The sequence below is a fragment of the Mycolicibacterium neworleansense genome, assembly GCF_001245615.1.
In the GTDB taxonomy this organism is placed as follows: Bacteria; Actinomycetota; Actinomycetes; order Mycobacteriales; family Mycobacteriaceae; genus Mycobacterium; species Mycobacterium neworleansense.
Genome location: NZ_CWKH01000003.1, coordinates 1,013,504 through 1,128,846, shown reverse-complemented (window position 1 = coordinate 1,128,846; position 115,343 = coordinate 1,013,504). Strand labels below are relative to the sequence as shown.

At 65.3% G+C, this 115,343-nt stretch carries 64 protein-coding genes and 1 pseudogene (2 of these 65 running past the window's edge); 32 read left to right on the top strand and 33 right to left on the bottom strand.

Annotated elements, in window-relative coordinates:
• Together BN2156_RS29880 and BN2156_RS29875 are read left to right on the top strand one after the other, a co-directional pair.
• Positions 1-354 carry the 3' portion of a 3-hydroxybutyrate dehydrogenase gene (locus BN2156_RS29880; RefSeq protein WP_090518444.1) on the top strand. The gene continues 393 nt to the left of window position 1, outside the view, so the window shows 354 of its 747 coding nt (coding positions 394-747); its start codon lies beyond the left edge, outside the window; it ends in the stop codon at positions 352-354.
• The gene (locus BN2156_RS29875) at positions 351-2,285 is read left to right on the top strand and encodes an acetoacetate--CoA ligase (protein WP_090518656.1); all 1,935 of its coding nucleotides are present in this window, start codon (positions 351-353) and stop codon (positions 2,283-2,285) included. Before BN2156_RS29880 ends, BN2156_RS29875 begins: the two co-directional genes overlap by 4 nt.
• A gap of 13 nt (positions 2,286-2,298) precedes the next feature.
• On the opposite strand, the gene BN2156_RS29870 is transcribed toward BN2156_RS29875, so the two are convergent.
• The 5 genes from BN2156_RS29870 to fadD3 all read right to left on the bottom strand — a co-directional run bounded on the left by BN2156_RS29870 (position 2,299) and on the right by fadD3 (position 8,143).
• Entirely contained in the window at positions 2,299-3,456 is a 1,158-nt protein-coding gene (locus tag BN2156_RS29870; protein ID WP_090518443.1) for a pyridoxal phosphate-dependent aminotransferase, read from the bottom strand.
• A 106-nt stretch (positions 3,457-3,562) separates the two neighbouring features.
• A complete protein-coding gene (gene ipdE2, locus BN2156_RS29865; RefSeq protein WP_090518442.1) occupies positions 3,563-4,501 on the bottom strand; it encodes an acyl-CoA dehydrogenase IpdE2 in 939 nt (312 codons plus the stop codon).
• A complete protein-coding gene (locus BN2156_RS29860) occupies positions 4,501-5,454 on the bottom strand; it encodes an acyl-CoA dehydrogenase family protein (RefSeq protein WP_090518441.1) in 954 nt (317 codons plus the stop codon). The genes ipdE2 and BN2156_RS29860 overlap by 1 nt, the downstream gene beginning before the upstream one ends.
• Positions 5,451-6,608 carry an acyl-CoA dehydrogenase family protein gene (locus tag BN2156_RS29855; protein ID WP_090518440.1) on the bottom strand — a complete coding sequence of 386 codons (1,158 nt, stop codon included), beginning with the start codon at positions 6,606-6,608 and terminating at the stop codon, positions 5,451-5,453. Before BN2156_RS29855 ends, BN2156_RS29860 begins: the two co-directional genes overlap by 4 nt.
• Positions 6,599-8,143 carry a 3-((3aS,4S,7aS)-7a-methyl-1,5-dioxo-octahydro-1H-inden-4-yl)propanoate--CoA ligase FadD3 gene (fadD3, locus tag BN2156_RS29850; RefSeq protein ID WP_090518439.1) on the bottom strand — a complete coding sequence of 515 codons (1,545 nt, stop codon included), beginning with the start codon at positions 8,141-8,143 and terminating at the stop codon, positions 6,599-6,601. Before fadD3 ends, BN2156_RS29855 begins: the two co-directional genes overlap by 10 nt.
• A gap of 47 nt (positions 8,144-8,190) precedes the next feature.
• Here fadD3 and ipdE1 point away from each other — a divergent pair, with 47 nt between their 5' ends.
• Both ipdE1 and ipdF read left to right on the top strand, forming a co-directional pair.
• A complete protein-coding gene (ipdE1, locus tag BN2156_RS29845; RefSeq protein WP_090518438.1) occupies positions 8,191-9,339 on the top strand; it encodes an acyl-CoA dehydrogenase IpdE1 in 1,149 nt (382 codons plus the stop codon).
• Entirely contained in the window at positions 9,336-10,127 is a 792-nt protein-coding gene (gene ipdF / locus BN2156_RS29840) for a (5R,7aS)-5-hydroxy-7a-methyl-1-oxo-2,3,5,6,7,7a-hexahydro-1H-indene-carboxyl-CoA reductase (protein WP_090518437.1), read from the top strand. Before ipdE1 ends, ipdF begins: the two co-directional genes overlap by 4 nt.
• On the opposite strand, the gene BN2156_RS29835 is transcribed toward ipdF, so the two are convergent.
• From BN2156_RS29835 to BN2156_RS29815, 5 genes are read right to left on the bottom strand one after another with little or no spacing between them, the layout of a single operon-like run.
• A complete protein-coding gene (locus BN2156_RS29835) occupies positions 10,124-11,278 on the bottom strand; it encodes a VWA domain-containing protein (protein ID WP_090518436.1) in 1,155 nt (384 codons plus the stop codon). The genes ipdF and BN2156_RS29835 overlap by 4 nt on opposite strands.
• Complete coding sequence (locus tag BN2156_RS29830) at positions 11,271-13,394, bottom strand: DUF5682 family protein (RefSeq protein WP_220096223.1); 2,124 nt, start codon at positions 13,392-13,394, stop codon at positions 11,271-11,273. Before BN2156_RS29830 ends, BN2156_RS29835 begins: the two co-directional genes overlap by 8 nt.
• A 53-nt stretch (positions 13,395-13,447) precedes the next feature.
• Positions 13,448-14,542 (bottom strand): ATP-binding protein, encoded by a 1,095-nt coding sequence (locus BN2156_RS29825; RefSeq protein ID WP_090518434.1) that lies wholly within the window; start codon positions 14,540-14,542, stop codon positions 13,448-13,450.
• Entirely contained in the window at positions 14,539-15,996 is a 1,458-nt protein-coding gene (locus BN2156_RS29820) for a DUF5691 domain-containing protein (RefSeq protein WP_090518433.1), read from the bottom strand. The genes BN2156_RS29825 and BN2156_RS29820 overlap by 4 nt, the downstream gene beginning before the upstream one ends.
• Positions 15,993-17,309 (bottom strand): SWIM zinc finger family protein, encoded by a 1,317-nt coding sequence (locus BN2156_RS29815; protein ID WP_090518432.1) that lies wholly within the window; start codon positions 17,307-17,309, stop codon positions 15,993-15,995. The genes BN2156_RS29820 and BN2156_RS29815 overlap by 4 nt, the downstream gene beginning before the upstream one ends.
• 143 nt (positions 17,310-17,452) lie before the next feature.
• Here BN2156_RS29815 and BN2156_RS29810 point away from each other — a divergent pair, with 143 nt between their 5' ends.
• The 5 genes from BN2156_RS29810 to BN2156_RS29790 all read left to right on the top strand — a co-directional run bounded on the left by BN2156_RS29810 (position 17,453) and on the right by BN2156_RS29790 (position 22,188).
• Positions 17,453-18,118, top strand: coding sequence for a response regulator (locus BN2156_RS29810; protein WP_065460828.1), 666 nt, complete (start codon positions 17,453-17,455; stop codon positions 18,116-18,118).
• A 14-nt stretch (positions 18,119-18,132) separates the two neighbouring features.
• On the top strand, positions 18,133-19,152 hold the full coding sequence (locus BN2156_RS29805) for a HAMP domain-containing sensor histidine kinase (RefSeq protein ID WP_065460879.1): 1,020 nt from the start codon (positions 18,133-18,135) through the stop codon (positions 19,150-19,152).
• Entirely contained in the window at positions 19,149-20,687 is a 1,539-nt protein-coding gene (locus BN2156_RS29800) for a DUF4153 domain-containing protein (RefSeq protein WP_090518431.1), read from the top strand. The genes BN2156_RS29805 and BN2156_RS29800 overlap by 4 nt, the downstream gene beginning before the upstream one ends.
• Before the next feature lie 65 nt (positions 20,688-20,752).
• On the top strand, positions 20,753-21,511 hold the full coding sequence (locus BN2156_RS29795; RefSeq protein ID WP_090518430.1) for a cysteine hydrolase family protein: 759 nt from the start codon (positions 20,753-20,755) through the stop codon (positions 21,509-21,511).
• Positions 21,511-22,188, top strand: a complete 678-nt coding sequence (locus BN2156_RS29790) for an AmiS/UreI family transporter (RefSeq protein WP_235625540.1) — start codon at positions 21,511-21,513, stop codon at positions 22,186-22,188. Before BN2156_RS29795 ends, BN2156_RS29790 begins: the two co-directional genes overlap by 1 nt.
• A gap of 49 nt (positions 22,189-22,237) precedes the next feature.
• On the opposite strand, the gene BN2156_RS29785 is transcribed toward BN2156_RS29790, so the two are convergent.
• Both BN2156_RS29785 and BN2156_RS29780 read right to left on the bottom strand, forming a co-directional pair.
• Positions 22,238-23,497, bottom strand: a complete 1,260-nt coding sequence (locus BN2156_RS29785; protein WP_131725218.1) for a hypothetical protein — start codon at positions 23,495-23,497, stop codon at positions 22,238-22,240.
• Positions 23,498-23,731: 234 nt separating this feature from the next.
• Positions 23,732-24,592 carry a helix-turn-helix domain-containing protein gene (locus BN2156_RS29780; RefSeq protein WP_090518427.1) on the bottom strand — a complete coding sequence of 287 codons (861 nt, stop codon included), beginning with the start codon at positions 24,590-24,592 and terminating at the stop codon, positions 23,732-23,734.
• Positions 24,593-24,695: 103 nt separating this feature from the next.
• Between BN2156_RS29780 and BN2156_RS29775 the strand changes: the two genes are divergently transcribed.
• Together BN2156_RS29775 and fadA6 are read left to right on the top strand one after the other, a co-directional pair.
• Positions 24,696-25,319, top strand: coding sequence for a TetR/AcrR family transcriptional regulator (locus BN2156_RS29775; protein WP_064914035.1), 624 nt, complete (start codon positions 24,696-24,698; stop codon positions 25,317-25,319).
• Positions 25,319-26,467, top strand: a complete 1,149-nt coding sequence (fadA6, locus tag BN2156_RS29770) for a steroid 3-ketoacyl-CoA thiolase FadA6 (protein WP_090518426.1) — start codon at positions 25,319-25,321, stop codon at positions 26,465-26,467. Before BN2156_RS29775 ends, fadA6 begins: the two co-directional genes overlap by 1 nt.
• A gap of 92 nt (positions 26,468-26,559) precedes the next feature.
• Here the strand turns inward: fadA6 and BN2156_RS29765 are convergent, their stop codons facing one another.
• The 10 genes from BN2156_RS29765 to echA20 form a co-directional block, all read right to left on the bottom strand.
• Positions 26,560-27,954, bottom strand: a complete 1,395-nt coding sequence (locus tag BN2156_RS29765; RefSeq protein ID WP_090518425.1) for a nitrate/nitrite transporter — start codon at positions 27,952-27,954, stop codon at positions 26,560-26,562.
• A 110-nt stretch (positions 27,955-28,064) separates the two neighbouring features.
• Positions 28,065-28,808 carry a respiratory nitrate reductase subunit gamma gene (narI, locus tag BN2156_RS29760; RefSeq protein ID WP_090518424.1) on the bottom strand — a complete coding sequence of 248 codons (744 nt, stop codon included), beginning with the start codon at positions 28,806-28,808 and terminating at the stop codon, positions 28,065-28,067.
• A complete protein-coding gene (narJ, locus tag BN2156_RS29755; RefSeq protein ID WP_090518423.1) occupies positions 28,805-29,485 on the bottom strand; it encodes a nitrate reductase molybdenum cofactor assembly chaperone in 681 nt (226 codons plus the stop codon). Before narJ ends, narI begins: the two co-directional genes overlap by 4 nt.
• Complete coding sequence (gene narH / locus BN2156_RS29750) at positions 29,482-31,077, bottom strand: nitrate reductase subunit beta (RefSeq protein WP_090518422.1); 1,596 nt, start codon at positions 31,075-31,077, stop codon at positions 29,482-29,484. Before narH ends, narJ begins: the two co-directional genes overlap by 4 nt.
• Positions 31,078-31,088: 11 nt before the next feature.
• Positions 31,089-34,763 (bottom strand): nitrate reductase subunit alpha, encoded by a 3,675-nt coding sequence (locus BN2156_RS29745; protein ID WP_235625539.1) that lies wholly within the window; start codon positions 34,761-34,763, stop codon positions 31,089-31,091.
• A 295-nt stretch (positions 34,764-35,058) separates the two neighbouring features.
• Positions 35,059-35,730 carry a class I SAM-dependent methyltransferase gene (locus BN2156_RS29740; protein WP_090518420.1) on the bottom strand — a complete coding sequence of 224 codons (672 nt, stop codon included), beginning with the start codon at positions 35,728-35,730 and terminating at the stop codon, positions 35,059-35,061.
• A gap of 178 nt (positions 35,731-35,908) precedes the next feature.
• Complete coding sequence (ipdC, locus tag BN2156_RS29735) at positions 35,909-36,979, bottom strand: (3aS,4S,5R,7aS)-5-hydroxy-7a-methyl-1-oxo-octahydro-1H-indene-4-carboxyl-CoA dehydrogenase (RefSeq protein WP_090518419.1); 1,071 nt, start codon at positions 36,977-36,979, stop codon at positions 35,909-35,911.
• A 3-nt stretch (positions 36,980-36,982) separates the two neighbouring features.
• Positions 36,983-37,732, bottom strand: a complete 750-nt coding sequence (gene ipdB / locus BN2156_RS29730) for a cholesterol ring-cleaving hydrolase subunit IpdB (RefSeq protein WP_090518418.1) — start codon at positions 37,730-37,732, stop codon at positions 36,983-36,985.
• Positions 37,729-38,616, bottom strand: a complete 888-nt coding sequence (ipdA, locus tag BN2156_RS29725) for a cholesterol ring-cleaving hydrolase subunit IpdA (protein WP_055117846.1) — start codon at positions 38,614-38,616, stop codon at positions 37,729-37,731. Before ipdA ends, ipdB begins: the two co-directional genes overlap by 4 nt.
• Positions 38,613-39,368 carry a (7aS)-7a-methyl-1,5-dioxo-2,3,5,6,7,7a-hexahydro-1H-indene-carboxyl-CoA hydrolase gene (gene echA20, locus BN2156_RS29720; protein ID WP_090518417.1) on the bottom strand — a complete coding sequence of 252 codons (756 nt, stop codon included), beginning with the start codon at positions 39,366-39,368 and terminating at the stop codon, positions 38,613-38,615. The genes ipdA and echA20 overlap by 4 nt, the downstream gene beginning before the upstream one ends.
• Positions 39,369-39,427: 59 nt before the next feature.
• Between echA20 and BN2156_RS29715 the strand changes: the two genes are divergently transcribed.
• Together BN2156_RS29715 and BN2156_RS29710 are read left to right on the top strand one after the other, a co-directional pair.
• A complete protein-coding gene (locus tag BN2156_RS29715) occupies positions 39,428-40,210 on the top strand; it encodes an SDR family oxidoreductase (protein ID WP_090518416.1) in 783 nt (260 codons plus the stop codon).
• A 21-nt stretch (positions 40,211-40,231) separates the two neighbouring features.
• On the top strand, positions 40,232-41,149 hold the full coding sequence (locus tag BN2156_RS29710) for an SDR family oxidoreductase (RefSeq protein ID WP_090518415.1): 918 nt from the start codon (positions 40,232-40,234) through the stop codon (positions 41,147-41,149).
• A gap of 64 nt (positions 41,150-41,213) precedes the next feature.
• On the opposite strand, the gene BN2156_RS29705 is transcribed toward BN2156_RS29710, so the two are convergent.
• The 6 genes from BN2156_RS29705 to BN2156_RS29680 form a co-directional block, all read right to left on the bottom strand.
• Entirely contained in the window at positions 41,214-42,395 is a 1,182-nt protein-coding gene (locus tag BN2156_RS29705; protein WP_235625538.1) for a histidine phosphatase family protein, read from the bottom strand.
• Positions 42,396-42,685: 290 nt separating this feature from the next.
• Positions 42,686-44,086, bottom strand: coding sequence for a histidine phosphatase family protein (locus BN2156_RS29700; RefSeq protein WP_090518414.1), 1,401 nt, complete (start codon positions 44,084-44,086; stop codon positions 42,686-42,688).
• Positions 44,087-44,323: 237 nt separating this feature from the next.
• Positions 44,324-45,694, bottom strand: coding sequence for a histidine phosphatase family protein (locus BN2156_RS29695; RefSeq protein ID WP_090518413.1), 1,371 nt, complete (start codon positions 45,692-45,694; stop codon positions 44,324-44,326).
• A gap of 202 nt (positions 45,695-45,896) precedes the next feature.
• Positions 45,897-46,376, bottom strand: a complete 480-nt coding sequence (locus BN2156_RS29690; protein ID WP_090518412.1) for a nitroreductase family deazaflavin-dependent oxidoreductase — start codon at positions 46,374-46,376, stop codon at positions 45,897-45,899.
• A gap of 9 nt (positions 46,377-46,385) precedes the next feature.
• Entirely contained in the window at positions 46,386-46,760 is a 375-nt protein-coding gene (locus BN2156_RS29685; protein WP_090518411.1) for a DUF8021 domain-containing protein, read from the bottom strand.
• 9 nt (positions 46,761-46,769) lie between these two features.
• A complete protein-coding gene (locus BN2156_RS29680) occupies positions 46,770-47,921 on the bottom strand; it encodes a steroid 3-ketoacyl-CoA thiolase (RefSeq protein ID WP_090518410.1) in 1,152 nt (383 codons plus the stop codon).
• A gap of 167 nt (positions 47,922-48,088) precedes the next feature.
• Here BN2156_RS29680 and BN2156_RS29675 point away from each other — a divergent pair, with 167 nt between their 5' ends.
• The 8 genes from BN2156_RS29675 to BN2156_RS29640 all read left to right on the top strand — a co-directional run bounded on the left by BN2156_RS29675 (position 48,089) and on the right by BN2156_RS29640 (position 56,096).
• Complete coding sequence (locus BN2156_RS29675; protein ID WP_090518409.1) at positions 48,089-49,339, top strand: cytochrome P450; 1,251 nt, start codon at positions 48,089-48,091, stop codon at positions 49,337-49,339.
• Positions 49,340-49,374: 35 nt separating this feature from the next.
• A complete protein-coding gene (locus BN2156_RS29670; RefSeq protein ID WP_090518408.1) occupies positions 49,375-50,379 on the top strand; it encodes an acyl-CoA dehydrogenase family protein in 1,005 nt (334 codons plus the stop codon).
• Complete coding sequence (gene fadE29 / locus BN2156_RS29665; RefSeq protein ID WP_090518407.1) at positions 50,379-51,542, top strand: acyl-CoA dehydrogenase FadE29; 1,164 nt, start codon at positions 50,379-50,381, stop codon at positions 51,540-51,542. Before BN2156_RS29670 ends, fadE29 begins: the two co-directional genes overlap by 1 nt.
• 14 nt (positions 51,543-51,556) lie before the next feature.
• Entirely contained in the window at positions 51,557-52,528 is a 972-nt protein-coding gene (locus tag BN2156_RS29660; protein WP_090518406.1) for a bifunctional MaoC family dehydratase N-terminal/OB-fold nucleic acid binding domain-containing protein, read from the top strand.
• Positions 52,525-52,932, top strand: coding sequence for a MaoC family dehydratase (locus BN2156_RS29655; RefSeq protein ID WP_210436726.1), 408 nt, complete (start codon positions 52,525-52,527; stop codon positions 52,930-52,932). The genes BN2156_RS29660 and BN2156_RS29655 overlap by 4 nt, the downstream gene beginning before the upstream one ends.
• Positions 52,932-54,089, top strand: a complete 1,158-nt coding sequence (locus BN2156_RS29650) for a 17-hydroxy-3-oxo-4-pregnene-20-carboxyl-CoA lyase (protein ID WP_090518404.1) — start codon at positions 52,932-52,934, stop codon at positions 54,087-54,089. The genes BN2156_RS29655 and BN2156_RS29650 overlap by 1 nt, the downstream gene beginning before the upstream one ends.
• Before the next feature lie 76 nt (positions 54,090-54,165).
• Complete coding sequence (locus BN2156_RS29645; RefSeq protein WP_090518403.1) at positions 54,166-55,263, top strand: hypothetical protein; 1,098 nt, start codon at positions 54,166-54,168, stop codon at positions 55,261-55,263.
• A 29-nt stretch (positions 55,264-55,292) separates the two neighbouring features.
• A complete protein-coding gene (locus BN2156_RS29640; RefSeq protein ID WP_090518654.1) occupies positions 55,293-56,096 on the top strand; it encodes a hypothetical protein in 804 nt (267 codons plus the stop codon).
• A 167-nt stretch (positions 56,097-56,263) separates the two neighbouring features.
• Here the strand turns inward: BN2156_RS29640 and BN2156_RS29635 are convergent, their stop codons facing one another.
• The 3 genes from BN2156_RS29635 to kstD form a co-directional block, all read right to left on the bottom strand.
• On the bottom strand, positions 56,264-57,109 hold the full coding sequence (locus BN2156_RS29635) for a type IV toxin-antitoxin system AbiEi family antitoxin (RefSeq protein ID WP_090518402.1): 846 nt from the start codon (positions 57,107-57,109) through the stop codon (positions 56,264-56,266).
• Positions 57,110-57,408: 299 nt separating this feature from the next.
• Positions 57,409-58,269 carry an enoyl-CoA hydratase ChsH3 gene (locus BN2156_RS29630; protein WP_090518401.1) on the bottom strand — a complete coding sequence of 287 codons (861 nt, stop codon included), beginning with the start codon at positions 58,267-58,269 and terminating at the stop codon, positions 57,409-57,411.
• Positions 58,270-59,949: a 3-oxosteroid 1-dehydrogenase gene (kstD, locus tag BN2156_RS29625; protein WP_090518653.1), complete on the bottom strand. Its 1,680-nt coding sequence runs from the start codon at positions 59,947-59,949 to the stop codon at positions 58,270-58,272.
• 73 nt (positions 59,950-60,022) lie between these two features.
• Between kstD and BN2156_RS29620 the strand changes: the two genes are divergently transcribed.
• The 10 genes and pseudogenes from BN2156_RS29620 to BN2156_RS29580 all read left to right on the top strand — a co-directional run bounded on the left by BN2156_RS29620 (position 60,023) and on the right by BN2156_RS29580 (position 100,378).
• The gene (locus BN2156_RS29620) at positions 60,023-60,808 is read left to right on the top strand and encodes a 2-keto-4-pentenoate hydratase (RefSeq protein WP_090518400.1); all 786 of its coding nucleotides are present in this window, start codon (positions 60,023-60,025) and stop codon (positions 60,806-60,808) included.
• A 9-nt stretch (positions 60,809-60,817) separates the two neighbouring features.
• Positions 60,818-61,750, top strand: coding sequence for an acetaldehyde dehydrogenase (acetylating) (locus tag BN2156_RS29615; protein WP_090518399.1), 933 nt, complete (start codon positions 60,818-60,820; stop codon positions 61,748-61,750).
• Positions 61,747-62,799 (top strand): 4-hydroxy-2-oxovalerate aldolase, encoded by a 1,053-nt coding sequence (gene dmpG, locus BN2156_RS29610; protein ID WP_090518398.1) that lies wholly within the window; start codon positions 61,747-61,749, stop codon positions 62,797-62,799. Before BN2156_RS29615 ends, dmpG begins: the two co-directional genes overlap by 4 nt.
• Positions 62,800-62,891: 92 nt before the next feature.
• A complete protein-coding gene (locus BN2156_RS29605) occupies positions 62,892-64,967 on the top strand; it encodes a RecQ family ATP-dependent DNA helicase (RefSeq protein ID WP_090518397.1) in 2,076 nt (691 codons plus the stop codon).
• Between the two features lie 1,147 nt (positions 64,968-66,114).
• Entirely contained in the window at positions 66,115-66,330 is a 216-nt protein-coding gene (locus BN2156_RS29600) for an MbtH family protein (RefSeq protein ID WP_090518396.1), read from the top strand.
• 45 nt (positions 66,331-66,375) lie between these two features.
• Positions 66,376-85,953 carry a non-ribosomal peptide synthetase gene (locus BN2156_RS29595; RefSeq protein ID WP_110811045.1) on the top strand — a complete coding sequence of 6,526 codons (19,578 nt, stop codon included), beginning with the start codon at positions 66,376-66,378 and terminating at the stop codon, positions 85,951-85,953.
• Positions 85,954-86,087: 134 nt separating this feature from the next.
• Positions 86,088-97,332: pseudogene (locus BN2156_RS30640) on the top strand (amino acid adenylation domain-containing protein); the annotation flags it as partial.
• Entirely contained in the window at positions 97,318-98,217 is a 900-nt protein-coding gene (locus BN2156_RS31580) for a thioesterase domain-containing protein (protein WP_456152361.1), read from the top strand. The pseudogene BN2156_RS30640 and the gene BN2156_RS31580, both read left to right, overlap by 15 nt.
• 62 nt (positions 98,218-98,279) lie before the next feature.
• Positions 98,280-99,671 carry a WS/DGAT/MGAT family O-acyltransferase gene (locus BN2156_RS29585; RefSeq protein ID WP_090518395.1) on the top strand — a complete coding sequence of 464 codons (1,392 nt, stop codon included), beginning with the start codon at positions 98,280-98,282 and terminating at the stop codon, positions 99,669-99,671.
• Positions 99,672-99,703: 32 nt separating this feature from the next.
• Positions 99,704-100,378: a methyltransferase family protein gene (locus BN2156_RS29580; RefSeq protein WP_090518394.1), complete on the top strand. Its 675-nt coding sequence runs from the start codon at positions 99,704-99,706 to the stop codon at positions 100,376-100,378.
• A 48-nt stretch (positions 100,379-100,426) separates the two neighbouring features.
• On the opposite strand, the gene BN2156_RS29575 is transcribed toward BN2156_RS29580, so the two are convergent.
• Together BN2156_RS29575 and htpG are read right to left on the bottom strand one after the other, a co-directional pair.
• Entirely contained in the window at positions 100,427-101,761 is a 1,335-nt protein-coding gene (locus BN2156_RS29575) for a WS/DGAT/MGAT family O-acyltransferase (RefSeq protein WP_090518393.1), read from the bottom strand.
• An 82-nt stretch (positions 101,762-101,843) separates the two neighbouring features.
• Complete coding sequence (htpG, locus tag BN2156_RS29570; protein ID WP_090518392.1) at positions 101,844-103,796, bottom strand: molecular chaperone HtpG; 1,953 nt, start codon at positions 103,794-103,796, stop codon at positions 101,844-101,846.
• Positions 103,797-105,153: 1,357 nt separating this feature from the next.
• On the opposite strand from htpG, the gene BN2156_RS29565 reads away from it, so the two are divergent.
• A protein-coding gene (locus BN2156_RS29565; protein ID WP_456152360.1) for a non-ribosomal peptide synthetase crosses the window boundary here: on the top strand, positions 105,154-115,343 show its 5' portion. 3,235 nt of this gene lie beyond the right edge of the window; the window shows 10,190 of its 13,425 coding nt (coding positions 1-10,190); it begins with the start codon at positions 105,154-105,156; the stop codon falls past the right edge of the window.

Below are 115,343 nucleotides of genomic sequence, written 5' to 3'. Positions count from 1 at the left end.
CATGGGCTTCGCGCCTCGGAGTTCAAGTCCGGTTACGTCACGGCCAAACATGCGCTGGAGGGCCTGTCGAAGGTGACCGCGCTGGAGGGCGGCCCGCACGGGGTGACGAGCAATTGCGTCAATCCCGGCTACGTGCGCACTCCGCTGGTGACCAAGCAGATCGCCGATCAGGCACGCATCCACGGCATTCCCGAGCAGGATGTGCTGGCCGACGTACTGCTCAAGGAAAGCGCGGTCAAGCAATTGGTCGAGCCGGAAGAGGTCGGCGCGTTGGTAGGTTGGCTGGCGTCGCCGAATGCCCGGATGGTGACCGGGGCGTCGTACACGATGGATGGTGGGTGGAGCGCACGATGAATGAACCGCAGTGGGAACCGACTCCGGAAGGTATCGAGGCCGCCCGGGTCACCGACTTCGCCCGGTTCGTCGAATCCCGCACCGGAATCAGCGCCCCCGACTATCAGAGTCTGTGGCAGTGGTCCGTCGATGATCCGGCGGCGTTCTGGGGTGCACTCTGGGACTACTTCGACCTGGGTGACCGGCCGGAGCAGGTGCTCTCCGGCGACCAGATGCCCGGCGTCCGGTGGTTTCCCGGTGCCCGGCTCAACTACGTCGACCAGATCGCCCGTCAGGCTCGCACCGACCGGCCCGCCATCCTCACGGTCGCCGAAGGCGGCGAGGTCACTGAGCTGGCCTGGGCCGAATTGCTGCGCCGCACGGCGGCTTTCGCGCATACCCTGCGGTCGCTCGGAGTGCAGCCGGGGGACCGGGTGGTCGGCTACCTGCCCAACATCGCCGAGGCCATCATCGCCTTCCTGGCCACCGCCAGCATCGGCGCGATCTGGAGTGCCTGCGGCCAGGACTACACCGCCAAGGCGGCGCTGGACCGGCTCGGCCAGTTGGAGCCGACCGTGTTGGTCACCGCCGACGGCTACCGCTTCGGGGGCAAGTCCCACGACAAGAGCGCAGACATCGCCGCGGTGCGCGACGGCCTGCCCACGCTGAAGGCCTCGGTGCTGGTGTCCCGGCTCGGTGCGGCCCGCGAGGATTGGCTGGACTGGGAGTCGGCGACGGCCGGCAAGGCCGAATTGGCCACGACACCGGTCGATTTCGATCACCCACTGTGGGTCCTGTACTCGTCGGGCACCACCGGCCTGCCGAAGGGCATCATGCACGGCCACGGCGGTGTGCTGCTCGAACACCTCAAGGCGGTGTCGCTGCAGTCCGACATCGGCCCTGACGACACGTTCTTCTGGTACACCAGCCCGAGCTGGATGATGTGGAACTTCCAGGTGGCAGGGCTGCTGGTCGGGGCCACCATCGTCTGTTACGAGGGCAGCCCGACGTATCCGACGGCCGATGCCCTGTGGAACATCGCCGCGACCGTGCATGCGACGGTTCTGGGAACCAGCCCCGGTTATGTGCTGGCCTGTGCGAAGGCCGGCGCGGTGCCCCGCGACGAGCACGACTTGTCGGCACTGAAAACCGTGGGCATCACCGGATCGTCGCTGCCGCCGTCGTCGGCGCTGTGGTTGCGCGACAACGTCGGTGAGCGGGTTCAGGTCGCCTCGATCAGCGGCGGCACCGACGTGGTGTCGGCGTTCATCGGTGGTGCGCCGACCGTTCCTGTGTGGCCGGGCGAGCTGTCGGCGCGTTATCTCGGCGCGGCCGTGGATGCCTGGGACGAGTCGGGCAATCCGGTCCGCGGGGAGGTCGGCGAGCTGGTGATCACCAAGCCGCTGCCCTCGATGCCGATCGGCTTCTGGAACGACGCTGACGGATCCCGTTACCGCGACGCCTATTTCGAGATGTTCCCGGGCGTGTGGCGGCACGGCGACTGGATCACCATCACCGACCACGACAGCGTCGTCGTGCACGGGCGGTCGGACTCCACGTTGAACCGCAACGGCATCCGCATGGGCAGCGCCGACATCTACCAGTCGGTGGAACGGCTGCCCGAGATCGCCGAGGCCCTGGTGATCGGGGCCGAACAGCCTGACGGCGGCTACTGGATGCCGCTGTTCGTGGTGCTGGCCGAAGGCGTCGAACTCACGGAGGCGGTGCGGGACAAGATCATTCAGACCATCCGCACCGAGGTCTCCCCGCGCCACGTACCCGACGACATCCTCGTCGCCCCGGGCATCCCGCACACCCGCACCGGCAAGAAACTCGAAGTCCCGATCAAGAAGCTGTTCCAGGGCGCCGATGCGGCCAAGGTCGTCGAGCGCAGTGCGGTCGACAACCCGGACCTGCTGGACTGGTACGCGGCGCAGCGCCCGAAGCGCTGACCGCAGAGTAGATCTACCGCAACCAGGCAGCGATGCGGCGCAACGCCTCTTCGATATCGCTCGTCGGCCCGGCGAACGACAGCCGAACATAGGAGCCGCCCCGCACGGTGTCGAAGTCGATGCCGGGCGCGATCGCGACGCCGGTGTCGGCCAACAGCTGTGAGCACCAGGCCAAGGAGTCTTCGGTGTGATCGCTGACGTCGGCGTACACGTAGAAGGCGCCGTCGGTCGGGGCCAGGCGATCGATGCCGATGCCGCGCAGCCCGTCGAGCAGCAGCGTGCGGTTGTCGGCATAGTGCGACAGCAGGCCATCTGCCTCGGCCAGGGATTCCGGGGTGAACGCGGCCACCGCGGCATGCTGGGCCAGGGCCGGTGGGCAGATGGTGAAGTTTCCGGTGAGCCGGTCCACCGCGCGCTGCAGTCCGGTGGGCACCAGCAGCCAGCCCAGCCGCCACCCGGTCATCGCGAAGTACTTCGAGAAGCTGTTGACCACCACGGCATTTCGTGAGGTTTCCCAGGCACAGCTGGTCTCGGGGGCGCCGGGGTAGACCAGGCCGTGGTAGACCTCGTCGCTGATCAACCGCACGTCTGTCGCGTCGCACCAGCGAGCGATGGCCGCCAACTCGGCCGGCGGGATGACGGTGCCGGTGGGGTTGGCCGGGCTGGCGACGATCACGCCGGCCACCGGGGGATCGAGCGCGTCGAGCATCGCGACCGTCGGCTGGAACCGGGTTTCGGGACCGCACGGGATCTCCACGACCTCGCAACCGAGCGCGGTGAGGATGTTGCGGTAACACGGGTAGCCGGGACTGGCGATCGCCACCCGGTCACCGGCGTCGAAACAGGCCAGGAACGTCAGCAGGAACCCGCCCGAGGATCCGGTGGTGAGCACCACCTCGTCGATGCCGACCTCGACGCCGTATTTGCGGTACGACGCGGCGATCTCGGCGCGCAGCTCGGGGAGACCGAGTGCGACGGTGTAGCCGAGCGAGCCCTGGTGCAGGGCGGCGACGGCGGCGTCGCGCACCGCCGTCGGTGCCCCGGCACTGGGCTGCCCCGCCGACAGGTTGACCAGGTCACCGTGCGTGCGCTGGCGCTCGTCGGCGGCCAGCCACACGTCCATGACGTGGAACGGTGGGATTCCGGCGCGCAGGGAGACGTGGTCGGTCATCGGAGTGAGGTTAACAATGCCGATCTGACCGCCGAAATGGCATTCCGGCAGAGAAAGTGCGAGTAGTCCCCTGCTGGAATGCGGTTTCGGCGAACATTGGACAGGTCTAGAAGACTTCAGCTTCGAGCCGGCGAAGATGCTCACGCGGCGGTCCGAGCAGCTGGGCACTGCCGTGGGCGCGCTTGAAGTAGAGCTGGATGTCGCTTTCCCAGGTGATGGCGATGCCGCCGTGCAGCTGAATGGCCTCGGCAGCCACTGCCGACAGTGCCTCGCTGGCGAAGTAGCGGGCCAGGGAAGCTGTGGTGGGCGACGGGGCGGCGATGGCGTCGTTGACGACGGCACGGGCCGAGGACACCTTGACGTACAGGTCGGCCATCCGGTGCTTGAGCGCCTGGAAGCTGCCGATGGCGCGGCCGAACTGCACCCGGTCCTTGGTGTAGGCGACGGTCAGGTCGAGGCAGCGTGACGCGGCACCGATCTGCTCGGCCGCCAGCAGCAGCGCCGCGGTGTCGGCCAGGCCGGGATCGGCGCCGAGGACGGCGGTGTCCCCGGGGATCACCGCGGACAGCCGCCGGGTCAGATCCATGGTGGACTTGGGTGTGGCGGTGAACGTGGTCCAGCGGGTCAGGTTTTCGCCGTCGGCTCCGATGACGACATCGGCCACGTCACCGTTGATGACGTAGTCGGCGTCGAAGGCCACGGTGCCGATGGACGTGCCCTCAACAAGCCCAGCGAGGCCTTCCTCGTCCTCGCCGACGGCCAGCAGCGCCAGCTCGGCCAGTGTGGTGCCCAGCAGCGGGGTCGGCACCAGAGCCTTGCCGAGCTCTTCGAGAACCACTGCGGCATCGGCGAGTTCGCCTCCGGCGCCGCCCAGTTCCTCCGGGACCACCAGAGCGGCCGCGCCGACCTGCTCACACAGCAGGCCCCACAGCTTCTCGTCGTAGCCGCGTTCGGATTCCATCGCCGTGCGCACGGCCTCGGGCGAGGCGTGCTTGTCCACCAGGGCGGCGACGGTTTCCCTTAGTAGTTGCCGTTCTTCACTCATCAGAGGGCCTCCAGCAGTCGACGGCGGTGCAGGGTGGGGTCGCCCCAGGCACTGCGCAACGCCTGCACGCGCAGCAGTGACAGGGACAGGTCGTGTTCCTGGGTGAACCCGATGGCGCCGTGGGTCTGCAGCGCCGAGCGGGCGGCCAGCAGCGCGGCGTCGGCGGCGGCCACCTTGGCAGCGCTGACATCGCGGGCGGTGTCGGGCGAACCTTCGGCCAGGGACAGGGCCGCGCCGTAGATCAGGGGACGGGCCAGCTCGACGGCGATGAGCACGTCGGCAAGCTTGTGCTTGATGGCCTGATAAGAGCCGATGATCCGGCCGAACTGCGTGCGCTGCTTGGCGTATTCGACGGACTGATCCAGCATGGCCTGGCCCGCGCCTACCAACTGGGCGGCAGTCGCCAGGACACCGAGCTCATAAGCGCGTGCGGTGTCGGCGGCCTGGGTGTCACCGGAGGCGGTGACGTCGAACAGCTTCCGGGCCGGATCGACGGAATCGTGGCCTGCCCCGACTGTGGCGTCGCCGACCTGTCCGTCGGCGGCCAGCAAGGTCAGCCCCGCGACGTCGGCATTGACGGCGTACGGCACCTGCGGAGGCATGGCGACGGTGGCGATGAGCTCGCCGGAGGCCAGTGCTCCCGAGCGCTCGTCGTTCGCGAGCAGGATTGGTGCGACGGCGATCGACTCGGTCACCGGACCCGGGACGGCCCAGTAGCCCAAGCGCTCCAAGGCGACGACGAGGTCGACAGGGCTGGCGTCGATGCCGTCGTACTTCTCGGGCACCAGTAGCGCGGTGACGCCCAGATCGGTCAGCTGTGCCCACACCTTGCGGCCGGGTCCGGTGTCACCCTCGCCCCACGCTCGTACCGCGGCCGGAACGTCGGCGGCGCTCAGTGCCGCATCGATGCTGGCCGCGAAGTCCCGCTGCTGTTCGTCAATCTCGAAGTTCACTTTGCCTCCCGGGGCAAACCGAGGAGCCGCTCGGCAATGATGTTGCGCTGAATTTCGTTGGTGCCCGCGTAGATCGGGCCGCCAAGGGCAAACAGCAGACCTTCGGTCCAGGAGTAATTTTCCTCCTCGCGTCCGGGGTGATCGACCAGTTCGGCGTCAGCTCCGCGCATATCGAGTGCGGTCTGGTGCAGCGCGACGTCCAGGTCGGACCAGAACACCTTGGTCACCGAGGACTCGGCGCCCAGCTCACCGCCGTTGGCCAGGCGGGTGACGGTGCCGAAGGTGTGCAGCCGGTAGGCCTGGGCCTTGATCCAGGCGTCAGCGACCCGGTCGGTGAAGACCGGGTCAGGGTTGGACTTCCACTGAGCGACAAGACGTTCCGCAGGCGCCAGGAAGCGGGCCGGGCTGCGCAACGACATGCCGCGCTCGTTGCTCGACGTGCTCATCGCCGCACGCCATCCCTCGTGGACGCCGCCGATCACGTCGTTGTCGGGCACGAACACGTCATCGAGGAAGATCTCGCCGAAGCCGGTGTCACCCCCGAGCTGGGCGATCGGGCGCACGGTGATCCCGGGGGCCTTGAGATCGAACATGAAGTAGGTCAGGCCCTTGTGGCGCTGTGCCTCCGGGTCGGAGCGGAACAGCCCGAAGCCGCGCTCACCGAACGGTGCACGCGAGCTCCAGATCTTCTGCCCGTTGAGTTTCCAACCGCCGTCGACCTTGGTGGCCGTCGAGCGCAGCGAGGCCAGGTCGCTGCCGGATTCAGGCTCGGACCAGGCCTGGGCCCAGATCTCCTCGCCGCTGGCCATTTTGGGAAGCACGCGCTGGAGTTGCTCTTCGGTGCCGTGTGCGAACAGAGTCGGTGCCAGCATCGCGGTGCCGTTGGCACTGGCCCGGCCGGGAGCGCCGGCGTGGAAGTACTCCTCCTCGAACACCACCCACTGCAGCAGGGTGGCGTCGCGGCCGCCGTACTCCTTGGGCCAGGCGATCACCGACAGCCCGGCGTCGAAAAGCACCTTGTCCCACCGGCGATGCTGCTCGAAGCCTTCGAGGGTGTCGTACGACTTGGTCGGGAAATGTTCCCGGTTCGCCGTCAGGAAGTCGCGGACCTCGGCCCGAAAGGCCTCGGTCTCGTCGTCGAATGTCAGGTCCATTGCACCCCTTCTCGGGTCCCTCTGCTGCGCAGCACCGGTTTGATCACCTTGCCGCCCGGATTCCGCGGCAGCACATCCAAAAACTCAACTGATCGCGGCACCTTGAAGTTCGCCAGATGCTCGCGGGTATGGGCGATCACGGCGGCCTCGTCGAGCGTCACGCCAGGCTTGAGCACCACGAAGGCCTTACCGACCTCGCCGAGCCGTTCGTCGGGCACGCCGATCACCGCCGTCTCGGCCACCCCGTCCAACCGGGCCAGCACCTGCTCGATCTCGGCCGGGTACACATTGAACCCGCCGCAGATGAACATGTCCTTGAGGCGATCGGTGATCGTCAGGTTGCCGCGTGCGTCGAGCGTGCCGATGTCGCCGGTATGCAGCCAGCCGTCGGCGTCGATCGCGTCGGCCGTCGCGGCCGGATCATCGAGGTAACCGAGCATCACGTTCGGCCCGCGCAGCAGCACCTCACCCGAATCATCCAGACGCAGTTCGAAATCAGCGATGGGGCGGCCGCACGTGGTGGCCACCGTCATGGCGTCGTCGTCGGGGCGGCACATGGTGCCGAATCCAGCGGCCTCGGTCAGCCCGTAGGCGGTCAGCACGATGTCGATGTCGAGTTCGGACTGCATGCGCTCGATCAGGACGACCGGGACGACGGCCGCGCCGGTGACCGAGAAGCGCAGTGAGGACAGGTCGTAGTCTGCGCGCTTCGGGTGGTCCAGCAGGGTCTGGAAGATGGTCGGCGGGCCGGGCAGAACGGTAATACGCTGTTCGGCAATCGTTCTCAGCGCCTGCTCGGGGTTGAACGTCAGCACCGGGTACAGCGTCGCCCCGGTCTGCAGGCAGGCCAGGATGCCGGCCTTGTAGCCGAAGTTGTGGAAGAACGGGTTGATGCAGAGGTATCGGTCGGTGCTGGTGACTTCACCGCACGCGGCCCAGGCCGCCGAACCGTCGAGCGACTGGCGGTGCGCGCACCGCACGCCCTTGCTCCGTCCGGTGGTGCCGGAGGTGAACAGGATGTCGGAGACGTCGTCGGGCTCTACCGCTGCGGCGCGCGCATCGACCGCCTCCAGGTCCGTCCCGCCCGCGACGAACTCGTCCCACGTTCCGTCATTCTTTTCGATGGGCACCCGCACGATGTGCCGGAGTGCGGGCAGGGCGTCGCGATTCAGTTCGGACGCGCGATCCGAGCCCAGGAACTCGCCGGCGGCGATCAACAGCGGGGCCTCGGTGCGGGCCAGGATGTCGGTGGCCTCGCTGGCGGTGTAACGGGTGTTGAGCGGCACCATCTCGGCACCGGCGTAGTGGGTGGCCAGGCAGGCCACCACCCAGTGCCAGGTGTTGGGGGACCAGATCGCGACGCGGTCGCCGGGCTGGACGCCGAGCGCGATCATCGCCGCCGCGGCTTGGCGTACGTGCGCGCGCAGCTCCGCGTACGTGAGGCTCTTATGGTCGCTGACCAGGGCCTCATGGTCGGAATACTGCGCGGCAACCCGGTCCAGCACCGCTGGAACGGTGCGGCGATCGCTCGTCATCGATGCTCCCTTAACAAAGCAAGTGCTTGGTAGGTTAGCCTACAGGGGTGATAGAGGTCCAGGAGTTCCGGGCCGAGGTCCGGCAGTGGCTCGCAGACAATCTCGTTGGCGAATTCGCGGCGCTGAAGGGCCTGGGTGGACCGGGGCGTGAACACGAAGCCTTCGAAGAGCGGCGGGCGTGGAATCAGCATCTCGCCGCAGCGGGATTGACCTGCCTCGGCTGGCCGGTGGAGCACGGCGGCCGCGGGCTGTCGGTCGCGCATCGCGTCGCCTTCTACGAGGAGTACGCGCGCGCGAACGCACCCGACAAGGTCAACCACCTGGGCGAGGAACTGCTCGGGCCGACGCTCATCGAGTACGGCACCCCCGAGCAGCAGCAGCGGTTCCTGCCCAAGATTCTCGACGTGACCGAGCTGTGGAGCCAGGGTTACTCCGAGCCCAACGCCGGCAGTGACCTGGCCAATGTGGCGACGACGGCCGAGCTGGTCGGCGACGAGTGGGTGATAAACGGCCAGAAGGTGTGGACGTCGCTCGCCCACTGGGCGCAGTGGTGCTTCGTCGTGGCGCGCACCGAGAAGGGCTCCAAGCGCCACGCCGGACTGTCCTATCTGCTGGTGCCGCTGGATCAGCCGGGCGTCGAGATCCGCCCGATCATCCAGCTGACCGGGGACTCCGAGTTCAACGAGGTGTTCTTCGACGACGCCCGTACCGAGGCCTCGCTCGTGGTCGGTCAGCCCGGTGACGGCTGGCGGGTGGCCATGGGCACGTTGACCTTCGAGCGTGGGGTGTCCACGCTGGGGCAGCAGATCCGCTACGCCCGTGAGCACTCCAATCTGGTCGAGCTGGCCAAGCGCACCGGCGCGGCCGACGATCCGCTGATCCGCCAAAGGCTGACCGAGTCGTGGACCGGCCTGCAGGCCATGCGGTCCTACGCCCTGGCCACCATGGACGTCGAGCAGCCCGGCCAGGACAACGTGAGCAAGCTGCTGTGGGCCAACTGGCATCGCGAGCTCGGTGAGATCGCCATGGATGTGCAGGGTATGGCCGGGCTGACACTGCCCGAGGGCGAGTTCGACGAGTGGCAGCGGCTGTACCTGTTCTCGCGGTCGGACACCATCTACGGCGGGTCCAACGAAATTCAGCGCAACATCATCGCCGAGCGGGTGCTCGGTCTACCCCGAGAGGCAAAGGGATGACAGATCTTTCGGTAGCTCCCAACGAGGTCGAGGGTCACGGCCTGCTCAAGGGCAAGGTCGTCCTGGTGACAGCCGCCGCCGGTACCGGTATCGGTTCGTCGACCGCACGCCGGGCCCTGTTGGAGGGTGCCGACGTCGTGGTGTCCGACTACCACGAGCGGCGCCTGAACGAGACCCGCGATCAGCTGGCGGAGCTCGGTCTCGGCCGGGTCGAGGCCGTCGTCTGCGACGTGACCTCCACCGAGGCGGTCGACGCGCTGATCACCTCGACGGTCGAAAAGATGGGCCGCCTGGACGTTCTGGTGAACAACGCCGGCCTCGGTGGTGAGACCCCGCTGGTCGACATGACCGATGACGATTGGGACCGGGTTCTCAACGTCACGCTGAACTCGGTCATGCGCGCCACCCGTGCCGCACTGCGGTACTTCCGCGGGGTCGAGCACGGCGGCGTCATCGTCAACAACGCCAGCGTTCTGGGGTGGCGCGCGCAGCACTCACAGTCCCACTACGCCGCCGCCAAGGCCGGCGTGATGGCGCTGACCCGGTGCAGCGCAATCGAAGCCGTCGAATTCGGGGTGCGGATCAACGCGGTGTCGCCGAGCATCGCGCGACACAAGTTCCTGGAGCGCTCGGCCGATGCCGCCCTGCTCGACCGGCTGTCGTCCGACGAGGCGTTCGGCCGCGCGGCCGAACCGTGGGAGATCGCCACCACCATCGCCTACCTGGCCAGTGATTACTCGAGCTATCTGACCGGCGAGGTCATCTCGGTTTCGAGTCAGCGCGCCTAGGGCTCGCTCATCCCGCGCTGAGCCAGGCCGGTGCGGTCGGCCCAGCCGCGGATGTCGCCCTTGGTGATGGCCAGCGCCAATAACTCGGGAAAGGCGTCGGGGGTGCAGGCGAATGCCGGGACTTCCATGGCGGCCAGGTCGGCGGCGATCTCCCGATCGAATGACGGTGCGCCCGAATCGGACAGTGCCAGCAGCACCACCACCTGGACGCCGGCATCGACGAGTTGCTTGACCCTCGCCAGCATCTCGTCACGCACGCCACCTTCGTAGAGATCCGAGATCAGCACGAAGATGCTGTCGGCCGGTCGGGTGATCAGGGTCTGGCAGTAGGCGATGGCCCGATTGATGTCGGTGCCGCCGCCGAGCTGGGTGCCGAACAGCACGTCGACAGGATCGTCGAGCAGATCGGTCAGGTCGACGACCTCGGTGTCGAACACCACGAGCGACGTGCGCAGGGACCGCATCGACGCGATGACGGCGCCGAAAACCGCTGAATACACGATCGATTCGGCCATCGAGCCGGACTGGTCGATGGCCAGCACGATGTCCTTGGTCACCGACCGCCCCGCACGCCGGAACCCGACCAGCCGTTCGGGGATGATCGTCTTCAGATCGGGCTGGAACGTCTTCAGGTTGCGGGCAATGGTGCGGTTCCAGTCGATGTCGGAGGCAAGCGGACGGTTGGTCCGCGCGCTGCGCGACAGTGCGCCGCGCAGCGTGGCACGGGTTCCGTCGGCTATGCGTCGTTCGATGTCCTCGACCACCTTGCGCACCAGGGCCCGGGCTGAGGCTTTCGATTCGTCGGGGATGGCCTCACCGAGCGTGATCAGCGTGGTGGCCAACGACAGGTCCGGGACGATGCTGTCCATCATCTCCGGTTCGAGCAGAAGCATGCGCAGGTTGAGTCGTTCGATGGCATCCTGCTGCATCACCTGAACGACCGTGCTGGGGAAGTACTTTCGGATATCGCCCAACCAGCGCGCCACCTTGGGTGCCGATCCGCCGAGGCCGCCCTTGCGGTCGTACAACGCCGACAGTGCCTTGTCCATCTCGACGTCACCGGCCTGCAGGGCCGGCAGCGATTCGGCATCCGACCCCAGCACCAGCCGCCACCGGCGGTCGCGTTCGTCGGGCATGGTGTCGTCAGCCATGGGTGATCCCCCGTGCGAAGATGGCCGCCGCCGCGATCACCGCGGGGCGGGCGCGATCGGCGTCGATGTCGAATTCGGTGTGTGCAGCCGAACCAGCGGTGGCCACCGCGTGCCCGATGTTGCGTTTGATGCCGGCGTCGAAAGTGCTGAAGGTACGACGCACCAGCGGCAGGACATCGGTGAATTCGGTTGCCGTCAAACCGGTCAGCCATTCGTCGATCACGGAGAGCAGTTCGGTGTCGTGCACCAACAGCAGACCGCTGCCCGACAGGAAACCCTCGATCCAGGCGGACTTCTCGTCGGCCGGCGCACCGATGCTCAAGGCGCGGCGCATGCGGCGGGCCGCCTCGGTGGTGGTGAAGATAGCTCCGTCGACACCGATCCGGACGAACCGGCCGATCAGACTGCCGTGCAGGTCGTCGCGATCGGCCAACCGCGTGATGGTGGCCAGCCATTCGCCGCGGACGTCGGCGTCGAGCAGATCGACGGTGTCTGTGACGGCGTTGATGTGCGCGAGCATCTCGGCCGCCGCGTCCGGACCCAGCCCGGTCAGTGTCGCGGGCAGGCCGACATTGACCCGGCGCAGCAGCGATGTGGTGACCTCGCTCAGCGCCCCCGCATCGGTGCGACGCACATCGCCGTAGCGCAGTGAGCGGGCCAGCGCGGGCAGGGCTGCCATCAGCTCGGTGAGATCCCGGTCGACCGCGGCTTTGTTCTCCAGGATGGTCAGCAGTGGTGCCACGGCCTCGTCGACACCGCCGAGCAGGGCGGCCTCGATGGCCGCGGTGACTTCACCCAGATGCGTGGCATTCGCAGCGGTATCGGCGAGTTTGGCCTTGCAGGCGCGGTACACGGTGTTGCCCCACACCGACGAAATCACGACCTTCACGGCGAACTCCGGCAGCCACTGCAGGGTCCACGGTTCCTTGAACGTGCCTTGTCCGGTGGCGATCTCGGGCTCACCCCACGGGATATCGAGGACGGCGAGCCGGTGCAGTAAATGGGATTTGGCGAGATCGTTCGGCTTGCGCAGGTCGAGCGTGACCTGCTTGGCCGTGGCGTCAGGCTTCAGCCGCAGCGACTTCTGCTGCTTGGTGATGTCGGCGAGCAGCGGCACCATCGGCAGGTGTTCGGGGACGCTGCCGAGCCGTTCACCGACGACCAGCTCCCGCACGATCAGGCCGAACCGGGTATCGGAGCCCTCGCACAGCACGGCCTCGGTGGCCTCGTTGACCTCGCTCAAACCCGGATGGGCCCGGCCCCGCATCGCGGCCAGCGCGTTGGCCAGCCGGACCCCTTCGATGACGTGCGCCGAGGACACGAAGATGTCGTGGCCGCGTAAGGCTCTGGCCGCCAAGGTGAGCCAGGTTTCCACCGGGCGTTCCTGTTCGAGGAACGCGTGCTGATACCAGCCCGGGGAGCGTACGCCCGCGCCGTAACCCGAGGCTGCGGCCAGCCGCGAATGCGTCCACGGCACCCACACCGTCGCCGACTTGACCTTCGGCAGGCCGCGGAGCAGAGCCGAATCCGCGCTCGCGGGAGGGAATTTCCCGGCCAAGGCCGGTGCATGCCAGGCCCCGCACACCACGACCACTGTCGCGAATTCCTTGGCCGCTTTACGGATCACCTGGCGCATGTGTGCTTCGCGCTGATGCTCGATCGGATCGTCTTCGTCGGGCTCGAGCTCCCGCACCGTCCGCATGGCCTCGGTGATCGCCTCGAAACCGGTTCCGTCCGTGCGTGATTCCACCACATCGTCCCACCAGCGTTCGGGATCGTCGTAGCCCGCCGCCTCGGCGAGCGCCGCGATCGGGTCGACGCGAACCCGCGAGACATCCTCACGCCGCTGGCCGTGCTGGGCCAGCACAGTTGCCGCCGGTAAGTCGCAGAACCGCACCGGCACCTGGTGCCGGGCCGCCCACAACAGCGCCTGCCATTCGGGGGAGAACGCGCCGAACGGCCAGAACGCCGACACCGCGGGATCGTCGACGGCGTAGGCCATGACCGCGACGGGCGGCACCATGTCGGTGTGGTCGACGTCGGTGGTGAGCCGGTCCGCGTCGGCCGGGCCTTCGATCACCACGATGTCCGGCTGGATCCGCTCCAGCTCGGACATAACGGCACGGGCGGACCCCGGGCCGTGGTGTCGAACACCCAGGACGTGGGTGGTCACGAGTTCAGCACGTCCCGCGATGCCCGGTAGAAGTCGGCCCAGCCGTCACGCTCGCGCACCACGGCCTCCAGATACTCCAGCCACACCACCGCGTCGTTGACCGGATCCTTGACGACCGCACCGACGATGCCTGCCGCGGTGTCGGCCGGCCGCAGCAGCCCGTCGCCGAAGTGCGCCGACATCGCGATGCCCTGGGTGACGACGGAGATCGCCTCGGCGGTGGACAGCGTGCCCGACGGCTGCTTGAGCTTGTTGCGGCCGTCGGCGGTCAATCCGGAGCGAAGCTCGCGGAAAACCGTGACGACGCGGCGGATTTCGTCGGCCGAAGTCGGAACCTCGGGCAGCTGCAGTGATCCGCTGATGTCGGCTACGCGGCGCGTGACGATCTCGACTTCGTCCTCGAGGCTCGCCGGCAGCGGGAGCACCACGGTGTTGAACCGGCGTCGCAACGCCGAGGACAGGTCGTTGACCCCGCGGTCGCGGTCGTTGGCCGTCGCGATCACGTTGAAGCCCTGGGTGGCCTGCACCTCGGTGCCGAGTTCGGGTACGGGCAGCGTCTTTTCGGAGAGCACCGTGATGAGGGCATCCTGCACCTCTGACGGGATCCGGGTGAGCTCTTCGAGGCGGGCGATCTTGCCTTCGCGCATCGCGGTCATGATCGGTGACGGGACCAGTGCCTGCTCGGATGGGCCTTCGGCGATCAGCCGGGCATAGTTCCAGCCGTACCGCACGGCTTCCTCGACGGTGCCCGCGGTGCCCTGGACCAACAGTGTCGAATCCCCGGTCACGGCTGCGGCCAGATGCTCCGACACCCAGGTCTTGGCGGTGCCGGGCACCCCGAGCAGCAGCAGCGCCCGGTCGGTGGCCAGCGTCGCCACGGCCACCTCGATGATCCGTCGGGGCCCGATGTACTTGGGCGTGATCTCGACGCCCTCAACGGTTTCCCCGCCCAGCAGGTAGCGCACCACGGCGTGCGGAGACATCAACCAGTTCGGTGGCACGGGCTTCTCGTCGGCCGACCGCAAGGCGGCGAGTTCGGCGGAGAACAGCTGCTCGGCATGCGGGCGCAGGAGGGCGGACGCGTCAGTCATCGGAGTTCCTTTGCAAGGTCGAATCGCAGGGTGAGCAGTTCGAATATGGTGGCGTAGAACTTGTGCAGTTCTTCGTCGGCGGTGAGGTCGGCGAGCTTCGCCAAACGTGGCAGCCAGTCCAGCGGATACCCGGCGGCGAGGTGTGCCGCGGCCTCCCGGCGTTGACGCGCCGTGCCCCAGCCCGCCCCGGCCAGCGATCCGAACAGGGCCGCGGCAACGTCGGGGGCGAACGGTCGCGGCAGGCTCGCCACGATGCGCACCAGGGGCGCGGTCTGCGCGGTGTGGGTGAGCGCGCGAATCATCTCCGCCGAGATCGCCGGATGCGCCGTGGCCGGGTCATAGCTGGCGCCGTAATCGTCTGGTAAACAACGCTGTAACAGCGGGACCGCCCACTTTGGGTCATTGCCGCGCAGTGCACTGAGTGTCAATGCGGCCAGCACGGACTGATCGGTGTCGTATAGCGCGCGGGCCACCTTCTCCGGTGTCACCGCGCCGAACACCTCCGCCCAGAAGGTGATCGGGGTTCGGGCGACGACGGCTTCGGGTTTGGTGGTGCTCAGCCCGTCACGAATCGCGGCGGCGTCGGGCCCGGGCAGGGGATGTACGGCGATCTTCACCCCGAGCATCGACTTCTTGACCGTGAAGATATGTGCGGCAAGCGCTTTCATGCGGTCCAGGTAGCGGCTGCGGTCCCGGCGACCGAGCACGGCGACGGCGGCGGCCCGGACTGTGACCGCTCGATCGTCGAGCGCCGCTTCCAGGAACGGCTCGTCGGCGTCATATTCGGGAGAGGTGAACGCCGCCAACAGGGCTGCCCGGGACTCGGCGTCTTCTGTCGACCAGTGCGTCGCCACCAGTTCGCGAGCCCGCTCCGGGTCGAGCGCGCGAGCAGTGGCGAGCCAGTCGAGGCGCTTGGCGGTGTCACCGTGGGTGAAGTCGGATTCCTTGGGCCAGTCCGTGGGCCGACCCTGAACAACATGGCGGAGCGCGCGGTGGTTGCGGCCGTAGTGTTCGAGGGCATACCACTGGCCGGAGTTGCCGATCGCATCCCAGAGTGCTCGCGTCACAACACCACTCTGCTGCAGCCGCAACAGCTCAGGTATCAGCCGTGGCGGCAGGCGCAGGCCGGCCGCGGCGATATCGGCGAGTGCGCCGTCGAGTATGGGGCGTGCGGTGAGAGCGCGTTCGATCAGAAAGCCGTGCGCGTCGGTGATCAGCGGCCGAGTCTCCGGAGGCGCGGGGTCAGTGGCCGGTTCGACGCGTTCGGGCAGCCGGCCCGCGCGCCGTGCGGTGGCATAGAGGCCCGCGACGCGCAACACCGATCCCACGGGATCTCCTGCGTCATATACCGCTGCCACGCTGCCGTCGACGGGAGGATCAAAGGTGCCCTCGGGGAAGGGCCTGGCGCCGAATCCCACGGTCGCCGCGGAGATCATCCGCTGGTAGTCGCTCACAGGGCGGTCACCGCCGGCCCGGTCAGACGCGACGGTGCCGCGTCGTTCAACATCGCCAGCGGATCGACACCGTCCGGGGTGATCTCGACCAGCAGCGGCTGTAATCGTCCACCGGTTCCCGCCTGCAGCCGTGCCCAGCGGTCGTCGTCGCAGATCGCCGGTAGGGCGTTGCCGTCCGCATCGGCCAGGTGCCGGCGCTTGGGCCTGCTGTGCTGTACGGCTCGGGCGGTGACGATCGCGGGATAGCGCAGCAACCACGGGTCGACCGCCAGTGCCAGGGCGCGGGCGGCGAGTGCGTCGTCGATACCGGTACCGGCCACGTTGAGGCGTTGGATGGGGACGGTCGGCACGTCGCCATCGGGGATCGCGACGCGGAAGCTCGACGGCCCGCCGGGATACAGGTGGACGCCGCCGGTGAACTCGCGCCCCGGGGTGAGCCGATTGTCGAAGCTGGCACCGCTGGGTGCGGTGGACTGCACATTGACCAGCAGCCCGGTAGCACTGCCGCTCAACCACATCCGCCGGGTGGTGTACCGGTCTTCCAACGTCTCCGCATACCCGAGGACCTGCCAGGTGTCGGTTACCGGATCGGTGGCCAGCACTTCCGCGCGTGACACCGTGAATCCGATGTGCCGGCGCACCGCGGCGGCAGTCTCCTCGGGCAGCGTGTCGATGGTGCGGTAGGCCTTGGTCAGCAGCCGCATCAACCCGAGATCCTCGATGATCATCCGCGGCCACTCGTCGTGGGTGAGGTAACCGGGCAGGCTGCGCACCCAGCCCGCCAGGCCGGGCGCCTTGGCGTCGACCATGCGTTTGGCGATCGGCTCACACCACCCGCCGTACGGATCGGTGCTGATCCCGGAAATGCCGTTTCGGATCTGATCTTCGATCCATCGGTCGAGCTGCTCCAAGCCCTCGGCAACGCTGCGCTGCCGCGCCGCGATGGCTTTCTCGCTGACCTCACGCGGGGGCTTCGGGGAGGTCGGCGCGGACGCCTCGACACCGCCTGCCGGGGCCTCCGAAGCTTCCACACTGCCGCCGGACCAGCGCAGCACCAGGCCGACCACGTGCTTGCAGGGAAACTGCCGCGACGGGCACGAGCACTTGTACGTCGGGCCCACCAGGTTGACCTGCACGCGATACGGTGTCCGCCCGCTTCCCTGGAAGTCGCCCCACAGCAAGGTCTGGGTGGCGCCGGTATTGGACCACCCCGCAGCGCCCGCGAGTTTCTGGCCGGCTGCGTACGCCGTTCCGGCAAACTGGCGCACGTCGTCGGCGGACCATCCCGCGCTCTGGTCCACCCCGCTGTTCACCCCCGCCTCATCAGATGCGTAACGACCGCGGCCAGCCTAACCAGATCGGCCGACACCCGACCACAGCAAATTTGTGTCGGTCTCCACAAGATCTTCACAAACGCTGCCCGTAGCCACCACAACCTGGACTTACGCTCAGACCTGTGAAGCGAATCCTGGTGGTCGACGACGAGCCGACGATCCTGTCCGCAGTGGCCACCAGGTTGCGTGCCGAGGCGTTCGAGGTCGAGACCGCCGTCGACGGGCCCTCGGCGGTGGCCGCCGCCGCAGCGACCCAGCCGGATCTGGTGGTGCTCGACGTGATGCTGCCCGGCTTCGACGGGCTGGAGGTATGCCGGCGCATACAGGCCGAGCGCGTGGTGCCGGTGCTGATGCTGACCGCCCGCAGCGACGAGACGGACATGCTGATCGGATTGGGTGTCGGTGCCGACGATTACCTCACCAAGCCGTTCAGCATGCGCGAACTGGTGGCCCGGGTGCGGGTCCTGTTGCGCCGAGTCGATCGGGCAGTCGGTGACCAGCCGCTGTCGGTCGGCGACTACCGCATCGACCTGACCGAGCGCAGGGTCCATCAAGGTGATCAGGAGATCCACCTGACCCGAACTGAATTCGACCTGCTGGCCTTCCTTGCCGGCCGGCCCAGGGCGGCGGTGGCTCGCGAGACGCTGCTGGAACACGTCTGGGGCTGGGCGTCGGAGGTGGAGACCCGCACGGTGGACAGCCACGTCAAGGCATTGCGGCGCAAGCTGGGGTCAGAGTTGATCCGCACGGTCCACGGCGTCGGTTATGCCCTGGAGATACCGAGATGAGCTTCGCCGGCTGGCTGACCGAGCTGTGGGACCGGCTGCCCCGGCCGCTTGACCCATTCGCGTCGTTCAAGGTCAAGACCGGTCTGTTGGTGGGCGGAGCGATCCTGCTGGCCTCGTTCACGTTCTGGATCGGTGCGAGCTGGCAGTTCCGGTATGCGCTACTGGCGGCGCTCGCCACGTCGCTGATCCTGACGCAGTTCCTCGCCCACGGGATGACCTCACCGCTACGGCAGATGACCGCGGCCGCACGAGCCATGGCCCGCGGCGACTACAGCCTCCGGGTACGCGCCACCTCGCGCGACGAAATCGGCCAATTGGCAACGGCATTCAACCAGATGGCGACTGATCTCGAAGCTGCCGACGAGTACCGGCGCGGACTGATCGGCAACGTATCCCACGAGCTGCGAACTCCCATCACCGCACTGCAAGCGGTATTGGAGAACGTCGTCGACGGTGTGGTCGAGCCTGACGCCGCGACCATGAGGATGGCGCTGTCGCAGACCGAGCGCCTGGGGGAGCTGGTGACGAATCTGCTCGATCTGTCGCGAATCGAGGGCGGGGCGATTCCGTTGCAGATCAGCCGGTTCGACGTTGGTGAGTTTCTGCACGACGCCGTCGAGCATGTCTCCGTATCTGCCAGTGACATACCGGTCGTCATCAGGGTGTCACCGCCCGACTTGAAGGCCGTCGCCGACCCGGCGCGGTTGCGGCAGGTGGTGGTCAACCTGGTGGACAACGCCATTCGGCACAGTTCGCCCGGTGATCGCGTCACGGTGCTGGCGACGAGTCAGGTGTCGGGCCTGCGGTTGGAGGTGGCCGACCAGGGGCCGGGCATCGCGCCGGCCGAGAGGGAACGAGTCTTCCAGCGGTTCACCCGGGGAGCCACCTCCGATGGCGGCACCGGCCTGGGGCTGGCGATTGCGCGATGGGCAGTCGAGTTACACGGCGGTGTCATCGAAGTGATGGACACCGGGATGGGATGCCGGATCAGGGTCGGCATCCCCGAAATGACGACGGGGGAGGCATCGGCATGACGACTGTGGTTCCAGGGGTTCCGGCCTATCCGGGACAGCCCGTGATACCGCCACTGATCGGTCCGGCGTTGCCCAGTTCGGGCGAGCCCGGATGGACGGTGTGGCCGCGGCGGGTATGGCCGCTGGACCCGCTGGCGTCGGCGTCACGACGGCTGCTGATCCTCGCCGTGGTCGTCGGCCTGGTCGGGACGGCGGCGTGGCGACCAACCGTGCTGAGCATCGGCTACCTGGCCGTCGGGACCATGGTGTTCGGCGCGGTGTTCGGCAGCGCCGAGCGCCGGCCCACCCGCACCGAGTGGGCCGGGATGGCATTGACCCTGGCGTTGTTGGCGGTGCCCGCGCTGCTGGCGGCCGAATGGCTGGGCGTGCTGTGCGTCATGGCGGCCTGGATCGTCGGTTGGTGCACGCTTTTCGGCGGGCGCACGTGGACCGCGGTGTTCAGTGCACCGCTTCTGGCGTGGGCCCTGCCCGCCCGGGTGAGCGGGTGGGTACGAAGAGGACTGCCGAGCCGGGTGGGTGTGGCCAACCCTGGCCGCATCGCCGTCGTCATCGGCCTCACCGTGGTGTTGGCGGTCGTATTCGGCGCGTTGTTCGCCTCGGCGGACGCGGCTTTCGCGCATTTCGTCGGCAACCTGGTACCGGCTTTCGACGGCGGCGAGGCCATCGCACGTGTCGTGGTGTTCGGGATCGTGGTTTCCTTCGTCCTGGGCGGTGCCTATCTGACCAGATTCCCGCCGCGCCTGGATGCCCTGGCGCCCGCGCCGATGAAGCCGGTGCCGCGCTGGGAGTGGGCGCTCCCGCTGGGTGTGCTCGACGCGCTGTTTCTGACATTCGTGGTGGTGCAGGCCGCCGTGCTGTTCGGCGGGCATACGCACGTGCTGGAAACCGAAGGGCTGACCTACGCCGAATACGCGCGGCAGGGCTTCTGGCAGCTGCTGTGGGTGTCGGCGCTGACCCTGCTGGTGCTCGCCGTGGCGATCCGGGTGGCAGGCCGTGTCGGTGTGGCCGACCGGCGTCTGCTGCGGGGGCTGGTCGGAGTCCTGTGCGCCACTTCGGTTGTCGTGGTGATCTCGGCCATTCACCGGATGTGGCTGTACCAGCAGGCATATGGCTTCAGCACCGATCGGGTGATGGTGGTGACCATCGAACTGTGGCTCGGGGTGGTGTTTCTGCTCGTGGCCGCGACCGGGATACAAATGTCGGGGCGGTGGTTGCCGCACGCGGTGCTGGTGGCCGGGGTGGTGGCGCTGCTCGGTCTGGCGGCACTCAATCCCGAGCGGCTCGTTGCCGATCGCAACATCGATCGCTTCGAGCAGACCGGCGCGCTCGATGCCGAATACCTGTCCCGCTTGTCGTCGGACATCGATCCCGCACTGCACCGCCTGCCGGCGCACATCCGCGCCTGCGTGCGATCCGACGGCCCGCAATCGGACCCGTGGTACCTGTTCAATGTGTCACGGTCACGTGCTGACCGTCCGGTGGTGAGTGATCTGCCGGAGTATTGCTCGGAGTACTGGTCCTACGACTACCGGTAGCCCGCCCAGAATCGCGCCGATTCAAAGGCTGTCGTGCCGGCTGCCATCGGCCGAAGGTATGCCGTGTGACCGCACTCTCCGTCGAGAGCTCTTCTCGAACCACTCCGCTGGATCCGATCGCGCTCGACCCTCAGGAGCTCGGCTACCCGGCCGACAACCGCGCTGCCATCCCGCCGCTGGCCAAACAGTGGGAGGGGCTGGACTTCAGGGAGATCCTGTCCCGGCCCGCGGCGTTCCTGTCGATCAGCCAGTCCAACTCGCTGTACAAACCTGGCGGGGTTCAATACGCCGAAGGGCACGCGTACCGCGGCAGCCTCGAGGCGACCGTGAAGGTGGCCAAGGCCGCGCGCTCGGCGCCGAACTTCGTGTCGTTCAACTGGATCGGGTTCTCGGTGTTCCGCGACGATTACCCGAAGACCGATTTCGACCGGGTGCAATACGACGGCTGGACCGGCCACATCGACGCCACTCCGGAGCAGATCGCCTGGGACAACGAACTCGTGGGCGAGCTGCGTGAGCTGGTTGAGCCCGGTGACAACGAGTTGTACGAGAAGGCACTGCAGACGGCGTTCGTCGGCACCGACTTGCCCGGGGCGTTGAGCCGGCAGCGGGTGGAGGTGGTGGTGCTCACCGGAATCCACCTCGACTGGTGCGTCGAAGGCAATGCACGTGCAGCGCGCGACTACGGCCTGCTGCCCATCGTGATCGGGGATGCAACGGGTACTGCCCATCCCGACCAGGAGCGGGCAGCGTTCGAGCGCATCAACAACTTCTTCGCACCGGTGATCACCTCGGACCAGTTCGTGGAGTGGGTGGGCCGCTGATGGGAAACGTCGGGCTGCTTCTCGTCGGTGTGGCGCTGTTCGTCAACGGCCTGGTCTCGGTCGGTCTGGTCAGCGGACGCGGCGCCGCCCCGATCAACCTGTTCGTCGGTGCCGCGCAGGTTGTCCTGCCGACGCTGATTCTCGTACAGTCGAACGGCGATCCCGGCATCGTCAACGCGACCTGGCCGAGCTACCTGTTCGGATTCACCTATCTGTGGTTCGGGTTCATCCAGATCTTCGAGATCGATCCGCGCGGATTCGGTTGGTACAGCACATTCGTCGCGGCCATTGCGGCGTACTACGCGATCAAGAGTGTCGGAGCCGATCCGGTTTTCGCCGTCATCTGGGCCACGTGGGCGATCATGTGGACGCTGTTCTTCGTGCTGTTGGGGCTCGGGGTCGCCAAGGTCGGCCGGCTCGATCTGGGCCACTTCACCGGATGGTTCCTGATCCTGCTCGGCATTCCCACCTGCACTGTGTCGGCGATCCTGCTGTTGAACGGGATCTGGCCGACGTCGGTGGCGGCTGGTTCGGTGGCGTTGGTGGTGCTGTTGGCGGCCACCGCGCTGTCCGTGGTGTTGTCGCGGCGTAGTGCGGGCGGCGAGGATGTGGTCGACGTTGCGCCCGCAGGAGTTCCCGAAGGGTCGGTCGTCGGGAGCGTGCCGCAGCCGGCGTGACCATCAGACGTGACCCCTGCCCGATCGGCCGGACAGGGGTCACATCGAGTTACGAGTTGTCGCCGTCGGATTCGTTGCTTTCAGCTCGCGTCTTGCCTTCGCTTGCCTTCTTGACGCCCGCTTTCAGTCCGCTGACAGACTTCTCGATCCCGTCGCGAATATCGGTGAGGCCCTTGGTAACCTGGCTGGCGGCGGTCTCCACGGATGCGCGCAACTGCTGGGCGGGTCGGGTCGAGGTGGTGCCGGTCTTACCGGGCACTGCCTTGTTACCGGCCGAAAGATCCGTTGCACCATTGGAACTGACGGTCACCGTGGAGGCGTCGTCCTCGGTGGTGCTGTCATCGACCGTGTCGGCTTTGGACGCCGGGTCGACCGCCGCGGGCTCGTGAGCCTCGACTGTTTCGCCGCTGGCCGCGGGGAGTTCGGCGGGGGCGGTCGTGTTGAGCGACACCATTGTTCCTGACGCTACATCGGCGTTGGCCACCGACGCGGTGGCAGTGGCCGGTGGCTTGACACTGGTGAGGATGGCCCGAGGGACTCGGATCAAAAGCGTCACCAACAGGCCACCCTGAATGATGGACGTCGTGCCGCGTCTTTGAGCTTCCACTAGGCCGCCGGGAGAGTTGAGGAAGTGATCGGCGGCGTCGGCTGGAGCGTTGAGCACCGCGCCGAGCGCACCCAGCGCGTCCCCGGCCTCAACGGCGTCGACCAACTTCTGCGCGGTCATGCTGGCGGAGACGATAGGGGACCACGCCAGGTTCAGAACGGGATTGACGACGCTGAGCAGCTGTATCGGTGCAGTCAGTGAATAGCTGAGGTCCACGACGTCTTGCATGATCTGGATCGGCACCGTGAGGAAGCCCTTCAACCCGAACAGCGGGGAACTGGTTGAAATCAGCGACATCACGGTGCTTCGGAACGTCGTCACAGCCGCCTGCGGCTGTCCCGATGCCGCCTGCTCAAAGGCTGTCTGTAGCCCGGCGCTGAGGGTCGTGGCGGCCCATTGCTGCAGGCCCTCGGCGACCTGGGGGAGGCTGCCGAACAGATCGTTCCCATATGCCTGCAGCTTGGCTTGGAGCAGGTCCTGGAGTCCCTGAAACGAGTTCTGGGGAAATATCTCGATGTAGTCGCCTATCTCGGTGAGGTTCGCGGAGGTGGCCTCAAACACCTGCATCCAGCGGGTGACCGGGTCGACGAAGGTGGAGGCAGCGAGCTGCACCGAGGCCGACGAGATCGCCGGCACCTGAACGTCGGGCGGTGATGCTGTGACGGGCGATATCGCTAAGGCGCCCGTTGCAGCGAGGGCCACGGCGGCCGTTGAGAATGGGCGTAGGGCTGTGTGCATCAGAATCCCTTCGGGGACACGAGGTATCAGTGACCGGGCGAAGGTATCTGAGAATCAGCTGAGGAAACTGTCACATTCTTCGGTACTTTTCAATTCTTTGTAGAACATGTTCCACCTATTCCAATGCGCAACAATTCAGGGCGGGACGACACGCAGCGGCGTGTACGAGGAGACCCTGGATTTTGCCTGGATTTGGTGCTACTTAGCCGATTGGCGGTACGCGCGGGGTGAGACGCCGACGCGACGGCCGAACGTGGAAGCAAAGTGACTCGGGTTCGAAAAACCCACCGCTGTGCCGATTTCTGTGATCGATAACGATGTTGTCATCAGCAGTGTCTTGGCCTTCTCGATCCGGCGATTCAGCAGGAACTGGTAGGGCGTGGTGTGAAAGGCCAGACGGAAGGCCTTGATGAACGCGTCGACTGGCATCTGGGCAAGCCGCGCGAGGGACTCCAGATTTATCTCGGTATCCAAACTGTCGCTGAGGAACTCGACGATGGCCGACTGGGTGACGGGGTCCAGCGTGTGCCGCTCGTCCCGCTTTCGTCGCCGGCCGACCGTATGTGTATCGATGATCAGCAACCGCAGCGTCTCCGCTGCCGATTCGGTCAGCAACTGCGCGATGGTGTCCTCGCGACCGGCGACGCTGCTGATCTCCTCGACCAGGTGATGGATCAGTGGATTCTTGTACTTGACTCGCGGGATCAATGCTGGATCACCGATGGCACGACCCGGGATGGCGATCTCGCAGTATCCTGCTGTGTCGCCTTGCATCAGGACCGATGAGGCCACGCCTGCCGGCCTCCACCAGATGTCTCCGGGGCTGGGTGGTACCCGGCCGGACGGCCCCCAGTCGATCAACGTCTCCATCGAGCGAATGGCTCCATGCCGGTACACGTACAACCAGTGGTTGTCGTCATCGACTCCACACCAATCGGTGGGGGCGGAGATCTGCTCGGTGACGAATGTGAAGGCGAGCCCGCGAGCAGCAACGACATCCTCTTTCAGGATGGTGCGAGGGGTCATGGGCCGATCACCGTCCCACGGCTTCAACGGCATGCGCGGGATTGTATTCATCTCAGATGCCCGGGCGCCGCCGTTTTGGGACAGGTTTTCCATGCCATGTGTGACCTAGCAAGCGCTTGGTTGCTATGCTGTGTTGATGGAGGCGGATACCCCTGCCCAGCCGGCAAGCAGACGCGACGAGCTTCTCGACCTTGCCGCAACGATGTTTGCCGAGCGCGGCCTGAAGGCGACGACGGTCCGCGATATCGCCGACTCCGCAGGCATTTTGTCCGGCAGCCTCTACCACCACTTCAAGTCCAAAGAGCAGATGGTCGAAGAGGTGCTCAAGGACTTTCTGGACTGGCTTTTCGCCCGCTACCAGCAGATTCTGGACACTGAGACCACACCGCTGGGTCGGCTCACGGGCCTGTTCATGGCCTCGTTCGAGGCGATCGAACACCGGCATGCCCAGGTGGTCATCTACCAGGACGAGGCCAAGCGACTGTCGGCCATCCCGCAGTTCGGCTTCGTCGACGAGCGCAACCGCGAACAGCGCAAGATGTGGATAGACATCCTGCAGCAGGGCATCACCGACGGCTCGTTCCGTCAGGACATCGACGTCGACCTGGTCTACCGGTTCATCCGCGACACCACCTGGGTTTCGGTTCGCTGGTATCAACCGGGCGGACCGCTCTCGGCCGAAGAGGTCGGCCGGCAATACCTCGCCATCGTCCTCGGCGGAATCACCGCCGGGAACGCGACTGTCAAAGGAGACCAGTAATGCCTGAGGCTTACATCGTCGACGCGGTGCGTACGCCGGTCGGCAAGAAGAACGGCTCGCTGGCGCAGGTGCACCCGATCGACCTCGGCGTGCACGCGTTCCGCGCCATCTTCGACCGCAATGACGTCGATCCGGGTGCCGTTGACGACGTCATCGTCGGCTGCGTGGACGCCATCGGCGGACAGGCCGGCAACATCGGCCGGCTGACCTGGCTGGCCGCGGGCTACCCCGAAGCCGTCCCCGGCGTGACCGTCGACCGGCAGTGCGGCTCCAGCCAGCAGGCCATCTCCTTCGGCGCCCAGGCCATCATGTCCGGCACCGCTGACCTGATCCTGGCCGGCGGCATGCAGAACATGAGCTGGATCCCGATCTCGTCGGCCATGGTGGTCGGCAAGGAGTTCGGATTCACCTCGCCCACAAACGAATCCAAGAACTGGCTGCACCGCTATGGCGATCAGGAGATCTCGCAGTTCCGCGGTTCGGAGCTGATCGCCGAGAAGTGGGACATCTCCCGCGAGGAGATGGAGGAGTTCGCCTACAACAGCCATCAGCGCGCATTCGCCGCGATCCGGGCCGGGCACTTCGACAACGAGATCATTCCGGTCGGTGACTTCGGTGTCGATGAGGGTCCGCGCGAGTCGACGCTGGAGAAGCTGGCCTCGCTCAAGCCGTTGGTCGAGGGCGGGCGCCTGACCGCTGCCCTGGCGAGCCAGATCTCCGATGGTGCGGCGGCGGTGCTGCTGGCCTCGGAGGAAGCCGTCAACAAGTACAACCTGAAGCCCCGCGCCCGTATCCACCACATCAGCGCGCGTGGCGACGATCCGGTCATGATGCTGACCGGCCCGATCCCGGCCACCCAGTACGCACTGGAGAAGACGGGTCTGTCGATAGACGACATCGACACCGTCGAGATCAACGAGGCGTTCGCGCCCGTCGTGCTGGCCTGGCTCAAGGAGACCAAGGCCGATCCGGCCAAGGTCAACCCGAGTGGCGGCGCCATCGCCCTCGGCCACCCGCTGGGGGCCACCGGCGCCAAGCTGTTCACCACGATGCTCAACACCCTGGAGCGCACGGGCGGCCGCTATGGCCTGCAGACCATGTGCGAGGGTGGCGGCACCGCCAACGTCACCATCATCGAGCGCCTCTGATCCCACTGCGGGAGTTCATCCCGCGAGCAGACAGAACTGCCCCTTTTCGCAGGAAAAGGGGCAGTTTTCTGTCTGCTCGGCAGAGAGCGGCGTCAGGCGGGGACGCTGTCGAGCATCGAGGGTGTGTACCGCCGTGCGGTGGGGGTGCGGACGTACCGGAACCAAGTCAGTGCCATGGCCAACGCGTAGAACGCCAGGAAGATCCAGAACGCCGTCGTGGCCGACCCGCTGGAAAGGTAGGACTGACGCAACGCCAGGTTGATACCCACCCCGCCGAGCGCGCCCACTGCGCCGGCGAAGCCGATCAGAGCGCCCGACATCGCCCGTGACCACTGCTGCTTATCGGCTTCGCTGCCGATGAGCGACCGGCTCCGGGCCTCGAAGATCGACGGGATCATCTTGTACACCGATCCGTTGCCGATACCCGAGAGCACAAACAGCGCAACGAAACCCGCGACGAATCCGATCATCGTGGCAGTTCCGACAGGGCCGCCGGTGTGGTCATGATAGGTCGATACTGCGATCAGGAGCGCCCCGGCGAGGATCATCCCGCCGAACGCCACGGTGGTGACGCGTCCACCACCGACCCGGTCGGCCAACTTACCGCCGGAGACCCGGGCGAGCGACCCGAGCAGCGGTCCGATGAAGGCGATTTGTGCGGCATGCAACGCGGCCTCCGCGGGATTCTGCCCGCCTGTGACGAAGTTGATCTGCAGCACCTGGCCAAAGGCGAACGAGAACCCGATGAATGAACCGAAGGTGCCGATGTAGAGCAGTGCGATCACCCACGTGTCGCGAACCGACAGAATGGAACGCATTGCGGTGGTGTCGATCTGATGCTGCTCGAGGTTGTCCATGAACAGCGCAGCGCCGATCGCCGCTACCGCCAACAACACCAGATAGACGGCGCACACCCAGTAGGGGGATCGGTTGCCCGCGGTAGCGATGACCAGCAGGCCGACCAACTGGAGCACCGGCACCCCGATGTTGCCGCCACCCGCGTTGAGCCCCAGTGCCCAGCCCTTGAGCCGTTGCGGATAGAAGGCGTTGATGTTGGTCATCGACGAGGCGAAGTTGCCGCCGCCGAAGCCGCCGACGGCCGCACACAGCAGATACGGCCACAGCGGCAGGCCCGGATTGGCCAACAGCCACATGGTGCCCAACGTGGGGATCAGCAGCACGAAAGCCGAGAACACCGTCCAGTTACGCCCGCCGAATTTCGCGGTGGCCAGGGTGTAGGGCACGCGCAGGCAGCCACCCACCAGGGTGGCGGTCGCGCCGAGCAGGAACTTGTCTCCGGCGGAGAAGCCGTACACGTCTTCGGGCATGAACAGCACCATGACCGACCACATGGTCCACACCGAGAACCCGACATGCTCGGCGACCACCGACCAGAACAGGTTTCGTCGGGCGATGTACTTGTTTTTGGCCTCCCAGGCCACGGTGTCTTCGGGATCCCAGTCGGTGATCGTACGTGATCGGAGCATGTTGCAAACCTAGGAATTACTTGTTGCCCGGAAGCTGCGTGCCGTGTCCGAGCCGTGAATATCTGCTCACCCGGAGACGAATTCCGTTGTGAGAAAGATGTTTACGTCGATCACACCCAACGGCTGCGCGGTGGCGGGGCCTGCGGCGTCACCCACGCCTTGGCGTAGCGGTTCTTGCCCGCGCGCTGCGGATCACGGCTGCGGTAGATCACGTAGGGACGCACCAGGTACCCGATCGGCGCACTGAACATGTGCACCAACCGCGTGTACGGCCAGACGCCGAGCAGGGCCAGCACGATCAGGACATGCGCCTGGAACGTCCACGGCGTTTCGGCCATCAGCTGCGGCGCCGGATGCAGCGTGAACAAGCTGCGGAACCACGGTGAGACGGTTTCGCGGTAGTTGTAGGTCGAGAAGACGTTGGTCAAAGTGTTCAGCATTCCGGTCGCCAGTGCGCCGACCAGCAGCAGATACATCACCTTGTCGTTGAACGTGGTTGCGGTGCGCACCTCCGGCACCGTGACCCGGCGGTAGAGCAGGATGGCCACGCCGGCGACGACGGCCACTCCGGCCAGTGAGCCCATGCTCACCGACATCAGGTGGTAGACGTGTTCGGAGATCCCGACTGCGGCAGTCCACGACTCCGGGATCAACAATCCGACGACATGCCCGGCAAGCACACCGAGGATGCCGAAGTGGAACAACGGGCTGCCCAGCCGCAGCAGCCTGCTCTCGTAGATCTGCGAAGACCGTGTGGTCCAACCGAACTGGTCGGCCTTGTAGCGCCAGACGTGCCCGAGCAGGAATGAGGTGAAGGCGATGTACGGCAGGGTCATCCACAGCACGTTGCTCATATGGTTCCTCCTGACGACATCGGATCCATCGCGAACGGGTCGAGACCGACATCCTCGTCCGGCGGACCCTCGGCGGCGAGCTGTGCGATACGGCGCCGGTCGGCACTGTTCACCGGCGGCAACGTGGCCAGGACGGCGGCCAGCAACCCGGTGTAGTAGGACTCGTTGTCCTGCAGGGAAAGTCGCAGCAGTTCGAGCACCGGGACGTGCTCGGCCAGTAGGCGCTCACCTTGGACTTGATCGACCGTGGCGGCGAACTCGAGCACCATGGGCAGGTAGTCGGGCAGCTCGGAATTCTCCAAGTCGCCTACCTCCAGGCCCGCCTGGCGGTAGGCATGCTTGAACCGCAGCAGCGCCATGCCCCGCTTGCGGGTGTCGCCGTAGGCGTAGTAGGTCAGGTGCAGGCTGCTGCGACGTTGCATGTCGAACGTCTCGACATAGTTCGACGCACGCCGCATGGGATCTGTTTCGTTGAACTGACGCAGGAACTCGGTGAGCGGCACCCGAGCCGACTCCGGCAGTTCCGTTGTCGCCGCGGTGAGTTGGTCGACGAGATCGGCCGTCTCGGCAGTCGGGTAGTCGAGCAACAGCGCGGCGATGCGCCACACCAGACGCTGCTGGCGCTCGGACAGGGCAGAACCCGTGCCTGTCCTGCGACCGAGGGTGAGTAGCTTCATGTGGTCGGTAACAACCCGTCTGTGCTCCGGCCGTCCCAGTTGAGCAGGTTGACCCGGGTCGGATCGCCCTGCGGAACAGCGTCATTGGTGTGCGTCAGGTGGAACTTGTCCACCATGGTGTCGAATGCGGTCATACCGGGACCGCCGTCGCCGTCCAGGCTGCAGCCGGTGGCCAGCGCGTCGAGGCGGTGGGCATCGGAGCCGGCACCGGTGGGGATGACATACCTGTCCTGGTATTTGGCGATCGCCAGCAGCCGGTACATCGCCTCGATCTCGTCGCCGCTCAACCGCACCGATTCCGGGATGGTCTCGTCGAACTCCTCACCGAGGTTGGCTGCCCGCATGTACGCCCGCATCGCCGCGAGCCGCTGCAGGGCGGCCCGGACCGGCCCCACCTCACCCGCGGTGAACAACTCGGCGAGGTACTCGACCGGGATGCGCAGTGTGTCGATCGCGCCGAACAGGTTGTTCTTGTTCTCTCCGTCGTGGCCGGTCTCCTTGAGGATGTCCACCACCGGCGACAGCGGCGGCACGTACCAGACCATCGGCATCGTCCGGTACTCCGGATGCAGGGGCAGGGCCACCTGATAGTCGACGATCAGCCGGTACACCGGTGAATTCTGCGCCGCTTCAATCCATTCGGGCGAGATCCCGGCTCGTTCGGCCTCCGCCACCACGCGTGGGTCATGCGGGTTGAGGAACACCCCGAGCTGTGACGGGTAGAGGTCCTTGTCGTCGGTGACCGAGGCCGCCTCCAGCACCGCGTCCGCGTCGTAGAGCATCACCCCGATGTAGCGGAGCCGCCCCACGCAGGTCTCCGAACACACCGTGGGGATTCCGACCTCGACGCGCGGGTAGCAGAACGTGCACTTCTCGGCCTTGCCGGTCTTGTGGTTGAAGTAGATCTTCTTGTAGGGGCAGCCGGTGACGCATTGGCGCCAGCCCCGGCACTTGTCCTGATCCACCAAGACGATGCCGTCTTCTGAGCGCTTGTAGATCGCTCCCGATGGGCAGGACGCCGCGCAGGCCGGGTTGAGGCAGTGCTCGCAGATGCGCGGCAGGTAGAACATGAAGGTCTGCTCGAACTCGAGCTTGACCTTGTCAGAGATTTCAGCCACCTTGGCCAGCAACGGGTCCCGGCTCACCTGCTCCGGACCGCCGCCAAGGTCGTCGTCCCAGTTGGCGCCCCAGGTGACCTTGGTGTCGCGTCCGGTGATCAGCGACTTGGGGCGCGCCACCGGTGTGGTGTCCATGGCCGGCGCCGACAGCAGGTTCTCGTAGTCGTAGGTCCACGGGTCGTAGTAGTCCGACACCGTGGGCAGGTCAGGATTGGCGAAGATGTTCAGCAGACGTTTGAACCGCGATCCGGACTTGAGGGTGAGCTTGCCGCGCTTGTTCAGCGTCCAGCCGCCCTTCCACTTCTCCTGATCCTGGTACTGACGTGGATAGCCTTGGCCGGGACGGGTTTCCACGTTGTTGAACCACACGTACTCCACACCGCTGCGGTTCGTCCATGCCTGCTTGCACGTGACGCTGCAGGTGTGGCAACCGATGCACTTGTCGAGGTTCATCACCATCGCGAGCTGCGCCATGACTCTCATCGTCAGTACTCCACATCCTGCGAGCGGCGACGAATCGTGGTGACCTCATCGCGTTGGTTTCCGGTGGGCCCGTGGTAATTCAGGGCGAAGGATTGCTGTGCGTACCCGCCGATCAGGTGCGTCGGCTTGATCATGATCCGGGTCAGCGCATTGTGGATGCCGCCGCGTTTGCCGTTCTTCTCGGTGCGCGGCACGTCGACGGCCTTGTCCTGGGCGTGGTACATGAACACCAGCCCCTCGGGCATGCGGTGGCTGACGATGGCCCGGGCATTCACCACGCCGTTGCGGTTGGTGCACTCGATCCAGTCGTTGTCCTTGACCCCGATCTTGGCGGCGTCCACGTCCGACATCCAGATGCATTGGCCGCCGCGGGACAGCGTCAGCATGTACAGGTTGTCCTGGTACGCAGAGTGAATCGACCACTTCGAGTGCGGCGTCAGGTACCGCACGGTGATTCCTCCGCTGGTATCCCCGACGGCAGGTTCGTTGAAGAGTGCCGTCATGTCCAGCGGCGGCCGGAACGTGGGCAGTTGCTCGCCGAGCTCACTCATCCAGTCGTGGTCCAGATAGAAGTGCTGGCGGCCGGTCAGCGTGTGCCACGGCTTGAGCCGCTCGGTGTTGATGGTGAAGGGGGAGTAGCGCCGGCCACCGGTCTCCGAACCCGACCATTCCGGTGAGGTGTTGACCGGAACCGGCCGGGCCTGGGTGTCGGCGAAGGTGATCCGCTTACCCTCGCTCTCCTTGGCCAGGTCGACCAGTTCGGTTCCGGTGCGACGTTCCAGCGCCTCGAAGCCCTCGACGGCCAGACGCCCGTTCGTGGTGCCCGACAACGCCAAGATGGCCTCGGCGGCGTGGATGTCCTTGGCCAGCGAGGGGCGTCCGATCGCGACACCGCTGACCACCGCGCCGTTGACGCCGCGCAGGTACTCGACCTCGGCGTCGGGATGAGTGGTGACGCCTTTGGTGGTGAGGCCCACGGTTTCCACCATCGGCCCGAGCGCAGCCATCTTCTCGGCAATGGCCGGATAGTCGCGGTCCACCATCACCAGCCGGGGCATGGTCTTGCCGGGAATCGGTTCGCACTCACCGGCTTTCCAATCCAGCACGCGGCCACCGGGCTGCGCGGTGGCGTCGGCGCTGTCGTGCTGCAGCGGCATGGCCACGATGTCCTTGCGCTTGCCGAGGTGCTTCTCGGCCAGCCAGGAGAACCCGCGCGCGATGCGGTGGAACGCCTCGAAGTCGGTCTTGGTCTCCCACGGCGGCGAGATGGCCGGTGAGAAGGCGTGGACGAACGGGTGCATGTCCGTGCTGGACAGGTCGTGCTTCTCGTACCAGGTGGCCGCGGGCAGCACGATGTCGGAGAACAGGGTCGTACTGGTGTTGCGGAAGTCCAGGGACAGCAGCAGATCCAGCTTGCCCACCGGGGCCTCGTCGCGCCAGCGCACCTCCTGGGGACGGATGCCTTCCTCGTCGCGCGCGGCCACCGCGGAGTCGGTGCCCAGCAGGTGTTTGAGGAAGTACTCGTTGCCCTTGGCCGAGGAGCCGAGCAGATTCGACCGCCACACCGTCAGGCAGCGCGGGAAGTTCTCCGGGGCGTCGGGGTCTTCGCAGGCGAACTGCAGATGGCCCGACTTCAGCCCGTCCACAACGTAGCTGGCGGCATCTTTGTCGAGGCGGGCGGCCTCGTCGGCCAGATCCAGCGGGTTGCGGTTGAACGTGGGGTAACTCGGCATCCAGCCGAGCCGGCTGGCCAGGGCGATGTTGTCGGCGGCGGTGCGGCCCGCGAACTTACCCTCGGCCAGCGGTGAGGCCATCACCTCCGAGGTGAACGGGTCATAGCGCCACTGGTTGGTCGCCAGGTACCAGAACACGGTGCCCTGCATCTGCCGTGGTGGCCGCTGCCAGTCCAGGCCGAACGCCAGTGTCGCCCAACCGGTGACCGGCCGGCACTTCTCCTGGCCGACGTAGTGCGCCCAGCCGCCACCGTTGACGCCCTGGCAGCCGGTGAGCATGACCAGCGAAAGGAATGACCGGTAGATCTGATCGGAGTGGAACCAGTGGTTGGTGCCCGCGCCCATCAAAATCATCGACCGTCCCTTGGAACGTTCGGCATTGTCGGCGAACTCGCGGGCGATGCGCTCGGCAGCTTGGGCGGGCACACCGGTGATCTCTTCCTGCCAGGCCGGCGTGTAGGGCTCGGACGCATCGTCGTATCCGGCCGGCCACTGCCCGGGCAGCCCGTCGCGCGCTACCCCGTACTGGGCCAGCATCAGGTCGAAGACCGTCGTCACCCGGTGTCCGGCAACGATTCTGGTAGGCACGCCGCGTTCGAGGACGCCCGGCTTGTCGCTGTCGAACCGGGGAAGGCCCACGGTCGCGGTGTCGTCGTTGTTGCCGTGCAGGGTCAGCATCGGGTGGACACCCTGCAGGTCGAGGTTCCAATGCCCCTCACCGGATGCGGTGAAGCGGTGCCCGAGTGAGCCATTCGGCACCACCGGCCGCCCGGCCTGGTCCAAGAGAACCGTTTTGGATTCGGCGGCTTCGGTTTCGGCGTACTCGCCCCCCAGATCGGCCGCGGTGAGGAACTTCCCGGGCAGCACTCGCCCGTCGTGTTCGACGAGGGTGACCAGGAACGGCAGGTCGGTGTACTTCTTGACGTAGTCGGTGAAGTACGGCGTCTGCCGCTCGACGAAGAACTCCTTGAGGATGACGTGCCCCATCGCCATCGCGAGAGCGGCATCGGTACCGGGCCGGGCCGGCAGCCATTCGTCGGCGAACTTGGTGTTGTCGGCGTAGTCCGGCGACACCACGACCACCTTCTGGCCGCGGTAGCGGGCCTCGGTCATGTAGTGGGCGTCAGGCGTTCGTGTGACGGGGACGTTGGAGCCCCACATGATCAGGTAGCCCGCGTCGAACCAGTCGGCCGATTCGGGCACATCGGTCTGGTCACCGAACACCTGCGGGGAGGCCACCGGCAGGTCGGCGTACCAGTCGTAGAACGACAGCATCGACCCGCCGAGCAGCGAGATGAACCGGGCCCCCACGGCGTGGCTCACCATCGACATCGCCGGAATGGGTGAGAACCCGGCCACGCGGTCCGGCCCGTACTTCTTGACCGTGTGGACATGGGCGGCGGCGGCGATCTCCGCGGCCTCCCACCATTCGGCACGGACGAATCCGCCCTTGCCGCGGGCGGCCTTGTACCGCTTCGACTTTTCCGGATCCTCGACAATGTCGGCCCAGGCGAGCACGGGGTCCTTGAGTCGTTCCTTGGCCTCGCGGTAGTACTCCAGCAGTACTCCGCGCACGTATGGATAGCGGACGCGTGCAGGGGAGTACGTGTACCAGGAGAACGAGGCACCGCGCGGGCATCCGCGCGGTTCGTACTCGGGCTTGTCGGCGCCGACCGAAGGGTAGTCGGTCTGCTGCGACTCCCACGTGATCACGCCGTCTTTGACGTAGATCTTCCACGAGCAGGATCCGGTGCAGTTGACGCCGTGGGTCGACCGCACCACCTTGTCGTGCGCCCACCGGTCCCGATAGAAATCGTCAGCCGAGCGGCCGCCGACCTTGTGCAGGGTCCGCTGATCGGTGGAGATCTCGCCGCGGTGGAAGTACTTACCCAGGCGCAGCAACGCATCAGCCGGTGCTGCGCTGCCGGTATGTGAATCGACCACGGTCCGTCCCTCCAGGTGGGTTGATTTACGAGCGTAGGAGGGTTGCGGAGGCCGTCAAAAGAACGCACTGGGGGTTGGTCAGCGCTGTGAAATCGCGTTAACGCGCAAGTTATTTCGCGGGAACGCGGTAGTCATATCGAGATCCGGCGACGACGTGCTGAACCGTGCCTTCACCTGCGGCGATCGTCAAATCATCGGCCGACGTACGGCATCTGGCCACGCTGGGATCGGGCGGTTCACACCGCCCGCGGGCCCGATGATTTATCACCGCGGTAACAATCTGCCGCCGGCTTGCTCAGCCCGGTTTCGTCCAGCAGATCGTGTGCCGGAAGGCCAGCCGCCGGCGCATCTGGGCGCCCGGCAGGATGCGGTCGACCATCGTTCGAAGCTCATCGAAGCTGAATTGAGGATCGCGGACCGGGAACGGCGGCGGTACCGGACCTCCGCGTACCGGGCGGGGATGCTTGACCAGGCCGATGAGCGGGTTGGTCACCGCGGACGCCACATCCCACGCGGTGTCACGGACCGAGACGGGGGCGGCCAGCCCGACAACCAGAAACCGTCCGCCGGGTGCCAGCAACCGTCGGACGTCGGTCAGCGCCTGCTCGGCATCGAGGTGGTGCAGTACCGCGATCATGGTGACCAGATCGACCGGTCCGTCGAGCTGGGCGAGTCGGCTGTCGTCGATGGTGACGTTGTCCAGCCCGGCGCAGCGCCGGGCCGCCTGTGTGCGCATGTCTTCATCGACATCAGTGCCATGGACCTGGGTGAACCGTGCGGCCAGCCGGGCCACCAGGGCGCCCTGCCCGCATCCGACATCGATCGCCGTGCCGCGATGTGCGGGCAGGTTCGTCAGGATCCAGCGGTGGAAGTGATCGTTGTGACTCCAGGGATGCCTGCTGTTGAAGGCGTGTAATCCCTGGACGGCCCGGCGGACCAGTGGATGCTCGATGAGACGGATGTCCATACATCCACTGTGCCGTGGGCCGCCATAGTGGCTATCGAGTTGTGGCCAGGCGGCGACGACGCCAGCCCGCGATCGCCCGTGCGGTGGATGCGGCGACGCTCACCAACTCCGCGACCAGACACAGAATCGTCCTTTTCAGATGCGAAAAGGACGATTCTGTGTCTGCTCGGCAGGAAAGTTACTGGATGTAACCCGAGGCCGACTGCAGGTGGGTGACGGCGTCGTCGACGATCTTCTCGACCAGCTCGGCACACGAGGGCAGGTCGCTGATGATGCCGGCCACCTGACCGGAGGCCAGCACGCCGGCGTCGGTATTGCCCTCCACCAGACCGGCCTTGAGCAGCATCGGGGTGTTGGCCGCCATCACGACCTGCGACCAGGTGAGCTCCTTGCCGTGCCGCATGGCCAGGCCGTCCTTGACCATCGACAGCCACGTCATTCCCGAGAGCTTCTTGAACTTCTGGGCGTTGCCGACCGCGGCGGCGAAACCGCGTGCCCGCGAACCGCTCTCCAGTTTTTCCACCAGGCCGGTGCGCAGCACCCGGTGCGGCATGCCGTCCACGCGGGTGGAGACCACGGTGCCGTCCAGCGCGGCCTGCAGGTAGCGCTCCTTGACCGCGTCGGGCACGGTGGAATCCGAGGTCAGCAGGAACCGCGTTCCCATCGCCACGCCCGCCGCACCGTAGGACAGTGCGGCGGCCAGGCCACGGCCGTCGAAGAAACCGCCGGCGGCGATCACCGGCATGCCGGTGTCCTTGACCGCATCGAGCACCGAGGGCAGCAGCAGCGTCGTGGCGACCGGACCGGTGTGCCCACCGCCCTCACCGCCTTGCACGATCACCGCGTCGGCACCCCAGCCGGCCACCTTCTTGGCGTGCTTGGCCGCACCCACCGACGGGATCACCACGACGCCTGCGTCTTTGAGCTTGGCGATCAACTCGGGCTTGGGAGCTAGAGCGAAGGAGGCGACTTTGACTCCTTCGCGGATCAGGAGGTCGACGCGCGCACCGGCATCGCCCGCATCGGCACGCATGTTGATGCCGAAGGGTTTGTCGGTGGCGGCCTTGACCTTGGTCACGGCGGTCTGCAGCTCCTCGAGCGTCATGGTTGCTGACGCCAGGATGCCCAGCCCGCCGGCATTGGAGGTTGCGGCGACCAGTCGTGCACCGGCCACCCAGCCCATTCCCGTCTGCACGACGGGATGCTCGATGCCGACCAGTTCGGTCAGCGGAGTCTTGAGCTTGCCCATTCTTTAGACCTTGACTTCTTTGTCGCGCAGCGACTTCGGATCGATGACCTCGCGCAGCAGCTTGAGTTCCTCGTCGGTGGCCAGCCGGGTGGTCTCGGCCTCCTGCAGGCCGTGCACCTCGAACGAGGTGTTGTCGGCGACCTGCTGAGCCTCGACACCAGGGTGCAGCGATACCGCGCGCATCTGGTGGTCAGGGCCGTTGAAGTCGAACACGCCCAGGTTGGACACCACCCGGTAGATGTTGGCGAAGCGGTAGGCCGGATTCTCCGGATCGACCTTGTCCCAGCCGATTCCGGAGACGATGTCCACCGACTCGCAGAACACCCGCTTGGAGTGGTTGCCCACGAAGTAGCTGGTGGTGTGGTTGATGCTGTTGCCGGGGGCGCCGCGGACGCCGAACATCTGCCGGGTCGGCTGTTGGATCGGACCGAACGCCGAGAGGTTCTGGTTGCCGTAGCGGTCGATCTGATTGGCGCCCATCACCACATGGCGCTTGCCCCAGGCCAGGGTCTCGAAGACCCGGTTGAACGGCATCCAGCCCTCGACGGTGAACGGGGCGCCGATCGCCGGGGTGTCGGCCAGGATCCGGGCCTCACCGTCGGTCAGCAGGATGTCGGGGGAGAAGGTCAGCCGGGCCAGCCGTGCCCCGATCTGGACGACAGTGGTCATCGGGCTGGCCATGATCTCGCCGGCGTCACGGAACAGTTCGGCGCAGGCGACGGCGCACACCTCAGCGCGGGTCACGGCAATCACTTGCTGGCCTCCTGATCTTCCTTGAACTTCCGAACGGCTGCCTGGTAATCGGCCTCGCTGCCGGACAGATAGGTCTTGACGAACTCGGCCCAGGTCTCGTCGGAGCCTGCGGCCTCTGCGTAGTGGCGCTGGAACTTCTCGTCGCGCCGGTAATCGGGCTCGTTGGTGGTGAAGTGGGCGCCGTTGGGAGCCTCCACCACCGAGTCGACCATCATGCGGTTGATCAGCAGGGCCTGCGTCGGAACGGCCTTGACCAGTTCCTCGGTGGAGACCACGCGCTCGACCGACAGGAAGCGGCGCTGGGCCGACATCAAGAACAGGTCGTCGAAGTACGGGTCGATACCGGTGTAGGCAGCATTGCCCTGGGCGTCACCGAGGTTCATGTGCACGAAGGCCGCGTCGAGGTTCAGCGCCGGCATCGCGATCAGCTCTTCGTAGGCGCCGTCGGTCTCATACGGCGACTTCACGGTCTTGAGCTCGTCGCCCCAGAAGGCGCGGACGTCGCTGCCGAGTCCGGCGCGGATCGGCAGGAACGGCAGCCGCTGGGCGGCAGCCTGCAGGCCGCAACGCAGCATGCCCTCGTCCATCTCGCGGGCCTCGATCGCACCGGTGGTGCGGGCCTTGGCGAACCACGGGTCATAGAAGGGCGGCGAATCCAGCGAAACGAAGCCGTAGTAGACGCGCTTGACCTTGCCGGCCGAGCAGAGCAGGCCCAGGTCCGGGCCGCCGTAGGTGACGACGGTCAGGTCTTTGACGTCGGTGCGCAGCAGGGCGCGGACGAAGGCCATCGGCTTGCGCCGTGAGCCCCAGCCGCCGATGCCGATGGTCATGCCGCTTTCGATCGAGGCGACCGCCTCGTCGAGAGTCGTTCGCTTGTCTGTCATTTCGATCCCTTGTCAGTTCCGGCGAAGGCGTCGCGGTGCTCGTCGGACACACCGGACAGGTTGAGTTCGAAGGTGAAGCCCTGCTCCATGCGGTACCGCGCGTTGACGGGCTGCACGTCGATGAAGTTCAGCGCCTCCTTGGCGGCCCGGATCACCCGGGTGTCCTTGCTGGCGATGTCGCGGGCGACGCGCAGGGCGGCCTCGTCGAGGTCCTCGCGGGGCACGACCTCGTGAACCGAACCGAAGTGGTGCAGGGTTTCGGCGGGAACGGTGGCGGCGGTGAAGAACAGCCGGCGCATCAGGTGTTGGGGAACCAGGCGGGACAGGTGGGTGGCCGCCCCGAGGGCGCCGCGCTCCACCTCGGGCAGGCCGAACTTGGCGTCATCGGAGGCGACGATCACGTCGGCGTTGCCGACCAGGCCGATGCCGCCGCCCACGCAGAATCCGTTGACCGCCGCGACGACGGGGACCTCGCACTCGTACACGGACTTGAACGCGTGGTAGCAGCCACGGTTGGCGTCGATCAGTGCGGTGAAGCCCTCGGTGTTCTGCATTTCCTTGATGTCTACGCCGGCGTTGAAGCCGCGGCCCTCGGCTCGCAGGATCACCACGTGGGTGCTGCGGTCGCGGCCCGCCGCGGTGATCGCATCGCCGAGTTCGAACCAGCCCGCCGACGGGATGGCGTTGACGGGCGGGTAGTTGACGGTGACCGAGACGATGCCCGGTTCGACTGTCTTGGTGGTGATCGTCATCAATCCACTTCCTGAAGGGGTCGCTACCTAAGCAAGCACTTGCTTGGTACGCTAGCACAGTGACAGATACGCCAGAAGTCGGCGCCATCAATTTGGGTTTGACCGGCAAGGTGGTCCTGGTGACCGGCGGAGTGCGAGGGGTTGGCGCTGGAATCAGCGCGGTTTTTGCCGGTCAGGGCGCCACTGTGGTGACCTGCGCACGCCGCCCGGTCGAGGGACTGCCCTACGAATTCCGCAGCTGCGATGTCCGTGATGACGAATCGGTGGCGGGGCTGATCGACGCCATCGTGGCCAAGCACGGCCGGCTGGACGTCGTGGTGAACAACGCCGGCGGTTCGCCATATGTGGCCGCCGCCGACGCGTCGGCCAAGTTCAGCACCAAGATCATCGAGCTCAACCTGCTCGGTCCGCTCTCGGTCTCCCAGCACGCCAACGCGGTGATGCAGAAGCAGGAAACCGGCGGCGTGATCGTCAACATCTCCAGCGTCAGCGCACACCGTCCGACCCCGGGCACCGCCGCCTATGGTGCGGCCAAGGCCGGCATCGACAACCTGACGACCACCCTGGCCGTGGAATGGGCACCCAAGGTGCGGGTGAACTCGGTGGTGGTCGGCATGGTGGAGACCGAACAGTCCGAACTGTTCTACGGCGACGCCGAGTCGATCGCTGCCATCTCGCGGAATGTGCCGCTGGGACGGCTTGCCAAACCAGCCGACATCGGTTGGGCCACAGCATTTCTGGCCTCGGATGCCGCCTCGTACGTCAGCGGCGCGTCGTTGGAGGTGCACGGTGGCGGCGAGCCGCCGCACTACCTGTCCACCACGACCGCCGACATCAAGTAATTCGGAAAAGGAGACACAGCTATGGGATTGCTCGACGGCCGCGTGGTCATCGTGACGGGCGCCGGTGGCGGCATCGGGCGTGAGCACGCGCTCGCGTTCGCCGCCGAAGGTGCCCGCGTCGTGGTCAACGACATCGGAGTCGGCCTGGACGGTTCGCCGGCCGGTGGCGGCAGTGCCGCGCAGAACGTGGTCGACGAGATCGTCGCCGCCGGAGGCGAAGCCGTTGCCAACGGTTCCAACGTCGCCGACTGGGGCCAGGCCGAGGCGCTGATCCAGAACGCCATAGATAGTTTTGGCGACCTTCACGTTCTCGTCAACAACGCAGGCATCGTGCGCGACCGCATGTTCGCCAACGCCACCGAAGAGGAATTCGACGCCGTCACCGCAGTGCACCTCAAAGGGCACTTCGCCACCATGAAGCACGCCGCGGCGTACTGGCGGGCCAAGGTGAAGAGCGGAGAAACCGGCCCCGACCAGCTTCAAGCCCGCATCATCAACACCAGCTCCGGCGCCGGCCTGCAGGGCAGTGTCGGCCAGGCCACCTACAGCGCCTCCAAGGCCGGCATCGCCGCGCTGACGCTGGTGGCCGCGGCGGAGATGGGCCGCTACGGCGTCACCGTGAACGGCATCGCGCCCTCGGCGCGCACCAGGATGACCGAGACCGTGTTCGCCGAGATGATGTCCACCCAGGACCAGGCCTTCGATGCCATGGCCGCGGAAAACATCTCGCCGCTCGTGGTGTGGCTGGGCAGCGTCGAGTCGCGTGACGTCACCGGCAAGATGTTCGAGATCGAGGGTGGCAAGATCCGGATCGCCGAGGGCTGGGCCCACGGTCCCCAGATTGACAAGGGCGCGAAGTGGGATCCGGCCGAGCTGGGCCCCGTCGTCAAGGACCTGCTGGCCCAGGCTCGCCCCGCGGTTCCCGTGTACGGCGCTTAGTTCTCTGGTCCAGCAAAGGCCCCCGAAATCACCGGATTTCGGGGGCCTGAGCGTCTGTTGGCGGTTAAGCGGCGTCCTTTTCTTCAGCAGGCTTGGCCGCACCGCTGGTGGCCTTCTTCACCGCATCGCCGAGCTTCTTGAACGACGACGAAACCTGGTCCTGGGCATCCCTGACGGTGGTGCGGACCTGCTCGCCGGTACGGCCGAGCGATTTCGTGACGCCCGACAGGGCCTTGTTGCCGTCGGACAGATGCGTCGCACCACGGGGCTTGACGACGCTGCCCAGGGCGGCCTTGACCTTCGATTTCACTGGGGTTTCTGCCGAGGAATTCGCGGTGGTCTTGCTTGTCGCCGTGGGTGTTTCGGCAACGGCCTCCGGTGCTGCCGTGGACACCTTGTGCTTCAGATCCTCGGTGCTGGCCTGGAACGCAGCGGTGGTCCGCTTGATGATCTCGGCGTTGATCGCGCGACCGAACTTGGTCACGGAGAAGCTGGCGTCGGCCAGACTGCGGTTGATCGCGGTGGCGATGGTGGCCGGATCACGGGAGGCGAAGGATTCCACGACGCCATCGGCGGCCTGCTGCAACTGCCTTGACAGGGTGCGCAGCTGACGGAAGGCCTCGACCCGGAACGGGGTTTCCGGGCCGATCTCGGTGCCGTTCCAGTTGACGACGCGCCAGCCGTCCTCGGGGTTGCCCTCGACCACCACGTAACCGGTATTTCGCAGCGGGTTGGTCATCAGCCACATCGGGTCCGCATTTTCGGCATTCAGGAAAACCCAGAACATGATCGCACCGCCGTGCGAAAATGCGGCGACATTCCGGTCACCGTTGTCGTACATCGTCTGAATTGCGCCATCCATGCGGGCATCGAATTCCCGACCGTTGATGGAGCCGGGAATCCGGGCGTCCAGATCGCCCTGCAGCCATTTCAGCGGAGCCTGCAGATAACCCTTGACTGCATCGGATTCAGGAGTGCCCTCGTAGATTCCCGCCTCGATTTCCTGCAGGCCGGGAAGAACCTGGATCGGCAGGCCGAGATATTCCGCCATCGGTGCTGCGGTCAGTTGGGTCCGGACCATCGTCGAGGCGTAGATCGCGTCATAGTTGTTGTCGCCGAGCACCTTTACGATGTCTCGCGCCTGTTGTCGGCCCTTCTCGGTGAGCACGGGACCTGGGACCGAGGAGTCGGCGACATTCGCCGCATTGGCCGTCGATTCACCGTGGCGGATGAACGTGAGGCGCATGACTTCCGCCGCGTGGGCGACGGGAATGGCTAGAAGAAATGACAGGAACAACATTCCTATTCCTGCAATCGTCGCTCGGATACCCGAGCGTCTGAAACAACTCATCTTGCTGCGTTCCTCCAATCGTTGTGTGCAGGTGGAGCGAAATGAGCGTATGGCTGAATTGCGGGGTACTGTGCAAATGTATCGATGTTTGAGACTGCGTATTGCCGGAGATATCAATTTGTCCGAATGCGAAAAAGGTGCCCCAGACCATCAGGTCTGGGGCACCCCGTGACAACGCCGACCGGTTAGGCGGCCGCCTTCTTCTCGGCGGTGTCGTTGCCGGCACCATCGTTGTCGGCGGCCGACTTGTCGGATTGACCGGTCGCCTTCTTGACGGCGTCACCGAGCTTCTTGATCGACGACGAAACCTGGTCCTGAGCTTCCTTGACTGCGGACCGAACCTGCTCGCCGGTGTTGCTGAGCGCCTTCTTCACGCCAGGGGACACCTTGTTTCCATCGGACAGATCGGTGGCACGACGCGGAGTGGCGATGCTGTCCAGGGTCTCCTGAACCTTCGACTTCACCGCCGAACCGGTTGATGTCCCATCGGCCGGCTTGCTTGCGGCCGTGACCGAGTCGTCGACGGCATCCGGTGTGGCGGCCAGGTTGCGAGTGTCAACGCTGGTGTCGACCGCGGCCTTCAGGTTCTCCACCTCGGTGGTGTTGGTCGGGATCGTCTTGATCGTGCGCTTGATGATCTCCGCATTGATCGCGCGATTGAACTTGAGCACCGAGAAGCCCGCGTCGGCAATGCCCCGGTTGATCGCGGTGGCGATGGTGGCGGGATTGCCCGAGGCGAAGGACTGCACAACGTCGTCCGCGGCCTGTTGCAGCTGACGGGTCAGGGTGCGGAACTGCAGGCCGACCTCATGCTCGAATGACGGCTCCGGCGCGAACTTCTGGCCATTCCAGTCCACCAGGGTCCAGCCGTCTTCCGGGTTGCCTTCGACAACCACGTAATCGGTGTTGCCCAGCGTGTACTGGCTCAGCAGCATGCCCTTCTGGGCCATGCTGAGGTTCTTCGCGTTCATGATCGTCCAGAACATGATCGTGGCGCCGTGCGAGAACACGATGGCGTTCCGATCGCCCTTGTCGTACATAGTCTCCAGGGCATTGTTCACGCCGGCGTTGAAGTCATTGCCGTCGAAGTCGGTGCCCGGCTGAGTCGCGCTGAGGTCAGGACCCGGCATGTTGGGCAGGAGACCGGCCCACTTCAGCGGCGCGAGGATGTAAGCCGTTCCGTACGTGTCCTGGGACTTGCCCTCCAATGAACCCGCGGGGATCTCCGAGATGCCGTCGATCACCTGGATCGGTAGGCCCAGGTACTGCGACATCGGGGTCGCGGTCTGCTGCGTGCGCAGCATGGTCGACGCGTAGATCGCGTCGTAGTTGTTGTCACCGAGCTTGTCCACCAACGCCACTGCCTGCTGTTGCCCCGTCGGGGTGAGGCCCGGGCCAGGGACGGTGGTGTCGATGATGTGGTTCGCGTTGGCCTCGGACTCCGCGTGGCGCACGAATGTCACGCGCATTACCTCGGCGGCGTGGGCGACGGGCATCGCCAGGAAGAACGCGAGGAATGCCAGCGCGACACCCCCCAGTAGACTGCGATAGTGTGACGCCGGCGCGTCACCTCTGCGGCGGTTCATGTGCTTCCTCCATTGTGGCTGTACGGATTTCACGTGACCTGCCGGTGACACTGCGCTGGCCGGCCAAAAGTATTGTCTGGCCATCAGCTGTGAAGTCGAGTAGTTATCCCATTGTGCGGGAAGCTATTTGACAAAATTCGCGAGCCTGTCTAGGTGACCGTAAACGCGACTCAGTCCCCCTCCTCGTGCGAGGAGAGGGACCGACCCGGTTGGTACTACCTTGCGGCTGAGCCTATTTCACGCAGCATCCTTCGATGCGGACTTCGGCTTGGCCGTCTTGTTGTCGTCCTTGTCGGCGCCGGCGAGCTTCTTGACCGTTTCGCGTGCCTGCTTGACCGAGGACTCGACCCCGCTGCGCACATCGTCGGCGGCCTGGTTGACCCGGTCGCGGACCGCCGAGACCGCCTTACCCGGCTCCGCCTTGTTGCCGTCGGTCAGCTTGGTGGCACCGGCGGCCGTACGAACGGCCGCGACCTTGCTCCGCACCGGCTCGGTGACCTTCTCCACCGCGACCTTGGTGGCTGCGGTGGCGTCCTCGGTGACGTTCTCGGCGGTGTTCTGGGTGCTGAGCGTCGAGACCTGCGTCGTCGGCTGTCCCACCGAGCCGGGGATGCCGGTGATCGCGTTGACGGTATCGGTGATCGAGTCCTTGACGAACTTGACGCCGGCCTCGGCGACGTCCTGCACGCCCTGCACTCCGGTGGTGACGATTCCCTGAGGATCGGGAGTGAGGACCGGAATTCGCATGTTGTAGATCGCCTTCTGCGGCGCCACGATCAGGTCGCGAAAGTTCACGAACATCTGGGTCGGGTAGTTGGCGGGTCCGACCTCTTCACCGGCCCAGCTCTTGAGGGTCCAGCTGCCGTCGGCGTTCTTTTCGACGACGACTTCGTCGGTGTTGTTCAACGGATGCTGGACGATCAACAACAGGTTGGGGTTGTCGACGTTCATCATCGTCCACATCATGATGGTGGCCCCGTGGGAGAACACCGCGGCGTCGATGTTGCCGTCGCCATTGGTGTCTTCGGTGTCCTCTTCGACCTGGGTCAGCGCATTGGTCACGCGCTCGTTGAACTCCAGGCCGGTCTCGCCGCCGGGGACGGGGATGAACTGCAGGCCCATGGTCCACGCCAGGGGGGCAAGGATGTAGCCGATGCGGCCGATCCCTCCGCTTTCGGGCAGTCCCTCGAAGATGCCCGCGCTGATCTCCTGAACGCCGGAGTTCTGCTGCGGACGGTTCGGGTCGTACGCACCCAGGATCGTGACCGGCAACCCGCTCTTGTCGGCGAACGGCGCCGCGGTCTCCTGGGTGCGGATCATCGTCGAGGCGTAGAGCGCGTCGAATGCGGTGGCCGACTTGCCATCGGCCCAGTCCTGCGCCTGCTGCTCACCGTTTTCGCCACCATTCTGATTGATCTCGTTATTGGTGAGGTGCGGCCCGGGAGTGCTGGTGTCGATGTAGCCGGAGGCGTTGCCCTGCGACTCGGCGTGCCGGATGAACGTCACCGTCATTGCCGCGGCGGGCAGGGTCGCGGCGGCGAACAGCGAACACGCCGTCAGGGTGGTCGCGGCGGCACCGGCGGCCCGGCGTCGGGTGGGTCGTTGCATAGGGTCTCCAGTCGGTTCACGAAAATGTGGGCTGCCGCTCACTCGCCGTTCAATGTGTGCGCGCTCACAGAACATAATCAAAAAACTGTTCACCCGTCAATTCAGCTACCAAGAGTTGCGTAATTGTCCAGGTCTCGGACACCTCTGCGACAAAAAGCGCCCCCGACCTCAGAGGTCGGGGGCGCTGGTGGTTTGCCGGTGGTCAGGCCGGATCGCAGATCACGATGGGGATCTTGCGGTCGGTGTAGGACCGGTAGTTCGCGAAGTCGGCGTACATGGCGTCCAGCTTGGGCCAGTACTCGTCGCGCTCGGCGTCCGTGGCGTCGCGCGCGACCAGCTCGAGGGTCTCGCGTTTGGTCTGGAACTTCACGCGGGGATTGGCCACCAGGTTCAGGTACCACATCGGGTTGGTGGCCCGGCCGCCCTGCGAGGCGACGAGCACGATGCGCTTGCCCTCCTGCAGGAACAGCAGTGGACTGTCCCGCTCCTCACCTGACTTGCGCCCGATCGTGGTCAGGATGCCCACCTCGGCGCCGCGCAGGAACTTGTCGCCGAAGCGCCCGCCCGTTTTCTTGAAGATCCAGGTCTGGGCACGCGACATCCACTTGATGGCGGTACCGGTCGATTTCGCGTTGAGTCGTTCGACCTGTTTGGGATTCAGCGGGCGGGGGGTGTTGGCCATGCGGGGACCTTAGCGGCTGATGAACGGGGTCAGGGAGGCGCGGATGTGATGGATCTGTCCGTCCGACGCCGGGATCAGGAAGGTCTCGTCGACGTGCGAGCAGACCCGCCGCCCGAACAGGCGCGGCTTGGTCAGCACGTCGAAGCGGGCCCGGACCTCATCGCCGTTGACGCTGAACTCCGGCGTCGTCGTCTTCTCGATCAACTTGAACTGCGGGCCGTTGTTCAGGCTGCGCCGCAGGTGATCCCCGGAACGACCGGTCTTCAGACCCATCTCGATGCGAATGCAGTCCGGCGCGAATGGCACCCCATCGGCTTGATGGGTGACGAGCGCGTCGATGTAGGCCTGTGCGGCCGCGATGCGCTCGGTATCAGAGTGAGACACAGGAACGTCTCACATTCTTTCGATGATGGTGCCGGTGGACAGCGCGCCGCCGGCACACATGGTGATCAGTGCCGTGCTTCGGTCGGTGCGCTCCAGCTCGTGCAGCGCCGTGGTGATCAGCCGGGAGCCGGTTGACCCGACCGGGTGGCCCAGGGCGATGGCACCGCCGTTGACGTTGACCTTGTCCATGTCGGCGCCGTGCACCTGCGCCCAGGACAGCACGACCGAGGCGAAGGCCTCGTTGATCTCGACCAGGTCGATGTCACCGAGCTTCATGCCGGCCTTCTCCAGCACCTTGGCGGTGGACTGCACCGGGCCGTCGAGGTGGTAGAAGGTTTCGGCGCCGACGTTGGCCTGGGCGATGATCCGTGCGCGCGGCTTGAGGCCCAGGGCCTTTGCCTTGTCCTCGTCCATCCACAGCACCGCGGCCGCTCCGTCGGAGATCTGCGAGGAGGTGCCGGCGGTGTGGATACCGCCCTCCATCACCGGCTTCAGCCCCGCAAGGCCTTCAGCGGTGGTCTCGCGCAGACCCTGGTCGCGGGTGACCGTGTTCCATTCGGCGGTCGGCTGCTTGTTCTCGTCGATGACCGGTGCCTCGATCGGGGAGATCTCCCGGTCGAAACGGCCCTCGGCCCAGGCCTGCTTGGCCTTCAGCTGCGACGCCAGACCCAGCGCATCCACGTCGGCGCGGGTGATGCCACGGCGCTTGGCGATCCGTTCGGCGGCTTCGAACTGGTTGGGCAGGTCGATGTCCCAGGATGCGGCGCGGGCGCCGCCGCCGTTGGCGCCGAGGCCGACGCGGCTCATCGCCTCGATGCCGCAGGCGATACCGATGTCGATGGCGCCGGTGGCGATCAGGCCCGCGACCAGATGATTGGCCTGCTGGGCACTGCCGCACTGGCAGTCGATGCTGGTGGCGCCGACGTGCTCGGGAAGGCCGGCGATCAGCCAGGACTGGCGGGTGACGTTGTTGGCCTGCTCGCCGTATTGCGTGACGCAGCCTCCGATGACCTGCTCGACGCTGCCCGCGTCGATACCGGCCTTCTCGATGAGTGCCTTCTGCACGGCTCCGAGAAGCTCGGTCGCGTGCAGGCCGGACAACCAGCCGTTGCGCTTGCCGATGGGGCTGCGGGTGGCTTCGACGATGACAGGGTTACCCATGAAGCCAGGCTAGAACACGTTTCATTACTCTGACAAGCGCGGATGCATCACTACCTTTGATCTGCGGTCAAGCCGTGTTTCAATGGTCTCAATTGGTACTAGACCACGTTGTTTCAAGCATTGCTGGCTACGCGCACGGCTTGCTACAGACACTAGGAGTTAGACACATGGGCTGCCCCAACATCCCCAAGGATTTCGACTTCCTCGATTCCGAGCGCAACCTTCAGGGCCTGCCGGTCGAGGAGCTCGCCGAGCTCCGCAAGGCCGAGCCGGTTCGCTGGGTCGACGTCCCCGGCGGCACCGGAGGCTTCGGTGACAAGGGCTACTGGTTGGTCACCCGGCACGAGGACGTCAAGGACGTCTCGCTGCGCAGCGACGTGTTCTCCAGTGCTATGAACGGCGCGATTCCGGTCTGGCCGCAGGAGATGACCCGGGAAGCGGTCGACCTGCAGCGTGCCGTCCTGCTCAACATGGACGCACCGCACCACACCCGACTGCGCAAGATCATCTCCCGCGGCTTCACCCCGCGCGCCCTCTCGCGCCTCGAGGACGAGCTGAACTCGCGTGCGCAGCAGATCGCCAAGAACGCCGCGGCTTCCAACACCGGCGACTTCGTCGAGCAGGTGTCCTGCGAACTGCCGCTGCAGGCCATCGCCGAGCTGCTCGGTGTGCCCCAGGACGACCGCGACAAGCTGTTCCGCTGGTCTAACGAGATGACCGCCGGTGACGACCCCGAGTACGCAGACGTCGATCCGGCCATGTCCTCATTCGAAGTCATCACCTACGCCATGAAGATGGCCGAGGAGCGGGGCAAGAACCCGACCGACGACATCGTCACCAAGCTGATCCAGGCCGACATCGACGGCGAGAAGCTCAGCGACGACGAATTCGGCTTCTTCGTCATCATGCTGGCGGTCGCGGGCAACGAGACAAGCCGTAATTCCATCACGCACGGCATGATCGCGTTCTCGCAGAATCCCGACCAGTGGGAGCTTTTCAAGCGGGAGCGGCCGAAGACCGCCGTCGACGAGATCATCCGCTGGGCCACACCGGTTTCGGCGTTCCAGCGCACCGCCAGCGAGGACACCGAGATCTCCGGCGTCAAGATCAAGGCCGGCGAGCGCGTGGTGATGTCCTACCGCTCGGCCAACTTCGACGAGACGGTGTTCGAAGATCCGTTCACCTTCAACATCCTTCGCGACCCGAACCCGCACGTCGGCTTCGGCGGCACCGGGGCCCACTACTGCATCGGCGCCAACCTGGCTCGCCTGACGATCAACCTGATCTTCAACGCCGTCGCCGACCACATGCCCGACCTGAAGCCGATCGGGGACCCCGAGCGGCTGAAGTCCGGATGGCTCAATGGTATTAAGCATTGGCCGGTGGACTACACCGGTAAGTGCCCGGTCGCACATTGAGCCGCTGACCTAACCACGGATCAAGGAGGATTCGGGTGGATTTCACACCGAACCCGGAGCAGCAGGCAGTCGCCGATGTGGTGACCTCTGTTCTGGAACGCGACAACACCTGGGACGCACTGGTTTCCGGTGGCGTCGCGGCGCTGGGAGTGCCGGAACGCCTCGGAGGTGACGGGCTGGGCCTGCCCGAGCTGTCGACCGCGTTGACCGAGATCGGTCGCCACGGCACGACCGGTCCGGCGCTGGCCACCGTGGGCCTGGGTCTGGTGTCGCTGCTCGACCTGGCCTCCGAAGCTCAGCAGGACCGCTACCTGTCCGGCGTCGCCACCGGTGCGCTGCTCTCGGCCGCGCTCAACGAGCCGGGCCAGTCGCTACCGGAGCGCCCCTCGGCCAATTTTGCCGAGGGCAAGCTCAACGGCACGAAAGTCGGTGTGCCCTATGCCGAGGCGGCGAAGTGGCTGGTGGTCACCGCCGACAACGCGGTCGTCGTGGTCTCGCCCACGGCTGACGGTGTGACGGTCACCAAGACTCCGACCTCCAACGGATCCGACGAATACGTGGTCACGTTCGCCGACGTCGCTGTCGACGCAGCCGATGTGCTCGACGGCGCGAGCGCCCACCGGGTCAACCAACTGGCGCTGGCGGTCACCGGGGCGTTCGCTGCCGGACTGGTGGCCGGCGCGCTGAAGCTGACCGCCGACTACGTGGCCACCCGTGAGCAGTTCGGCCGTCCGCTCTCGACGTTCCAGACCGTGGCCGCACAGCTGTCAGAGGTCTACATCGCCTCGCGGACAATCTCTTTGCTGTCCACCTCGGCTCTGTGGCGGCTGTCCGAGGGCCTGGATGCCGACGAGGATCTGAACATCCTGGGCTACTGGCTCACCTCGCAGGCGGCGCCGGCCATGCGGCTGTGCCATCACTTGCACGGCGGTATGGGTATGGACATCACCTACCCGATGGACCGCTACTACTCCTCGATCAAGGATCTGACCCGGCTGTTGGGTGGTCCGTCGCATCGCCTCGATTTGGTGGGAGCGTAATGTTCATCGACCTGACGCCCGAGCAGCGCGCACTGCAAGCCGAACTGCGGGAGTACTTCTCGACTCTCATCACGCCCGAAGAGGCCGCGGCGATGGAGTCCGACCGGCACAACGAGGCCTACCGTGCGGTGATCAAGCGCATGGGCAGCGACGGCAAGCTCGGCGTCGGCTGGCCCAAGGAGTACGGCGGCCTGGGCTTCGGCCCGGTCGAGCAGCAGATCTTCATCAACGAGGCCAACCGTGCCGACATCCCGCTGCCGATGGTCACGCTGCAGACCGTGGGCCCCACCCTGCAGGCGCTCGGCACCGAGGAACAGAAGAAGAAGTTCCTGCCGGGAATTCTCTCCGGTGAAGTGCATTTCGCGATCGGCTATTCCGAGCCCGACGCCGGCACCGACCTCGCCTCGCTGCGCACCACCGCGGTTCGTCACGGTGACGAATACATCGTCAACGGGCAGAAGATGTGGACCACCGGCGCGCATGACGCCGATTACATCTGGCTGGCCTGCCGTACCGACCCGACCGCGGCCAAGCACAAGGGCATCTCGATCCTGATCGTCGACACCAAGGATCCCGGTTACTCCTGGACCCCGATCATCCTGTCCGACGGGGCACACCACACGAACGCGTCGTACTACAACGACGTGCACGTGCCCGCCGACATGCTCGTCGGCGAGGAGAACGGCGGCTGGAAGCTCATCACCACCCAGCTCAACCACGAGCGAGTCGGCCTCGGGCCGGCCGGTCGTGTCGCCGGCATCTACGACCAGGTACACACCTGGGCATCCAAGCCCGGTTCGGACGGTGTCACACCGATCGAGCAGGCCGATGTGAAACGCCTTCTGGGGCAGATCAAGTCGATCTGGCGGATCAACGAGCTGCTCAACTGGCAGGTCGCGGCATCCGGCGAGACCATCGCCGTGGCCGACGCGGCTGCCACCAAGGTGTTCTCCACCGAACGCATCCAGGAAGTCAGCCGGCTGGCCGAGGAGATCGTCGGCAAGTACGGCAACCCGGCCGATCCCGAGACCGCCGAGCTGCTGGTGTGGCTCGACAAGATGGCCAAGCGCAACCTGGTGATCACGTTCGGTGGTGGTGTCAACGAGGTCATGCGCGAGATGATCGCGGCGTCTGGTCTGCGGGTGCCGAGGGTTCCTCGGTAGAGCGAAGGGTTGAGATGAGCGCGAATCTTCAGGCAGGGATCGACCAGATCATCGCGTCCGGGACGAGCAAACCGACGGTGGCTCGGGACCCGGTGAATCAGCCCATGATTCACCACTGGGTTGACGCGATCGGTGACAAGAATCCGATCTACGTCGACGAGGAAGCCGCCAAGGCCGCCGGGCATCCCGGCATCGTGGCGCCGCCGGCGATGATCCAGGTCTGGACCATGATGGGGCTTGGACGCACCCGGTCGGACGATGATCCGCTGGGTAGGGCGATGAAGTTGTTCGACGATGCCGGGTATGTCGGTGTCGTCGCGACCAACTGCGACCAGACCTATCACCGCTACCTCCAGCCCGGCGAGCAGGTGGTGATGAGCGCCGAGATCGTCGGCATCGTCGGCCCCAAGCAGACCGCGCTGGGTGAGGGTTACTTCATCAACCAGAAGATCCGTTGGCATGTCGGTGACGAAGAAGTCGCCGACATGGACTGGCGCATCATGAAGTTCCTTCCCGCTGCCAAGCAGGCGGCTGCGGAAGCCGCCGAAACCACTGAGATCCCAGAAGATCTCGACCCGGACAAGCTGATGCGGCCGTCCTCGTCGCGGGACACCAAGTTCTTCTGGGACGGCATCAACGCCCACGAACTCCGGATTCAGCGTCGCCCCGACGGCACTTTGCAGCACCCGCCGGTACCCGCCGTGTGGGCCGACAAGGATGCACCTGCCGATTACGTCGTGGCCTCCGGCAAGGGCACGGTGTTCAGCTACGTCGTGCACCATGCGCCGAAGGTGCCCGGTCGGAGCCTGCCGTTCGTGATCGCCCTCGTCGAACTCGAGGAGGGGGTCCGGATGCTGGGCGAGTTGCGTGGGATCGCCGCCGATCAGGTGAAGATCGGAATGCCGGTCACCGCAACCTATATCGACTTCCCGGACAGTGAGATCAGTCCGGCTTGGACGTTGTACGCATGGGAGCCGCAAGCATGAGCCTGACCGTCTCCGACGTTCGAGTCGGCACCACACTCCCCGAACTCAAGATCTACGGCGACCCGACGTTCATCGTCTCCACCGCCATCGCGACCCGCGACTACCAGGACGTGCACCACGACCGGGACAAGGCGCAGGCCAAGGGTTCCAAGGACATCTTCGTCAACATCCTGACCGACACCGGGCTGGTCGGCCGGTACGTGACCGACTGGGCGGGTCCCAACGCATTCATCAAGTCCATCAAGTTGCGCCTCGGGGTGCCCTGGTACGCCTACGACACCATCACCCTCACCGGCGAGGTCACCGAGATCGAGGGCGACCTGGTGACGCTGAAAGTGGTGGGCAGCAACAGCCTTGGCAACCACGTCATCGCCACGTCCACACTTACTTTGGGGGACAACTGATGCTCTCCGGCAAGGCCGCCATCGCCGGTATCGGCGCCACCGACTTCTCCAAGAACTCCGGCCGCAGTGAGCTGAGACTGGCCGCCGAGGCGGTGCTCGATGCGTTGGACGACGCGGGCCTCAAGCCTTCCGACGTGGACGGCCTGGTGACATTCACGATGGACTCCAACCTGGAGACCGCCGTGGCCCGGTCCACCGGGATCGGTGATCTGAAGTTCTTCAGCCAGATCGGCTACGGTGGCGGCGCCGCGGCCGCGACCGTCCAGCAGGCGGCTCTCGCGGTCGCCACCGGTGTCGCGGAAGTCGTTGTGGCTTACCGGGCATTCAACGAACGCTCGGAGTTCCGGTTCGGCCAGGTGATGACCGGCCTGACCGTCAACGCCGACTCGCGCGGAGTCGAGTACAGCTGGTCCTACCCGCACGGGCTGAGCACCCCGGCCGCGTCGGTGGCCATGATCGCCCAGCGCTATATGCACGAATACGGCGCCACGAGTGCCGATTTCGGCGCGGTGTCAGTGGCCGACCGCAAGCACGCTGCCACCAACCCGAAGGCGTTCTTCTACGGCAAGCCGATCACCATCGAGGATCACCAGAACTCCCGGTGGATCGCCGAGCCGCTGCGGCTGCTGGACTGCTGCCAGGAGAGCGACGGCGGTGTCGCCATCGTCGTCACCACCCCTGAGCGGGCCAAAGATCTCAAGCACCGCCCCGCGATCATCGAGGCCGCAGCCCAGGGCGCGGGCACCGACCAGTTCACCATGTACTCGTACTACCGCGACGAGCTCGGGCTTCCCGAGATGGGGCTGGTCGGCCGTCAGCTCTGGCAGCAGAGTGGCCTGTCGCCCGATGACATCCAGACCGCGATCCTCTACGACCACTTCACGCCGTACACGCTGATCCAGCTCGAGGAGCTCGGGTTCTGCGGTAAGGGCGAGGCCAAGGACTTCATCGCCGGCGGCGCCATCGAGCTCGGCGGCCGGCTGCCGATCAACACCCACGGTGGTCAGCTCGGCGAGGCCTACATCCACGGCATGAACGGCATTGCCGAGGGGGTGCGCCAGTTGCGCGGCACCTCGGTCAACCAGGTCGAGGGCGTCGAGCATGTGCTGGTCACCGCGGGAACCGGGGTTCCGACATCCGGATTGATCCTCGGATAAAAGGTGCATCGCCACCCCCGATCGGCACGGTAATGTTTGCTCCGGATGTGCATCACGCGTAGAAGGGGGCCGTGGCATGGGGATGCCGCGCGACAGCAGCCCGTACGGTTCGCAGACATTGCAGGGACCGGCTTGGCCGAACATCGATGAGGACCAGCTGACCGCGGCTGCGGCGAACTATACGAAGGTCGCGACCAAGATCAGCGGAGGCGTCGTCCCGCAGCAGACCAATCAGCTCTCGAAGCTGACCGGTGAATGGCAGGGCGGTGCCTCGTTGGCGGCTTCGGGCGAGGCCACCACGATGATCGCCGGCCACGAGGCGAATGCCGCGCAGGCTCAGGCCATCGCCACCGCGTTGACCACCATGGCGGCGGCGGTGGTGCAGACCAAGACCACGCTCAATGCGGCCGCGGAAGAGGTCCAGCAGGAGGTCATGGCACTGCAGGCGCTGCCGTTCAGCAACAAGCAGGAGCTGATCGAGAGCCGCATCAAGATGGGGTTGTCGCAGAACATCGCGACGGTCTCGGCCGCCAGCAGTGAGATGGCCAGCAGCCTGGGCACGATCGCCAACCTCCCGCAGGTCGGCACCCCTCCGACGGCTCAAGCGACCCAAGCGGCCCAAAAGGGCAGCGAGCAGATGATGCAGTTGATCAGCCAGCTCCCGCAGATGCTCGGTCAGATCCCGCAGATGCTCGGCCAGGTTCCCCAGCAGCTCTCCCAACCGCTGCAGCAGCTGTCGCAGCCTCTGCAACAGCTGACCCAGATGCTGGGCTCGGGCGGCAAGGGCACCGGTGGCGGGCCCAGCCCGTTCTCGGCGTTCTCGAACCATCCGCTGGCGGGTGGGTCGGGGCCGAGCAGCGGCGCGGGGATGGTGAAAGCCGCCGGACTACCGGGAGGTTCCGGTGGCGGCAGTCCCCAGACCCCGTTGTTGTCGAAGATGGTCGGCGGCGGTACCGCACCGGTCTCCGTCGACCCCGGTGCCGCTGCGGCCGTGGTCGGCGGCGTGGCACCGGTGGCTGCCGCCAACGCGGCCGGCGGGATGGGCGGTGGCATGGGCATGATGGGCGGCGGCCAGCGCGCCGGTGGCGGCGGCGGGACGACGACCGGGCTGGCCGTGCCGGCTCCGTTGGAACACGAGTTGGGCGATGGCGATGATGACTATGACGATTGGTGATCGGTCTCGACGAGAAAGCGGTGGTATCGGTGGCTAGTTCTCCGCTCACAACTCCCGGCGCGCTCAACTGGAGCGCGGCGCCGGTCGAGTTGCCCGAAATGCCGGCGATTCAGCCCGGCGAGGATGCCATGAGCATGACCATCGCCGGCATCGTGCCGACTTTGGCGGCCTCGCTGACCACGAACGTCACGGCGTTGTCGGCCAAAGAGAACATGTTCAACGCCAAGCTTTCGGACGCGCAAGGTGCCTATGAGAAGGCAGACGAGTCCGGCGGGCAGGGCGTCGGCCAGCTCGGCCAGATGATGGGGCAGCTCGGCCAGATGGGCCAGATGGCCGGCCAGCCGGCGCAGATGGCGGGCCAGATGGGCGGGCAGTTCGGGTCGCTCATGGAACCGCTGATGAAGGCCATGGAAGGCGCCAAGGGCGGCGGTTCGGAGAACGGCGGTGCACCGGGAGCCGGTCAGCCCGGCCAGCCAGGTGGCCCCGGCGGCCCGAACCCGCAACAGCAGCAGGAAGAGCGCGAGGCCAAGCTCAACGAACGGGACAAGCAGCAGGAAGATCGCGAGACTGCGCAGAACGATCGCGATGCCGCCCAGGACCGGCGCGAAGCAGGCTTGGATGCTCGCGAGACCCAGATGAACGACCGCTCCGGTGGGGCGGGGACGGCGGCAGCTCCGCACTCGGCGCCTCCGGTCACGCATTCGGCTCCGCCGGCTGCGTCCGCACCGCCACCTGCCGCGCCCGCCCCCAGCCAGCCGGCTCCGGGTCCCGTTCCGGTTGCACCGGAGGCCCCACGTCATTCCGGTGGGGACGATCTCTGGAAGAGGATGTAGCACCGCTCTTTGAACTCCCGTGACGTGGCGCGGTTCTTTCCGCGCCGCTGTCACGCTGGAGTGGCGCTCGCCCTCGACAGTCACGCCAGCGTGGCTCGGGATGCGGTCGCCTCTCTCGGCAGCCGTCCAATGTCACACCAGCGTGGCTGCCGAGCGCGACGGCCACACTAGCGTGACAGCCGGGAGGCGCGGGCGGCCTTGACTCGGCGTAGAACGTCCGCCTTGTGTTGGCCGGCGGCGATTCGCACATTGATCCAGCCCTGCCGTTGTATGCGCTCGGCACGCCGAAGATCCCAGTTGTAGCGCCAGTTGCTGGCGCGGTGCTCCTCGCCGTCGTACTCGGCGGCGACTTTGATGTCGTCCCAACCCATATCGAGATAGGCAAAGGGATCGCCCGGCCCGTCGTAGACCGGGATCTGAGTTTGCGGTCGCGGTAGTCCTCCGTCGATGATGATCAGCCGCAGCCAGGTTTCTCGGGGCGATTGCGCGCCGCCATCCATCAGTTCCAGGGCTGTGCGAGCGCGCTGTATGCCACGGCGACGGGCGTATCGCTGCATCAGGAGATCAACATCGGCAGTCTTGAGGTTCGTTGCGCGGGCTAGTGCATCAAGTGCGGCCACCGCGTCGTCTCGCGGATACCAACTGCCGATGTCCAGGGCGGTGCGGGCTGGTGAGGTGATCGGAGTCCCGTCGACCAACGTGATCTCGTCGTCTTCGATCGTTTCGGTCCGAACCTTCAGACCCGCAAGGGGATTGCGGTTGGAATGGATCATTTCCAGCGGAGCCTCGAGGTCGACCCACTGCGCGCCGTGTACCGCTGCCGCCGAGTTTCCGGCAACGATTCCGCGGCGTCCAGACCACAGCCAGCCGGCCTTGGCCCGCACGATCGGCGTGAGCTCAGTTCCCGGGCCAACATAGACGTCTCGGAACACCCTGGTGTATCTGGTGCGTAGGGCGCTCTTGCATAGCTCGCCATTGGCCACGGCTTCACTGCCGACGAATGGATCCCCCATGGCGAGTCAGTGTGCAGCGCAATGCCATATCAGTCACGTCGGTTATCCACAGGCGCTGGCGTGGCACCCGTTGTCCACAGCCACGCTGCCGTGACGGATGACGGCACAGTAATCCTGTGCTAGAAGCGAAGGCCTCGCTGCTGTATTTGCCTTGTCACGCCAGAGCGGCGGTCGCCGTCGGGAGCCACTCTGGCGTGGCAAAGACAATGGCCGCCATACGTATTCGCCCACCAATGCAAAGCTGGAGTGGCTGTCGGGGTCGACAGCCACTCCAGCGTGACAAAGCGGTGGGGGAAAGGCTAGGCCGGGACGAGTTCCACGCCGGACAGCACGACGGTGTTGTCCCGCGACGGTGCGGTCAGCACGCCGATGAACTTGCCGTCTTCTTTCCAGATGTTGGCCTGCAGGGTTTCGCCCGGAATCACGACGCCGGCGAACCGGGCGCCGTACGAAGCCACCTGAGACACGTCGCCGTCGAGCAGGTTGTCGACGATGGCCTTGCAACCGATGCCGTAGGTGCACAACCCGTGCAGGATCGGCCGCTCGAAGCCCGCCGCGGCGGCGAAGGCCGGGTCGGAGTGCAGAGGGTTACGGTCGCCGCACAGGCGGTACAGCAGGGCCTGCTGCGGCAGCGTCGGCAACGAGATCTCGATATCCGGTGCGCGATCGGGCAATTCGGCCGAGGTGGCCGGCCCGCGTTCACCGCCGAAACCACCCTCGCCCCGGGCGAAGATCGACCGCTTGGTGGTCCACAGCACCTTGCCGGATTCATCGGTCACCGTGGACTCGCTGACGATGACGGCGGCCTTGCCCTTGTCCCAGATCTCGGTGAAGCGCTGAACCGACTTCGCGGTGCCGCTGGTCGGAATCGGGCCGGGCACGCTGACTGCCTCGCTGGCGTGCAGCACCTTCGACAGCTCGATGTCGATGCCGGGGAACTGCACCTTGGGCGGCTCGGTCATGTGGAAGCTGACCGCCACATTGCCGAACGTCGGCAGCACCTGCGGGGTGTCGTCGACGAGGTAGCGCAGTTCGCGCGCGTCCATCGGGTCGGCACCCGCGCCGAGTCCCAAGTGGTACAGCTGGATGTCGCTGCTGGTCCAGGAGAACTCGATGGGTTCCAGCTCGGCGCCGAGCGCCTTGTCGAGATCGATGGGCATCTACTTCTTCCCCGCAATGTCTAGTGCCGCCAGGTAACCCCAGGTCATGGCCGGTCCGATGGTCCCGCCCGGGCCGGGATAGGTGTGACCCATCACCGGTGAGCTGACGTTACCCGCGGCATAGAGGCCCTCGATGACCGAGTCGTCGTCGCGCAGCGCCCGGCCGTGCACGTCGGTGCGGATACCGCCCTTGGTGCCCAGATCGCCGGGCACCATCTTGGCCGCGTAGAACGGGCCGTGCTTGATCTCGCCGAGGTTGGGGTTGGGCTTGTTGGTCGGATCACCGTAGTAGCGGTCGTAGGCGCTCTCACCGCGGTGGAAGTCCTCGTCCTTACCGGAGCGGGCGAAGCCGTTGAACCGGTCGATGGTCGCGGCGAACGCGTCGGCGGGCAGGCCGGTCTTGGCGGCCAGCTCCTCGAGGGTGTCGGCCTTGACGATGACGCCGGACTCCAGCCACTTCTTCGGAATACGTTGTCCTGGCTGCAGACCCGCGAAGATGAAGCGGTCACGGTACTGCTGGTCGAAGATGAGCCAGGCCGGGATGTTCTCGCCGGGACCTGCACCCTGGCCGTACTCGCCGCCGTACATGTGGTGGCAGGCCTCGACATAGGGCATCGACTCGTTCATGAACCGCTTGCCGGCCATGTTGACGATGATCGAGCCGGGGGAGTTGCGCTCGGACAGGGCGAACCACGGCGAGTCGGTCAGCGGGACCGTCGGGCCCCACCACGAGTCCTCCATGAATTCCAATGCGGCACCCTGCTTCTCGGCGGCGAGGATGCCGTCGCCGGTGTTGGCGACCGCGCCCACGGTCCACTCGGTGGTGATGGGTGCGCGCTGGTACTTCACCCGCATCTGTTCGTTGTGCTCGAATCCGCCCGAGCCCAGGATCACGCCGCGGCGCGCCCGGATCAGTTGCGGCTCAGCGGAAGTGTCGCGGGGGTCGACGACGTAGATGCCACGGACGATGCCGTCCTCGACGTACAGATCGGTCAGGGCGGTGTTCAGCAGGACCGGGACGCCGGCCTTCTGCAGGCCGATGCGAAGCGGCGCGATCAGCGCGCGGCCCATGCCGACCAGGTTCTTTCCGGTGGCGTTGGCCCAGACGGAGCGGACACCGACCTTGATGCTGCGCAGCACGCCGCGGGGATGACGCTTGAGCTGGTTGAGCCGGACGTAGTCCTGCTGCATCACCACCATGTTCATCGGCACCTTGCCGTACGGCGGCTCCAGGCCCTTCTCGTCGACGCCGAGCTTCTTGGCGTTGAACGGCTTGGGCTCCACCGAACGTCCGGTGGGCTTGCCGCCCGGCGTCTCGGGGTAGTAGTCGGAGTACCCGGGCACCCAGCACAGCTTCAGCGGCGAGTTCTTCAGGACGAACGACAGCATCTCCGGCGAGCGGTCGAGGTAGGTGTCGATCTTCTCCGCGGGCACCACGTCGCCGATGATCTTGTGCAGGTAGGTGCGGGCGGCCTCGGGGGTGTCTTTGACGCCGTCACGCTTGAGAATCTCGTTGTTCGGGATCCACACCCCACCACCTGACCGCGCAGTGGAACCTCCATAGTGCGGCGCCTTCTCTACGACTACTGTCGAGAGGCCCTGATGGGCCGCGGTGAGGGCGGCGACCATGCCGGCAGCGCCGCTGCCGACCACGACAACGTCGTACTCCTGTCCAGTCATGTAGAACACGTTATAGAATTGACCGGCAATCCAACAACCGCCCCGGTCAAAGAAGTGAGGGGAATTCACCAGAATGCTTAGCGACGAGGTACGCGCCCAGCTGGCCGCTGACCTGGCCCAGGCCGAGCGGAGCCGGGTTCCGATGACCCCGTTGACCGACGGCAACCCCGACATCGACGTGGTGGATGCCTACGAGATCCAGCTGATCAACATCAGGCAGCGGGTCGCCGAGGGTGCGCGCGTCATCGGCCACAAGGTCGGGCTGTCCAGCAAGGCCATGCAGGACATGATGGGTGTCGACGAGCCGGACTACGGCCATCTCCTCGATGAGATGGAGGTGTTCGAGAACGTCCCGGTGAAGTCATCGAACTTCCTGTACCCGCGGGTCGAGGTGGAGGTCGGGTTCATTCTGGCCGACGATCTGCCGGGCGCGGGCTGCACCGAAGAGGACGTGCTCGCCGCGACGGCCGCGTTTGCCCCGGCGATCGAGCTGATCGACACCCGCATCACCAACTGGCAGATCAAGTTGTGCGACACCATCGCCGACAACGCCAGCAGCGCCGGGTGGGTGCTCGGCGAAGCGCGGGTCTCGCCCAAGGACATCGATATCTGCAACATCGACGCCGTCCTGACCAATCACGGCGAGGTCGTGGCCGAAGGACGCAGCGATGCGGTGTTGGGCAATCCGGTGACCGCGGTGGCCTGGTTGGCCCGCAAGGTGGAGAGCTTCGGGGTGCGTCTGAAGGCCGGTGACATCGTGCTGCCGGGCTCGTGCACGCGTGCGATAGATGCACCTCCGGGCAGCGATTTCGTCGCTGACTTCGCCGGGTTAGGTTCAGTACACCTGAGTTTCGAATAAGGAGCCGATATGGCTGAAAAGGCATCAGTTGCCATCGTCGGGTCGGGCAACATCAGCACCGACCTGCTGTACAAATTGCTGCGGTCGGAGTGGCTCGAGCCGCGTTGGATGATCGGCATCGACCCGGAGTCCGAAGGTTTGGCGCGGGCTCGCAAGCTCGGTCTGGAGACCTCCCATGAGGGTGTGGACTGGCTGCTGGCCCAGGCCGAGAAGCCGGATCTGGTGTTCGAGGCGACCAGTGCCTATGTGCACCGGGATGCGGCCCCGCGCTATGAAGAGGCCGGGATCCGCGCGATCGACCTGACTCCTGCGGCCGTCGGCCCCGGCGTCATCCCGCCGGCCAACCTGCGCGCACACCTGGATGCGCCGAACGTCAACATGGTCACCTGCGGTGGCCAGGCCACCATCCCGATGGTCTACGCCGTGAGCCGCGTGGTGGACGTGCCCTATGCGGAGATCGTGGCGTCGGTGTCGTCGGCCTCGGCCGGCCCGGGAACCCGCGCCAACATCGACGAGTTCACCAAGACCACCAGCGCCGGCGTGCGCGACATCGGTGGGGCCCGCAACGGCAAGGCGATCATCATCCTGAATCCGGCCGAGCCGCCGATGATCATGCGCGACACCATCTTCTGCGCGATCCCCGAGGACGCCGACCACGCCGCGATCACGCAGTCGATCAAGGATGTGGTGGCCGAGGTGCAGACCTACGTGCCGGGCTACCGCCTGCTCAACGAACCACAGTTCGACGAACCGTCCGTGGTCAACGGTGGCAATCACCTGGTCACCGTGTTCGTGGAAGTGGAGGGTGCCGGTGACTACCTGCCGCCTTACGCTGGAAATCTGGACATCATGACCGCGGCGGCGACCAAGGTCGGCGAGGAAATCGCCAAAGAAAAGGCTGGAGCACGTCTGGCCGCCCCGGCCGGAGGAGGCCAAGCATGAGTGACATTTTCTTCAATTCCGCCTGGGACGTCCGGATGACCGACACGTCACTGCGTGACGGGTCCCACCACAAGCGGCACCAGTTCACCAAGGACGAGGTCGGCGCGATCGTGGCCGCCCTGGACACCGCCGGTGTGCCGGTGATCGAGGTGACCCACGGCGACGGCCTGGGCGGGTCGAGCTTCAACTACGGGTTCTCCAAGACCCCGGAGCAGGAGCTGATCAAGCTGGCCGCCGAGACGGCCAAGGAAGCCAAGATCGCCTTTTTGATGCTGCCCGGCGTGGGCACCAAGGAAGACATCAAGGAAGCCCAGAACAACGGTGGCTCGATCTGCCGTATCGCGACCCACTGCACCGAGGCCGACGTGTCGATCCAGCACTTCGGGCTCGCCCGTGAGCTGGGCCTGGAGACCGTCGGGTTCCTGATGATGAGTCACACCATCTCTCCGGAGAAGCTGGCCGCCCAGGCCCGCATCATGGCCGACGCCGGCTGCCAGTGCGTCTACGTCGTGGATTCCGCGGGAGCCCTGGTGCTCGAAGGTGTCGCCGACCGGGTGTCGGCTCTGGTTGCCGAACTCGGTAACGATGCACAGGTCGGTTTTCACGGCCACGAGAACCTCGGCCTGGGCGTGGCCAACTCGGTCGAGGCTGTGCGCGCCGGTGCCAAGCAGATCGACGGCTCGTGCCGTCGGTTCGGCGCGGGTGCGGGCAACGCACCGGTCGAGGCGCTGGTCGGCGTGTTCGACAAGATCGGCGTCAAGACCGGCATCGACTTCTTCGATATCGCCGATGCCGCCGAAGAGGTTGTCGCCCCGGCGATGCCGGCCGAGTGCCTGCTGGACCGCAACGCGCTGGTGATGGGCTACGCGGGGGTGTACTCCAGCTTCCTCAAGCACGCGGTGCGCCAGGGTGAACGCTACGGAGTGCCCGCCCATGAGCTGTTGCTGCGCGTCGGCCAGCGCAAGCTGATCGGTGGTCAGGAAGACCAGCTGATCGACATCGCTCTCGAGATCAAGCGCGAACAGGAAGCTGAGAAGGCGAAGGCCTAGGTTTCTCAAGCACTGCCGCACTGGGCTCTCCGGGATCGGAGGGCCCAGTGTGCTTCGCGGGGGTGTCTGCCGCACCCGGCATCATTGGGGTCATGGCAACCCGCGAGCAGGCCCAGTCGATCCTCGAGCAACTGGCCGGTCCTACCGCGGTCCTGCGCGATGACCAGTGGGCTGCCATCGAGGCCCTGGTGGTGCAGCGGCGCCGCGCACTGGTGGTGCAGCGCACCGGGTGGGGCAAGTCCGCGGTGTACTTCATCGCGGCCAAACTGCTGCGTGCCTCGGGTCGGGGGCCGACGGTCATCGTCTCTCCGCTTCTGGCGTTGATGCGCAACCAGGTGGCCGCTGCTGATCGGGCCGGGGTGCGGGCCGCCACGATCAACTCCGGCAATGTCACCGAATGGGACGCGATCCACCGGCAGGTAGCCGACGGAGAACTAGATGTGCTGTTGGTCAGCCCCGAGCGCCTGAACAACCCGGACTTTCGCGACAACGTGTTGCCGGCGCTGGCGTCGGATGCGGGTCTGGTGGTGGTCGACGAGGCCCACTGCGTCTCGGACTGGGGACATGACTTCCGGCCGGACTACCGCCGCATTCGTACCTTGATCGGTGAATTGGGTTCGCAGGTACCGGTTCTCGCGACGACCGCGACCGCCAACGACCGGGTGGTCGGTGACGTCGCGGCCCAGCTGGGCGTCGGTGGCTCGGATACCCTGGTGCTGCGCGGTGGCCTGGACCGGGAGTCGTTGCGGCTGTCGGTGGTGCAGGTCGGCACCCCTGCCCAGCGCGCCGCCTGGATTGCGGCACAGCTGGATTCCCTGCCCGGCTCGGGCATCATCTACACACTCACGGTCGCTCAGGCTCATGACGTGGCCGCGCTTCTCGCCGAACGCGGTCACAAGGTGGCCGCCTACACCGGGTCCACCGACGCAGGCGAACGTGAACAACTGGAAGCCGACCTGCTCGACAACCGGGTCAAGGCGCTGGTGGCGACATCGGCGTTGGGGATGGGTTTCGACAAACCCGACCTCGGGTTCGTCGTGCACCTGGGAGCACCGTCGTCACCGATCGCCTACTACCAGCAGGTGGGTCGCGCCGGACGCGCGACCGACAGCGCCGAGGTGATCCTGCTGCCGGGCACCGAGGACCAGGAAGTCTGGCGGTACTTCGCGTCGGTGGCGTTCCCGTCGGAATCCATGGTTCGCAGGGTCATCGGAGCACTGGAGACCGACCGTGCGCAATCCACGCAGGCGCTCGAGCCCCTGGTGGATCTCAACCGGTCTCGCCTGGAGATGGTGCTCAAGGTGCTCGACGTCGACGGTGCGGTCCGCCGGGTGAAGGGCGGCTGGATCGGCACCGGGGTGTCCTGGAGCTATGACGAGGCCCGCTATCAGGCGCTGGACGAGGCGCGGCGCCGGGAGCAACAGGCGATGCTGGATTATCAGGCCACAGACGGCTGCCGCATGGCGTTCCTGCGCGGTCAGCTCGACGATCCCGACCTGTCACCGGATGCGCGGTGTGGGCGGTGCGACAACTGCACTGGGCGGCGCTATGAGGCCGCTGTGGCCCAGGACATCCTCACCGACACTGCGCAGCGGTTGTCTCGGCCCGGTGTCCTGGTGGCCCCGCGCAAGCAGTGGCCGTCGGGGCTGGCCGCACTGGGCGTGTCGCTGTCGGGCCGGATCGCCGAAGGGGCGGCGCCGGGCCGGGCGATCGGCAGACTCACCGATCTCGGCTGGGGAGCGCGGCTACGGCGACTGTTGGCCGAGCCGGACGGCGAGGTCCCTGACGACGTGGTGGCCGCGGCTGTCGAGGTACTCAAGGCGTGGGATTGGGACCGAAGGCCGGTTGCGGTGATGGGGCTGGACTCCCAGACGCGCCCGGCGTTGATCTCCTCCACCGTGCAGCGGCTGGCACAGATCGGGCGCCTGACGAATCTGGGGGTCCTGGCCTACGCCGCGCAGCACCGCCCCGTGACGGCGGCGAATTCGGCGTATCGCGTGGCTGCCCTGAACGGCGCGTGGGAACGCCCGCAGGTCGATGTCAGTGGACCGGTACTGCTCGTCGACGACATGACCGACACCGGATGGACGATGACGATGGCCAGCCGACTCCTTCGCGAGGCGGGAGCGTCCGAGGTATTGCCCTTGCTCTTGGCAACCGTCAGTTGAGTGTTTCTGGGCGCCCAATCGCCGATGTCTTTCGCTTGGCTAATCAGTTGCGCGGATCTGTTTGACCGCCGGTCGTTTGCTATTTCGGCATCCCGCGTAGTAAAAAGTGCTTCACCGGCTCTCTGCGAACTTCGTATTTGTTTGCGTTCGCAAATTCAATTCAATCGATCTTGATTTTGACAATTCAAGATCATGTGAGTTTGGTCTGGCTAACTCAATCCGCTTCGCCGTCAAGCTTTATATTGCCGCATTGAGTGGCGCGTCGGTTGCGGAAAAGTTTGCTACCAGTTCGAGGTCCTCAAGCGGTACCGCTGTCTACCGGGCTCCGGCACGTTCGTTGGGTTCGACGCCTCGATTGTTCGCTTCGCTGAAATGAACTACGTGCGTGTCGTTGTCGTATTCATGGGTGAGGCGTCTGGGCGAGTCGCTGACGCCGGGCGTGTCGTCGTGGGCCTCCAGCGACATGCCTGGGTTAGCCCTGTGTGCTCGTCTGCCGGCTCGCCAGGGCCTGCGTGACGCAGGTGCGTTACTTGGTCAGACGGCCCGTTGCGCCGAGGAGATGACCGACGACCGATGGCGGCTCAAACCGCGCAATTGCTGGTCATTGGGCCGAGAACCATGGCGTTTTGTGTCTGGCCGGCGCCGCTGCGGGCGCTGCATCGCCGGGCGGTATTCGCCTCGCTGCGCGGCACGTCGTCGGACGCCGTTTCTCCGTTTGCGCGACAAACGCTCAGCGCGGGGCGAGTTGTTACCCGGCTTCGGGGAGTGCCGGGGCGGCGGATTCTTGTTCCCGCCGCGGCTCCTGGGCCCTCGAATTGGACGGTCCACATACTCCCCGCAGGCCAAGCGGCTGAGCTCACACGCTGAAGGTCAACCTGGAGGAACCCTGAGAGGCATTTGCCCAATGCTGGTACGCAAGTGGAACTTGAAGGCAAATATGCTCAGTGCAGCAACGGAAAATTCTTTGATTCCTAATTTCTGCACTCTCGTCAAGATAAGTGGATATGCTGACGCCCTGCAACGAGTACGTCATAGCTGGAGTGGGCCACAGGAAACAGGCATCGCGAAGCGACGGGCGGGGCTAGATGGCCGCGCCCGGGCTTGTTGAACGATTTTCACTGGTCGGCTCACCGATGGGGAGGACCAAGTGAGCATCAACCCGTTCGACGACGACAATGGCACCTTTCGCGTCTTGGTCAATGACGAGGAGCAACACAGTCTGTGGCCAACATTCGCTGACATCCCTGCCGGGTGGAAAGTCGTGTACGGCGAAGCGGATCGAGCGTCCTGTTTGGACTACATCGAGCAGAACTGGCCGGACATCCGGCCGAAGAGTCTTCGCGACAGGCTGGCGGGGCTCTGACGCACAGAAGGCTCGGGGGGCGAAAAACTGCAGTGGGAGAGTCCGATGCAGCTTGATGAACAGTCGCTGCCGGTAACACGCGCGCAGCTCGATATCTGGCTCGCGCACGACGTGGCTGGATCCGGCACAGAGTGGTTACTCGGTCTATTCGTGAGAATCGCGGGCACACTCGACCGTGACGCCCTTGAATGGACGATCCGCCGGGTGGTGCGAGAGGCCGAACCGGTCAGGGCCACCTTCTTCGAGGTGGACGGACAGGTCTTCCAGAAGGCGGTCGACTACCCCGAAGTGGACGTGGCCTTCTTCGACCTGCGTAGCGCATCCGACCCTGTGCAGGAAGCCCGCGACATGGCAGCGTCGATCCAGCGCACGCCGATGTCCTTCACCGGTCCGCTGTTCAGGTTCGCACTGTTCCAGACGCGGGACGATGAGCACTTCCTGATTGCCGGGTGTCACCACATCGTGCTCGACGGGACCGGCATTGCACTGGTCGGTTCGCGGCTGGCATCGGTGTATTCGGCGGTCTCATCTGGCGGGCCCGTGCCCCCGGCGATCTTCGGATCGCTGGCGGATTTGATCGACAACGAGTCGAAGTACGAAGCGTCCGACGAGTACCTCGACGACGAAGAGTATTGGAACAGGAACCTCCCGCCGGAAGTCGGCCCGGACTCTTGGCCGACGGAATCCGTCGATACGCAGGAGATGCATTGGCCTTCTGCCCCAGTTCAATTGGACTCGGAAGTACTCCGCCGAGTCGACTTGCTGGCCCGGTCGAAGAATGTACCTCGTTCATCGGTGATCACCGCGGCATGTGCGTTGCTCGTGCACGGGTGGTGTGCTGAGGGTGAAGACGTGGTGCTCGACTTCCCGGTCAGCCGTCGCGTAAGCCCCGAGTCGCGGACGCTGCCCGGCATGGTGGCCGGGGTGGTGCCGCTCGTGTTGAAGGTTTCGCCCTCGTCATCGATCGCCGAATTCATCGACGATGTCGAGCGCCGGATACAGGAAGCCCTCAAGCATCAGCGGTTCCCGGTCCTCTCGCTGGAGCGCAAGGTCAACCCGCGAGCGGCGGGCCAGATGGCGAATCGGGTGAGCCTCAATTTCCTGCCGTCTAGCTTCACCCTGGATTTCGGCGGCGCGAAGGCCACGGCGTCGTTGACCAACGCCGGCGTTGTGGGAGGCTTTGGCCTCGTCTTCTCCAGTGCCGGAGATGAACTGCTTCTCAGCACGATGGGCACGGGCCAACCATTCTCCAGTTTCGGTGTCGAGGATCTGGCGCAGCGGTTGCAGCGAGTCTTGGTGGCGATGACGGCTGATGCGGGTCAGCGGTTGTCGTCGGTGGGGTTGCTTGATGCTGCTGATTGTGCGCGGCTGGATGAGGTGGGTCATCGGGCGGTGTTGACGTGCTCGGTGGTGGAGTCGTCGATTCCGGTGTTGTTTGCGGCTCAGGTGGGGTGTGCTCCTGATGCGGTGGCGGTGACTTTTGAGGGTCGGTCGTTGACCTATCGCGAGCTTGATGAGGCGTCGAATCGGTTGGCGCATGTGCTGGTTGGGTTGGGTGCTCGTCCGGGTGCGTGTGTGGGTTTGTTGATGGGCCGGTCGGCTGATGCGGTTGTTGCGATTTTGGGTGTGTTGAAGTCGGGTGCGGCGTATCTGCCGATGGATCCGGTGGTGCCGGATGCGCGGGTGCAGTTCATGCTTGGTGATGCCGGGCCGGTGGTGGTGGTGACTACGGCTGAGTTGGCTGAGCGGGTCGGCAGTTGCGGTGTGCCGGTGTTGGATGTGGCTGATCCCTGTATCGATGCGGCGTCGTGTGGTGTGTTGGCGGTGCCTGCTGCCGATGATGTGGCGCACATTATTTATACGTCGGGTACGACGGGTGTGCCGAAAGGTGTTGCGGTTACGCATCAGAACGTGACGCGGTTGTTTGACGGTATGGATGTCGGTTTCGAGTTGGGGCCGGCGCAGGTGTGGGCGGCGTGTTCGTCGTTGGCGTTCGATTATTCGGTGTGGGAGATCTGGGGTGCGCTGCTGCATGGTGGGCGCCTGGTGGTGGTGCCCGAGGCGGTGACGCGCTCGCCGCAGGATTTGCAGGAGTTGGTGGTTGCTGAGGGTGTGACGGTGTTGAGTCAAACCCCTTCGGCGGTGGGTGTTTTGGATCCGGACCGGTTGGGGTCGGTGTCGGCGTTGATGGTCGCGGCTGAGGCGTGTCCGCCGGATGTGGTGGATCGGTGGGCGCCGGGTCGGGTGATGATCAATGGTTACGGCCCGACGGAGACGACGGTGTATGCCACGATCAGCAAGCCTATGAGCGCTGGGTCGGGTGTGGTGCCGATTGGTGTGCCGGTGCCGGGTGCGGGGTTGTTTGTTTTGGATCGGTGGTTGCGTCCGGTTCCTGCGGGTGTGGTGGGTGAGTTGTATGTGGCCGGCCGTGGTGTCGGTGTGGGGTATGTGAACCGGGCGGGGTTGACGGCTTCTCGGTTTGTGCCGTGCCCGTTTGGGGCGGCGGGTGCCCGGATGTATCGGACTGGGGATTTGGTGTCGTGGGGTCCCGATGGGCAGTTGCGGTATGCCGGGCGGGCTGATGATCAGGTCAAGATCCGTGGCTATCGCATTGAGTTGGGTGAGATCCAGTCGGCGTTGGCTGATGTGGAGGGTGTGCAGCAGGCGGTGGTGATCGCCCGTGAGGATCAGCCCGGCGATAAGCGTTTGGTCGGTTACATCACCGGCACGGTTGATCCGGTCAAGGTTCGGGCGCAGCTTTCACAGCGGTTGCCGGCTTACATGGTGCCCGCGGCGATCGTGGCCCTTGAGGTGTTGCCGTTGACGGTCAACGGCAAGCTCGACAAGCGCGCTTTGCCGGCACCGGAGTATGCCGGCACCGATCGGTACCGGGCTCCGAGTACGGCGACCGAGGAAATCCTGGCCGGCATCTACGCCCAGGTGCTGAGCCTGCCCCGGGTCGGGGTCGATGACTCCTTCTTCGACCTCGGCGGCGACAGCATCCTCGCGATGCGGGTTGTCGCCGCGGTCAACACGACCTTGGATGCCGGACTGTCGGTGCGCACACTGTTCGACGCACCGACAGTCGCGCAGCTGGCTCCGCGTCTCGGCGAGGGATCCGACAGGCGTGCGCCGTTGGTGGCGGGCGAACGACCTCCTCTCATTCCGTTGTCCTACGCGCAGAACCGGATGTGGTTCCTCAACCGGTTCGAGGACGGAGCGGCGACGTACAACATGCCGATCGCGTTCCGGATCAACGGCGCATTGGACCTGGGTGCCCTCGATGCAGCTCTCGACGATGTCATCACCCGGCACGAAGCGCTGCGCACCGTGTTCCCCGACATCGACGGTGTGCCCTCGCAGAAGGTACTTCCCGCGCGGCCGGGGTTGTGGCGGCGCGGCGGCCCGGCTTTGGTGCAGGTCGCAGAAGACGATCTGGTACCGGAACTGATCTCGCTGGCGGGCTACACGTTTGATCTGGCGACCGAGATCCCCATCCGGGCCCAGATCTATGCCGTGGGACCCGAACAGTACGTCCTCGGAATCGTCTTGCACCACATCGCCTTCGACGGCTGGTCGATGGCACCTATGGCCCGGGATGTGGGCGAGGCGTATCGGGCGCGCACCCTCGGCCGCGCTCCAGACTGGTCGCCGCTGCCCGTTCAGTACGCCGATTACACATTGTGGCAACAGGATTGGCTGGGATCCGAGTCTGATCCCGACAGTGTCCTCGCCAGCCAGTTGACGTACTGGCGGCGGGAATTGGCGGACCTTCCCGAGGTGGTGTCGCTACCCACGGACCGGCCCCGCCCGCCGACACCGAGCTACCGCGGCGATTCGGTTGATCTGCGCATCGATCCCGAATCCTGGGCAGGAATCAAGGCCCTGGCCGCGGCACACAACGCAACGGTGTCGATGGTGTTGCAGGCGGCGATGGCCGTGGCGCTGCACCGGGCCGGGGTCGGAGAGGACATCGCGCTGGGGACGCCCATCGCCGGGCGCATGGATCAGGCCCTTGACGAACTGGTCGGCTTCTTCGTCAACACCTGGGTGCTACGGGTGGGTGTTGACCCTGCGCTTCGGTTCAGCGAGGTGTTGGACCGGGTGCGGCAGAAGGCACTCGATGCCTATGCCAACCAGGATGTGCCGTTCGAACTCTTGGTGGAGAGGCTGAACCCGACACGGTCCACGTCACACCATCCACTGTTCCAGGTGGCGTTGGCCTTCCAGAACAATGTGCGCCCCGAGATCCAGCTCGACGACCTCGATGTCGAGCCGGACGCTGCCGACATCCGCACCGCCCGGTTCGATCTCGAATTCGACCTGCGGGAAATGCCCAGTGGTGACGCGAGTGCGCTGTTCGATCTGAAGGCAGCGCCGGCCGGAGACCGGGGTGCGCTGATGGCGGCAGGCACAGTCGCCTACGCCACGGACCTGTACGACCGATCAAGCGTCGAGCGGTTGGTGGGTTGGTTCGGCCGGGTGATCGAGGCTGTGGTGGCTGACTCGTCGGTGGTGGTCGGCGAGGTGGGCCTGCTGGATCGTGATGAGCGGGATCTGGTGCTGTGCCGGTGGTCTGGTGCCGAGGCAAATGCCCCGATGGGCTTGGCGCCGGAGTTGCTGGCTGCGGCAGTTGCCGCTGACCCGGACGCCATCGCGGTGGTGGACGGGGCGCGCGAGCTGACCTACCGGGAGCTCGATGCGGTCTCCAGCCGGCTGGCTCGGGCATTGATCGAAGCGGGTGTGGGCCCCGAGCGTGCCGTGGGTGTGGCGATCAGCCGGTCCGCCGAGTTGGTGACCGCGTGGTGGGCGGTGCTCAAGGCCGGTGGGGTGTACGTGCCGGTGGATCGGACTCATCCGGCCGAACGCATCTCCACGGTGCTGGACACCGCTGAGGCGGTTTGCGTACTGACCTGCGGCTCCGGTCTGATCGAGGGGACTGGCGGCCGCCTCGTCGTTCCGCTCGATGTTGTCGATCTCTCCGAGTACAGCGCGGATCCCGTCACGGATTCGGATCGACTGGCGCCGTTGAGTATTGACGACGCGGCGTACGTGATCTTCACGTCAGGTTCCACCGGAACCCCGAAAGGCGTGGCGATCAGCCACGCCGGCGTGCTCGGTGTGGCAGCCGCGCACCACGATCTACTCGGAGTGGGGCCGCGATCCAGGGTGTTGATGGTCGCTGCGCCGACGTTCGATGCCTCGGTCTTCGAGTGGTTGTGGGCGACGGCTTCGAGGGCGGCGTTGGTGGTGGCACCTCCCGATTCGTACGCCGGCGATGCACTGGCCGAGGTTCTGGCCGGTCCACGAGTTGATGCGGCGCTGATCACCCCCACCGTGTTGGCGACGCTGGACCCGGCTCAGATCGACGGGCTGGACACCTTGGTCACCGGTGGTGAGGCGTGCCCGGCCGAGTTGGTCACCGCGTGGGTTGCATCCGCACGCGAGGAGGGAAATAAGACACCGCGCCGGATGTTCAATGCCTACGGACCGACCGAGGTGACCATCTGGTCGACCTGGAGTGCGCTGGCGGCCGGGGAGCCAGTGCGGATCGGCGCGCCGGTTCCAGGCACCTGCGCGTTCGTGCTCGACGCGCGGCTGAAGCCGGCTCCGGTGGGTGTCGTGGGTGAGCTGTACCTCGCCGGCCCCACGGTGGCTCGAGGGTATGTCGGCCGGCCCGACCTGACCGCGGATCGCTTCGTGGCCAACCCCTTTGGTGGTCCCGGAACCCGCCTCTATCGCACCGGTGACCTGGTGCGGTGGACCCAGAATGGCAGCCTGGAATACCTGGGACGCGCCGATGCCCAGATCAAGCTGCGTGGGCAGCGCCTGGAACTGGGCGAGATCGAAAACACCCTGCTCACCTGCCCGCAGGTCACGCGGGCTGCCGCGGCTCTGCGTCGGGGCAGCACCGGTGTGGACCATCTGGTTGGCTACATCGCTCTCGAGCAGACCAGTACGGCCGACTACGACGCGGACGTCGTCGACCAATGGCAAGGCATTTACGACGAGCTGTATGACGCGGACCTGGATGTGGTCGAGTTCGGCAACGATTTCCGTGGCTGGAACAGCAGCTACACGGACGAGCCGATTCCCCTGCACGAGATGGAGGAGTGGCGCTCGGCCACCGTGGATCGGATCCTGTCGCTGCGGCCGCAGCGGGTGCTCGAGCTCGGCGTCGGATCAGGTCTGCTGCTGTCCCAGCTCGCTCCGAAATGCGTGGAGTATTGGGGCACAGACTTTTCCGCACCGACCATCCAGAAGCTTCAGGCGGCAGTGGCCGGCCAACCTTGGGGAGATCGGGTTCATCTGCTGACCCGACCGGCGCACATCACCGACGGGCTGCCCCAAAACCAGTTCGACATGGTGGTGATCAACTCGGTGGTCCAGTACTTCCCGAGTGCCGGCTATTTGGCCGAGGTCATCGACAAGGCCGTGGATCTGCTGGCCCCGGGCGGTACGTTGTTCGTCGGGGATGTGCGCAACCACACCCTGCAGGGGGCCTTCCAGACCGGTATCGCCTTGGCACGCAGCCGGAACGGTGCCGATACTGACGAGATCCGGCAACGTGTACAACGGGCAATGCTCGGCGAGCACGAGTTGCTGCTTGCCCCAGAGTTTTTCACCACCTGGGCGGCCGACCACCCGTCGGTGGGCGGCATCGGCATTCAGGTCAAGCGTGGTGAGGCTGACAACGAGCTGAGCCGATACCGCTACGACGTGATCGTCCACAAGTCGCCTACTCAGGTGTGCTCACTCGCCAGTGCCACGAACTGGGCGTGGACGGATTGTGCGGGCCTCAGTGGCCTGCACGCCGAGTTGACGGCTCAGCAGCCGTCCACCGTGCGGGTCAGTGGCATCCCCCGTGCCGGGGTGATCGCCGATGTGGTGACCGAACAAGCTTTGGGCGCCGGGCTTCCCATCGTGGAGGCGCTCGTGCACGCCGATTCCGCAGCCGAGGACGTCGTCACGCCCGAACTGGTGTACCGGCTCGGTGAGGCGGCCGGCTACCACGTCGCAGTCACCTGGGGTGCGCAACCCGGCACACTCGATGCCGTCTTCATCGCCGCCACCGACGGCGAGGCGCTACCAGCGCTCACCGACCTCTACCAGCCCGTCGCGGACTCCCGTCAGCACGGCGGCTATGCCAACGACCCGCACACCAACTCGAAGGTCACCGCGGTCCGGCAGTGGCTGGCCGAGCGGTTGCCCGAGTACATGGTGCCGTCCCAGATCGTGGTGCTCGACGAGTTCCCATTGACTTCCTCGGGCAAGATCGATCGCAAGGCCCTGCCTGAGCCCACGTTTGTCGCCACCTCATTCCGGGCTCCTCAGACCGACACGGAAAAGATCGTCGCGGAGGTGTTCACCGAGGTCCTCGCTCTTGGTAGGGCGGGACTCGACGACGATTTCTTCGTCCTGGGCGGTGATTCGCTGATCGCCATCCGGGTCTGCGCGCGTCTGCAGTCCGCTCTCGGCCGAGATGTGCCGGTCCGCTACCTGTTCGACGCGCCCACGGTCGGTGGGCTCGCCGACTACCTCGATCGGCACCAGGACGGCGTGGCCCGGCCGCCGCTGACCGCGCGGCATCGCCCGGCGACGGTCCCGTTGTCGTATGCCCAGCAACGGTTGTGGTTCTTGGAGCAATTGCAAGGGCCGTCGCCGATCTACAACATGGCCGTGGCGTTGCGGCTCACTGGGCGCCTGGATGAAGATGCGTTAGGTGCCGCGCTGGCGGACGTGGTGGGCAGGCAGGAGAGCCTCCGCACCGTCTTCACTTCGGTCGACGGGGTACCTCAGCAGGTGGTTCTCGACCCGGAGCACGCCCATCTGGGATGGCGAATCGTTGACGCCGGCGGATGGCCCGCCGGCCGGCTCGATGAGGAGATCGGCGCGACGGCGCGTCACGGTTTCGACCTCACGCATGAGATCCCGATCAAGGCAACACTTTTCCGGATAAGCGAGGACGAGCACGTGCTCGCGGCGGTCGTGCACCACATCGCCGCCGACGGCTGGTCGGTGACACCGCTGGTGGTCGATCTGGCGACGGCGTACGCCAGCCGGTGTGCGGGGCAGGCGCCGGATTGGGCGCCGCTGCCGGTGCAGTACGCCGATTACACGTTGTGGCAGCAGGAGTGGTTGGGGTCCGTATCTGACCCCGACAGCGTGATCGCAGGTCAGCTGAATTACTGGGAGGGCGAGCTGGCCGATCTGCCCGATCGCTTGGAGCTGCCGACGGATCGGCCGTACCCGCCGGTGGCCGACTACCAGGGCTCCAGTGTGACGGTGGATTGGCCGGCTGAATTGCAGCAACAGATCGCCCGGATGGCCCGCGAACACGGTGCGACGAGTTTCATGGTGGTCCAGGCAGCGCTGGCTGCACTCATGGCACAGCTGAGCGCGAGCACCGAAGTGGCCGTGGGCATCGCGTCTGCCGGCCGCGGTGAACCCGCACTGGACGAGCTGGTGGGTTTCTTCGTCAACACGTTGGTGCTCCGAGTGGACCTGACCGGTGACCCGACGGTGGCCGATCTGCTCGGCCAGGTGCGGCAGCGTAGTTTGGCGGCCTTCGAGCATCAGGATGTGCCGTTCGAGGTTCTGGTGGATCGGCTCAACCCGACCCGCAGCCTCACCCATCATCCGCTGGTACAGGTGATGCTGACCTGGCAGAACCTGCCATGGCAGCACAGCGATCCCGCCGCCGCGCTGACGTTGGGTGATGTTGGCGTCACGCGGCTGGAGGCCGAAACCGAGACCGCCCGTATGGATCTGGTGTTCTCCCTGGCCGAACGTTTCAACGACGCGGGATCACCGGCGGGTATCGACGGATCAGTCGAGTTCCGTACCGACGTGTTCGACCCGGCAACCATCGAGACGTTGATCGAGCGGTTGCAGCGAGTCTTGGTGGCGATGACGGCTGATGCGGGTCAGCGGTTGTCGTCGGTGGGGTTGCTTGATGCTGCTGATTGTGCGCGGCTGGATGAGGTGGGTCATCGGGCGGTGTTGACGTGCTCGGTGGTGGAGTCGTCGATTCCGGTGTTGTTTGCGGCTCAGGTGGGGTGTGCTCCTGATGCGGTGGCGGTGACTTTTGAGGGTCGGTCGTTGACCTATCGCGAGCTTGATGAGGCGTCGAATCGGTTGGCGCATGTGCTGGTTGGGTTGGGTGCTCGTCCGGGTGCGTGTGTGGGTTTGTTGATGGGCCGGTCGGCTGATGCGGTTGTTGCGATTTTGGGTGTGTTGAAGTCGGGTGCGGCGTATCTGCCGATGGATCCGGTGGTGCCGGATGCGCGGGTGCAGTTCATGCTTGGTGATGCCGGGCCGGTGGTGGTGGTGACTACGGCTGAGTTGGCTGAGCGGGTCGGCAGTTGCGGTGTGCCGGTGTTGGATGTGGCTGATCCCTGTATCGATGCGGCGTCGTGTGGTGTGTTGGCGGTGCCTGCTGCCGATGATGTGGCGCACATTATTTATACGTCGGGTACGACGGGTGTGCCGAAAGGTGTTGCGGTTACGCATCAGAACGTGACGCGGTTGTTTGACGGTATGGATGTCGGTTTCGAGTTGGGGCCGGCGCAGGTGTGGGCGGCGTGTTCGTCGTTGGCGTTCGATTATTCGGTGTGGGAGATCTGGGGTGCGCTGCTGCATGGTGGGCGCCTGGTGGTGGTGCCCGAGGCGGTGACGCGCTCGCCGCAGGATTTGCAGGAGTTGGTGGTTGCTGAGGGTGTGACGGTGTTGAGTCAAACCCCTTCGGCGGTGGGTGTTTTGGATCCGGACCGGTTGGGGTCGGTGTCGGCGTTGATGGTCGCGGCTGAGGCGTGTCCGCCGGATGTGGTGGATCGGTGGGCGCCGGGTCGGGTGATGATCAATGGTTACGGCCCGACGGAGACGACGGTGTATGCCACGATCAGCAAGCCTATGAGCGCTGGGTCGGGTGTGGTGCCGATTGGTGTGCCGGTGCCGGGTGCGGGGTTGTTTGTTTTGGATCGGTGGTTGCGTCCGGTTCCTGCGGGTGTGGTGGGTGAGTTGTATGTGGCCGGCCGTGGTGTCGGTGTGGGGTATGTGAACCGGGCGGGGTTGACGGCTTCTCGGTTTGTGCCGTGCCCGTTTGGGGCGGCGGGTGCCCGGATGTATCGGACTGGGGATTTGGTGTCGTGGGGTCCCGATGGGCAGTTGCGGTATGCCGGGCGGGCTGATGATCAGGTCAAGATCCGTGGCTATCGCATTGAGTTGGGTGAGATCCAGTCGGCGTTGGCTGATGTGGAGGGTGTGCAGCAGGCGGTGGTGATCGCCCGTGAGGATCAGCCCGGCGATAAGCGTTTGGTCGGTTACATCACCGGCACGGTTGATCCGGTCAAGGTTCGGGCGCAGCTTTCACAGCGGTTGCCGGCTTACATGGTGCCCGCGGCGATCGTGGCCCTTGAGGTGTTGCCGTTGACGGTCAACGGCAAGCTCGACAAGCGCGCTTTGCCGGCACCGGAGTATGCCGGCACCGATCGGTACCGGGCTCCGAGTACGGCGACCGAGGAAATCCTGGCCGGCATCTACGCCCAGGTGCTGAGCCTGCCCCGGGTCGGGGTCGATGACTCCTTCTTCGACCTCGGCGGCGACTCTCTGTCAGCGATGCGCCTGATCGCCGCGGTCAACACCGCCCTGGATACCGATCTCGGCGTCCGTACCTTGTTTGACGCACCGACAGTCGCGCAGCTGGCTCCGCGTCTCGGCGAGGGATCCGACAGGCGTGCGCCGCTGATCGCGGGCGAGCGTCCCGCGGTGGTGCCGCTGTCGTACGCACAGAACCGCATGTGGTTCCTCGATCAGCTGCAGGGGCCGTCACCGATCTACAACATGCCGGTCGCGCTGCGGTTGACCGGAGGTCTGGATGCTGGTGCGCTGGGCGCAGCCCTGGCTGACGTCATCGCCCGGCAAGAGAGCCTGCGGACGTTGTTCGTTGCGGTCGACGGTGTGCCTCGGCAGGTGGTCGTGCCGGCCGAGCGGGCCGATTTCGGATGGCAGGTCATCGATGCCGGTGAGTGGTCGGCCGATCGGTTGGAAAAAGCGGTCGGTGAGGCGGTCTGCCACAGATTCGATCTGTCCACTGAGATTCCTTTACGAGCAACACTTTTCCGTGTCGCCGAGGATGAACATGTGTTGGTGGCGGTGGTGCACCACATCGCTGCCGATGGCTGGTCGGTCACCCCGTTTGTCGCGGATCTGGGCAAGGCCTATGCGAGCCGCTGTGTCGGACAAGCCCCGGAGTGGGGGCCGTTGCCGGTCCAGTACGCCGATTACACATTGTGGCAACAGGATTGGCTGGGAGACGAATCAGATCCCGACAGTGTGATCGCCGAGCAGGTAGCGTACTGGGAGCGCGCGTTGGCCGGTCTGCCTGAGCGGTTGGAGTTGCCGACGGATCGGCCGTATCCGCCGGTGGCCGATTACCGGGGTTCCAGTGTGGCAGTGGAGTGGCCGCCGGAGTTGCAGCAGCAGATTGCCCGGGTGGCTCGTGAGCACAACGTGACCGGTTTCATGGTGGTGCAGGCTGCGTTGGCCACGCTGCTGTCGAAGCACAGTGCCAGCTCTGATGTCGCGGTGGGGTTCCCGATCGCGGGACGTGGCGAGTCCGCCGTGAATGAGTTGGTCGGGTTCTTCGTCAACACATTGGTGTTGAGGGTGGATCTGGCAGGGGACCCAACGATCGCGGAGTTGTTCGAGCAGGTGCGCCAGCGGGCCCTGGGTGCCTACGAACACCAGGACGTGCCGTTCGAGGTGCTGGTCGACCGCCTCAACCCCACTCGCAGTCTGACCCACCACCCGCTGATCCAAGTCCTGCTCGCGTGGCAGAATTTCGCCGGCGACCCTGCGGCGGATCTGGCGTTGGGCGATGTTCGGATCACGCCCCTGTCGGCGGAAACAAACACCGCGCGTATGGATTTGGCATTCTCTCTGTCTGAGCAATGGACTCCGGATGGCGCGCCGGCCGGCATCTCGGGAGCGGTGGAGTTCCGCACCGACGTGTTCGACGCCGACAGCATCCGAACCCTGACCGAGCGACTGCGGCGCGTCCTGGTGGCGATGACCATCGACACCACTCGGCGATTGTCGACGGTGGACGTGCTCGATGAGAGCGAGCATCGCCGACTGGACGAGATCGGCAATCGGGGTGTCCTTGGCCTACCGGAACCGGAGATCTCGATTCCGATGCTGTTCTCCCAGCAGGTTGCTCGTACTCCGGAATCGATCGCGGTCACCTCTGAGAGGTGCTCGTTGACCTACCGGCAACTCGACGACCTGTCGAATCGGTTGGCGCACGCGTTGGTTGACGAGGGTGCGGGTCCCGGCGACGTGGTGGCACTGGCGCTGGAACGTTCACCGCATGCGGTCATCGCGATGCTGGCTGTGCTCAAAGCCGGGGCGGCCTACCTCGCGATCGACCCGGCGGTACCCGATGAGCGGATTCAGTTCATGACAGCCGATGCGGCGCCGGTGGTTGTGCTCACTTCCGCCGGGTTTGCAGAGCGACTGCGCGGGTGTGCTGCACCGGTCCTTGACATCGACGACCCCCGCATCGCGGCGCACCCGGCGACGCCGCTGCCGCCGCCGGCGCCCGACGACATTGCATATCTCATCTACACCTCGGGGACCACCGGCACTCCGAAGGGGGTTGCGGTCACCCACCGCAACCTGGCGCACGTCGCCGCGTCCATGCCCGTATCGCTTCCGACGGAGCAGGTGTGGACGCAGTGTCACTCGTATGCGTTCGACTTCTCGGTCTGGGAGATCTGGGCCGCATTGCTGCCGGGCGGCCGGTTGGTGGTGGTACCCGAAGCGGTGACGGTGTCGCCTCCTGATTTCCATGCCCTGTTGGTGGCCGAAGGGGTCAACGTGCTGACGCAGACCCCGTCGGCGGTGGCGGCACTGTCGCCCCAGGGGCTGGATGGGGTGGCATTGCTACTCGGTGGCGAGGATTGCCCAATCGAGGTGGTGGATCGGTGGGCGCCGGGCCGGGTGGTGATCAATGCCTACGGTCCGACCGAGGCGACGATCTACGCGTCGATGAGTGCGCCCTTGACAGCGGCTGGAGACGACGGGCCCAGTGCGGTGCCAATTGGTGCTCCGGTGCCGACCGCGGCGTTGTTCGTGCTGGACGACCGGTTGCGCCCGGTGCCTCCGGGTGTGGTGGGTGAGTTGTATGTCGCCGGCCGAGGCGTCGCATGCGGGTACGCGCGCCGACCGGCTTTGACCGGTTCGCGGTTCGTCGCCTGCCCGTTCGGTGGGTCCGGAACTCGCATGTATCGAACCGGTGATCTGGTGTCGTGGTCACGGGACGGGCAGCTGCGGTACCTGGGTCGTGCGGATGACCAGGTCAAGATCCGTGGGTACCGCATCGAACTCGGTGAAGTACGAGCGGCACTGTCTGAAATGGCCGGAGTCGACCAGACCGTGGTGATCGCCCGTGAGGACCGCGCGGGCGACAAGCGCCTGGTTGCCTACATCACCGGCACCGCCGATCCGGTGCAGGTGCGTGTGGAATTGGCCCAGCGGCTACCGAACTACATGATCCCCGCGGCCGTGGTGACGCTCGAGGCATTGCCGCTGACCGTCAGCGGCAAGTTGGACACACGGGCCCTGCCTGCACCGGAATACCAGGACGCCGCCGTCTACCGGGCCCCGTCAAGCCCCAGCGAGGAGATCCTGGCCGGTATCTATGCGCAGGTTCTGGGCTTGGAGCGGGTCGGGGTAGATGACTCGTTCTTCGACCTGGGTGGTGACTCGCTGCTGGCCATGCGCGTAATCGCCGCGATCAACACCAGCTTGGATTCCGGGCTTGCCGTGCGTACCTTGTTCGACGCTCCCACTGTCGCCCAGCTCGCACCGCGCATCGGCGAGAGCTCCAGTCCGCGTAAGCCTCTGGTGGCGGGCGACCGCCCCGCGGTGGTCCCGTTGTCCTACGCCCAGAGCAGGTTGTGGTTCCTCAACCGTTTCGAGGGCGGGGTCGCCACATACAACATGCCGACTGCCTTCCGGATCAATGGTGAGCTCAACGTCGAAGCGTTGGACAAGGCTCTAGATGATGTGATCGCGCGGCATGAGTCGCTGCGGACCGTCTTCCCTGACATCGACGGTGAGGCATACCAGAAGGTGCTGCCCGCGGAACCGGGGTTGTGGCGGCGCGGAGGCCCGGCGTTACTGTCGCTTGAGGAAGCCGAAGTAACCGGCGAGTTGATCGCTCTGGCCCAATATCGGTTCGATCTGTCGACCGAGATTCCGGTGCGGGCACAGATCTATGAGGTGGGACCCAACCGGTACGTACTGGCAATGGTGTTGCACCACATCGTCTTTGACGGCTGGTCGATGGCGCCGATGGTGCGTGACGTCGGTGTTGCATATGCCAGTCGGTGCGCCGGTCAGGCTCCCGAGTGGGCCCCGTTGCCGGTGCAGTACGCCGATTACACGTTGTGGCAGCAGGATTGGCTGGGCTCAGAGTCTGATCCCGACAGTGTGATCGCGGCCCAGATTTCGTATTGGCGTCAGGAGCTGGCTGATCTTCCCGAGGTGGTGTCGCTGCCTGCCGATCGGCCGCGGCCGCCGGTGCCCAGTTACCAAGGTGATGGCGTTCCGATACATATCGATCCGGAGTTGTGGTCTGGGGTCAAAGCGGTGGCCGCGGCACACAACGCCACGGTGTCGATGGTGCTGCAGGCCGCTATGGCAGTAGTGCTGCACCGGGCCGGTGTCGGTGAGGACGTCGCACTGGGCACTCCGATCGCCGGGCGGACTGACGCGGCGCTCGATGAACTGGTCGGCTTCTTCGTCAACACGTGGGTGCTGCGAGTGAGTGTCGGGTCGGGTCTGCGGTTCAGCGATGTGGTGGCGCAGGTCCGGCAGAAGGCGCTGGACGCCTACAGCAATCAGGACGTCCCGTTCGAGCGCCTCGTGGAGCGGATCAACCCGACGCGTTCCACCTCGCACCATCCGCTGTTCCAGATCGCGATGGTCTTCCAGAACAACGTACGTCCAGAGGTAGCGCTGGAGGGCGCCGATGTTGAGGCGCTGGTGGCCGATACCCACACCGCCAAATGGGATTTGGACATTGATCTCAGGGACGTGCCCGGCGAGGGTGCTGCCGGGACGGTGACCTATGCCACGGATCTGTTCGACCGCTCCAGCATCGAGCGGCTGGTCGGCTGGTTCGGCCGGGTACTCGAGGCTGTGGTCGTCGACCCCTCGGCAGTCGTGGGTGAGGTGGCGCTGCTCGATGGCGATGAACGGGATCTGGTGTCGTACCAATGGTCTGGCACGGGAGTCGATGCTCCGGTGGGTCTCGCCCCCGAGTTGTTGGCCCGGACGGTCGAGGCCGATCCGGATGCCGTCGCCGTCGTCGACGGGCCCCGTCAGCTGTCATACCGCGAATTGGACGAGGCTTCGAACCGGTTGGCTCGGGTGTTGATAGAGGCCGGGGTTGGCCCTGAGCGCGCGGTCGGGGTAGCGATGGGTCGGTCCGCGGAACTGGTAGTCGCATGGTGGGCAGTACTCAAGGCCGGTGGGGTCTACGTGCCGGTGGACCGAACTCACCCGGCGGAGCGGATCGCGACGGTACTGGATGCCGCCGAGGCGGTGTGCGTTCTGACCCGTGGCAGCGACTCCGTCGCCGGGTCCGGAACACGCCCGGTCATTGACGTCGTGTCGCTGGACCTTTCGGCAAGCTCCGCGGAGCCGGTCACCGACACGGATCGGTTGGCGCCATTGAGTATTGACGACGCGGCATACGTGATCTTCACCTCGGGCTCCACCGGTGTTCCAAAGGGTGTGGCGATCAGTCATGCCGGTGTGCTGGGCATTGCCGCGGCTCATCGTGATCTGTTCGGAGTGGCTCCGGGTGCACGAGTGTTGATGGTGGCCGCGCCGACGTTCGATGCCTCGGTGTTCGAATGGTTGTGGGCGGTGGCCTCGGGGGCCGCGCTGGTGGTGGCCCCGCCGGATTCCTACGCGGGTGACGCACTGACGGCGGTGATCGAGGACCAGCACGTCGAGGCAGCGTTGATCACCCCGAGCGTGGTGGCAACTCTGGACCGTAGCCGTCTGTCCGAATTGAAGACGTTGGTCACCGGTGGGGAGGCGTGCCCGGCCGAGTTGGTGGCTGCGTGGGCGCCTGGACGGCGGATGTTCAATGCTTACGGACCGACCGAGGTGACCATCTGGGCCACCTGGAGTGCGCTGTCGGCCGGACAGCCCGTGCGGATCGGCGCCCCGGTTCCGGGCACGTCTGCGTTGGTGTTGGATGCCCGGCTGAATCCGGCTCCGGTTGGGGTGGTGGGCGAGTTGTACCTGGCCGGCCCGGTGCTGGCGCGCGGCTACGTGGGCCGACCGGATCTGACCGCGGATCGCTTCGTGGCCAACCCCTTTGGTGCCCCCGGGACGCGGCTGTACCGTACCGGCGACCTGGTGCGCTGGACCTCCAACGGCAGCCTGGAATATTTCGGCCGTGCCGACGCACAGGTCAAGCTGCGTGGGCAGCGCCTCGAGCTGGGCGAGATCGAGAACACCTTGCTCGCGTGCCCGCAAGTCAGTCGCGCTGCCGCGGCGGTTTATCACAACGATGCCGCAGACCACCTGGTCGCGTATGTCGCCCTCGAGCGTGTCAGCAGCGCCGATCACGATGCTGAGGTCGTCGATCAGTGGCAAACCGTCTACGACGAACTCTATGACGCCGACATCGAGGTGTCGGATTTCGGAAGCGATTTCCGCGGCTGGAACAGCAGCTACACCTCGGAACCGATTCCACTCGACCAGATGGAGGAGTGGCGCTCGGGTGCTGTGGAACGGATTCTGGCACTCCGACCGCAGCGGGTACTCGAGCTCGGCGTCGGTTCGGGTCTTGTTCTTTCACAGGTTGCCCCGAAGTGCCTGGAGTATTGGGGCACAGACTTTTCCGCGCCGACCATCCGGACCCTGGAATCAGCGGTCGCCGGGCAACCGTGGGGAGACCGGGTCCGGTTACGGGTACAGCCGGCGGATGTGGTCGACGGGCTGCCGAACGGATACTTCGACACGATCATCATCAACTCCGTCATCCAGTACTTCCCGAATGCGGTGTATCTCACCGAGGTCATCGACCACGCCGTAGAACTGTTGGCCCCAGGCGGAACGTTGTTCGTCGGCGACGTGCGTAACCACAGTCTGCAGGGCGCCTTCCAGACCGGTATCGCGCTGGCGCGCAGCGGCTCCGACGCGGATACCGACGAGATTCGTCAGCGCGTACAACGCGCCATCATCGGCGAGCCTGAGCTGCTCCTGGCCCCAGAGTTCTTCACCATGTGGGCAGCCGGCCACCCGTCGGTGGGCGGGATCGGCATCCAGGTCAAGCGCGGTGAAGCCGACAACGAGCTGACCCGCTACCGCTACGACGTCGCTGTTCACAAATCAGCGGCCGGAGTCCGTTCGCTCGCCGGTGCCCCGATCTGGGATTGGTCTGATTGCGCGGGCCTGAACGGACTGCGCGCCGAGTTGACGGCTCAGCGGCCGCCGGCCGTGCGAGTCAGTGCGATTCCACGTGCGGGTGTGATCGCCGATGTGATCATTGAACATGCCCTTGCCGAGGGGCATTCGGTCGCCGACGCGTTGGCAGAGGCCGAGATCGTCGCAAACCCCGCGAACACCGTCACGCCCGAACGGTTGTACCAGCTCGGTGAGTCCGCCGGATACCAGGTTGTCGTTACGTGGGGCGCTCAACCGGGAACCGTCGACGCGGTCTTCATCGCTGCCGGCGACGAGGAGATTCCGGTACTGACCGATCTCTATCTGCCTCCGGCCGGGTCGCACAAGCGCAGCGCCTACGTCAACGACCCTGACGCCAACAGCAAGGTGAGCGAGGTCCGCCAGTGGTTGGCCGCTCGTCTGCCGGAATACATGGTGCCGTCCCAGATTGTGGTTCTCGAGGAGTTCCCCCTGACCTCCTCGGGCAAGATCGATCGCAGGGCGCTGCCTGAGCCGGTATTCGCGGCCGCCACCTTCCGGTCACCGCAGACACCGTCGGAGAAGACCGTCGCCGAGGTCTTCGCCGAGGTGCTTGGGCTCGATCGGGTGGGTCTCGATGACGATTTCTTTGCCCTGGGCGGAGATTCGTTGATCGCCATCCGGGTCAGCGCGCGGTTGCAGTTGGCGCTGGGCAAGGATGTGCCGGTGCGCTATCTGTTCGACGCGCCAACGGTCGGCCGTCTGGCCGCCACTCTGGACCGTCAGCAGGACGAGGCGGTACGTCCACCGCTACAGGTGATGCCGCGTCCACAGACAATCCCGTTGTCGTATGCCCAGCAGCGGTTGTGGTTCTTCGATCAATTGAACGGTCCCTCACCGGTTTACAACCTGGCCGTGGGATTGCGTCTGACCGGTGACCTCGACCCCGTTGCGCTCGGGCAGGCACTGGGGGATGTGGTGGGCCGCCACGAGAGCCTGCGCACCATATTCACCCTGGCCGGTGAGGTGCCCCAGCAATCGGTGGTGCCGGCCGAGAGCGCCCGGATGCAATGGCAGGTGGTCGACGCAGTCGGCTGGCCGGCGGACCGGCTGGTCGAGGCCGCCGGCGCCGTCGCGCGCCATCCATTCGATCTGTCGGCCGAATTGCCATTGAAGGCAACACTGTTCCGTGTCGCAGAACGCGAGCATGTGCTCGTGGCGGTGGTACACCACATCGCTGCCGACGGTTGGTCGGTCACCCCCTTGGTGGCAGATCTGGGTGCGGCCTACGCTGCCCGGTCTGCGGGTGGGGCCCCGGAGTGGCTACCGTTGCCGGTGCAGTATGCGGATTACACCCTGTGGCAACGGGAGTACCTAGGTGACCTGGCCGATCCGGACAGTCGCATTTCCGGTCAGCTGGCGTACTGGGAACAGGCTTTGGCGGGGCTGCCCGAGCGGTTGGAGTTGCCGACGGATCGGCCGTACCCACCGGTGGCCGACTACTGCGGTGCCAGCCTGGAGGTGGACTGGCCCGCCGAGCTTCAGCTGCGGATCGCCAGGGTGGCTCGCGAGCAGAACGCGACCAGTTTCATGGTGGTGCAGGCCGGGTTGGCTCTGCTGCTGTCGAAGCTCAGCATGAGCTCGGATGTGGCGGTAGGGATATCGATTGCGGGCCGTAATGATCCCGCGCTCGACTCCCTGGTGGGGTTCTTCGTCAATACGTTGGTATTGCGTGTCGACTTCGCCGGAGACCCGACCATCGGCGAGTTGCTGGACCAGGTGCGGCAGCGCGGTCTCGAAGCCATCGAGCATCAGGATGTGCCGTTCGAGGTCGTGGTGGATCGGCTCAACCCGACCCGCAGTCTGACCCATCACCCGCTCGTGCAGGTGATTCTGTCGTGGCAGAACTTGGCCTGGCAGCACAGTGCAGATGCCGCCGGTGGTCTGACGCTGGGGAACGTGCAGGTGACCCCGCTACCTGCCCAAACTCATACCGCGCGTACCGATCTGACCTTTGCGTTGGGAGAACGTTGGACTGAGAGCGGCGAGCCCGCCGGAATTGGAGGGACTGTGGAGTTTCGCACCGACGTCTATGACGAAGCCAGTGTCGTGCGGTTGATCGATCGGTTGCGAAAGGTGTTGACGGCGATGACGGCTGAGGTGGAGGCCTAGTCGTGACTGCTGACCTTAGCCGTCGTTTGTCGTCGATGGATTTCCTTGATGAGGATGAGCACGGCAAGCTGTTCGGGTGGGGTAATCGGGAGGTGTTGACCGAGTCGGCCATCTCGGCGGCTTCGATTTCGGGGTTGTTCGCGGCTCAGGTGTCGCGGGCGCCCGAGGCGGCAGCCGTAACATTCAACGGTCGCTCGATGTCGTATCGGGAGTTGGATGACGCGTCGAATCGGTTGGCGCACCATTTGGTCAGCCTGGGCGTAGGCCGGGGCATGCGGGTGGCACTGCTCTTCCCCCGGTCCATCGAGGCGATTGTCTCCATTGTCGCGGTGTTGAAGTCGGGGGCCGCCTATCTGCCGATCGATCCGATGCATCCCGATGCGCGAGTTCAGTTCATGCTCGCCGATGCCGAACCCGCCGTGGCAATCACGACCACGGAGTTGATGGGCCGATTCGCCGGGTGCGATCTGGAAGTCCTCGATTTCGATGACGCCCTCATGCACAACGGGCAGAGCCAGGAACTGCCGGGGGCGACGGCTGACGATGTCGCATATTTGATCTACACCTCGGGGACGACGGGCCGGCCAAAGGGCGTGGCGATCACCCATGCGAATGTGGTGCGGCTGTTGGAGACGCTGGATGCGGAGTTGGGCCTGGCGGGTCAGGTTTGGACACAGTGCCATTCGCTGGCGTTTGACTATTCGGTGTGGGAGATCTGGGGCGCTCTGCTGTTCGGCGGCCGACTGATTGTGGTGCCAGAGTCCGTAACGCAGTCACCGGCGGACTTGTATGCCCTGCTGGTTGCCGAGCAGGTCACCATGTTCAGCCAGACCCCCTCGGCGTTCTATGCCTTGCAGGCCGTTGACGCGTTGGGGGCTGGAACGGGTGGTCAGTTGAAGTTGGAGACGGTGGTCTTCGGCGGAGAAGCGCTTGAGCCGCAGCGCCTTCGGGGCTGGCTGGATCGTCACCCGGGTTCACCGCGGTTGATCAACATGTACGGCATCACCGAGACGACCGTGCATGCGTCCTTCCGCGAGATCGTCGTTGGAGACGCTGAGGGCAGTGTCAGCCCGATCGGGGTGCCGTTGGCCCACCTCGGGTTCTTTGTGCTGGATTCGTCCTTGCAGCCGGTGCCGGCCGGCGTGACAGGGGAGTTGTATGTGGTCGGCGCCGGGTTGGGCTGTGGATACTGGCGTCGCGGCGGACTGAGTGCTTCGCGGTTCGTGGCGTGCCCGTTCGGTGGGGACGGGGCCCGGATGTATCGGACCGGGGATCTGGCGTCCTGGGACAGTCACGGGCAGCTGCGGTATGGCGGCCGTGCCGATGAGCAGGTCAAGATTCGTGGGTACCGGATCGAGCTGGGGGAGATTCAAACCGCTTTGGCGGAGGTCGACGGGGTAGGCCAGGCGGCGGTGATCGCCCGGGAAGATCGCCCCGGCGATAAACGCCTGGTCGGCTACGTCACCGGCAGCGCGGACCCGGCTGCGGTTCGAGCGGCATTGTCGGAGCGGTTGCCCGGCTACATGGTGCCCTCCGCGGTCCTGGTACTGGACAGTTTGCCGTTGACCGTCAACGGAAAACTCGACAGGCGGGCTCTGCCGGCGCCCGAGTACATCGATGTTGACCGGTACCGGGCTCCGAGTACACCCACCGAGGAAATCCTCGCCGGGATCTACGCCCAGGTACTGGGGTTGGAGCGGGTCGGTGTCGACGACTCGTTCTTCGACCTGGGTGGCGATTCGTTGTCGGCGACCCGGCTGATCAATGCCATCAACGCCAGTCTGGACGCTGATTTTGCGGTCCGGGCGGTGTTCGAGACTCCTACGGTGGCCCAACTGGCGGCACGTGCTGGTGAGGGCTCGGGCCGGCGTGAGCCGTTGTTGGCCCAACAACGGCCCGATGTCCTCCCGTTGTCGTATGCGCAGCAGCGCTTGTGGTTCCTCGATCAGTTGGAGGGGCCGTCACCGATTTACAACATGGCGGTGGCGCTGCGGGTCACCGGCCACCTGGATACAGATGCGCTCGGCGCGGCACTGGCAGATGTGGTGGAGCGCCACGAGTCTTTGCGCACGGTGTTCCGTTCGGTCGAGGGCATCCCAGAACAGCTGGTGCTGCCGGCCGAGAAGGTCGACTGCGGTTGGCGAGTGGTCGACGCCGTCGGTTGGTCGATGACCGAATTGCGTGAGGCCATCGAAGCGATGGCCGGCCAACCCTTCGACTTGGGCAGCGAAATACCATTGCGGGCTACGCTTTTACGGCTGACCGACGATGAGCATGTCCTGGTGGCCGTGGTGCACCACATCGCCGCCGACGGCTGGTCTGTGGCCCCGTTGATCGCCGACCTACAGCTGGCGTACGCCGGCCGGTCTGCGGGACTGGCGCCCGACTGGGCACCGCTGCCCGTGCAGTACGTGGACTACACCCTATGGCAGCGCGCAAATCTGGGTGACCTCACAGATCCCGACAGTCGCATCTCGGGGCAGGTGGCGTATTGGGAGCAGGCGTTGGCCGGGCTGCCCGAGCGCCTGGAACTCCCGACCGACCGGCCCTATCCGCCGGTGGCCGATCACCGTGGGTCCAGCATCCCGGTGTCGTTGCCGGCCGAGCTGCACAGGCGGATCCGCGCAGTCGCACGGGACCACAACGCAACGACATACATGGTGGTCCAGGCCGCGCTGACGATACTGCTGTCGAAGCTCAGTGCGAGTTCTGATGTGGCGGTCGGGGTTCCGATCGCGGGCCGGGGTGATGCCGCGCTGGATCGCGTGGTCGGATTCTTTGTCAACACACTGGTGCTGCGGGTGGATCTGGCAGGTGACCCCACTGCTGCCGAGCTGCTGGCCCAGGTGCGCCAACGCAGCCTGGCCACGCTCGAGCACCAGGACGTGCCGTTCGAAGTACTGGTGGATCGGCTCAAGCCGACCAGATCGCTGGCCCACCATCCGCTGGTCCAGGTGGCGTTGGCCTGGCAGAACTTCACCGCCGACGCAGCGACCGAATCGACTCTGGGTGAGGCACAGGTCAGTCCGCTGTCGGTCGACACCCACGTGGCGCGGATGGATCTCACGTTCTCGTTGGCTGAACGGTGGGACGATGCCGGCGAGCCGGCGGGGATCGGCGGCACGGTGGAATTCCGCACCGACGTGTTCGACGCGGCCGGTATCGAAACGATGATCGAGCGGTTGGCGCGCGTCGCAGAAGCGCTGATCGATGATCCGGAGCGACGGTTGTCGTCGATCGATGTGCTGGATGTCGTCGAACACGCTCGCCTCGATGATGTCGGTAACCGGGCGGTGCTGGCCGAATCGGCGGTCCCCGCGCTGTCGATTCCGGGACTGTTCGCGGCGCAGGTGGCCAGTGCACCTGAGGCCGTGGCGGTCAGTTTCGATGGGCGTTCGATGACTTATCGGGAGCTCGATGAGGCATCGAATCGGTTGGCGCACTGGTTGGTTGGGCTGGGCGCCGGCCCAGGTAAATGCGTGGCGGTGTTGGTGCCCCGATCGGTTGAGGCGATCGTCGCGATCCTGGGGGCATTGAAGTCGGGTGCGGCGTACGTGCCGGTCGATCCGATGCACCCGGACAGCCGGATCCGGTTCATGCTCGGCGACGCTGCTCCGGTTGTCGCGGTGACCACCGCTGAGTTGCGGGCGCGGCTGGACGGGATCGACCTGACCGTCGTAGACGTTGCGGACGCCGGGATCGAAGCGCAGCCCAGTGCCGCGTTGGCACCGCCGGTTGCTGATGACGTCGCGTACTTGATCTACACCTCGGGGACGACGGGTGTTCCGAAGGGCGTGGCGATCAGCCATCGGAATGTGGCTCGGTTGTTGGGCACCTTGGACACGGAATTGGGGTTGGCGGGTCAGGTTTGGACTCAGTGTCATTCATTGGCGTTCGACTATTCGGTCTGGGAGATCTGGGGGGCGTTGCTGTACGGCGGCCGGCTCGTCGTGGTGTCGGAGTCGGTGACGCGGGCTCCTGAGGAGCTGTTGGCGTTGTTGGTTGCCGAGCAGGTGACGGTGTTGAGTCAGACACCGTCGGCGTTCTATGCGTTGCAGTCCGTTGATGCGCTGCAACCTGAACTGGGCCGTCAGTTGAAGCTGGAGACGGTGGTATTCGGCGGTGAGGCACTTGAGCCGCAGCGTCTTCGGCCGTGGTTCGAGGGGCATCCGGATTCGACGCGGCTGATCAACATGTACGGGATCACCGAGACGACGGTGCATGCGTCGTTCCGGGAGATCGTGGTAGGCGATGTCGAGGACATCGTCAGTCCGATTGGTGTGCCGTTGGCGCATCTCGGGTTCTTCGTACTGGATTCGTCCTTGCAGCCGGTGCCGGCCGGCGTGACAGGGGAGTTGTATGTGGTCGGCGCCGGACTGGGATTCGGTTACTGGCGCCGTGGCGGGTTGAGCGCGACCAGGTTCATGGCGTGCCCGTTCGGTGGTGACGGAGCCCGCATGTATCGGACCGGCGATCTCGCCTCGTGGGGTCCTGACGGCCAGTTGCGCTATCTGGGGCGGGCTGATGAGCAGGTCAAGATTCGTGGGTACCGCATCGAGCTCGGCGAAATCCAATCGGCTCTGGCAGATCTGGACGGGGTGCGACAAGCCGAGGTGATCGCCCGGGAAGACCGCCCCGGCGACAAGCGTCTGGTGGGATACATCACCGGCACCGCGGACCCGGTTGCCGTACGAGCCGCATTGTCCGAGCGGTTGCCCGGCTACATGGTGCCCGCGGCAGTGGTGGCGCTCGACGCGTTGCCGTTGACGGTGAACGGAAAGCTCGACAAACGAGCCCTGCCGGCACCCGACTACGTCAACGGTCAGGAATATCGTGCCCCGGCCACCCCGGTGGAGGAACTGGTGGCCGGTATTTACGCCCAGGTTCTCGGTCTGGAACGCGTAGGTGCGGATGATTCCTTCTTCGACCTCGGCGGCGACTCCCTCTCGGCGATGCGGTTGATCAATGCGGTCAATGCCGGCTTGGATTCCGATCTCGCGGTGCGGGCGGTGTTCGAGTCGCCCACGGTGGCGCAACTGGCGGCGCGTGCCGGTGAGGGTTCGGGCCGGCGTGAACCGCTGGTGGCTCAGCAACGGCCGGATGTCCTTCCGCTGTCGTATGCCCAGCAACGGTTGTGGTTCCTCGACCAGCTCGAAGGGCCGTCACCGATCTACAACATGCCGACTGCCTATCGGATCACCGGTGGGTTGGATGTCGGTGCGCTCGGTGCCGCGCTGGCCGATGTGGTGGAGCGGCATGAGTCGTTGCGCACGGTGTTCCCGGCGGTCGACGGAGTGCCCCGACAGGTCGTGGTGCCTGCGGGACAGGCCGATCTCGGGTGGCAGGTAATCGACGCGATGGGCTGGTCCGCGGATCAGCTACACGACGCGATCAGGGCGACCGTCGCGTACCACTTCGACCTGTCAGCCGAGATTCCGCTGAGGGCAACTCTTTTCCACGTGGCCGAGGCTGAACATGTCCTGGTAGCGGTGGTGCATCACATCGCCGGCGACGGCTTGTCGATCGGTCCGCTGGTGGGTGATATCGGGCTCGCCTACGCGAGCCGGTGCGCGGGACAGGCTCCGGAATGGCCACCGTTGCCGGTGCAATACGCGGATTACACGCTGTGGCAGCGGTCGTATCTCGGGGATGTGGCCGACTCCGGCAGCCGGATCGCCGGGCAGTTGGAGTTCTGGGAGGAGACCCTGGCGGGCCTGCCGGAGCGTCTGGAGCTGCCGACCGACCGGCCGTATCCGCCGGTGGCCGACTACCAAGGGGCCAGTCTCCCGATGGAGTGGCCGGTCGAGTTGCAGCAGCAGATCGCGCGGGTTGCGACTGAGCACAACGCGACCAGTTTCATGGTGGTGCAGGCTGCCCTGGCGGTGATGCTGTCGAATCTGAGCGGGAGTTCGGATGTGGCGGTGGGCTTCCCGATCGCGGGACGCAGTGACCCGGCTTTGGACGAGTTGGTCGGCGTCTTCATCAACACGCTGGTGTTGCGTGTCGAACTCGACGGCGATCCCACCGGTGCCGATCTCCTGGCCCAGGTGCGTCGGCGCAGTCTGGCTGCTTACGAGCACCAGGATGTGCCCTTCGAGATGGTTGTGGATCGGCTGAATCCCGTGCGCAGCCTGACCCACCACCCGCTGGTCCAGGTGTTGGTGGCGTGGCAGAACGTGAGCAAGCAGGACGACGACCGAACGCCCGCACCGACTTTGGGTGGTATGCAGGCCACACCGCTGGAAGCGGACACTCAGGCCGCACGCATGGATCTCACGATCTCGTTGGCAGAACGCTGGAGCGGTGGTGAGCCGGCCGGGATCACCGGGGCGGTGGAGTTCCGCACCGATGTATTCGACGCTGCCACCATCCAGACCTTCATCGAGCGACTGTCGCGAGTGGTGCACGCTCTGACCGCCGATCCCGCGGCGAAGCTGTCGTCGATGAATCTGCTGGGGCCGGATGACCACGCCAGCCTCGACGGGTGGGGCAACCGGGCGGTGCTGTCCGAGCCCGTGGCCGCGGTGTCGATCCCGGTGGTCTTCGCGGAGCAGGTGGCCCGGGATCCGGACGCGGTGGCGGTGGTGTGCGGTGACGTTTCGTGGACCTACCGCGAGCTCGATGAGGCGTCGAATCGTTTGGCACACCTGCTTGTCGGCCACGGTGCGGGGCCCGGTGAAAGCGTGGCGTTGCTGCTCAACCATTCGGCCGAGGCGATCGTGGCGATCCTGGCGGTGCTCAAGTCCGGGGCGGCATACCTTCCGATCGACCCGATGGTGCCCGATGCCCGGGTCGAGTTCATGCTCGGCGATGCTCGCCCGGTCGCAGCGATCACCACCGTTGAGTTGCGGGCCCGGCTGGATGGCGCCGACCTGGCTGTCATAGAGGTTTCCGACGACCGGATCGCGACGCAACCCGGCACCGCGCTGCGGGCGCCGGCCGCCGATGACGTCGCCTACCTGATTTACACCTCGGGGACCACCGGTGTTCCCAAGGGCGTGGCGATCACTCATCAGAACGTGACGCAGTTCCTCGCGTCCGTGGACCCGGCGTTGGTGGGGCCCGGAACCGTGTGGTCGCAGTGGCATTCGCTGGTCTTCGACGTCTCGGTGTGGGACATCTTCGGCGCTCTGCTGCACGGTGGCCGGTTGGTGGTGGTGCCCGAGGAGGTGGCACGTTCACCGCACGATCTGCACGCGCTGTTGGTTGCCGAGAAGGTCAGTGTTTTGAGCCAAACGCCGTCGGCCGCGGGGATGCTCTCACCGCAAGGTTTGGAGTCCGCGGCCCTGGTGGTGGCCGGCGAAGCCTGCCCGACCGAGTTGGTGCAGCGTTGGGCGCCGGGGCGGGTGCTGATCAACGCGTACGGACCGACCGAGGCGACGGTGTACGCGACGATCAGTGCGCCCTTGAAAGCTGAAGCGGCCGGTTCGAATGTTGTTCCGATCGGTGCCCCGGTACCGGGTGCGGCATTGTTCGTCCTGGACCGCTGGCTGCGAGAAGTGCCGCCTGGCGTGGTGGGGGAGTTGTACGTGGCCGGCCGCGGCGTCGGCGTCGGGTATGTTGGTCGACCCGGGCTGACCGCATCCCGCTTCGTCCCCTGCCCGTTCGGCGGCGCGGGAGCCCGCATGTACCGGACCGGCGACTTGGTGCGCTGGGGCGGCGATGGGCAGATGCAGTACCTCGGCCGCGCCGACGAGCAGGTCAAGATCCGGGGCTACCGGATAGAACTCGGCGAAATCCAGGTCGCTCTTGCGGATCTGGATGGCGTGGAGCAAGCCGTCGTCATCGCCCGCGAGGACCGCCCTGGTGAGAAGCGTCTCGTCGGCTACGTCACCGAGTCGGTGACGGGATTGGTCGACGCCGGTAAGGCCCGCGCCCAGCTTGCCGAACACCTGCCGGCTTACATGGTGCCCGCTGCGGTGGTGGTGGTCGACGCCATACCGTTGACGGTCAACGGCAAGTTGGACAGGCGCGCGCTACCGGCACCGGAATACATCGACGCCGACAGTTACCGTGCACCGGCCACCCCGACCGGGGAGATTCTGGTCGGCATCTTCGCCCAAGTGTTGGGGCTGGACCGGGTCGGCGTCGACGACTCGTTCTTCGATCTAGGCGGTGACTCGCTGTCAGCGATCAGGCTGATCAACGCCGTCAATACCGCTTTCGACACCGACCTGGCAGTACGCGCGGTCTTCGACGCACCGACCGTGGCTCAGCTGGAGGCGCGAATCGCCACGGGAACGGGCGGACGGACTCCGTTGGCGCCTATGCCGCGGCCGACCGTGCTGCCGTTGTCGTACTCCCAGCAGCGGCTGTGGTTCCTGGACCAATTACACGGTCCGTCACCGATTTACAACATGCCGATGATGTATCGAGTCACCGGATTGGACGTCGATGCACTCGGCTTGGCGCTGGCCGATGTGGTTGTCCGGCATGAGAGTCTGCGCACGGTCTTTCCCGAGGTCGACGGTGTTCCTCGACAGTCGGTGATCCCCGCCGCGCATGCTGATCTCGGGTGGCAGGAGATCGATGCATCAGCGTGGCCGGCAGACCAGTTGGCCGACGCCGTCGACGCAGCTGTGCGGCATCCGTTCGATCTGAAAGCTGAGATCCCGATCTGCGTAAGGATTTTCCGCGTTTCTGAGAATGAGCATCTGCTGGTCGCGGTGCTCCACCACATCGCTGGTGATGCTTGGTCTTTCGCCCCACTCGCCCGAGATGTGGCCGCCGCTTATGCAGCTCGGTGCGGCGGGCAGGCACCGGAGTGGTCTCCCCTCCCGGTGCAGTATGTGGACTACACACTGTGGCAGCGCGAGCAGCTCGGGGAGCTGTCGGATCCCGGGAGCCGGATCGCCGGACAACTCGCCTACTGGCAGGACGCGTTGGCCGGACTGCCTGATCGCCTCGAATTGCCGACAGATCGGCCGTATCCGGCGGTCGCCGATTACCAGGGCGCTGTCGTGGAAGTGGAGTGGCCGGCGGAGTTGCAGCAGCAGGTGGCGCGGGTGGCGCGCGAGCACAACGCGACCAGTTTCATCGTGCTGCAAGCCGCACTCGCGGTCCTGCTGTCGAATCTGAGTGCCAGTTCCGATGTGGCGGTGGGGTTCCCGATCGCCGGACGTAACGATCCCGCCCTCGACGAGCTGGTCGGGTTCTTCGTCAACACGCTCGTGTTGCGGGTCGACCTGGCCGCCGATCCCACCGTCGGCGAACTGGTCGGGCAGGTGCGGCAGCGCAGCCTGGCCGCCTACGAGCATCAGGACGTGCCGTTCGAGGTTCTCGTCGAGAGACTCAATCCGACGCGCAGTCTTACCCATCACCCGTTGATCCAGGTGATGCTGGCCTGGCAGAACCCCGTCAGTGCACCCGATGCCGAGTCGGCACTGGGCGATGTGTATGCGGCACCGCTGATGGCCGAAACTCACACCGCGCGGATGGATCTGGTCTTCGCCCTGGGCGAGAGGTTCGATGCGCAGGGTGCTTCGGCGGGTATCGGTGGTTCGGTGGAGTTTCGTACTGATGTGTTCGATGCGGCGACTATCGAGGGGCTGATTGCGCGGTTGCAGCGGGTGTTGGTGGCGATGACGGTGGATTCGGCTCGGCGGGTGTCGTCGATCGATGTGTTGGACGTTGTCGAGCATGCTCGTTTGGATGTGGTCGGCAACCGGGCGGCGTTGTTGGCGCCTGTGAGTGGTAGGGGCTCGATTCCGGAGGTGTTTGCGCGACAGGTGGCTGGTAGCCCGGATGCTGCGGCGCTGACTTTCGATGGCCGTTCGTGGTCGTATCGGGAGTTGGATGGGGCGTCGAATCGGTTGGCGCGTTTGTTGGTTGGTGTGGGCGCGGGGCCGGGTGAGTGCGTGGCGTTGTTCCTCAATCGTTCGGTTGAGGCGATCGTCTCGATTCTGGCGGTGTTGAAGTCGGGGGCGGCGTATGTGCCGATCGATCCGGTGCATCCCGATTCCCGGATCGCGGTCATGGTCGGCGACGCCAAGCCAGTCGCCGCGCTGAGCGGCGGTGCTCTGAGTGAGCGTCTGCGTGCCTGCGGGGTTGAAGTCATCGATGTGAGGGATCGGCGGGTTGATGCTCAGTCTAGTACTGCGCTGCCGGCGCCGGCTGCGGATGATGTTGCGTACGTGATCTACACCTCGGGGACGACGGGTGTTCCGAAGGGCGTTGCGGTTACCCATCAGAACGTAACCCGACTTTTCGATGAGCTGGATGTGGGTTTGCCGTCTGTGGGGGTGTGGTCGCAGTGGCATTCGTATGCGTTTGATGTGTCGGTGTGGGAGATTTTCGGTGCGCTGCTGAGTGGTGGCCGTCTGGTGGTGGTGCCTGATGCGGTGGTGGCTTCGCCGGATGAGTTGCACGACTTGCTGGTTGCCGAGCATGTGACGGTGTTGAACCAGACGCCGTCTGCTGCGGCGGCGTTGTCGTCGGATGGTTTGGAGTCGACGGCGTTGGTGGTGGCTGGTGAGGCGTGTCCTGCGGAGTTGGTGGATCGGTGGGCGCCGGGCCGGGTGATGATCAACGGCTACGGGCCGACGGAGACGTGGTACACGTCGTTCAGTGCGCCGCTGGTGGCGGGGTCGAAGGCGGTGCCGATTGGGGTGCCGGTGCCGGGCGCGGCGTTGTTTGTCTTGGATCGGTGGTTGCGTCCGGTGGTGCCGGGGGTGGTTGGTGAGTTGTATGTGGCTGGTTCTGGTGTGGCGAGTGGGTATTTGGGTCGGGGTGGGTTGACCGGGTCGCGGTTTGTGGCGTGTCCTTTCGGCGGATCTGGTGCTCGGATGTACCGGACCGGGGACCTGGTGCGCTGGGGCGCTGATGGACAGTTGCGGTATGCTGGGCGGGCTGATGATCAGGTGAAGATCCGTGGCTATCGCATTGAGTTGGGTGAGATCCAGTCGGCGTTGGCTGATGTGGAGGGTGTGCAGCAGGCGGTGGTGATCGCCCGTGAGGACCGGCCCGGCGACAAGCGCCTGGTCGGTTATGTCACCGAGTCAATCAGCGGGACAGTGGATCCGGCGGCGCTGCGGGCGCAGCTGACGCAGCGATTGCCGGCGTATATGGTTCCGGCAGCTGTGATGGTGTTGGACACCTTGCCGTTGACGGTGAATGGGAAGTTGGATCGTCGGGCTCTGCCGGTGCCGGGGTATGTCGATGCTCGGCAGTAGCGTGCTCCGGCGAGCCACCGAGGAAATCCTCACTGGGATCTACGCCCAGGTGCTCGGGCTGGAGCGGGTCGGGGTCGACGATTCCTTCTTCGATCTGGGCGGAGATTCACTGTCTGCGACTCGGTTGGTCAATGCGATCAACACCTGCCTGGATGCCGATCTTGCGGTTCGTTCGGTGTTCGAGACACCGACGGTGCGCAGTTTGGCTGCGCAGGTCGGTCGGGATGAGAGTTCGCAAGAAGTGGTCCCGGTCGAGATTCTGAAGGCGGGTGAAGGTGTTCCGTTGTGTTGTGTCCATGACGGTTTCGGGTTGAGTTGGTCGTATCGGGCATTGGGCCAGTATGTCGATGGCCCGATCGTCGGTATCAACCGAGCTTCAGCCGACGGTGAGGCCGAAGCGCTGTCCATCCAGGGTATGGCGGCGAACTACGCAGATCGGCTGCAGGACTTGTATCCGGTTGGGCCGTATCGGATTCTGGGCTGGTCATTCGGTGGTGTGGTCGCTCATGCATTGGCTGTGGAGCTTCAGCGGCGCGGGTGTGAGGTTGAGCGGTTGGTGTTGCTCGACGGCCTGTTGAACCCGAACAGATTCTGGAAGAGCATCACCAGGAAGATCGCGCAGAATCAGGCGGTGGCCGAAGGATGGGTTCTGGATTACATCCTGCGGACCAACAAGGTCCGGATTCCGATGCATTTTGGGCTGCTGACGTATTCGCGGGTGGCCGATATCTTTGCTCGGCACGGGGCCAGTCCTCCGTCGCGGCAGTTGGTCGAATTCATGGCGCGCAGTGTGAGCTCGGGTCAGTTGTTGTTGCTCGACCATCGGCCTGAACTGTTTGATGGTGATGTCGTGATGTTCTCGGCTGCCCGTCCTCGGTGCGAGGAGACCAGCGGGGATGGGCTCATGTCGAAGTTGGCGCGGCTGCGTAACCGCAGGGCGGCCAGAGCGCTTCTGCACAGTTGGCGCCCTTATGTTTCCGGGAACATCACGGTGCGACCGGTGGACTGCACCCACTTCGAAATGTTCACTCCGGAAGCACTGAGTGGGTACATCGAACAGCTCAAGTCTGTCCTGGAAAGAACCTCGGAATAGTTTCGTAACGATGCTCTGGCGCACAGGCGTTGAGCGGCTGACGTGGGGACGGTGATCGCCAAATGCGGACCACTTACAAACACGAGACGCGTGAATGCAACGCGGATACAGTTCCAAACATCAGCAACGTCCTCGATGTGCTCGACCAGCGTACGTTTGATCTCGGGCTGGCGATAGGAGTCAACAGCCTGCTCCAGAGCGTCTGGATTTATGACCGCCCGGTCGACATCACAGGTCTTCAGCAGTTCCACGACCATCTTCGGCGGGGGCGTCTGTCCCGCGGCATCGAGCGGTCACCGCTGTCGTTCGGCCGGCACCGCTGGGTGGCATCGGAGAATTTCTCCGAGATCGAGATCATCGAGACAGCCAGACCCCGTGAAGAATTCGACGACTGGCTAGACGAGCAGATCGATACTCCGCTCGATTGCGAGCACGGGCCCGGCTGGCACCTTGCGGTGCTCCCATTCACCGATGGAGGCTCAGGTGTGAGCTTGGTCGTGTCACATTGCCTCATCGATGGCGTCGGGCTGTGCGAGGCACTGGCTGATGCTGCACTCGGCCGTGACGACCCGATCAGCTGGCCTGCTGCCGCATCGCGCGGTCGTTGGCAAGCCCGCATGCAGGACACCTGGCAAACCGTGCGCGACATCCCCGCGATGGCGCGGGGCTTTGTCGCAGCGATTCGGCTCGCCCGGCGCAGCCGGGAGGGGGCGACAACCCCGGCCACTTCGACGACTGTCGCGTCACCTGCACAAGCCGCCGTTTCCGACGAATCGATCCGGGTCCCGATGGCAACGGTCCTCGTCGATGCCGGCGAATGGGATTCTCGCGCAGAGGCGCTGGGCGGGACCAGCAACACTCTTCTCGTGGGGTTGGCGGCTCGGCTCGCCCATCGCGCAGGACGTGTCGGCGCGGACGGATCGGTGATCGTCACGATGCCCGTCAATCAGCGCGCCGACGGAGATACCCGCGCCAACGCGAGAAGCAGTGTGGCCCTATCGGTCGACCCTGCGCTTGCGACCACGGACCTGCGCGAGATCCGCGCCTCGGTCAAACAAGCGCTGATCCGTCACGGGGAAGTCCCCGACGAGGAGCTGGCAGTGAATGCCATCATTCCGCTGTTACCCAAGCGGTTTCTCGGGGCCACTTCCCGTGTCGGTTCGGTGAACCAGGTCGGTTCGTCCAACCTCGGTGTGGTCAACCCGGCCGCCAGCCGGGCCGATGGTACGGACGCCGACTACTTCGCCGTGAAAGTCCTCCCGCACCTAGGGCTGACAGAGGCGATGCTGCACCGGTTCGGCGGGACTCAGTCATTTCTCTCCGGCCGAGCGAACGGGCAGGTATTTGTCTCAGCCCATTCATATCTACCCGACCGAGTCAACACGAATGAGCGGTTGAAGCAAGACCTTTCACAGGCATTGAACGATTTTTCGCTGACCGGCACGCATCTTTGAGCGTCCCCGAATCCCACAAGTAGGAGGATGACATGGGCACCAATCTCCGGGTGGCTATCCAATCAGTTCTCGGTCTCGCGGCATTGGGCGCGCTGCTGTTCGTGCCGGCGGGAACGTTCAACTACTGGCAGGCATGGGTTTTTCTGGCCGTGTACTCGGTCATGGCGATTCTGTCTACCGTCTACTTGTTGAGGAAGGACAAGGCAGTTGTCGAGCGCCGCATGCGCGTTGGACAGAAGGCCGAGTCGAGACCGGTGCAGAAGGCGGTACTCGTCGTCATCGCGGTGTTGTCCGTCGGGCTTCCGGTGTTCTGTGGCCTCGACCATCGCTTCGGTTGGTCCCCGGTGCCCACCGCCGTGTCATGGATCGGCAACGTGATGTTCGCGATCGGTCTCGTGATCACGATCTTCACGATCGTCCAGAACAGCTACGCGTCGGCCAACATCACCGTCGAGTCGGAGCAGAAGCTGGTCTCCACCGGCCTCTATGGGCTCGTCCGGCATCCGATGTACATGGGGGCGCTGCTCATGGTGGCGGGAATGCCGCTCGCACTCGGTTCCTGGTGGGGGCTGGCTGTTCTCATTCCCGTCCTGGTCATCTACGCCTTCCGCATCCAGGACGAAGAGAAGCTGCTTCGGCAGCAACTCGCCGGGTATGGGGAATACACGCAGAAGGTGCACTACCGGCTCGTACCACTCGTCTGGTGACTGTTGAGCCTCCGAGCCTTTGTCGAGGCCCTGCCGGTCCAGGGTCGTTCAGAGATGCGCGCCGCTGAGCGAGAACTCACTCAAGGTGGTTGAAAGCTCCCGTCGCAATTCATCGTTCGTGTTCAGGCGGTCCGGCAGAGTCGAGACCAACGAGACAAAGATCCGTCCGTCCACTGCTCCCGACAGCATCGTCTGGACTCCGCCGTACCGGTGCAGCGTCGACGTGGCTACACCGAGGTGGTGAAGCCTCAACGCGAAGGCGTCGGCGTTTGTGCCGTCTGGACGGTTGGCGGCGGCGTCGATCACACCGACGTTCGACGCACCGACCAGATTGAACGGGTTGCCTCTTGTCGCGCCGCGGGCGGCTTTGAGAAGCCGCTGAGACAAGAGCGGAACCAGAGCATTCACTACCTGCTGGGGGTCGGGTTCCTCCGAGTGGCGAATCAAGGCTTGTTTGACTGCCGTTCGAATCCCGGTCAGGTCTGTCGTTGCTGACGTCGGGTCGACTGTGGCGCGCACGCCGCCGAGCGCGTTGGCGCGGGTATCGTCTGCGGCGCGCTTGTTGACCGGCAGCGTTACGACCACAGAGCCGTCGGCCGCAACCCGCCCCGCGCGCTGGGCGAGGCGAGCTGCCAGTCCCACAAGCAGTGTGTTGCGGGTCCCGCCGAGTGCACTTGCGCGGGCGTCCCACTCATCGGCGTCGACGAAGATCGTTGCCGTTGGGAGAAGGTGGGATTCGTCGGCTTCAGGAGCTGGTGCGGGTGATGCGGTACTGGGTGGCGCGGCAGCTTCGGAACTGTTACCGCCACGCCCCATCCGCATCGAGGCGACGACGGCACGGCCGATGGACGGGATATCGCTCACAGTTTGGCCGACATCTTCGCGGATGGCCTGCCACCGCCCGCGTGATGCGGTAGTCGGCCAGGTGATCGCGTCGTCGCGGCCGAGTGCCGCATCGGCCACGGCCTCCCACAGCCCGACACCGTCGGTGAGACAGTGCGAGATGACCAAGCTCACGCCCGTGCCGCCGTCGGTGAAGGGGAGCACCGCAAGGTGCCAGCCCGGTCCGTGCTCAAGATCGAGTGGGCTGTTGACCTGCTCGTCGAGCCAGTCGTCGAATTCTTCACGCGGCCTGGCTGTCTCGACGACCTCGAGGTCGGATGGGTTCTCGGGTGCTACCCAGCGATGGCGACCGAACGACAATGGTGACCGCCCGATGCAGCGGGATAGCCGTCCCCTCTGAAGATGCTCGTGGAATTGCCGCAGACCGTCGATGTCGATCGGCCGGTCATACACCCAAACACACTGCAGCAGGGTTTCCGAACCTGTCGCCTGTCCGAGGTCGAACATGGTCTGATCGAGCACATCCAGTACATTGCTCATTTTTGTACGGTACGAGCCTGAAGGCGGTTTCACTCGGCAATTGCGACGAAACCACACTCCGAATTGGCTGGAATGACGCGTCTTACACCGTGCGTGCCAAGCGGTCGGCGAGCAGTCCGGCGAACTTGGCAGGGTCGTCGGGCACCCCGCCCTCGGCAAGAAGGGCTGTGCCGTAGAGCAATTCGGCGGTCTCAGCGAGTCGATGCGAATGAGCGTCGTCTCCGCCCGTCTTGTACGCCTCCCGCAAGCCGGTGACCAGTGGATGGCTCGGGTTGAGTTCGAGGATCCGTTTTCCGGTCGGGACAACCTGTCCTGAGGCCCGGTAGATGCGTGCCAGCGTCGGCGTGATGCCGAACGTGGGGGTTATCAGGCAGGCCGGAGACTCGGTCAACCTACTGGACAATCGCACTTCCGAGACCCGCTCGGTCAGCGTCTCCTTCAACCAGGCCACAAGGCCGGCGAACTCTTGCTGCTGCGCCTCTCGCTCGGCCTCATGCGCGGCCTTGTCCTCGTCGGAGTCGAGGTCGATCTCACCTTTGGCCACCGACTGCAGCGGCTTGCCGTCGAATTCAGGCACCGAAGTCACCCAGATCTCGTCGACCGGGTCCGTGAGCAGCAGGACCTCGTAACCTTTGGCCTTGAATGCCTCCAGGTGCGGTGACTTCAGAAGTTGCTCGGCAGATGGTCCGGTGGCGTAGAAGATCTGTTCCTGACCATCCTTCATCCGCTCGACGTACTCGGGCAGCGTCGTGAGCCTCTCGGCGCCCTCTGCGTCGGAGAAGGTGGAGAAGAAGGACGACACCCGCAGCAGCGTGTCCTGATTGTCCAGGTCGGATATCAGGCCCTCCTTGAGGACAGCGCCGAATTGCTCCCAGAAGATGCGGTAGTCCTCGGGCTTGCCGGACTTCAGATCCGTGATTGTCGACAGGACCTTCTTGGTCAGCCGGCGACGGATTGCCGTGACCTGCCGATCCTGCTGCAGGATCTCGCGGGAGACGTTGAGTGACATGCCCTGTGCATCCACCACGCCCTTGACGAAGCGCAGGTAACCGGGCATGAGTTCTTCGCAATCTCCGATGACGAAGACGCGCTTGATATAGAGCTGGACCCCGGTCCTGGCGTCCCTGGTGAACATGTCGAATGGGGCGTGTGACGGGATGAACAACAAGGCCTGGTACTCGAAGCTGCCCTCTCCCCTCATCGAGATGATCGCGAGCGGATCGTCCCAGGCGTGGGCGATGTGCTTGTAGAACTCGTGGTATTCCTCCTCGGAAACCTCGTCTTTGGGCTTGGCCCACAACGCCTTCATCGAGTTGAGCGTCTGAGTTTCGACCGTGACGGTGTCCGGACCGCCTTCCTCAGGGGCCGGCGTACGTTGTTCGACCTGCATGCGTACGGGCCAGGCGATGAAGTCGGAGTACTTCTTGACGAGCTCTCTGATCTTGTGCTCAGCGGTGTAGTCGTGAAGTTGATCCTCGACATCTTCGGGTTTCAGGTGCAGCGTGACCGATGTGCCCTGCGGAGCGTCATCGACGGACTCGATGGTGTAGGTGCCGTCGCCGCTCGACACCCATCGGGTGGCTCCACTCTCGCCGGCCTTGCGGGTGAGCAGTTCAACCTTGTCCGCCACCATGAACGTCGAGTAGAAGCCGACGCCGAACTGTCCGATCAATTCCTCGGAGGCGGCCGCCTGCTTGGCTTCCTGCAATTGCTGACGCAGCTCCGCGGTTCCGGACTTCGCGAGCGTGCCGATCAGCGCCACAACTTCGTCGTGCGTCATCCCGATGCCGTTGTCACGCACGGTCAGGGTCCGTGGATCCCGCCCCACCTCGATGTCGATGTGGAGGTCGGAGATGTCGGCGGTCAGGTCCTTGTTCCGCAGAGTTTCGAGGCGGAGCTTGTCCAGGGCGTCCGACGCATTCGAGATCAGCTCCCGAAGAAAGGAATCCTTGTTGGAGTAGACCGAGTGCACCAGCAACTCCAGGAGTTGGCGTGCCTCCGCTTGAAACTCCAACTGCTCGACGTGTGCAGACATGCGATTCCATCCCCACAGATCAACCAACGATATCTCCGAGGACGATACCGAGCTGCCGCAGGCTCAGCGACTGACCATGCGCGAAACATCGGCACGATGACCGCCCTCAGAACGCCGTGCGAATTCGATCGCGGCCCCAGATTTGCTGAGAGGTAAATATTCACAAAGTTTGCCGATGTTTGCAGGCGCAAATTCCATTCCGAGATTCCCCGACGCCGGCACCCGACGTGAATCTGGCTAACTCAACCTTTGTTGACGGGGCAATGGATTGTGACGCCGAGGACGTTGCGCTCGTGCGCCGCTGAGTTTGCCTCACGCGAGACGGGCTCCGTAGCTGCCGCCTTTTGTCGGGCGTAAGGCAAGCCGTCGAATCCGGCGCTGACCCGGCCCGCTTCGCTGGATTGAACTACATCGGTGTCGCGCGGGGCGGCGGGCGAGAAGTGATCATGATCCACCGCGCCGCGAAGCCCTGGCGGTCGGAGGGGCGAGGCCGGCGTGCGGCTCTTCGCATCCCTCATGGCGTTATCTACCACAGATATTGCGAGTTCAGCGGACGTGGTGGAGCCTGGCTCCCAGGCTTCTCACCGGCATCGGCAGTGTTGTTCGGCTGCCCGGGAGCTCACCGCAGCTCGGGCGGTGAACGATCCCGGGATGGGGGTGCGGCCCAGGTCGGCAGCACTGGTTTCGCACTGCCGGCGGTCGCCGAGTATGGCAAATGTGAGAGTCGGCAGTCCGGCTCGACGAGCTGTTCAATTGGTTTGCTATTTGATGGCGGCACGTCCATTTGTGGGCGCCGATGACCGGCTGTAGCAACAGGAGGTGCATTGGATTGTCCAATCCTTCTCCCTGGCGACATGAAGTGGATATGCTGACGCTCTGCAACTAGACATTTCATAGCTAGAGTGGCCCAAGGATGCGCGGAAGCGAGGTGGGCAACCGCCGCGCATCCTGATCGCTGGACGATTTTCGCTGGTCGACTCGGTGGGAGGAGGGCCAGATGCGCGTCAACTCATTTGACGACTGCAATGGACGATTTCTCGTCTCGATCGATGACGAGGAGTTACGAGGCCCGTGGCCGAAGCATGCCATCCGAATAGTCGGCTCCCCGGCGGGTGGCCTGGCCGTCGACTCAGGAGAACACGGCCCTCGTGGGTTCGGCGTCCGTCATCGCCCGGTGACCCGACGTTCGCAACGTTCGGATCATTCAGCCTGCGGGGATCGGAGAGGCAGTGGAATTTCGCACCGATGTGATTGACGAGGCGTCATCATGACTGCTGATCTGTCCCGGCGGCTGTCGTCGATGGACTTGTGGGACGAGGACGATCACTCTGAGTTGTTCGAGTGGGGCAATAGTGCGGTGTTGTCGGCCTCGGTGACCGAGACTTCGGTTCCGGAGGCATTTGCCGTGCAGGCGGTTCGCGTTCCGGATGCGGTGGCCGTCAGTTTTGGTGGTTGTTCGTTGTGTTATCGGGAGCTGGACGAGGCGTCGAATCGGTTGGCGCGTTTGTTGGTTGGTGTGGGCGCGGGGCCGGGGACGTCTGTGGGTTTGTTGACGGGGCGGTCGGCTGATGCGGTTGTTGCGATTTTGGGTGTGTTGAAGTCGGGGGCGGCGTATCTGCCGATGGATCCGGTGGTGCCCGATGCGCGGATCGAGTTCATGATCGCTGATGCGGGGCCGGTCGCGGTGTTGACCACGGCTGAGCTGGCCGAGCGGCTCGACGGATGTGGTGTGCCGGTGATCGATCTCGAGGATCCCCGAGTTGATGCTCAGTCTAGTACTGCGCTGCCGGCGCCGGCGCCGGATGATATCGCGCACATCATCTATACGTCGGGGACCACTGGGGTGCCGAAAGGCGTTGCGGTTACCCATCAGAACGTGACCCGACTTTTCGATGCGCTGGATGTGGGTATCGAGTTGGGGCCGCAGCAGGTGTGGACCCAATGTTCGTCGTTGGCGTTTGACTATTCGGTATGGGAGATCTGGGGCGCTCTGCTGCATGGTGGACGTCTGGTGGTGGTGCCCGAGGCGGTGACGCGCTCGCCGCAGGAGCTGCAGGCGTTGGTGGTCGGCGAGGGAGTTACTGTGTTGAGTCAGACTCCTTCTGCAGTAGGGGTTTTGGATCCGGCGGCGCTGGGTTCTGTGGCTGCGTTGATGGTGGCGGCCGAAGCCTGCCCGTCAGATGTGGTGGATCGGTGGGCGCCGGGCCGGGTGATGATCAACGGCTACGGCCCGACGGAGACCACGGTGTACGCCACGATCAGCAAGCCGTTGAAGAAGACCGAACAGGCGGGTCCGTCGAGTGTGCCGATTGGTGTGCCGGTGCCGGGCGCGGCGTTGTTTGTCTTGGATCGGTGGTTGCGTCCGGTGCCTGCCGGTGTGGTGGGTGAGTTGTATGTCGCCGGCCGCGGGGTGAGTGCGGGCTACCTGGGGCGGGCCGGTTTGACCGGGTCGCGGTTCGTGCCGTGTCCGTTCGGCGGATCTGGTGCTCGGATGTACCGGACCGGGGACCTGGTGTCGTGGGGCGCTGATGGACAGTTGCGGTATGCCGGGCGGGCTGATGATCAGGTGAAGATCCGTGGCTATCGCATTGAGTTGGGTGAGATCCAGTCGGCGTTGGCTGATGTGGAGGGTGTGCAGCAGGCGGTGGTGATCGCCCGTGAGGACCAGCCCGGCGATAAGCGTTTGGTCGGTTACATCACCGGCGCGGCCGATCCTGGGCAGGTGCGTGCCGCGCTGGCCGACCGGCTGCCCTCGTACATGGTGCCCACGGCCGTGGTGGTGCTGGATGCGTTGCCACTGACCGTGAACGGCAAGCTCGACAAGCGCGCCTTGCCCGCACCGGACTACACCGGTGATCGGTACCGGGCTCCCAGCACCGCCACCGAGGAAATCCTCACTGGGATCTACGCCCAGGTGCTCGGGCTGGAGCGGGTCGGGGTCGACGATTCCTTCTTCGATCTGGGCGGAGATTCACTGTCTGCGACTCGGTTGGTCAATGCGATCAACACCTGCCTGGATGCCGATCTTGCGGTTCGTTCGGTGTTCGAGACACCGACGGTGGCCGGGCTGGCGAGAGGTGTCAATGCCGGTGCCGGTGGGCGGGCGCGGTTGGAGGCTCGGCAGCGGCCGCCGGTGATCCCGTTGTCGTATGCCCAGCAGCGGTTGTGGTTCCTCGATCAGTTGGAGGGGCCGTCGCCGACCTACAACATGGCGATGGCGCTGCGGCTCAGTGGACGCTTGGATGTCGGCGCACTGGGTCAGGCGTTGGCGGACGTGGTGGACCGGCATGAATCGTTGCGCACGGTGTTTCGTGCGGTTGGTGGTGTCCCGGAGCAGCTGGTTGTGCCTTCCGGGCAAGTCGATTTCCGATGGCAGGTCATTGATGCCGGCGGCTGGTCAGCAGAGGACCTGCGAGAGGCCGTCGAGGGGGCGGCCGGCCACAGATTCGATTTGTCGGTCGAGAGCCCGCTGAGCGCAACACTTTTCCGCTTGGATCAGGACGAGTACGTGCTGGTCGGGGTCCTGCACCATATCGCTGGGGACGGTTCGTCGGTAGCGCCATTGTTGGCAGATCTCGGCGCGGCCTATACGAGCAGGTCTTCGGGCGGAGCGCCGCAGTGGGCGCCGTTACCGGTTCAGTACGTGGATTACACGTTGTGGCAACGTGAGCATCTGGGTGATCTGGCCGACCCTGACAGTCGCATTGGCGGGCAGGTGGCGTACTGGCGAAATGCGTTGGCGGGCCTGCCCGAGCGGTTGGACTTGCCCACGGACCGGCCGTATCCGCGCGTCGCCGACTATCGTGGAGCAAGCGTGGCGGTGGATTGGCCCGCAGAACTTCAGCAGCGGGTCGCCCAGCTGGCACGTGAGCACAACGCGACCAGTTTCATGGTGATCCAAGCTGCACTGGCGGTGCTGTTGGCCAAGACCAGTGCCAGTACCGATGTGGCGATGGGGATCGCCACCGCCGGTCGTAGTGATCCAGCCCTGGATGCGTTGGTGGGCTGCTTCGTCAATACCTTGGTGCTTCGGGTCGATGCGAGCGGCGAACTCACCGTCGCTGACCTGTTGGCCCAGGTGCGCCAGCGCAGCCTGGCCGCCTACGACAATCAGGATGTGCCGTTCGAAGTGCTGGTCGAACGGCTCAACCCCGTGCGAACCCTGACACATCATCCCCTGGTTCAGGTGTTGTTGTCCTGGCAGAACTTTGTCGGTGGCTCTGCCCCGGGGGCAGCGTTTGGTGACGTGCAGGCCAGCCCGCTTTCCGCGGAAACCCACACCGCCCGAATGGATTTGACGTTCACTCTGTCAGAACATTTCACCGAAGACGGTCAGCCCGATGGAATCGGCGGATCGGTGGAGTTCCGCACCGACGTGTACGACGCCGCCAGCATCGAAACGCTGATCGAGCGGTGGCAGCGGGTACTGATGGCGATGACCTCTGACTCGACCCGGCGGTTGTCGTCGGTGGATCTGCTCGATGACCCCGACCAAGTCCGTCTGGACTTACTTGGCAACCGGGCGGTGTTGACCGAGCCTGTGGCTGCGATGTCGATTCCGGTGTCGTTCGCCGAGCAGGTGGCTCGGGTGCCAAATGCGGTCGCATTGACCTGTGACGGTCGTGCGATGACCTATCGCGAGCTGGATGAAGCCTCGAATCGGTTGTCGCACTTCCTGGTTTCCCACGGCGCGGGTCCGGGGCAGTGCGTGGTGCTGTTCTTCAACCGATGCGCCGAAGCGGTGGTGTCGATCCTGGCCGTGCTCAAGACCGGGGCGGCCTATCTGCCGATCGAACCGGCAGTTCCGGATGCGCGGGCGCGGTTCATGATCTCCGATGCCACGCCGGTGGCCGCTGTGACGACAGCCGGATTGACGCATCGGCTCGAAGGGGCGGGCCTGGTCGTCATCGATGTCAACGACCCACGTGTCGACGGGTATCCGGTCACCGCCCTGCCGGCGCCGGAGCCGGACGATATCGCCTACATCATGTACACCTCGGGCACCACGGGTGTCCCGAAAGGAGTGGCGATCACCCACGCCAACGTGACCCAGCTTCTAGAGACAATGCCTCCGGCTTTGGTGACATCGGAACAGGTGTGGACGCAGTGGCACTCCTTGGTCTTCGACGTCTCGGTATGGGACATCTTCGGTGCGTTGCTGCATGGTGGTCGGCTGGTAGTGGTCCCCGAGTCGGTGGCGCACTCTCCGCAGGATCTGCATGCCCTTCTCGTCAGCGAGCGGGTCACAGTGTTGAGTCAGACCCCGTCGGCAGTGGGGATGCTGTCGGCTGAGGGTTTGGAGTCGACGGCGCTCGTGGTGGCGGGTGAGGCCTGCCCGGCTGACGTGGTGGACCGGTGGGCGCAGGACAGGGTGATGATCAACGCCTACGGTCCGACCGAGGCGACGGTGTACGCCACGATCAGCGCCCCGTTGGTTCCCGGTTCAGGTGCGGTGCCGATCGGTGCGCCGGTGTCCGGGGCGGCATTGTTCGTCCTGGACCAGTGGCTACGCCCGGTGCCTGTGGGCGTGGTCGGCGAGCTGTATGTGGCCGGCCGGGGAGTCGGGGTGGGGTATGTGCGCCGGGCGGGGCTGTCCGCGTCCAGGTTTGTGGCGTGCCCGTTCGGCGGAGACGGAGCGCCTGGAATACGTATGTATCGAACCGGCGATTTGGTGTCGTGGGGTATTGACGGGCAGTTGCGGTATCTGGGGCGTGCGGATGAGCAGGTCAAGATCCGCGGGTATCGCATCGAACTCGGTGAAATCCGGTCGGCGCTGGCCGATATCGACGGGGTTGCACAGGCGGTAGTGGTTGCCCGTGAAGATCGGCCCGGCGACAAGCGCCTGGTCGGTTATGTCACCGAGTTGGACGCCGGGGTAGTGGATCCGGTCCAGATTCGGTCTGTGCTGGCTCAGCGGTTGCCCGCATACATGGTGCCGGCGGCGATCGTGGTGATCGATGCGCTGCCGTTGACGGTCAACGGCAAGCTGGACCGGCGGGCTCTGCCGGCCCCGGAGTACTCGGCCGTCGACCGGTACCGGGCCCCGGCCACACCCACCGAGGAGATACTGGCCGGCATCTACGCCCAGGTGCTCGGGTTGGAACGGGTTGGAGCCGATGACTCGTTCTTCGATCTCGGTGGGGACTCTCTGTCGGCGATGAGGGTGATCGCCGCGATCAACAACGCTCTGGACGTCGGAGTCGCAGTGCGAACCGTGTTCGAAGCATCCACGGTAGCCCAGCTGGCGGGGCGTATCGGTGACGGCACAGCCGGATTGCCGCCATTGACGAGAGTCGAGCGGCCCGATGTGTTGCCGTTGTCATATGCGCAGCAACGGTTGTGGTTCTTGAGCCAGTTCGAGGGCGAGGCTGCGACCTACAACATGCCGACCGCGTTCCGGATCGGCGGAAGCCTGGATGTAGAGGCGTTGGGCGCGGCGCTGGCCGATGTGGTCGGCCGCCATGAGTCGCTGCGCACGGTGTTTGCCGCGCGTGACGGGCTGCCCCGGCAGGTTGTCGTCTCCGCCGATCAAGCCGATTTCGGGTGGCAGGTCGTTGATGCCAGTGGCTGGTCACCTGATCGGCTGATGGAAGCGATCGGCGCGGCCGTGTGTTACAACTTCGACCTCGAAACCGAAATACCGGTGCGTGCATGGCTTTTCCGCGTTGCGGAGGACGACCATGTGTTCGTGGCGGTGGTGCACCATATCGCCGGAGACGGCTCGTCGGTCGGCCCGCTGGTGCGTGACCTGGGAGTCGCGTACGCGAGCCGGTGCACGGGACGGGCGCCGGATTGGGCGCCGCTGCCGGTGCAATATGTGGATTACACGCTGTGGCAACGTGAGTATCTGGGTGATCTTGCCGATGCGGACAGTCGGATATCTTCGCAGGTGGCGTACTGGGAGAACGCGTTGGCGGGCATGCCGGAGAGGTTGGCGTTGCCCACCGACCGGCCGTATCCGGCGGTGGCCGATTACCGTGGCGCCAGTGTGGCGGTGGACTGGCCGGCACATCTGCAGCAACTGGTTACACGGGTGGCTCGCGAGCACAATGCAACCAGTTTCATGGTGATGCAGGCCGGACTGTCGGTCCTGTTGTCGAATCTGAGCGCCAGTCCCGATGTGGCGGTGGGGTTTCCGATTGCCGGACGCAACGATCCGGCACTGGAAGATTTGGTCGGGTTCTTCGTCAACACCTTGGTGCTGCGGGTCGACCTGGCCGGCGATCCGACCGTCGCCGAGTTGTTGGAGCAGGTGCGCCAGCGCAGCCTCAGTGCCTTTGAGCACCAGGATGTTCCGTTCGAGGTATTGGTGGATCGGCTCAACCCGACTCGCAGCCTCACCCATCACCCGCTGATCCAGGTGATGTTCGCCTGGCAGAACTTTGCCGGGCAGAACGGCGATGCCCCCGCGACCGAGGCCGCCATGGGCGATCTGCGGGCCACGCCGTTGTCTGCCGAGACCCACACCGCTCGGATGGATCTGGCGTTCTTCCTGCGGGAACGTTGGACCGAAGACGGTGAGCCGGACGGGATCTACGGGTCGGTGGAGTTCCGCACCGATGTGTACGACACTGCCACCATCGAGGCGCTGATCCAGCGATTCGAGCGGGTGTTGCAGGCGATGGTCGCCGCCCCGGGCGGCTTGTTGTCGTCCCTGGATGTGTTGGATGCCGCCGAGCGCATCGAACTGGATGAGATCGGCAACCGGAAGGTGCTGTCTCAGGCGGTGACACCGGTGTCGATCCCGGTGATCTTCGCTGAACAGGTCGTACGCGACCCCGACGCGGTGGCGGTACGCTTCGACGGTCGCTCGATGTCCTATCAGGAGTTGGACGAGGCGTCGAATCGGTTGGCGCGCTTGCTGATCAGTCACGGTGCAGGCCCGGGAAAATGTGTGGCCCTGCTCTTCAACCGCTGCGCCGAGGCGATCGTGTCGATCATGGCCGTGCTGAAGACCGGCGCAGCGTATCTGCCGATCGACCCGGTCCATCCCGATTCACGGATCGAATTCATGCTCGACGACGCCACTCCGATCGCCGCTGTCACCACGGCCGCGCTGGCTGATCGGTTGGACGGCCACGAGCTGTTGGTCATCGACGTCGACGATCCAGCCGTCGAGTCTTTCGAGTGCGCTGAGTTGCCCGCGCCCAGTGCCGACGACGTCGCCTACATCATCTACACATCGGGGACAACAGGGACGCCGAAAGGCGTTGCTATCGCACATCACAACGTAACCCAGTTGCTCGATTCCCTGGACCCGAGCCTGACCGCACCGGGGACGGCCTGGACGCAGTGGCACTCCTACAGCTTCGACATCTCGGGCTGGGAGATCTTCATGGTCCTCCTGCATGGCGGTCGGCTCGTCGTGGTGCCCGAGTCGGTGGCGCTGTCCCCGACGGAGTTCCACGCCCTACTGGTCGACGAGAAAGTCGACGTACTGGGCCAGACCCCGTCTGCGGTGGGAGCGGTGTCCCCCGAGGGTTTGGATTCGGTGGCCTTGCTGGTGGGAGGCGAGGCTTGTCCGGCTGAAGTAGTGGAACGTTGGGCGCCGGGCCGAGCGATGATCAATCAATACGGTCCGACCGAAACCACGATGTGGGTGGCGATCAGTGAGCCGTTGAAGGCAGCGGGTGACGGCGGGTCGGGAGTCGTTCCGATTGGCTATCCGATGCCGGGCACCGCGTTGTTCGTGCTGGATCGATGGCTGCGGCCAGTGCCGACGGGTGTGATCGGTGAACTGTACGTGGCGGGCCGCGGTGTGGGAGTTGGGTATTGGCGGCGGCCGGGTTTGACCGCGTCACGGTTCATGGCTTGCCCGTTCGGCGGGGTAGGAAACCGGATGTACCGCACCGGCGATCTGGTGCGCTGGGGTGCGGACGGTCAACTGCTGTACGAAGGACGTGCTGATGAGCAGGTCAAGATCCGCGGGTACCGCATCGAACTCGGTGAGATCCAGGCGGTACTGGCGGGCCATCCGCGGGTAGCGCAGGCGGTGGTCGTTGCTCAGCCCCCCGCGTCGATCGCGGGTCAGACAGAACACAGCAGCGACAAGCTGTTGGGTGGCTACGTTGTGCTGGATCCCGAGATGATGCTCGTCCGGGAGCCCGACCGCGAGGCGCGACTCGTCGAGCAGTGGCGGGGTGTGTGGGGCGGCGTCTATTCGGAGCCGGCACCCGAGGCCGATGAACCGGTGGAGCTGGGAGAGGATTTCGGCGGGTGGATCAGCAGCTACACGGGTGAGCCTATCCCGCTGGATCAGATGCAGGAATGGCGGTCGGCCACGGTAGATCGGATCATGGCCCTTCGCCCACAACGGGTCCTCGAAATCGGCGTGGGATCAGGGCTTCTGCTGTCGCAGATCGCCCCTGAATGCATGGAGTATTGGGGCACCGACTTATCGGCGCCGACGATTCAGAAGCTGCAGGCGGCCGTGGCATCGCAGTCGTGGCGAGATCGAGTTCAGCTTCGGGTTCAGCCGGCGGATGTTCCAGATGGGCTGCCGGAAGGGCATTTCGATGTCGTGGTACTCAACTCGGTGATCCAGTACTTTCCCAGTGCGGGCTATCTGATGGATGTGCTGGCAGCGGTGACGAAGCTGTTGGCGCCGGGCGGGGCGGTGTTCCTCGGCGACGTGCGCAACCTATCGCTACTGCGGGCTTTCACCACTGGGATCGTGTGTGCCGATCCGTCCGTTGGTGGGGACACGGCGGGGCTGGTTCGCGAGCGGGTGCGCCGGGAAATGGTTGCCGAGCAAGAACTCCTGCTGACGCCGGAGTTCTTCACCGAGTTGCCGCAGCAGCTCGGCGAGATCGGTGCGGTCCAAATAGAGCTCAAACGGATGCGCGCGGTGAACGAACTGAGCACCTACCGCTATGACGTGATCCTGCGAAAGGCCCCGGTGTCGGTACGTTCGGCGGCGCAGTTGCCTACGGAGTCATGGCAGCGGTTCGGAAGCCTGGCCAGATTGGGCTCGTATCTGCGATCCCAGCAGCTACCGGAGCTGCGGGTAACCGGGGTGCCGCACGCCGGTATGTCGGCGGACGTGCGGCTGGCTCAAGCGCTGGACCAGGCCAGGGACGGGCTGCCAGTCGGTGAACTGCGCGGTGAAGAATGCCCGACGGACGCGGTGCTGCCTTACCAGTGTCATCTTTTAGGGGACGAACTGGGATACCTCACGTCCGTGACCTGGTCGCCCACTGTCGGTCTGGTGGACATCGTCTTCACGCGCGCCACCGATGCACCGCCGGCGCTGTCGGATCTCTACCTGCCGGCCACCCAGGTCGGCTCCCTTGCCGGGTACGTCAACGATCCGGCGGCAATCGAACGCGTGACTGAACTGCGCGCCTATCTGACCGAAAGACTGCCCGAGTACATGGTGCCCGCGTCGATCACTGTGCTGGATGCACTCCCGCTGACCGTCAACGGCAAGTTGGACAAGCGGGCTTTGCCTGCACCGGAGTTCCACAGCGGGGTGGCATACCGGGCGCCGCAGACTCAACGTGAACGGGCGCTGGCAGCACTGTTCAGCGACATACTCGGAGGCACCCGGGTCGGTATTGATGACTCCTTCTTTGATTTGGGTGGGCATTCACTGTCGGCGACACGGTTGCTCGCCCGTATCCGGACCGAACTCGGCGTCGCGATACCGATCCGGGTGTTGTTCGACGTATCGACCGTGGCCGGATTGGCCGACTGGATCTGCCTGCATGCCGGGGAACGGCCAGGTGTGTCGTTGACGGTCCAACAGCGGCCCCCGGTGTTGCCGTTGTCGTACGCCCAACAACGATTGTGGTTCTTGGAGCAGTTGCAGGGCCCGTCACCGATCTACAACATGCCGACGGCGTATCGGATCAGCGGCCCGTTGGATGTTGCGGCGATGGGTTCGGCGCTGGCGGATGTGGTGGGCCGTCATGAGAGCCTGCGCACGTTGCTCGCAGTATCAGAGGGGGCGCCCCGGCAGGTGATACTGGAGCCTGAGCAGGCTGATTTCGGGTGGCAGGTCATCGATGCCACTGGTTGGGCGGGTGAGCAACTGGAGGAAGCCGTCGGCGACGCGGTGCGGCATTGCTTCGATCTGGCTTCTGAGATTCCATTGCGTGCAACTCTTTTCCGTGTCGCTGACGGTGAGCACGTGTTGGTGGTGGTGGTGCACCATATTGCGGCAGACGGTTGGTCGATCGCTCCATTGGTGGCTGACCTGGGGGTGGCCTATACCGCCCGGTGTGTCGGACGGGCTCCGGAATGGTCGCCGCTACCGGTGCAGTACGCCGATTATGCTTTGTGGCAACGGGACTGGCTGGGGGATGAGTCTGACGCCGACAGTGTGATCGCCGAACAGGTGGCCTACTGGGAACAAGAGTTGGCCGGTTTACCCGAGCGTTTGGAGCTGCCCACAGATCGGCCGTATCCGCCGGTGGCCAACTACCAAGGGGCAAGCGTGGCGGTGGATTGGCCGCCGGAACTGCAGCAGGAGATCGCCCGGGTGGCGCGTGAGCACAACGCGACCGGCTTCATGGTGATGCAGGCGGCACTGGCGGTGATGTTGTT

Excerpts from the sequence above, each read along its gene's own strand:
- BN2156_RS29875 (WP_090518656.1), top strand. The coding sequence starts at position 351 with ATGAATGAACCGCAGTGGGAACCGACTCCGGAAGGTATCGAGGCCGCC.
- BN2156_RS29870 (WP_090518443.1), bottom strand. The coding sequence starts at position 3,456 with ATGACCGACCACGTCTCCCTGCGCGCCGGAATCCCACCGTTCCACGTC.
- ipdE2 (WP_090518442.1), bottom strand. The coding sequence starts at position 4,501 with ATGAGTGAAGAACGGCAACTACTAAGGGAAACCGTCGCCGCCCTGGTG.
- BN2156_RS29855 (WP_090518440.1), bottom strand. The coding sequence starts at position 6,608 with ATGGACCTGACATTCGACGACGAGACCGAGGCCTTTCGGGCCGAGGTC.
- fadD3 (WP_090518439.1), bottom strand. The coding sequence starts at position 8,143 with ATGACGAGCGATCGCCGCACCGTTCCAGCGGTGCTGGACCGGGTTGCC.
- ipdF (WP_090518437.1), top strand. The coding sequence starts at position 9,336 with ATGACAGATCTTTCGGTAGCTCCCAACGAGGTCGAGGGTCACGGCCTG.
- BN2156_RS29835 (WP_090518436.1), bottom strand. The coding sequence starts at position 11,278 with ATGGCTGACGACACCATGCCCGACGAACGCGACCGCCGGTGGCGGCTG.
- BN2156_RS29830 (WP_220096223.1), bottom strand. The coding sequence starts at position 13,394 with ATGTCCGAGCTGGAGCGGATCCAGCCGGACATCGTGGTGATCGAAGGC.
- BN2156_RS29825 (WP_090518434.1), bottom strand. The coding sequence starts at position 14,542 with ATGACTGACGCGTCCGCCCTCCTGCGCCCGCATGCCGAGCAGCTGTTC.
- BN2156_RS29800 (WP_090518431.1), top strand. The coding sequence starts at position 19,149 with ATGACGACTGTGGTTCCAGGGGTTCCGGCCTATCCGGGACAGCCCGTG.
- BN2156_RS29790 (WP_235625540.1), top strand. The coding sequence starts at position 21,511 with ATGGGAAACGTCGGGCTGCTTCTCGTCGGTGTGGCGCTGTTCGTCAAC.
- BN2156_RS29780 (WP_090518427.1), bottom strand. The coding sequence starts at position 24,592 with ATGCCGTTGAAGCCGTGGGACGGTGATCGGCCCATGACCCCTCGCACC.
- BN2156_RS29775 (WP_064914035.1), top strand. The coding sequence starts at position 24,696 with ATGGAGGCGGATACCCCTGCCCAGCCGGCAAGCAGACGCGACGAGCTT.
- fadA6 (WP_090518426.1), top strand. The coding sequence starts at position 25,319 with ATGCCTGAGGCTTACATCGTCGACGCGGTGCGTACGCCGGTCGGCAAG.
- BN2156_RS29765 (WP_090518425.1), bottom strand. The coding sequence starts at position 27,954 with ATGCTCCGATCACGTACGATCACCGACTGGGATCCCGAAGACACCGTG.
- narI (WP_090518424.1), bottom strand. The coding sequence starts at position 28,808 with ATGAGCAACGTGCTGTGGATGACCCTGCCGTACATCGCCTTCACCTCA.
- narJ (WP_090518423.1), bottom strand. The coding sequence starts at position 29,485 with ATGAAGCTACTCACCCTCGGTCGCAGGACAGGCACGGGTTCTGCCCTG.
- narH (WP_090518422.1), bottom strand. The coding sequence starts at position 31,077 with ATGGCGCAGCTCGCGATGGTGATGAACCTCGACAAGTGCATCGGTTGC.
- BN2156_RS29740 (WP_090518420.1), bottom strand. The coding sequence starts at position 35,730 with ATGGACATCCGTCTCATCGAGCATCCACTGGTCCGCCGGGCCGTCCAG.
- ipdC (WP_090518419.1), bottom strand. The coding sequence starts at position 36,979 with ATGGGCAAGCTCAAGACTCCGCTGACCGAACTGGTCGGCATCGAGCAT.
- ipdA (WP_055117846.1), bottom strand. The coding sequence starts at position 38,616 with ATGACAGACAAGCGAACGACTCTCGACGAGGCGGTCGCCTCGATCGAA.
- echA20 (WP_090518417.1), bottom strand. The coding sequence starts at position 39,368 with ATGACGATCACCACCAAGACAGTCGAACCGGGCATCGTCTCGGTCACC.
- BN2156_RS29710 (WP_090518415.1), top strand. The coding sequence starts at position 40,232 with ATGGGATTGCTCGACGGCCGCGTGGTCATCGTGACGGGCGCCGGTGGC.
- BN2156_RS29705 (WP_235625538.1), bottom strand. The coding sequence starts at position 42,395 with ATGCGCCTCACGTTCATCCGCCACGGTGAATCGACGGCCAATGCGGCG.
- BN2156_RS29700 (WP_090518414.1), bottom strand. The coding sequence starts at position 44,086 with ATGAACCGCCGCAGAGGTGACGCGCCGGCGTCACACTATCGCAGTCTA.
- BN2156_RS29695 (WP_090518413.1), bottom strand. The coding sequence starts at position 45,694 with ATGCAACGACCCACCCGACGCCGGGCCGCCGGTGCCGCCGCGACCACC.
- BN2156_RS29690 (WP_090518412.1), bottom strand. The coding sequence starts at position 46,376 with ATGGCCAACACCCCCCGCCCGCTGAATCCCAAACAGGTCGAACGACTC.
- BN2156_RS29680 (WP_090518410.1), bottom strand. The coding sequence starts at position 47,921 with ATGGGTAACCCTGTCATCGTCGAAGCCACCCGCAGCCCCATCGGCAAG.
- BN2156_RS29675 (WP_090518409.1), top strand. The coding sequence starts at position 48,089 with ATGGGCTGCCCCAACATCCCCAAGGATTTCGACTTCCTCGATTCCGAG.
- fadE29 (WP_090518407.1), top strand. The coding sequence starts at position 50,379 with ATGTTCATCGACCTGACGCCCGAGCAGCGCGCACTGCAAGCCGAACTG.
- BN2156_RS29660 (WP_090518406.1), top strand. The coding sequence starts at position 51,557 with ATGAGCGCGAATCTTCAGGCAGGGATCGACCAGATCATCGCGTCCGGG.
- BN2156_RS29655 (WP_210436726.1), top strand. The coding sequence starts at position 52,525 with ATGAGCCTGACCGTCTCCGACGTTCGAGTCGGCACCACACTCCCCGAA.
- BN2156_RS29650 (WP_090518404.1), top strand. The coding sequence starts at position 52,932 with ATGCTCTCCGGCAAGGCCGCCATCGCCGGTATCGGCGCCACCGACTTC.
- BN2156_RS29645 (WP_090518403.1), top strand. The coding sequence starts at position 54,166 with ATGGGGATGCCGCGCGACAGCAGCCCGTACGGTTCGCAGACATTGCAG.
- BN2156_RS29635 (WP_090518402.1), bottom strand. The coding sequence starts at position 57,109 with ATGGGGGATCCATTCGTCGGCAGTGAAGCCGTGGCCAATGGCGAGCTA.
- BN2156_RS29630 (WP_090518401.1), bottom strand. The coding sequence starts at position 58,269 with ATGCCCATCGATCTCGACAAGGCGCTCGGCGCCGAGCTGGAACCCATC.
- kstD (WP_090518653.1), bottom strand. The coding sequence starts at position 59,949 with ATGACTGGACAGGAGTACGACGTTGTCGTGGTCGGCAGCGGCGCTGCC.
- BN2156_RS29620 (WP_090518400.1), top strand. The coding sequence starts at position 60,023 with ATGCTTAGCGACGAGGTACGCGCCCAGCTGGCCGCTGACCTGGCCCAG.
- BN2156_RS29615 (WP_090518399.1), top strand. The coding sequence starts at position 60,818 with ATGGCTGAAAAGGCATCAGTTGCCATCGTCGGGTCGGGCAACATCAGC.
- dmpG (WP_090518398.1), top strand. The coding sequence starts at position 61,747 with ATGAGTGACATTTTCTTCAATTCCGCCTGGGACGTCCGGATGACCGAC.
- BN2156_RS29605 (WP_090518397.1), top strand. The coding sequence starts at position 62,892 with ATGGCAACCCGCGAGCAGGCCCAGTCGATCCTCGAGCAACTGGCCGGT.
- BN2156_RS29595 (WP_110811045.1), top strand. The coding sequence starts at position 66,376 with ATGCAGCTTGATGAACAGTCGCTGCCGGTAACACGCGCGCAGCTCGAT.
- BN2156_RS29585 (WP_090518395.1), top strand. The coding sequence starts at position 98,280 with ATGCGGACCACTTACAAACACGAGACGCGTGAATGCAACGCGGATACA.
- BN2156_RS29580 (WP_090518394.1), top strand. The coding sequence starts at position 99,704 with ATGGGCACCAATCTCCGGGTGGCTATCCAATCAGTTCTCGGTCTCGCG.
- BN2156_RS29575 (WP_090518393.1), bottom strand. The coding sequence starts at position 101,761 with ATGAGCAATGTACTGGATGTGCTCGATCAGACCATGTTCGACCTCGGA.
- htpG (WP_090518392.1), bottom strand. The coding sequence starts at position 103,796 with ATGTCTGCACACGTCGAGCAGTTGGAGTTTCAAGCGGAGGCACGCCAA.